Origin of the sequence: Novosphingobium acidiphilum DSM 19966, assembly GCF_000429005.1 — a bacterium.
Taxonomy (GTDB): domain Bacteria; phylum Pseudomonadota; class Alphaproteobacteria; order Sphingomonadales; family Sphingomonadaceae; genus Novosphingobium; species Novosphingobium acidiphilum.
This window is the reverse complement of sequence record NZ_AUBA01000015.1, coordinates 1-102,106: the sequence shown is the minus strand read 5'-3', so window position 1 is coordinate 102,106 and position 102,106 is coordinate 1. Positions and strand designations below refer to the sequence as shown.

General features: G+C 64.4%; 96 protein-coding genes, 1 tRNA gene and 1 pseudogene. 44 read left to right on the top strand and 54 right to left on the bottom strand.

Annotation, left to right across the window (positions count from 1 at the left end; genetic code table 11):
* Positions 1-264, top strand: a 264-nt coding sequence (locus G404_RS0113390; RefSeq protein WP_028641541.1) for a transposase, incomplete at its 5' end; no start/stop codon positions are given.
* Positions 265-510: 246 nt separating this feature from the next.
* On the opposite strand, the gene G404_RS0113385 is transcribed toward G404_RS0113390, so the two are convergent.
* The 6 genes from G404_RS0113385 to G404_RS0113360 all read right to left on the bottom strand — a co-directional run bounded on the left by G404_RS0113385 (position 511) and on the right by G404_RS0113360 (position 6,491).
* Positions 511-586, bottom strand: a tRNA-Lys gene (locus G404_RS0113385).
* A 100-nt stretch (positions 587-686) separates the two neighbouring features.
* Complete coding sequence (gene rodA, locus G404_RS0113380; protein ID WP_028641540.1) at positions 687-1,802, bottom strand: rod shape-determining protein RodA; 1,116 nt, start codon at positions 1,800-1,802, stop codon at positions 687-689.
* Positions 1,802-3,853, bottom strand: a complete 2,052-nt coding sequence (gene mrdA / locus G404_RS0113375; RefSeq protein ID WP_036521437.1) for a penicillin-binding protein 2 — start codon at positions 3,851-3,853, stop codon at positions 1,802-1,804. The genes rodA and mrdA overlap by 1 nt, the downstream gene beginning before the upstream one ends.
* Before the next feature lie 20 nt (positions 3,854-3,873).
* Positions 3,874-4,446, bottom strand: a complete 573-nt coding sequence (locus G404_RS0113370; RefSeq protein ID WP_028641538.1) for a hypothetical protein — start codon at positions 4,444-4,446, stop codon at positions 3,874-3,876.
* A 5-nt stretch (positions 4,447-4,451) separates the two neighbouring features.
* Positions 4,452-5,357: a rod shape-determining protein MreC gene (locus G404_RS0113365; protein WP_028641537.1), complete on the bottom strand. Its 906-nt coding sequence runs from the start codon at positions 5,355-5,357 to the stop codon at positions 4,452-4,454.
* Positions 5,358-5,444: 87 nt separating this feature from the next.
* Positions 5,445-6,491, bottom strand: coding sequence for a rod shape-determining protein (locus G404_RS0113360; protein WP_028641536.1), 1,047 nt, complete (start codon positions 6,489-6,491; stop codon positions 5,445-5,447).
* 196 nt (positions 6,492-6,687) lie between these two features.
* Here G404_RS0113360 and mutL point away from each other — a divergent pair, with 196 nt between their 5' ends.
* Together mutL and G404_RS0113350 are read left to right on the top strand one after the other, a co-directional pair.
* Positions 6,688-8,493, top strand: coding sequence for a DNA mismatch repair endonuclease MutL (gene mutL, locus G404_RS0113355; RefSeq protein ID WP_028641535.1), 1,806 nt, complete (start codon positions 6,688-6,690; stop codon positions 8,491-8,493).
* Positions 8,494-8,510: 17 nt separating this feature from the next.
* Positions 8,511-8,936 (top strand): hypothetical protein, encoded by a 426-nt coding sequence (locus G404_RS0113350; RefSeq protein WP_156906300.1) that lies wholly within the window; start codon positions 8,511-8,513, stop codon positions 8,934-8,936.
* Between the two features lie 82 nt (positions 8,937-9,018).
* Here G404_RS0113350 and G404_RS20395 read toward each other — a convergent pair whose 3' ends face one another.
* The 5 genes from G404_RS20395 to ychF form a co-directional block, all read right to left on the bottom strand.
* Positions 9,019-9,183, bottom strand: coding sequence for a hypothetical protein (locus G404_RS20395; RefSeq protein ID WP_156906299.1), 165 nt, complete (start codon positions 9,181-9,183; stop codon positions 9,019-9,021).
* Between the two features lie 57 nt (positions 9,184-9,240).
* On the bottom strand, positions 9,241-11,178 hold the full coding sequence (locus G404_RS0113340; protein WP_028641533.1) for a TIR domain-containing protein: 1,938 nt from the start codon (positions 11,176-11,178) through the stop codon (positions 9,241-9,243).
* A complete protein-coding gene (locus tag G404_RS19875; protein ID WP_169719708.1) occupies positions 11,178-12,158 on the bottom strand; it encodes a S1 family peptidase in 981 nt (326 codons plus the stop codon). The genes G404_RS0113340 and G404_RS19875 overlap by 1 nt, the downstream gene beginning before the upstream one ends.
* Positions 12,159-12,546: 388 nt before the next feature.
* Positions 12,547-13,005 (bottom strand): MaoC family dehydratase, encoded by a 459-nt coding sequence (locus G404_RS0113330; RefSeq protein ID WP_028641531.1) that lies wholly within the window; start codon positions 13,003-13,005, stop codon positions 12,547-12,549.
* 53 nt (positions 13,006-13,058) lie between these two features.
* Complete coding sequence (gene ychF / locus G404_RS0113325) at positions 13,059-14,159, bottom strand: redox-regulated ATPase YchF (protein WP_028641530.1); 1,101 nt, start codon at positions 14,157-14,159, stop codon at positions 13,059-13,061.
* Positions 14,160-14,322: 163 nt separating this feature from the next.
* On the opposite strand from ychF, the gene G404_RS0113320 reads away from it, so the two are divergent.
* Positions 14,323-15,831, top strand: a complete 1,509-nt coding sequence (locus tag G404_RS0113320) for a tetratricopeptide repeat protein (RefSeq protein WP_156906298.1) — start codon at positions 14,323-14,325, stop codon at positions 15,829-15,831.
* Positions 15,832-15,852: 21 nt separating this feature from the next.
* Here the strand turns inward: G404_RS0113320 and G404_RS20660 are convergent, their stop codons facing one another.
* Complete coding sequence (locus G404_RS20660) at positions 15,853-16,227, bottom strand: PEP-CTERM sorting domain-containing protein (protein ID WP_169719707.1); 375 nt, start codon at positions 16,225-16,227, stop codon at positions 15,853-15,855.
* 46 nt (positions 16,228-16,273) lie between these two features.
* Between G404_RS20660 and G404_RS20655 the strand changes: the two genes are divergently transcribed.
* The gene (locus G404_RS20655) at positions 16,274-16,744 is read left to right on the top strand and encodes a hypothetical protein (RefSeq protein WP_028641528.1); all 471 of its coding nucleotides are present in this window, start codon (positions 16,274-16,276) and stop codon (positions 16,742-16,744) included.
* A 154-nt stretch (positions 16,745-16,898) separates the two neighbouring features.
* Here the strand turns inward: G404_RS20655 and pth are convergent, their stop codons facing one another.
* From pth to G404_RS0113295, 3 genes are all read right to left on the bottom strand, one after another.
* Positions 16,899-17,468 (bottom strand): aminoacyl-tRNA hydrolase, encoded by a 570-nt coding sequence (gene pth, locus G404_RS0113305; protein WP_028641527.1) that lies wholly within the window; start codon positions 17,466-17,468, stop codon positions 16,899-16,901.
* Positions 17,469-17,574: 106 nt separating this feature from the next.
* Positions 17,575-18,177: a 50S ribosomal protein L25/general stress protein Ctc gene (locus tag G404_RS0113300; RefSeq protein ID WP_028641526.1), complete on the bottom strand. Its 603-nt coding sequence runs from the start codon at positions 18,175-18,177 to the stop codon at positions 17,575-17,577.
* A 105-nt stretch (positions 18,178-18,282) separates the two neighbouring features.
* Positions 18,283-19,167 carry a TraB/GumN family protein gene (locus G404_RS0113295; protein WP_028641525.1) on the bottom strand — a complete coding sequence of 295 codons (885 nt, stop codon included), beginning with the start codon at positions 19,165-19,167 and terminating at the stop codon, positions 18,283-18,285.
* A gap of 100 nt (positions 19,168-19,267) precedes the next feature.
* Here G404_RS0113295 and G404_RS0113290 point away from each other — a divergent pair, with 100 nt between their 5' ends.
* Genes G404_RS0113290 through ppdK form a run of 3 tightly spaced genes read left to right on the top strand, consistent with a single transcriptional unit; the run spans position 19,268 to position 24,882 of the window.
* On the top strand, positions 19,268-20,170 hold the full coding sequence (locus G404_RS0113290) for a glycine--tRNA ligase subunit alpha (protein WP_028641524.1): 903 nt from the start codon (positions 19,268-19,270) through the stop codon (positions 20,168-20,170).
* Positions 20,170-22,164, top strand: a complete 1,995-nt coding sequence (gene glyS / locus G404_RS0113285; RefSeq protein WP_028641523.1) for a glycine--tRNA ligase subunit beta — start codon at positions 20,170-20,172, stop codon at positions 22,162-22,164. The genes G404_RS0113290 and glyS overlap by 1 nt, the downstream gene beginning before the upstream one ends.
* Positions 22,165-22,218: 54 nt before the next feature.
* On the top strand, positions 22,219-24,882 hold the full coding sequence (ppdK, locus tag G404_RS0113280) for a pyruvate, phosphate dikinase (RefSeq protein ID WP_028641522.1): 2,664 nt from the start codon (positions 22,219-22,221) through the stop codon (positions 24,880-24,882).
* Between the two features lie 10 nt (positions 24,883-24,892).
* On the opposite strand, the gene G404_RS0113275 is transcribed toward ppdK, so the two are convergent.
* Positions 24,893-25,699: a methyltransferase domain-containing protein gene (locus tag G404_RS0113275; protein ID WP_028641521.1), complete on the bottom strand. Its 807-nt coding sequence runs from the start codon at positions 25,697-25,699 to the stop codon at positions 24,893-24,895.
* Between the two features lie 66 nt (positions 25,700-25,765).
* Between G404_RS0113275 and G404_RS0113270 the strand changes: the two genes are divergently transcribed.
* The 4 genes from G404_RS0113270 (at position 25,766) to G404_RS0113255 (ending at position 29,719) form a co-directional block, all read left to right on the top strand.
* Entirely contained in the window at positions 25,766-26,599 is an 834-nt protein-coding gene (locus G404_RS0113270) for a ComF family protein (protein WP_028641520.1), read from the top strand.
* 410 nt (positions 26,600-27,009) lie between these two features.
* Positions 27,010-27,372 carry a phosphoribosyl-AMP cyclohydrolase gene (gene hisI, locus G404_RS0113265; protein WP_281170275.1) on the top strand — a complete coding sequence of 121 codons (363 nt, stop codon included), beginning with the start codon at positions 27,010-27,012 and terminating at the stop codon, positions 27,370-27,372.
* Between the two features lie 32 nt (positions 27,373-27,404).
* Positions 27,405-27,887 carry a MerR family transcriptional regulator gene (locus G404_RS0113260; protein WP_211230782.1) on the top strand — a complete coding sequence of 161 codons (483 nt, stop codon included), beginning with the start codon at positions 27,405-27,407 and terminating at the stop codon, positions 27,885-27,887.
* A gap of 35 nt (positions 27,888-27,922) precedes the next feature.
* Positions 27,923-29,719 (top strand): acyl-CoA dehydrogenase C-terminal domain-containing protein, encoded by a 1,797-nt coding sequence (locus G404_RS0113255; RefSeq protein ID WP_028641517.1) that lies wholly within the window; start codon positions 27,923-27,925, stop codon positions 29,717-29,719.
* Positions 29,720-29,761: 42 nt separating this feature from the next.
* Here the strand turns inward: G404_RS0113255 and cysK are convergent, their stop codons facing one another.
* The 4 genes from cysK to tyrS all read right to left on the bottom strand — a co-directional run bounded on the left by cysK (position 29,762) and on the right by tyrS (position 33,874).
* On the bottom strand, positions 29,762-30,679 hold the full coding sequence (cysK, locus tag G404_RS0113250) for a cysteine synthase A (RefSeq protein WP_028641516.1): 918 nt from the start codon (positions 30,677-30,679) through the stop codon (positions 29,762-29,764).
* Positions 30,680-30,702: 23 nt separating this feature from the next.
* A complete protein-coding gene (locus G404_RS0113245) occupies positions 30,703-31,992 on the bottom strand; it encodes an MFS transporter (protein WP_156906296.1) in 1,290 nt (429 codons plus the stop codon).
* Positions 31,993-32,081: 89 nt separating this feature from the next.
* Entirely contained in the window at positions 32,082-32,420 is a 339-nt protein-coding gene (locus G404_RS0113240; protein WP_028641514.1) for a pilus assembly protein PilZ, read from the bottom strand.
* Between the two features lie 224 nt (positions 32,421-32,644).
* Positions 32,645-33,874, bottom strand: coding sequence for a tyrosine--tRNA ligase (gene tyrS / locus G404_RS0113235; protein WP_028641513.1), 1,230 nt, complete (start codon positions 33,872-33,874; stop codon positions 32,645-32,647).
* A 48-nt stretch (positions 33,875-33,922) separates the two neighbouring features.
* Between tyrS and G404_RS0113230 the strand changes: the two genes are divergently transcribed.
* From G404_RS0113230 to G404_RS19065, 3 genes are read left to right on the top strand one after another with little or no spacing between them, the layout of a single operon-like run.
* A complete protein-coding gene (locus tag G404_RS0113230) occupies positions 33,923-34,540 on the top strand; it encodes a DOMON-like domain-containing protein (RefSeq protein ID WP_028641512.1) in 618 nt (205 codons plus the stop codon).
* Entirely contained in the window at positions 34,537-35,745 is a 1,209-nt protein-coding gene (locus tag G404_RS0113225) for an exo-beta-N-acetylmuramidase NamZ family protein (RefSeq protein ID WP_036521407.1), read from the top strand. Before G404_RS0113230 ends, G404_RS0113225 begins: the two co-directional genes overlap by 4 nt.
* A gap of 14 nt (positions 35,746-35,759) precedes the next feature.
* Positions 35,760-36,173 carry a DUF1801 domain-containing protein gene (locus G404_RS19065; RefSeq protein ID WP_036521405.1) on the top strand — a complete coding sequence of 138 codons (414 nt, stop codon included), beginning with the start codon at positions 35,760-35,762 and terminating at the stop codon, positions 36,171-36,173.
* Here the strand turns inward: G404_RS19065 and G404_RS0113215 are convergent, their stop codons facing one another.
* The 4 genes from G404_RS0113215 to G404_RS0113200 all read right to left on the bottom strand — a co-directional run bounded on the left by G404_RS0113215 (position 36,174) and on the right by G404_RS0113200 (position 40,066).
* The gene (locus G404_RS0113215) at positions 36,174-37,481 is read right to left on the bottom strand and encodes an MFS transporter (protein WP_028641510.1); all 1,308 of its coding nucleotides are present in this window, start codon (positions 37,479-37,481) and stop codon (positions 36,174-36,176) included.
* Between the two features lie 109 nt (positions 37,482-37,590).
* Positions 37,591-38,772 carry a vWA domain-containing protein gene (locus G404_RS0113210; RefSeq protein ID WP_028641509.1) on the bottom strand — a complete coding sequence of 394 codons (1,182 nt, stop codon included), beginning with the start codon at positions 38,770-38,772 and terminating at the stop codon, positions 37,591-37,593.
* A 4-nt stretch (positions 38,773-38,776) separates the two neighbouring features.
* Positions 38,777-39,205 (bottom strand): GFA family protein, encoded by a 429-nt coding sequence (locus tag G404_RS0113205; RefSeq protein WP_028641508.1) that lies wholly within the window; start codon positions 39,203-39,205, stop codon positions 38,777-38,779.
* An 18-nt stretch (positions 39,206-39,223) separates the two neighbouring features.
* Positions 39,224-40,066 carry an AAA family ATPase gene (locus tag G404_RS0113200; RefSeq protein WP_028641507.1) on the bottom strand — a complete coding sequence of 281 codons (843 nt, stop codon included), beginning with the start codon at positions 40,064-40,066 and terminating at the stop codon, positions 39,224-39,226.
* A 167-nt stretch (positions 40,067-40,233) separates the two neighbouring features.
* Here G404_RS0113200 and G404_RS19060 point away from each other — a divergent pair, with 167 nt between their 5' ends.
* The gene (locus G404_RS19060) at positions 40,234-41,040 is read left to right on the top strand and encodes a hypothetical protein (RefSeq protein ID WP_051280673.1); all 807 of its coding nucleotides are present in this window, start codon (positions 40,234-40,236) and stop codon (positions 41,038-41,040) included.
* Positions 41,041-41,063: 23 nt separating this feature from the next.
* Here the strand turns inward: G404_RS19060 and parE are convergent, their stop codons facing one another.
* Together parE and G404_RS0113185 are read right to left on the bottom strand one after the other, a co-directional pair.
* Positions 41,064-43,076 carry a DNA topoisomerase IV subunit B gene (gene parE, locus G404_RS0113190; protein WP_028641506.1) on the bottom strand — a complete coding sequence of 671 codons (2,013 nt, stop codon included), beginning with the start codon at positions 43,074-43,076 and terminating at the stop codon, positions 41,064-41,066.
* A 62-nt stretch (positions 43,077-43,138) separates the two neighbouring features.
* A complete protein-coding gene (locus tag G404_RS0113185) occupies positions 43,139-44,311 on the bottom strand; it encodes a penicillin-binding protein activator (protein WP_245584524.1) in 1,173 nt (390 codons plus the stop codon).
* Between the two features lie 40 nt (positions 44,312-44,351).
* Here G404_RS0113185 and rsmI point away from each other — a divergent pair, with 40 nt between their 5' ends.
* Genes rsmI through gshB form a run of 3 tightly spaced genes read left to right on the top strand, consistent with a single transcriptional unit; the run spans position 44,352 to position 46,572 of the window.
* On the top strand, positions 44,352-45,227 hold the full coding sequence (gene rsmI / locus G404_RS0113180; RefSeq protein ID WP_028641504.1) for a 16S rRNA (cytidine(1402)-2'-O)-methyltransferase: 876 nt from the start codon (positions 44,352-44,354) through the stop codon (positions 45,225-45,227).
* A complete protein-coding gene (locus G404_RS0113175) occupies positions 45,224-45,589 on the top strand; it encodes a YraN family protein (protein WP_028641503.1) in 366 nt (121 codons plus the stop codon). Before rsmI ends, G404_RS0113175 begins: the two co-directional genes overlap by 4 nt.
* A gap of 29 nt (positions 45,590-45,618) precedes the next feature.
* Positions 45,619-46,572, top strand: coding sequence for a glutathione synthase (gene gshB / locus G404_RS0113170; RefSeq protein ID WP_028641502.1), 954 nt, complete (start codon positions 45,619-45,621; stop codon positions 46,570-46,572).
* Positions 46,573-46,611: 39 nt separating this feature from the next.
* On the opposite strand, the gene accC is transcribed toward gshB, so the two are convergent.
* The 5 genes from accC to G404_RS0113145 form a co-directional block, all read right to left on the bottom strand.
* Positions 46,612-47,964 (bottom strand): acetyl-CoA carboxylase biotin carboxylase subunit, encoded by a 1,353-nt coding sequence (gene accC / locus G404_RS0113165; RefSeq protein WP_028641501.1) that lies wholly within the window; start codon positions 47,962-47,964, stop codon positions 46,612-46,614.
* 23 nt (positions 47,965-47,987) lie between these two features.
* Positions 47,988-48,479 carry an acetyl-CoA carboxylase biotin carboxyl carrier protein gene (gene accB, locus G404_RS0113160; protein ID WP_028641500.1) on the bottom strand — a complete coding sequence of 164 codons (492 nt, stop codon included), beginning with the start codon at positions 48,477-48,479 and terminating at the stop codon, positions 47,988-47,990.
* Between the two features lie 113 nt (positions 48,480-48,592).
* Positions 48,593-49,027 (bottom strand): type II 3-dehydroquinate dehydratase, encoded by a 435-nt coding sequence (gene aroQ, locus G404_RS0113155; protein ID WP_028641499.1) that lies wholly within the window; start codon positions 49,025-49,027, stop codon positions 48,593-48,595.
* A 124-nt stretch (positions 49,028-49,151) separates the two neighbouring features.
* Positions 49,152-49,472, bottom strand: a complete 321-nt coding sequence (locus G404_RS0113150; protein ID WP_028641498.1) for a hypothetical protein — start codon at positions 49,470-49,472, stop codon at positions 49,152-49,154.
* A 38-nt stretch (positions 49,473-49,510) separates the two neighbouring features.
* Entirely contained in the window at positions 49,511-50,350 is an 840-nt protein-coding gene (locus G404_RS0113145) for a helix-turn-helix domain-containing protein (RefSeq protein ID WP_028641497.1), read from the bottom strand.
* Positions 50,351-50,441: 91 nt separating this feature from the next.
* On the opposite strand from G404_RS0113145, the gene pobA reads away from it, so the two are divergent.
* Together pobA and G404_RS0113135 are read left to right on the top strand one after the other, a co-directional pair.
* Positions 50,442-51,611: a 4-hydroxybenzoate 3-monooxygenase gene (gene pobA, locus G404_RS0113140; RefSeq protein WP_028641496.1), complete on the top strand. Its 1,170-nt coding sequence runs from the start codon at positions 50,442-50,444 to the stop codon at positions 51,609-51,611.
* A gap of 94 nt (positions 51,612-51,705) precedes the next feature.
* Entirely contained in the window at positions 51,706-52,026 is a 321-nt protein-coding gene (locus G404_RS0113135) for a cystatin family protein (protein WP_028641495.1), read from the top strand.
* Between the two features lie 27 nt (positions 52,027-52,053).
* Here G404_RS0113135 and G404_RS0113130 read toward each other — a convergent pair whose 3' ends face one another.
* The 8 genes from G404_RS0113130 to G404_RS0113095 all read right to left on the bottom strand — a co-directional run bounded on the left by G404_RS0113130 (position 52,054) and on the right by G404_RS0113095 (position 59,125).
* Entirely contained in the window at positions 52,054-53,010 is a 957-nt protein-coding gene (locus tag G404_RS0113130; RefSeq protein WP_028641494.1) for a Gfo/Idh/MocA family oxidoreductase, read from the bottom strand.
* An 88-nt stretch (positions 53,011-53,098) separates the two neighbouring features.
* A complete protein-coding gene (locus G404_RS0113125; protein WP_028641493.1) occupies positions 53,099-53,941 on the bottom strand; it encodes a class III extradiol dioxygenase subunit beta in 843 nt (280 codons plus the stop codon).
* A gap of 1 nt (position 53,942) precedes the next feature.
* Positions 53,943-54,362 (bottom strand): protocatechuate 4,5-dioxygenase subunit alpha, encoded by a 420-nt coding sequence (gene ligA / locus G404_RS0113120; RefSeq protein WP_028641492.1) that lies wholly within the window; start codon positions 54,360-54,362, stop codon positions 53,943-53,945.
* Positions 54,359-55,384: an amidohydrolase family protein gene (locus G404_RS0113115; protein WP_028641491.1), complete on the bottom strand. Its 1,026-nt coding sequence runs from the start codon at positions 55,382-55,384 to the stop codon at positions 54,359-54,361. The genes ligA and G404_RS0113115 overlap by 4 nt, the downstream gene beginning before the upstream one ends.
* Complete coding sequence (locus G404_RS19055) at positions 55,381-56,193, bottom strand: NAD(P)-dependent oxidoreductase (RefSeq protein WP_051280669.1); 813 nt, start codon at positions 56,191-56,193, stop codon at positions 55,381-55,383. Before G404_RS19055 ends, G404_RS0113115 begins: the two co-directional genes overlap by 4 nt.
* A 229-nt stretch (positions 56,194-56,422) precedes the next feature.
* Positions 56,423-56,902 carry a hypothetical protein gene (locus tag G404_RS19870; RefSeq protein ID WP_051280667.1) on the bottom strand — a complete coding sequence of 160 codons (480 nt, stop codon included), beginning with the start codon at positions 56,900-56,902 and terminating at the stop codon, positions 56,423-56,425.
* Positions 56,899-57,867, bottom strand: coding sequence for a sterol desaturase family protein (locus G404_RS19045; RefSeq protein ID WP_036521400.1), 969 nt, complete (start codon positions 57,865-57,867; stop codon positions 56,899-56,901). The genes G404_RS19870 and G404_RS19045 overlap by 4 nt, the downstream gene beginning before the upstream one ends.
* A 109-nt stretch (positions 57,868-57,976) precedes the next feature.
* Positions 57,977-59,125 carry a LysR family transcriptional regulator gene (locus G404_RS0113095; protein ID WP_028641490.1) on the bottom strand — a complete coding sequence of 383 codons (1,149 nt, stop codon included), beginning with the start codon at positions 59,123-59,125 and terminating at the stop codon, positions 57,977-57,979.
* Positions 59,126-59,254: 129 nt separating this feature from the next.
* Here G404_RS0113095 and ligK point away from each other — a divergent pair, with 129 nt between their 5' ends.
* The 3 genes from ligK to G404_RS0113080 are packed head-to-tail and all read left to right on the top strand — an operon-like array spanning position 59,255 to position 61,852.
* Entirely contained in the window at positions 59,255-59,929 is a 675-nt protein-coding gene (ligK, locus tag G404_RS0113090) for a 4-carboxy-4-hydroxy-2-oxoadipate aldolase/oxaloacetate decarboxylase (protein ID WP_028641489.1), read from the top strand.
* Positions 59,922-60,980 carry a 4-oxalomesaconate tautomerase gene (locus G404_RS0113085; RefSeq protein WP_028641488.1) on the top strand — a complete coding sequence of 353 codons (1,059 nt, stop codon included), beginning with the start codon at positions 59,922-59,924 and terminating at the stop codon, positions 60,978-60,980. The genes ligK and G404_RS0113085 overlap by 8 nt, the downstream gene beginning before the upstream one ends.
* Positions 60,977-61,852, top strand: coding sequence for an amidohydrolase family protein (locus G404_RS0113080; protein WP_028641487.1), 876 nt, complete (start codon positions 60,977-60,979; stop codon positions 61,850-61,852). The genes G404_RS0113085 and G404_RS0113080 overlap by 4 nt, the downstream gene beginning before the upstream one ends.
* Here G404_RS0113080 and G404_RS0113075 read toward each other — a convergent pair.
* Positions 61,849-62,130 carry a DUF427 domain-containing protein gene (locus G404_RS0113075; RefSeq protein ID WP_028641486.1) on the bottom strand — a complete coding sequence of 94 codons (282 nt, stop codon included), beginning with the start codon at positions 62,128-62,130 and terminating at the stop codon, positions 61,849-61,851. The genes G404_RS0113080 and G404_RS0113075 overlap by 4 nt on opposite strands.
* Before the next feature lie 107 nt (positions 62,131-62,237).
* On the opposite strand from G404_RS0113075, the gene G404_RS0113070 reads away from it, so the two are divergent.
* Entirely contained in the window at positions 62,238-63,095 is an 858-nt protein-coding gene (locus G404_RS0113070; protein WP_028641485.1) for a sugar phosphate isomerase/epimerase family protein, read from the top strand.
* On the top strand, positions 63,092-64,147 hold the full coding sequence (locus tag G404_RS0113065) for an isopenicillin N synthase family dioxygenase (RefSeq protein WP_028641484.1): 1,056 nt from the start codon (positions 63,092-63,094) through the stop codon (positions 64,145-64,147). Before G404_RS0113070 ends, G404_RS0113065 begins: the two co-directional genes overlap by 4 nt.
* 94 nt (positions 64,148-64,241) lie before the next feature.
* Here the strand turns inward: G404_RS0113065 and G404_RS0113060 are convergent, their stop codons facing one another.
* The 3 genes from G404_RS0113060 to G404_RS19040 all read right to left on the bottom strand — a co-directional run bounded on the left by G404_RS0113060 (position 64,242) and on the right by G404_RS19040 (position 67,264).
* On the bottom strand, positions 64,242-65,804 hold the full coding sequence (locus tag G404_RS0113060; protein ID WP_028641483.1) for an AMP-binding protein: 1,563 nt from the start codon (positions 65,802-65,804) through the stop codon (positions 64,242-64,244).
* Positions 65,797-66,651 carry a beta-etherase gene (locus G404_RS0113055; RefSeq protein ID WP_028641482.1) on the bottom strand — a complete coding sequence of 285 codons (855 nt, stop codon included), beginning with the start codon at positions 66,649-66,651 and terminating at the stop codon, positions 65,797-65,799. Before G404_RS0113055 ends, G404_RS0113060 begins: the two co-directional genes overlap by 8 nt.
* Before the next feature lie 196 nt (positions 66,652-66,847).
* Positions 66,848-67,264, bottom strand: coding sequence for a MarR family winged helix-turn-helix transcriptional regulator (locus G404_RS19040; RefSeq protein WP_036521422.1), 417 nt, complete (start codon positions 67,262-67,264; stop codon positions 66,848-66,850).
* 92 nt (positions 67,265-67,356) lie between these two features.
* Here G404_RS19040 and G404_RS0113045 point away from each other — a divergent pair, with 92 nt between their 5' ends.
* The 3 genes from G404_RS0113045 (at position 67,357) to G404_RS19035 (ending at position 72,923) form a co-directional block, all read left to right on the top strand.
* Complete coding sequence (locus G404_RS0113045) at positions 67,357-68,196, top strand: p-hydroxycinnamoyl CoA hydratase/lyase (protein ID WP_028641481.1); 840 nt, start codon at positions 67,357-67,359, stop codon at positions 68,194-68,196.
* A gap of 33 nt (positions 68,197-68,229) precedes the next feature.
* Positions 68,230-70,350: an acetate--CoA ligase family protein gene (locus G404_RS0113040; RefSeq protein WP_028641480.1), complete on the top strand. Its 2,121-nt coding sequence runs from the start codon at positions 68,230-68,232 to the stop codon at positions 70,348-70,350.
* A gap of 305 nt (positions 70,351-70,655) precedes the next feature.
* Positions 70,656-72,923, top strand: a complete 2,268-nt coding sequence (locus G404_RS19035) for an autotransporter outer membrane beta-barrel domain-containing protein (RefSeq protein WP_028641479.1) — start codon at positions 70,656-70,658, stop codon at positions 72,921-72,923.
* Positions 72,924-72,931: 8 nt separating this feature from the next.
* On the opposite strand, the gene G404_RS0113030 is transcribed toward G404_RS19035, so the two are convergent.
* Genes G404_RS0113030 through G404_RS0113010 form a run of 5 tightly spaced genes read right to left on the bottom strand, consistent with a single transcriptional unit; the run spans position 72,932 to position 78,296 of the window.
* Entirely contained in the window at positions 72,932-73,279 is a 348-nt protein-coding gene (locus tag G404_RS0113030) for a hypothetical protein (RefSeq protein WP_028641478.1), read from the bottom strand.
* Positions 73,276-73,677 (bottom strand): c-type cytochrome, encoded by a 402-nt coding sequence (locus G404_RS19030; RefSeq protein ID WP_036521393.1) that lies wholly within the window; start codon positions 73,675-73,677, stop codon positions 73,276-73,278. The genes G404_RS0113030 and G404_RS19030 overlap by 4 nt, the downstream gene beginning before the upstream one ends.
* The gene (locus G404_RS0113020) at positions 73,677-75,254 is read right to left on the bottom strand and encodes an FAD-binding oxidoreductase (protein ID WP_028641477.1); all 1,578 of its coding nucleotides are present in this window, start codon (positions 75,252-75,254) and stop codon (positions 73,677-73,679) included. Before G404_RS0113020 ends, G404_RS19030 begins: the two co-directional genes overlap by 1 nt.
* Positions 75,255-75,267: 13 nt before the next feature.
* Positions 75,268-77,439 carry an outer membrane protein assembly factor BamB family protein gene (locus tag G404_RS0113015; RefSeq protein ID WP_028641476.1) on the bottom strand — a complete coding sequence of 724 codons (2,172 nt, stop codon included), beginning with the start codon at positions 77,437-77,439 and terminating at the stop codon, positions 75,268-75,270.
* The gene (locus G404_RS0113010) at positions 77,436-78,296 is read right to left on the bottom strand and encodes a DUF8021 domain-containing protein (protein ID WP_028641475.1); all 861 of its coding nucleotides are present in this window, start codon (positions 78,294-78,296) and stop codon (positions 77,436-77,438) included. Before G404_RS0113010 ends, G404_RS0113015 begins: the two co-directional genes overlap by 4 nt.
* 85 nt (positions 78,297-78,381) lie before the next feature.
* On the opposite strand from G404_RS0113010, the gene G404_RS0113005 reads away from it, so the two are divergent.
* A complete protein-coding gene (locus tag G404_RS0113005; RefSeq protein ID WP_028641474.1) occupies positions 78,382-78,609 on the top strand; it encodes an SDR family oxidoreductase in 228 nt (75 codons plus the stop codon).
* A 25-nt stretch (positions 78,610-78,634) separates the two neighbouring features.
* Here the strand turns inward: G404_RS0113005 and G404_RS0113000 are convergent, their stop codons facing one another.
* Together G404_RS0113000 and G404_RS0112995 are read right to left on the bottom strand one after the other, a co-directional pair.
* Complete coding sequence (locus tag G404_RS0113000) at positions 78,635-80,110, bottom strand: aldehyde dehydrogenase (RefSeq protein WP_036521392.1); 1,476 nt, start codon at positions 80,108-80,110, stop codon at positions 78,635-78,637.
* A 74-nt stretch (positions 80,111-80,184) separates the two neighbouring features.
* Complete coding sequence (locus G404_RS0112995) at positions 80,185-82,713, bottom strand: TonB-dependent receptor (RefSeq protein ID WP_051280665.1); 2,529 nt, start codon at positions 82,711-82,713, stop codon at positions 80,185-80,187.
* A gap of 415 nt (positions 82,714-83,128) precedes the next feature.
* Here G404_RS0112995 and G404_RS0112990 point away from each other — a divergent pair, with 415 nt between their 5' ends.
* The 4 genes from G404_RS0112990 to G404_RS0112975 all read left to right on the top strand — a co-directional run bounded on the left by G404_RS0112990 (position 83,129) and on the right by G404_RS0112975 (position 87,123).
* The gene (locus G404_RS0112990) at positions 83,129-84,643 is read left to right on the top strand and encodes an aldehyde dehydrogenase family protein (RefSeq protein WP_028641471.1); all 1,515 of its coding nucleotides are present in this window, start codon (positions 83,129-83,131) and stop codon (positions 84,641-84,643) included.
* A gap of 78 nt (positions 84,644-84,721) precedes the next feature.
* Positions 84,722-85,594, top strand: coding sequence for an amidohydrolase family protein (locus tag G404_RS0112985; protein ID WP_084601314.1), 873 nt, complete (start codon positions 84,722-84,724; stop codon positions 85,592-85,594).
* Between the two features lie 32 nt (positions 85,595-85,626).
* Complete coding sequence (locus tag G404_RS19025) at positions 85,627-86,391, top strand: glutathione S-transferase family protein (RefSeq protein WP_051280663.1); 765 nt, start codon at positions 85,627-85,629, stop codon at positions 86,389-86,391.
* 9 nt (positions 86,392-86,400) lie between these two features.
* Complete coding sequence (locus tag G404_RS0112975; RefSeq protein ID WP_036521391.1) at positions 86,401-87,123, top strand: alpha/beta fold hydrolase; 723 nt, start codon at positions 86,401-86,403, stop codon at positions 87,121-87,123.
* A gap of 31 nt (positions 87,124-87,154) precedes the next feature.
* On the opposite strand, the gene purU (G404_RS0112970) is transcribed toward G404_RS0112975, so the two are convergent.
* On the bottom strand, positions 87,155-88,024 hold the full coding sequence (gene purU, locus G404_RS0112970) for a formyltetrahydrofolate deformylase (RefSeq protein ID WP_028641468.1): 870 nt from the start codon (positions 88,022-88,024) through the stop codon (positions 87,155-87,157).
* A gap of 118 nt (positions 88,025-88,142) precedes the next feature.
* Here purU (G404_RS0112970) and ligM point away from each other — a divergent pair, with 118 nt between their 5' ends.
* Together ligM and G404_RS0112960 are read left to right on the top strand one after the other, a co-directional pair.
* On the top strand, positions 88,143-89,543 hold the full coding sequence (ligM, locus tag G404_RS0112965; RefSeq protein ID WP_028641467.1) for a vanillate/3-O-methylgallate O-demethylase: 1,401 nt from the start codon (positions 88,143-88,145) through the stop codon (positions 89,541-89,543).
* 63 nt (positions 89,544-89,606) lie between these two features.
* Positions 89,607-90,482, top strand: a complete 876-nt coding sequence (locus tag G404_RS0112960) for a methylenetetrahydrofolate reductase (protein WP_028641466.1) — start codon at positions 89,607-89,609, stop codon at positions 90,480-90,482.
* A 134-nt stretch (positions 90,483-90,616) separates the two neighbouring features.
* Here G404_RS0112960 and G404_RS0112955 read toward each other — a convergent pair whose 3' ends face one another.
* Both G404_RS0112955 and G404_RS0112950 read right to left on the bottom strand, forming a co-directional pair.
* A complete protein-coding gene (locus G404_RS0112955; RefSeq protein ID WP_028641465.1) occupies positions 90,617-91,537 on the bottom strand; it encodes an SDR family NAD(P)-dependent oxidoreductase in 921 nt (306 codons plus the stop codon).
* Positions 91,534-92,466 (bottom strand): SDR family NAD(P)-dependent oxidoreductase, encoded by a 933-nt coding sequence (locus tag G404_RS0112950; RefSeq protein ID WP_028641464.1) that lies wholly within the window; start codon positions 92,464-92,466, stop codon positions 91,534-91,536. The genes G404_RS0112955 and G404_RS0112950 overlap by 4 nt, the downstream gene beginning before the upstream one ends.
* 157 nt (positions 92,467-92,623) lie before the next feature.
* Between G404_RS0112950 and G404_RS0112945 the strand changes: the two genes are divergently transcribed.
* From G404_RS0112945 to G404_RS0112930, 4 genes are read left to right on the top strand one after another with little or no spacing between them, the layout of a single operon-like run.
* The gene (locus G404_RS0112945) at positions 92,624-94,024 is read left to right on the top strand and encodes an MFS transporter (protein ID WP_084601324.1); all 1,401 of its coding nucleotides are present in this window, start codon (positions 92,624-92,626) and stop codon (positions 94,022-94,024) included.
* Entirely contained in the window at positions 94,021-95,451 is a 1,431-nt protein-coding gene (locus G404_RS0112940; protein WP_028641462.1) for an NAD-dependent succinate-semialdehyde dehydrogenase, read from the top strand. The genes G404_RS0112945 and G404_RS0112940 overlap by 4 nt, the downstream gene beginning before the upstream one ends.
* Before the next feature lie 5 nt (positions 95,452-95,456).
* A complete protein-coding gene (locus tag G404_RS0112935) occupies positions 95,457-96,512 on the top strand; it encodes an amidohydrolase family protein (protein WP_036521413.1) in 1,056 nt (351 codons plus the stop codon).
* Positions 96,509-98,119 carry an MFS transporter gene (locus tag G404_RS0112930; protein WP_028641460.1) on the top strand — a complete coding sequence of 537 codons (1,611 nt, stop codon included), beginning with the start codon at positions 96,509-96,511 and terminating at the stop codon, positions 98,117-98,119. Before G404_RS0112935 ends, G404_RS0112930 begins: the two co-directional genes overlap by 4 nt.
* An 18-nt stretch (positions 98,120-98,137) precedes the next feature.
* Here the strand turns inward: G404_RS0112930 and G404_RS0112925 are convergent, their stop codons facing one another.
* Complete coding sequence (locus tag G404_RS0112925) at positions 98,138-99,091, bottom strand: LysR family transcriptional regulator (protein WP_028641459.1); 954 nt, start codon at positions 99,089-99,091, stop codon at positions 98,138-98,140.
* A gap of 140 nt (positions 99,092-99,231) precedes the next feature.
* On the opposite strand from G404_RS0112925, the gene purU (G404_RS0112920) reads away from it, so the two are divergent.
* The 4 genes and pseudogenes from purU (G404_RS0112920) to G404_RS20385 all read left to right on the top strand — a co-directional run.
* Entirely contained in the window at positions 99,232-100,119 is an 888-nt protein-coding gene (gene purU, locus G404_RS0112920; RefSeq protein WP_051280662.1) for a formyltetrahydrofolate deformylase, read from the top strand.
* Entirely contained in the window at positions 100,116-100,610 is a 495-nt protein-coding gene (locus tag G404_RS0112915) for a prolyl-tRNA synthetase associated domain-containing protein (protein WP_028641457.1), read from the top strand. Before purU (G404_RS0112920) ends, G404_RS0112915 begins: the two co-directional genes overlap by 4 nt.
* Positions 100,611-100,622: 12 nt before the next feature.
* Entirely contained in the window at positions 100,623-102,002 is a 1,380-nt protein-coding gene (locus G404_RS0112910; protein ID WP_028641456.1) for an L-serine ammonia-lyase, read from the top strand.
* 10 nt (positions 102,003-102,012) lie between these two features.
* A pseudogene (locus G404_RS20385) lies at positions 102,013-102,106 on the top strand (electron transfer flavoprotein subunit beta/FixA family protein); the annotation flags it as partial.

Sequence of the window (102,106 nt, the reverse complement as noted above, 5' to 3'; positions counted from 1 at the left end):
GCCTACATGACGTTCCCCAAGGAACATCGGGCCAAGTTGCACAGCACGAATCCCATCGAACGCCTGAATGGCGAGATCAAACGCCGCACCGAAGTGGTCGGGATCTTCCCCAACGAAGGCGCGATCACCCGCCTGATCGGCGCCATCCTCATGGAGCAATCCGACGAATGGGCCGTCCAGCGCGCACGCTACATGACGCTTGAAACAATGGCGCCACTCAGCGACAATCCCATCGTCATGCTATCGGCTGTGCCCGGCGCATGATCGGCTCAAACTGACGCCGAAATCGGTGGTGGCCCCAATAAGCTACACCACGCCGTGGGACACGATCCAATTCGGCGAATTTGATGCGGTTGTAGATGCGCTGTTGGTGCTGCATTGGTCTTGCCCGTGCGGTTGATGCAAAACCTGCTATCGCAAACATGGCTAACAGCCTTGTCTGGATGGACTAAGTGGATTTGCGCATGGCACCGACCTGCTTGTGCAGTCGGAAATCATACCGGAAGGGGATGGTGGACACACTTGGGTTCGAACCAAGGACCCGCTGATTAAGAGTCAGCTGCTCTGCCAACTGAGCTATGTGTCCGTACCCTGGCTGCAGCAGCGATGCTGTCTGCGTGGGAAGCGTCCCTCTAGCGATTTTTGTCGGCCTGCCAAGCCCCAATCGTGCCGCGCGGCGAAATTTTTCAGCCCAGTCCGCGCGGCGCGGCGCGTGACCAGCGGTCGACGGCCATGATCGTGCCGACGCAGATCATGTTGGTCATCATCGATGATCCGCCGTGGCTGAGGAAGGGCAGCGGAATGCCCACCACGGGCGCCAGGCCCATCACCATCATCATGTTGATGCACACATAGAAAAAGATCGTGGTGACCATACCCGTGGCGAGCAGGCGTGAAAACCGGTCGGGCGCGCGCATGGCGACGTTCAGGCCCCAGCTGAGCACCACGGTAAACACCGCCAGCACGAACAGGCCGCCCAGCATACCCCATTCTTCGGCCATCGTGGCAAACACGAAATCGGTATGCGCCTCGGGCAGGTAATCGAGATGGCTTTGCGATCCGTTGCCAAATCCCTTGCCCAGAAAGCCGCCCGAACCGATCGCGATTTTGGACTGGGTGATGTGATAGCCCGATCCCAGCGGATCGCTTTCCGGATCAAGGAACACCAGCACGCGTTTGCGCTGATAATCGTGCATGACGAAAAAGAACATGATCGGCGCGGCAATCGAGGCGCCGATGCCGCCGCTGATAAACAGCCACAGCGGCAAACCTGCGATGAACATCATCACCAGCGCGCCAAAGCTGATCGCCAGCGCGGTGCCCAGATCAGGCTGCAACATCACGAGGCCGGCCGGGATCGCCAGGATCACCAGCGGCGGCACGATCGCACGCCAGCCGCGCACTTCGTTCAGCGGCAACATAGCGTAAAACCACGCCAGCACCAGCACGATTCCCGGCTTCATCAGTTCCGACGGTTGCAGCGTCATGAACCCCAGATTGAGCCAGCGCTGGCTGCCGCCGCCGATACGCCCGATCAGTTCGACCAGCACCAGCAGCCCGCACAAGATCACGTAGCCGGGCAGGGCAACGCGCTTGAACCAGTCGCGCGGCACGCGCGCGAGCAGCATGGCCATCACCAGGAAACCGAAAAAGCGGATCACATGCATCGCCGCCCACGGTTGAAACCGTCCGCCCGCCGCCGAATAGAGCACGGCCCCGCCAAACACCGTCAGCATCGTCAGGGGTATGATCACCTGCCACGGCTGGCGGGCCAGCGCCTGGGGCACATAGGCGCGCGGCATCATTGGCCGGGCGCCCCGGATGGCACCGGGGCCGGGGTGGCGGCGGCGGCCGAGGGTGTGGGGCCCGGATCGGGTTCGGGCGCGGGGGGGGCCGCATCGGTTTCGGGCGTTGCCGGTTCGTCGTCGCGGGTATCACCGGTGTCGTCATCGCTGGCCGCGTCATCGCCTGGCGCACGCGGCGCGGTGGCGCCGAATTTGGCCGCATAGGCGGAGTATTTCGCCGCCATGCGCTGTTGCAGATTGCCGCCCCACTGGCGCTCGTAATCTTCCAGCACGGCCATCGCCTTGGTCTGGTCGAACAGATAGGTCATCACATCGCGCGCCACCGGATAGGCCGCGCCCGAACCGCCGCCATGTTCGATCACCACGGCGCAGGCATAGCGCGGCTTGTCGAACGGGGCAAAACAGATGAAATGGCCATGGTCGCGGCGTTTCCATTCGCCGCCCTTGCCATTGCCCAGGTTCAGCCCGACGACCTGTGCAGTGCCGGTCTTGCCCGCCATCTGCACCCCGGGGATTGGCAGCCGCGCCTTGCCCGCGGTGCCGCGTCCGTTGACCACTTCGTTCATCGCGGCATGCACCAGATCGAGGTGATCCTGCGCGATACCCATCGATGGCGGGGGCTGGGCATGGCGATCGAGCACCAGCCGCGGCATGTGGTTCAGCCCCGAGGCCAGGCGCGAGGCATAGACCGCCTGCTGCAACGGATTGACCAGCATATAGCCCTGGCCGATCGTGGCATTGACGGTGTCATAGACCGCCCATTCCTTGTGATACTTGCGCATTTTCCATGCCGGATCGGGCACGGTGCCATAGGACTGGCCGGGATAGGGCAGCGGGAATTCGCCGCCAAGCCCCATGCGCCGCATCATTTTGGCGATGGTGTCCATGCCGATCTGTTGCGCAAAGTGATAGAAATAGACATCGCACGACTGATAGATGCCTTTCGACATATCGGTCGAGCCGTGGCCGTGATGGTTCCAGCAATGGAACACGCGGTTGCCCACGCGCAATCCGCCCGCGCAATTGACCGCGGCATGCGGATCGAGGCCGGCCTCCAGGAACGACAGCGCCACCATCGGCTTGACCGTCGATCCGGGGGGATAGAGCCCGCGCAGGACCTTGTTGCGCAAGGGCACGTGATCGTCTTCGGACAGCATCTTCCACTCTATGCGGCCGATCCCGTCGGAAAACGAATTCGGATCGTAGCAGGGCATCGACACCATCGCCAGCACATCGCCGGTCAGGCAATCCATCACCACCACCGAACCGCTTTCCAGCCCGATGCGGCGTGCGGCATATTCCTGCAATCCGGCATGGATGGTCAGCTGCATCGGTTGGCCCGGCACGTCTTCGCGTGTGCCCAGTTCGCGCACCACGCGTCCGCTGGCGGTCGCTTCCACCCGGCGTGCGCCGGGAACGCCGCGCAAACGCACCTCGAACGCCTTTTCCAGCCCGTCCTTGCCGATCTTGAACCCGGGCGTGATCAACAGCGGATTGTGTTCGCGCACATAATCGTCGGCCGAGGCGGGGCCAACATAGCCGACCAGATGGCCCACCGCCGCGCCCGAGGGGTAATAGCGTGAATTGCCGCGCTGGGGGATGACGCCCGGCAGTTCGGGCAGGCGCACGCTGATCGCGGCGAATTTGTCCCAATCCAGCTTGCTGGCGACTTCGACCGGTTGAAACCCGCGCGAATTGTCGATCTTGTCCTTGATATCGGCCACGCGGTCGGGCGGTAGGTCGAGCAGCCCCTTCAGGGTCTGAAGCGTGGCATCGGCATCGACCAGCCGGTCGGGTATCAGGTCAACGCGGAAATCGGCGCGGTTCGACGCAAGCGCAACGCCGTTGCGATCAAGGACCGCACCGCGCCGTGGCGGGATCAGCGAAAGGTTGACCCGGTTGCTTTCCGAGGCGGCACGATACTTGGCGTTTTCGGCCACCGCCAGATAGCCAAGGCGCGTGGCCAGCAACAGCCCGACCCCGCCCTGAACCGCGCCCAGCAGGAACGTGCGGCGTTCGAATGTCTGGGTCAGCCGCGCCGCCGTCATCGGCAGTTTCGGGCGCCTGGTCACAGGCGCCTCAGCGGCAGCAGGCGAAGGCGGTCAAGCATTGCGACCAGCTGGTTGATGACCGGAAACAGGGCCAGCGTCATCAACCATTGCGGCCCGATGGTCAGCGGCAGCGGATAGCGTACGGCGATCCCGGCAAAGATCGAGCCCAGCAGCAGATAGGCGCTAAGCAGCACCGCCGCCGCCAGCCAGTCCTGGCGAAACCCGCGCCACAAGAACCGTTCGTCGATCACGTCCATCGCCAGCATCGCCGTCGACCACAGCATGATGCCCGATCCAAACGGCTGGCCACTGTACAGGTCATCCCACGCGCCAAGCGGCAGACCGACCCAGATGGGGAAAAAGCCCGACCGCAGCATGCGCCAGGCGAGCAGGGTCATGAAGGCCAGCGGCGGTATCACCGGGGCCGAGGCAATCACCGGCGAAAAGGTGAACAACGACATCGCCATGACCGAAACCCATGGCAGCGCCGCCGCCAGCCAGGGCAGGGGCGCGCGGTTGATCGGGCGACGCGGCGTGGCATCGCTGCCGCTGGCAAGGCGTGTGCTGGCGGGGCGAGAGGCGGATGCCATCGCGATCAGTTGTCTTCCTTGGGTGGCGGGCCGGCGGCCTTGACGCTGGCGGCCATCGCCGCCACGGCATCGGCCTTGTAGACCGGCAGCACGAGCACATAGTCGGTCGATCCCGGATCGGCGGCCAGCCGCCCTTCGGCGCCATCACGACGCGGCGTGGCGACGACCGCCACCGGAACCCCGGGGGGATAGATCCCGCCAGACCCCGACGTGACAAAGACGTCGCCCGGATGCAGCGGATTGTTGCCCATCGTCAGCAGGCGGATCTCGATCCGGCCGTTGGCCAAGCCTTGCACGAACCCGGGCAGGCCATCGGCGGCGCGGCGCACCGGCACGACATTATCGGGATCGCTCAACAGCAGGACCCGCGCGGTGCCGGGGCTGGATTCCACCACCCGCCCGATCAGGCCGCCGGCACCGCGCACCGGCTGGCCTGCGTGGACACCCCGCGCGCTGCCGGCATCGATGATGGCATAGCGGCGCGCGCTGGCCGCGGTCGATCCGATCAACCAGGCCGACGCAACCGGCGGCTGCGCCGGATCGACAATCTGCAGCAATGCCTTAAGCCGCCGGTTTTCATCGGCCATTGCGCGCGCAGACACCGCGCTGGCGCGGGCGCCGGCGATTTCGCGGGTCAATTCCAGATTTTGATGCCCGGTTTCAAAATAGGCGCCGATCGCGGCGATCAGGCTTCTGCCCGATTTGCGCGTCACCGCCGATGCCTTGCCCACCGGCGCGGCCACGTCGCTGGCTGCGCCGCGTGCAAAGCCAAAGGCCCCGGGGTTGTACAGCGACACACCAAACGCAACCAGCCCGACCACGATGCCCACGACGGCAATCACGTAGCCGGTAAAGATGCCGTATTGCGCCCTGCGCGAATAGCCCGGGCGCAAGTCCCGCGACCGCGCCATAGTTGTCAATTCCCCTTACGATCGAGCCCGGTGACAGGGACCAGGCCCTGTCATGACACCAGTCACGATGACATCATGCTGAACGCATCATGCGGTCATCAAAACGCCGCGATAGATCGGATCTTCCATGGCGCGGCCTGTACCCAGCGCGACGCAGCTCAACGGATCTTCGGCAACCGACACCGGCAGGCCGGTTTCTTCGCGCAGATGTTCGTCCAGTCCGCGGATCAGGGCGCCACCACCGGTCAGCACGATACCCTGGTCGACAATGTCGGCGGCCAGTTCGGGCGCGGTGTTTTCCAGCGCGATGCGCACACCTTCGACAATCGCGCCGATCGGTTCGGACAAGGCCTCGGCGATGTTCGCCTGGGTGATGGTGATTTCCTTGGGCACGCCATTGACCAGGTCGCGACCCTTGATCTGGATCATCTCGCCGATTCCGTCGGCCGGGATCGTGGCAACGCCATAATCCTTCTTGATCCGCTCGGCCGTGGCCTCACCGATCAGCAGGTTGTGATGGCGGCGCACATAGGACACGATCGATTCGTCCATCTTGTCACCGCCCACGCGCACCGACGTGGTATAGGCAAGGCCGCGCAACGACAGCACCGCGACTTCGGTCGTGCCCCCGCCAATATCGACCACCATCGAACCGACCGGTTCGGTCACGGGCATGTCGGCGCCGATTGCGGCGGCCATCGGTTCAAGGATCAGGAACACCTGGCTGGCGCCCGCATTGCTGGCAGCGTCGCGGATCGCGCGGCGTTCGACCGAGGTCGAACCCGACGGCACGCAGATCACGATTTCGGGATAGCGCAGCACGCTTTTCTTGCCGTGCACTTTCTGGATGAAGTGCTTGATCATGGCTTCGGCCACTTCGATGTCGGCAATCACGCCGTCACGCAACGGGCGGATCGCCTCGATATTGTCGGGGGTCTTGCCCATCATCATCTTGGCATCATCGCCGACGGCCTTGACCCGCTTGATTCCGTTGATGGTTTCGATCGCGACAACCGAAGGTTCATTCAGCACGATGCCGCGGTCTTGAACATAAACCAGCGTGTTGGCGGTGCCGAGATCGATCGCAATATTTTGCGATCCGAATTTGAAGAATCGAGAAAACATCGAAGCCATCAGAAAATCCGTCGAATCAGAGGGTTGGCTAGCGCGCGTAGACCTACCCGAAACTTGGGTGCGTGGAGCGAAGGCTGCCCATTAGCGCAAGCGTCCGCCAAAACCCACCCATTTGTGACGCAGATCCGGGATAACCTTTGCCGAACGTCTCGAATTGTGCCGGATTCGCCGCTAGTCTGCGGCCATGGCTTTACCGATGCGCCAGATCCGCCGGCTTCCCGAACACCTCGTCAATCGCATTGCGGCTGGTGAAGTGGTCGAACGTCCCGCCAGTGCGCTGAAGGAACTGGTTGAAAACGCAATCGATGCCGGCGCGACCCAGATTGCCGTGCGGCTGGCCGAAGGAGGCCTGTCGCTGATCGAGGTCAGCGACGACGGATGCGGGATGACCCGCGACGAAATCGCGCTGGCGCTGGAACGCCATGCCACCTCGAAACTGCCCGAAAGCCTGATCGGGACGGATTCGGCGCTGGAACGCGTGGTCACGCTGGGGTTCCGGGGCGAGGCGCTGCCTTCGATCGCCTCGGTTGCGCGGCTGGCAATCGAAAGCCGGTCGCGCGCGTCGGGCGAAGCGTGGAAACGCGTGGTCGATCATGGCGATCTGGTGACCGATGGCCCGGCGGCATTGCCGCCCGGTACGCGGGTGCGGGTCGAAGACCTGTTCGGCCGGGTGCCGGCCAGGCGCAAGTTTTTGCGTTCGGCGCGGTCCGAATGGGCCGCTGCGCTCGACGTGGTGCGGCGGCTGGCGATGGCGCGGCCCGATATCGGCTTTACCCTGGAACACGATGGCCGCCGCGCGTTGCAGGTGCAACCGGGCGAGCGGCTGGATGTGCGCGTGGCGCAACTGGTGGCGCGAGATCTGCCCGCCAATTCGGTGGCGGTCGATCTGGCGCGCGGCGATTACCATCTGGTCGGCGTGGCGGGCCTGCCCACGTGGAACCGCGGGGTGGCCGATCACCAGTACCTGTTTGTCAACGGCCGGCCGGTCAAGGATCGGTTGCTGATCGGCGCGGTGCGCGGCGCCTATGCCGACATGCTGGCGCGCGATCGCCATGCGGTGCTGGCGCTGTTTCTGACTTTGCCCGCCGAAGAGGTCGACGTGAACGTGCACCCGGCCAAGACCGAGGTGCGGTTTCGCGATGCGGCGCTGGTGCGCGGGATGATCGTGACCGGCCTGCGCCAGGCTTTGACCGAGGGCGACCGGCGTTCGGTGCAGACGCCCGACCGGGCGGCGATGCAGGCCTGGCAGGTCGAACCGATTGCGGCTGTGGCCGCTGCTGGTGTGCCGCAATCCAGTCTGTTTGCGCCTCCGCGGCTTGGCGAAGTCGGTGCGGCCTGGCGGGGGTACGAGGCGTCGGTCATGGCGCCGCCTGTGGCACGTGCCGAACCGGCCGCAGCGCCGGTGCCCGACGTGATCGCCCATCCGCTGGGGGTGGCGCGCGGGCAAGTGGCGCGAACCTATATCGTGGCCGAGGCCGACGATGGGCTGGTGCTGGTCGATCAGCATGCCGCACACGAGCGACTGGTGCTGGAACGGCTGCGCGCCGGCGGGGCCGGGCAGGGCGATGCCCCGGCGCAGGCGCTGTTGCTGCCCGAAGTGGTCGAACTGGATGAACCCGATTGTGACCGTCTTGAAGATGCCGCGGCCGATCTGGCGCGGTTCGGGCTGGTGATCGAACGGTTTGGACCCGCAGCCGTTCTGGTGCGCGCAGTGCCCGCAGCGCTGGGCAAGGGTGACGCCCATGCGCTGGTGCGCGATGTGGCCGATGATCTGACGCGAAACGGGGCCAGCCTGCTGGTGGGTGAACGGCTGGATCTGGTGCTGGCAACCATGGCCTGCCACGGTTCGGTGCGCGCCGGACGTGCGCTGTCGGTGGCCGAAATGAACGCGCTGCTGCGCGAAATGGAGGCGACACCGCGATCGGGCCAGTGCAACCATGGCCGCCCGACGTGGATCAAGCTGGCCCACGGGGATATCGAGAAACTGTTCGGGAGGGGATGATGGGGAAAGCCTGGTGGATGATTGCGCCGTTCGCGCTGACAGCCTGTACCGATGGCACCAGGCCCGAGGCGCCGCACCTGGCGCTGCAACCGATCGACTATTTCGATATTACCCGGAACAAGCTTTATGGCGCAGGCTGCAATTTCGTCCCCGCCGGCGGCGGGCTGGGCGCGGTGTTTCTGGCGATGGAATCACGCGCACTGATCAAGGTGGATGGTCATATTGTGGCCATTCCCGCCGCCACCGAAACGCTGGCATTGCCCGATGGCGCGCATACTCGTTATGCCGGGCCGCTTTATTCGGCTACATTGACCGCCGTGCCGGGCGGCAAGCACAAGGCGACGGGTGCCCTTGCCGAATTTGACGGGCATGTCGTGATCACCGACGCCAAAGGGCAGACAGTGTTCGACGCAAACGGCGATACCCAGTGCAAGCCCTCATGAACGCATGAACGGCGGCGGATCGCTCCGCCGCCGTTCATGACCCGCCCGATTGCCGTTGGTGGCGCGTCGCGTGAAGCCGGGTTCAACCCTTGACGTTGTCGTTCACGCCATGACGGTGCGGGTGCTTGGCTTTTGCATGGCCGTGGTGGTGGTGGCGATGATGGTGCCTGGCAAAGGCCGGCGTCGCGCTCATCGCGATGGCCATCGCCACAGTCAGACCCAGAATGTTCAGTGTCGTATTGCGCATGGTCAAACTCTCCCAAAGTCGGCTCCGCCCGCTGTAATGCAGCGCCTGGCGTAAGTATTATGCCAGACCCATGCTGGCCAGCAAGCGGTTAAAGCGTGGTTGGCCGCGCAACCCGTCAAACAACGGTTCGATCAGAACCCAGGTCAGCCCGCTGGTGTTTTTGGCGCGTGATTGTTCCAGCGCCGAAAGCGCCGCTTCGACCCGGCCCCATTGGGCCAGCACCATTGCTTGTGAATAAAGCGACGCGTCGCCGAATTTGGCCTGCAACGCCGCCAGCGATGCTTGCGCTGGGGCAATCGCGCCCAGCCGGTGATCAACGATTGCCAATCCGGTCAGCTTTGCACGCTCGGCCGTTTCGGCCATGAAGGCCGCGCGCGCCGCGGCCAGTTCGCCCTGGCCGAGCAAGGCAAAGCCGATGCCCGAACGGGCATGGCCCATGCCGGGGTTCATCGCGACCGCCTGGCCGAACACCCGCGCGGATTCGCTATAGCGGCGGGCCCCATACAGGATCTGGGCCTTGCCGGCGTAGAGCACGGGGTTCAGCCGATCGAGATCGATCTTGCGATCGATCGCGGCCAATCCCTCCTTGATGCGACCACTGCGCGCGGCAAAATAGGCAAACTGGCCAAGCACTTCCGGATCCTGCGGCCCCAGCGCATGGGCTTTGTCGAAAAACGGCCGCGCAGCGCGGAAATCATGCCCGGAATAAAGCGTTTCCTCGCCCAGCACGAGCGCGGCAAAGGCATAACCGGGTGCCAGTTCCACCGCGCGGCGGGCCGATGCCAGCGCGTCTGCATGAACCGTGGCAAGCTGGTCGGCAGGGGTATATTCGCCCGCAATATCCAGCAACGCCTGCGCGCGCATCGCATGGGCCTGGGCATAATTGGGATCGGCTGCAATCGCGGCTTCGAAATTGTCCAGCGCCTTGCGGTCGGCGTCTTCGCCGGCATCGCTGTCGTACAGCGACCGCCCCTTGAGATAGGCATCATAGGCCGCCACCACACTGGTGCCCGATTTCAGCAATCCTGCCGCGGCGGCTGGGATCTGTCCGGTCACCGACTGGATCACGGTCAGCGCGATTTCGCTTTGCACGGCAAAGACATCGCGCAACTGGCGGTCGAAATGGTTGGACCATTTGCTGATCCCGGTCTGCGCATCGATCAATTCGGCCGAAATGCGCAGCGTATCGCCTGCGCGCCGCACACTGCCGTCCAGCAGCCAGGCCACACCGAGCTGTTGTCCGATCGTCACCGCATCCTGTTCGTGATTACGGAAATGGTTCGACGATGTGCGCGCGGCCACCTTGAACGGCCCCGCTTCGCCCAGTTTGGCGCGCATTTCTTCGGCCAGGCCATCGGAAAAATACGCCTGATCCGGTTCGCTGCTGAGATTGGAGAACGGCAGCACGGCAATGCTGCCGTCGGGCGCGCCCGCGCGCAGTGACCGGCGCCATGCGATCAGACCGCCGCCCGCCGCCAGCGTCGCGGTGGTCATGCCGATCAACGCAGCACGGCGGCCGACGCGCCGTGCCGGCCGTGGCATGGGCGCCGACCGCGATGCCTGCGCCCGCACCGTGCCGGCAGAGCCGACCGCGCTGAGCAAGGCTTTGAATTCGGGGGCTTGAGCCGATCCGTCCCAGCGCGCGAAATCGATGAAATGGTATTGCCGAAACCCCAGCGGAGGCAGCGTGCCATCAATCGAGATCGGCACCAGGCGGCCGCGATCGCGGCCATGCGTGGCCTCGTCACGCACCCAGTCCGATGCCACCGAATGCACCGACCACGCCACCACCACGGCATCGGCCAGATCGAGCGCGCTTTCGATGGTGTCGGCAAAGACATCGCCGCCTTCGATCAGCGCATCCCACCACACCTGCTGCCCCGCCTCGGTCAGCGCCGCGATCAACGGGGTTACGCGGTTGCGGTCGGCATGGGCATAGCTCAGGAACACGATGGGCCGGGTGGTGTCCGGCGGGCCGGGGCTGGTTTGTTCCATCAGGTGGTCTTGCGGCCCGCTGCGGCCAGAATTGCCCGACCCTTGCGCAAAGAACCGCGCCCGATGGTGCGGGCGATCCAGTCGCGATAGGCGGGCACATAGACATAGACACCCGGCGTATGCGCCAGCCCGCAACCGTCACCGCCTTCGACAATGCCCACCAGCACCGGGGCCGACGATCCGGACCCTTGCTGCATCAAGGGCCCGCCGCTGTCGCCGTTGCACTGGTCGATCTTGCCGCTGGCAACGCCGGCACAGATCATGTCGGGCCTGACAAAGCCTGCGTACCCCGGCGTGGCCAGGCAGGCCTTGGGCGGCACGAAATAAAGTGGCGTGCCGACTTGCAGGAATGGCGATTCCGGATCGAGAAATTCTGCCGTATCGTCCTTGGGCAGGTCGTTGACGACAAATGCCATGGCGTCGGCGGTGCGTTTGCGGATCATTCCCCAGCCATAGACGGCCAGGCGCGTTTGCGGGGTGAACGCATTGCGCGCTGCCACGGCGGCGATCGGCGCGGCTGTCGGCGTTTGTGCGGCCATGCCGGTCGTGCAGGTGGCCCGTTCGATCCGTATCAATGCGATATCGGCCGCGCCCCGGTGCGGGATCACCTGGGTCGGCGGGCAGATCGTGCCCACGCCTTCGCCGATTGCATAGGTGCCGACCCGGATCCGGCGGTTCGCCCGGAAAAAGGTGATCGGATCACCTGCGTGTTTCGCAGGCACGTCGGTGATGCAGTGCTTCGCGGTCAGCACCCAGTTCGGTGCGATCAGCACTGCGCCGCAGATATGCGCGATATCCCAGGGCTGGCGCCTGTCGAGAAATTCGCTCGAACCGTTGTGCAGCCGTTCTTCGACATGATCCTCTTTCCGCGTTTCGCGATCATAGGGGGTCGATTTGAATATCTCGGCCATCCACGGCGCTTCGCCATCGGGCACCATTGATCCACCGACTACGCCTTCGACAATCGGTGGGGGGGGCATCACGTCAGATGGCATCACGTCAGATGGCATCACGTCAGACGGCGTCGTTCCGACGTGCGGCGCGGGCGTGCGGGGCGGATGTGCCGCGGGGTCGGTGATGACGGGCGGGGGCGATTGAACCTGCGCATGCACCGATTGGCCAAGCATCAGAACAAGGCAAGCAAAAGCAGCACAGGCGCGCATGCATCCTCCTGAAAGCCAGATCCCCGGGATACAATAGATAACCATGCCGGGTCAGAACCGTCAACGCGTCTGGCCCAACCTGTTAGGGCCAAGCCCGAAAAGGCGGAACGGTTTGACTGTTGCTTTGGATGGTCGCCGGCCCGGGCCTTTGGCCGGTTTGTGCGGCACCGCGCACTGACCGGATGCGCACGGCCCTTGATGAAGGTCAGTCGCGCGCTTGCGGATCGCGCGTGCGGATCATGGCCCGGCTGGTCATGCTCATCACCATGATCCCGTCCTGGTTGAACACGCGCGTGGCGGTGCGGAAAATCCCGCGGTCGGGTTTGGTCGCGCTGCGCCGCTTTTCCAGGATTTCGGTTTCCACGCTCAGCGTGTCACCGGGATAGACCGGCCGCAGCCAGCGCAGATCATCGACGCCAGGCGATCCCAGTCCCTGATGCCCGGAGTGCCGGTGGCGTTCGACCAGCAGGGACATGGTCATTGCACAGGTGTGCCACCCGCTGGCCGACAGCCGCCCGAAATGTGTTGCCGCCGCCGCCGCGTCATCAAGGTGGAAGGGCTGCGGATCATACCTTGCGGCAAAGGCCATGACTTCTTCACGGGTTACGGCATAGGCGCCGAACCGGTGCACTTCGCCCACCACCAGATCTTCGTAAAACTGCATCGGTTCGATCTGCCCGCTGCGCAGGGCCAAGTCAACGCGTGCTAATCGATCAATTAAACGTTGAAACGGAAATTGAGCACATCGCCGTCCTTGACGACATAGTCCTTGCCTTCCTGGCGGAATTTGCCGGCATCGCGCGCGCCCGCTTCGCCGCCCAGGGTGATGTAATCGTCATAGGCGATGGTTTCGGCGCGGATGAAGCCACGTTCAAAATCGGTGTGGATTTCGCCGGCGGCCTGTGGCGCGCGCGCGCCCTTGTGCACGGTCCAGGCGCGCGTTTCCTTGGGGCCGACAGTGAAAAAGGTGATCAGGTGCAGCAATTCATAGCCGGCGCGGATCACGCGATTGAGCCCGGTTTCGTGCAGGCCCATTTCTTCGAGAAACGCCAGCCGTTCGTCGGTGTCCATGCCGACCAGATCGGATTCGATCGCCGCCGACACGATCACCGCCTCGGCGCCTTCGGCCTGCGCCTTGGCAAATACGCGCGCCGAAAACGCATTGCCGTGCGCCGCGCTTTCTTCTTCCACATTGCAGACATACAGCACCGGCTTGGCGGTCAGCAATTGCGCCTGGCGGAACACGCGCAACTCTTCCTCGTCCTTGGGCACGGTCAGGCGCGCGGGCTTGCCTTCGCGCAGCAGTTCCAGCGCCTGGCCCAGCACCGAGGCCAGCAATTTGGATTCCTTGTCCCCGCTGGCTGCCTTTTTCTGTGCGGCCGGCACGCGCTTTTCCAGGCTTTCCAGATCGGACAGCATCAGCTCGGTCTCGACCGTTTCGGCATCGGAAATCGGATCGATCTTGTTGTCGACATGCTGGATGTCGACGTTTTCGAAACAGCGCAGCACATGCACGATGGCATCGACTTCGCGGATATTGCCAAGGAACTGATTGCCCAGGCCTTCGCCCTTTGATGCCCCGCGCACCAGTCCGGCGATATCGACAAAGCCCAGCTGGGTGGGGATGATCTTCTGGCTGCCGGCGATCGCTGCCAGCTTGTCCAGTCGCGGATCGGGCACGCCGACATTGCCGACATTGGGTTCGATCGTGCAGAACGGATAATTGGCCGCCTGCGCCGCCTGGGTTTCGGTCAGCGCGTTGAACAGTGTCGATTTGCCGACGTTGGGCAGGCCCACGATGCCGCAGCGAAAACCCATGTGCGTGTCACTTTCCTGAGTGGCGGGCGCAAGGCGCGCGCCGAATGGTCTTTGCGGGCGCGATGGTATCCCTTTGCCCCAAGGTCAAGGGGGCACACGCTGTAGCACCAAACCAGGCCCCGGGATTCACCGAAACTTCAACGCTTGGCGCGATAATCCGGCGATGATGAACCGGTCTTGCCTTCTGTTTGCCCTGATTGCGCTGTCTGCCTGTGGTCAGCAGGATGCGGCCGCGCGATTTGCCGAGGCAAAGGCCGCGTTTGCCGCTCAGGATTATGCCCATGCCCGCAGCGCGGTGCTCGCAGCACTCGATGCCGATCGTGACAACCGCGCGATGCTGTGGTTGCTGGCCCACGCCGATCTGGAACTGGGCGATGGGGAAGGGGCGACCGCCGCGCTCAAGCGGCTGGCCGATGCAGGTGCCACCGGACAGGACCTGACCGAGCTGGCGGCACAGGCGGCGCTGCTCCGCCGCAAGCGGACCGAGATGGAAACCATCCTGGGCACCGATCAAAGCCCGGTGGCCTGGCGCCTGCGCGGCGAGGCGGCGCTTGCCGAAAAGGACGGCGCCACTGCGCTGACTGATTTTCAGCATGGCATGGCGGCCGGTGACGATTACCAGCTGGCGCTCGATTACGCCCGCTTTCTGTTCGACGACGATGATATCGATGGCGCGGAACGGGCGCTGGCGGTGATGCGCAAGCTGGCACCCGACCGGCTTGACACCCGGATGGTGACCGGGCTGATTGCGCAATCGCGTTCGCACTATGATGATGCGGAGCAGATATTTTCAGACGCGGCAAAGCGGTTTCCGACGCGGGCCGACCCGCTGGTCGCACTTGCCGATCTGGCCGATCTGCGCGGCCATTCGGATCTGACCGCCCGTTATGCCGCACAGGCCGTGGCACTGGCGCCCGACGATCGCCTGGTGGCGTCGCTGATCTTGCGCGTGGCGGCGGAAAAGGGTGACTGGGCCAAAGTGCGCGACATGCTTGCCCCGCGTGAGGCGACACTGGACGACCGGACGTTCGAGGGCATGGCCTATGGCGAAGCCCTGCTCAATCTGCAGCATGCCGAACAGGCCCGCGCGATTTTTCAAAAGGCGCTGCTGCTTTCGCCGCAAAATCCCTATGCGCGGATCATGCTGACCCGATGCGATCTGGCCGTGCATGACGGTGCAGGCGCGCTCAAGACGATCCGGCCTATGGCCGACAGCGTTCTGGCCGGCCCGCGCGAGCTTGATCTGGCGATCCAGGCGGCCGGCATGGCGCGCGATCCGGTGGCGAAAATCTATGCCCAGCGGCGCAATTCGCCGCAACTGGCGGCAAGCAATGCCGCCGCCAACCAGGCGCTGGCGGCGACTGCGCGGCGCGACTGGGCCGGTGTGCTTGCGGCCTATGCCGCAATTCCCGGTGCGGATGGTGATGGCGAGGTGCTGAAACGGATGGCGCTGGCGGCCAGCAATCTGGGCCAGGCCGATGTGGCGCTGCGCGATGCGGATCGCGCGCTGGAACTGGCGCCTGCCAATCCCGATATGTTGCACATTGCCGGGCTGGTCCGGCTGAACGCCGGCCGCGACCGGGCAATGGCGCACTCTTTGCTGAAACAGGCGCTTGAACGCGATCCTGCCAACCTGGTGTTTCGCGCCGATTACGCCCGTTCCGGGGGGTAATCGGCGCGAACTTTACAAGCCTTAGCGGCGGCGGCGACGGGCCACCGCCATGCCGACAAAGCCCAGGCCCATCAGGCCCAGCATGCCCGGTTCGGGCACCGTGGTGCCGCCCGAGGTGGTCGAGGTGTTGCCACCGGTCGAGGTGTTGCCACCGGTCGAAGTGTTGCCACCGGTCGAGGTGTTGCCGCCGGTCGAGGTGTTGCCGCCGGTCGAAGTGTTGCCGCCGGTCGAAGTGTTGCCGCCGGTCGAAGTGTTGCCGCCGGTCGAGGTGTTGCCACCGGTCGAAGTGTTGCCGCCGGTCGAGGTGTTGCCGCCGGTCGAGGTGTTGCCACCGGTCGAAGTGTTGCCGCCCGAAGTTGACGAGGTGCTCGATGTCGAACCCTTCGGGCCGCACATTCCAGCGCCGATCGAATCGCCGCAGTTGCAATAATGAACATGGCCGATGCTGCTGCCGCCAGAGCTGCTTGAGGGCAGGATCGGGATGATCGGCACCACGGGGCTGGGGCTGCTGCCCAAAATGCCCGAGATCAGCCCTGAAATGGACGACAGGATCGAGCCGGCGCTGCTGCTGCTGCCCGATCCGCTCCACGACGAGGCGGGGCTCGACGGCTGGGCAGGGCTCGGACCGCTCCACGACAACGTGGGCGTCGAGGGGCTGCTGCTGCCGCCAAAAATGCTCCACGACGAGGCGGGGCTGGGGGGCTGGGCATGGCTTGCGCTGCTGCTGCCAGAGCTGCCCCATGATACGCTCGGGCTCGACGGGCTGGATGATTTGGCGGGGGCCGGACTGCTGGAGCCAAACAAGCTCCACGCCATGGCCGGGTTGGTCGTCATGATGCTGGCGGTTACGACGGCGATGGTGGCAATGCGTTTCATGTCTGACCCCTTGTTGAACTCACCATTTGCTGGTTAACCCACCAAGAAGCACAAGGTGTGCCAACGGCTGAATTCCAAGGGTTGTGATGGTTAATGTCTGTAAAGGGCGCGGCGACCTGTAAAACAGGCCGACCATTGCGGATTAACCGGGGTAAACATCGACGACCGATTTGCGGCGGTTTGGTGCGGCGTCAGCCCTGTTGAATCAGCGCGACATCGTTCATGAAACGGGTGTCATCGCCGCGGGCCAGCCAATCGGCGCACCGTGCCACCGCGCCCAGCATTGTGGCCAGATCATCGCCTTCGGCCTTGGCATAATTGCCCAGCACATGGCCGGTTACCCGGTCTTTGTGGCCGGGGTGACCAATGCCCAGCCGCACGCGGCGAAAATCGGGGCCGCTGTGCTGGTCGATCGAACGCAGTCCGTTATGGCCGGCGGTGCCACCGCCCTGTTTCACTTTGACCTTGAACGCAGCCAGATCGAGTTCGTCATGAAACACGGTCAGCGCATCGTTGCCGATTTTGTAGAACCGCAACGCTTCGCCCACCGCGCGCCCGCTTTCGTTCATGAAGGTTGCCGGTTTGAGCAGGATCACGCGTTCGCCGCCGATCCGTCCATCCTGCATCCAGCCCTGGAATTTCTTCTGCACCGGGCCAAAGTCATGCACTTGCGCAAGGGTGTCGAGCGCCATGAAGCCGACATTGTGCCGATTGAGCGCGTATTGCGCCCCGGGATTGCCCAGGCCGACCCAGATTTGCATGGCGTGTGACTGCTCCTGTCGCGGGGAAAGGTGTGGGACGGTGACAGACAAAAAAGAACCCCCTTCCGCAAGGGGAAGGGGGTTCCTTTTTCAACAGTCAGACCGATCAGGCCTTGGCTGCATCGCCTTCGCTGGACTTCAGCGCCGACGGCGCCACGATCGTCGCAATGGTTGCGTCGGCTTCGTGGGTGACGACCTTGCAGCCTGCGGGCAGGGTGATGTCGTGCATGTGGATCGACGCACCGACATCCAGACCGGTCAGATCGACGGTGATGTCATCGGGGATCGATTCGGGGATCGCGATCAGTTCCAGTTCGTGCGCAACGATATTCAGCACGCCGCCCTTTTTGATGCCGGGCGAGGCGTCTTCGTTGATGAACAGCACGGGCACTTTGACATGCACCGCGTGGGTCGCCGAAACGCGCAGGAAATCGACGTGTTCGGGACGGTCGCTGACCGGGTGCAAAGCGACATCCTTGGGCAGGGTGCGCACAACCAGGTCACCGATCGTCACTTCAACGATCGAATTGAAGAAATGGCCAGTGCCAAGCGCCTTCTTCAGCGCCTTTTCTTCAAGGTGGACAGCCACCGGTTCGAGATTGCCGCCATAGACGACGGCGGGGATACGGCCGGCACGACGCAGCACGCGGGAGGCTCCCTTGCCTACCTTTTCGCGCGGTTCGGCCGACAGATGCAGCGTTTCGCTCATGTGTCAGTTCCTTAGGGTAAAGTTCGCGATATTCCCGCCACGCCTCCAGGGATGACCATGACAGGAAGCCGCGGCGCATAGCGGCTTTGGCACAAAATGCAAGGATCAGTAGACGCGGGTGACGGTCCAGCCTTTGGCGCGCAACATCTCGGGCAGCCCGTCGCGCCCGGCAACATGCGCCGCGCCCACCGCGATGAACGGACGCGCGCCGCTGCGCAGCATGGTATCGATCTGTGCGGTCCACGCCTTGTCGCGCGCGGTCAGCAACGCATCGTGCAGTACCGGATCGGCCAGGAAATCGCTGCTGGCCTCGCGCGTCAGGCCCAGATCATCGCCCTTCAGCCACAGCGCGAGTGTGTCGGCATCGTCGTTGTGCGGATCGATCACCTCGTGCGCGACGGCCGCAAGCAGGCGTTGCTGCGCCCGGTCGGGCAGGGCGTCAAACACGGCGAACTGGCTGTCGATCGTTTCCAGCCCCACCACCGGTTTGCCTGGCATGCCGGCGCGCAATTGCGGTTCGACCCCGTCACCTGCATCGGCGCCGGCCCTTTGCGTGGCAATCGCCGAAATCTGCAAGGCCACGGCCCAGCTTTCCTGATTCTGGAACCGCGCATCGTCAAGCCCCAGCTTGCGATAGGCGGCGAACAGCGCCGCACGCCCGCCGGGATCGAGCCGCGCGCTTGGCGCAGGCAGGCCCGGGGTCAGGGCAAGCCGGGCCAGCGCCTGGCCGGCAACCTGGGGGTTGAGCGGTTCGCCGATTTCCATCACCAGCCGGTCGGCCTGCGCCATGGCCGCGTCGATCGGCGCGCGCCGCCAGTGTGTGCCCGGCGGCAAGGCGTGGATCGTGCCCATGATCCACCCGCGTGGCGTGCCGCCGATGCTGATGGCCCACAAGGCGACGTGGCTTGCGGGTGCAGGGGCGCGGCTGCATGCCGCCGGCACCAGCATCAACGCACAGCCGAGCAGGCGAAGGAGGGCGGGCAGACGCATCGCCCAACGGCATGGCCCAGTCGATCGCGCGGGTCAATTGTCACCGATCCTGCCCAAGCGCCGGTTGATTTGCGGCGGGGGATCGGCCAAATGCGCGGCCATGGCCGATACGACCCTTGCCCCAAGCTTTCAGGACATGATCCTGCGCCTTCATGCTTATTGGAGCGCACACGGCTGCCTGATCCTGCAGCCTTATGACATGCGCGTCGGCGCGGGCACGTTCCACACCGCCACCACCTTGCGCACGCTGGGGCCTGAATCGTGGAATGCCGCCTATGTCCAGCCCAGCCGGCGGCCGACCGATGGCCGTTACGGCGAAAACCCCAACCGGCTGCAGCATTATTACCAGTACCAGGTGATCATGAAGCCCAGCCCGCCCGATTTTCAGGCGCTGTATCTGGGCAGCCTGCGCGCGATCGGCATCGATCCGATGCTGCATGACATCCGCTTTGTCGAAGATGACTGGGAATCGCCCACACTGGGCGCCTGGGGACTCGGCTGGGAAGTGTGGTGCGACGGGATGGAGGTCAGCCAGTTCACCTATTTCCAGCAGATGGGCGGATTTGACTGCAAACCGGTAGCGGGCGAACTGACCTACGGGCTCGAACGGCTGGCCATGTATATCCAGGGCGTCGATTCGGTTTACGATCTGCGCTTCAACGACGCGGGCGTGTCGTATGGCGATGTGTTTCTGGAAAACGAACGCCAGATGTCGAAATGGAATTTCGAAGTCGCCGACACCGACACGCTGTTCAAGGGGTTTGCCGCGGCCGAGGCCGAATGCCGCGCCGCGATCGCGGCGAATGTGCCGATCGCCGCCTATGAACAGGCGATCGAGGCCAGCCACCTGTTCAACCTGTTGCAGGCGCGCGGCGTGATCTCGGTGCAGGAACGCGCAAGTTTCATGGGACGGGTGCGCGATTGCGCGCGCGGATCGTGCGAGGCCTATATTGCCCGGTTCCACGACCAGTGGGCCGCCAAATTTCCGGGGTGGAGCGCATGATCGCCGATTTCCTGCTCGAACTGCGGTCCGAGGAAATCCCGGCGCGGATGCAGGCCGGCGCGCGCGCCGATCTGGAACGCCAGTTCCGCAAGGAACTCGAAGCGGCCGGGCTCAAAGTCGGCAGCGTGTCGGTGTGGTCGACACCGCGGCGTCTGGCGCTGATCGCACGCGATCTGCCCTTGGCGACCGAGGCCACCCGCGAAGAGCTGAAAGGCCCGCGCACCAGCGCACCGCCACAGGCGCTCGAGGGGTTTCTGCGCAAGACCGGGCTGTCGGCAGACCGGTTGACCGAACGCGATGGCGTGTGGTTTGCCGTGTTGGAAAAGCCGGGCCGCCAGACTGACGATGTGCTGGCAGACGCGATCCCAGCAATCATCCGCACCTTTCCCTGGCCCAAATCGCAACGCTGGGGCGCAGTTTCGCTGTCGAGCGAGAGCCTTCGCTGGGTGCGCCCGCTGTCGGGTATCGTTGCGCTGCTGGGCGGCGACGTGGTGCCTTGCGAAGTGGGCGGGGTCGTGTCGGGTCGTGACACCATGGGACACCGCTTCATGCACGATGGCGTCATCACGATTGATGGCGTGGACGACTACGCGGCCAAGCTGCACGCTGCCCACGTGATCGTCGATCACGCCACCCGCGAAGCGATTGTGCGCAAGGGCGCGCAGGCCGCCGCCGCCGCCGCCGACCTGGTGCTGGTCGAAGACGAAGGCCTGGTGATCGAAAACGCCGGCCTGACCGAATGGCCGGTGCCGCTGCTCGGCCGTTTTGACGATGCGTTTCTGACCGTGCCGCCCGAAGTCATCCAGCTGACCGCGCGCGTCAACCAGAAGTATTTCATCTGCCGCGATCGTGCAGGAATGCTGGCCAACGCATTCATCTGCACGGCAAATATCGCCGCGCACGACGGCGGGCAGGCGATCATCGCGGGCAACCGCAAGGTGCTGGCCGCGCGCCTGTCCGACGCGCGGTTTTTCTGGGAACAGGACCAGAAAACGCCGCTGGCCGAACAGGCGGGCAAGCTGGCCCGGATCACGTTTCACGAAAAGCTGGGCAGCCTGGCCGACAAAGTTGCACGCGTGGCCGACCTGGCCGAATGGCTGGCCGGCGAAGGCATCGTGCCGGGCGCGGATGCTGCGCAAGCGCGCCAGGCCGCCGAACTGTGCAAGGCCGACCTGGTCACGGAAATGGTCAGGGAATTTCCTGAATTACAAGGACTTATGGGCGGATATTACGCTCGAGCCGAAGGTTTGCCCGATGCCGTGGCCGATGCCATTCGCGATCATTACAAACCGGTCGGACAGGGCGATGACGTGCCCACAGCGCCCGTGTCGGTGGCCGTGGCGTTGGCCGACAAGCTGGACACCTTGCGCGGATTTTTCGCGATCGATGAAAAGCCGACCGGATCGAAGGATCCGTTTGCGTTGCGGCGTGCGGCGCTGGGGGTCATTCGCCTGATCACCGACAATGGTCTGCGCCTGCCGGTGGCCGAGGGCGAACTTCTGGCCTTTTTTGCCGACCGGTTGAAAGTGCAGCAGCGCGAAGCCGGCGTCCGCCACGATCTGGTCGATGCGGTGCTTGCGCTGGGCAACGAGAACGATCTGGTGCGCCTGCTGGCCCGCGTCCATGCCTTGCAGACCTTTGTCGGCACCGAGGACGGGCGCAACCTGCTGGCGGGGTACAAGCGTGCAGCCAATATCCTGAAAAAAGAGACCTGGGCGCCGCTGCCGCAGACGTATACGCCTGATCCCGCCGAAGCCGCCCTGATGGCTGCGATTGCCGAAGCCGGACCCCAGGTCGGAACTGCGCTGGAGAACGAGAGTTTCACTGCCGCGATGGCCGCATTGGCCGCGTTGCGGGCACCGATCGATGCCTTTTTCGAAAGTGTCACGGTCAATGACGCAGATGCGAACAAGCGGGCGAACAGGTTGGACCTGCTTGACCACTTTCGTGCTGCGGTGCACAAGGTGGCGGATTTTTCACGTATCGAAGGGTAACGGAACCGGTTCAAGCCGGGTCCGACAGCATGCAATTGAGGAGCCATTGCGGTCATGAGTGCATACGTATTCCATTTCGGCGGTGGCGCACATTCGAACGATCCGCGTTCGCGGGACAAGACGATCACGGGGGGCAAGGGCGCCAATCTTGCCGAAATGGCGGGGATCGGTCTGCCGGTCCCGCCGGGCTTCACCATCAGCACCGAAGTGTGCACGCAGTACAACGCCAGCGGCCACACGTTTGATGATGATCTGCGCGCCGCCGTGGCGCAGGGCATCGCGCATATCGAGGCCGCAACGGGCCGCACATTCGGCGATGCCGCCAATCCGCTGCTTGTCTCGGTGCGGTCGGGCGCACGCGTGTCGATGCCGGGCATGATGGACACCGTGCTCAACCTCGGGCTCAACGATGCCACCGTTGCCGGGCTTGCCGCCGGTTCGGGCGATGCGCGCTTTGCCTGGGACAGCTATCGCCGCTTCATCCAGATGTATTCCGACGTGGTGCTGGGGCTCGATCACCACCGGTTTGAGGATGCGCTGGAAATCGCAAAAGAAGACAAAGGCTTTTATGCCGATGTTGAGATGCAGGCAGAAGATTGGCAGGCGCTGGTTGCGCACTACAACGCGATTGTCGAAGACGAACTGGGCCGCCCGTTTCCGCAGGATGTGCACGAACAGCTGTGGGGCGCGATTGCCGCGGTGTTCGACAGTTGGGAAAGCGACCGCGCCAAAGTCTATCGCCGGCTGAACGACATTCCCGGCGACTGGGGCACCGCGGTCAATGTGCAGGCGATGGTGTTCGGCAACATGGGCGACACGTCAGCCACCGGCGTTGCGTTCACCCGCGATCCCGCCACCGGCACCAAGGCCTATTACGGCGAATGGCTGGTCAATGCGCAGGGCGAAGACGTGGTTGCGGGCATCCGCACCCCGCAATACCTGACCAAAGCCGCGCGCGAAGCCTCGGGCGCAAAGCCGCTGTCGATGGAAGAGGCGATGCCCGGCGCCTATGGCGAACTGGCCGCTGTGTTTGAATTGCTCGAAAAGCATTACAAGGACATGCAGGATATCGAATTCACCGTCGAACAGGGCAAGCTGTGGATGCTGCAGACCCGTTCGGGCAAGCGCACCGCCAAAGCCGCGTTGAAAATGGCGGTGGACATGGTCCACGAAGGCCTGATCGACGAAAAGACCGCAATCCGCCGGATCGATCCGATGGCGCTCGACCAGTTGCTGCACCCCACGCTCGATCCCAAGGCGCCGCGCGATGTGTTGACCCGCGGGCTTCCCGCCTCACCCGGCGCGGCGTCGGGTGCGGTCGTGTTCGATGCCGATACTGCCGAAAAGCGCGCCGAGCGCGGCGATGCGGTGATCCTGGTGCGCGTCGAAACCAGCCCTGAGGACATCCACGGCATGCACGCCGCGCGCGGTGTGCTGACCGCGCGGGGCGGGATGACCAGCCACGCGGCGGTGGTTGCCCGCGGCATGGGCCGGCCATGCGTGTCGGGCGCATCGGCGCTGTCGATCGACATGGCCGGCCGCGTCGCGCGCATCGGCGGACGCGAAGTGCGTGAAGGCGATGTTATCACGCTCGACGGATCGAACGGCGAAGTGATGGCGGGCGAAGTGCGCACGGTGGAACCCGAACTGGTGGGCGACTTTGCGGTGCTGATGGCCTGGGCCGACAGCCACCGCCGCATGAAAGTGCGCGCCAATGCCGAAACGCCCAACGATTGCCTGGTTGCGCGCCAGTTCGGTGCCGAAGGCGTGGGCCTGTGCCGCACCGAACACATGTTCTTTGATGCCGGCCGCATTCTGGCGGTGCGCCAGATGATCCTGGCCGAAGACGAGGCGGGGCGTCGTGCCGCGCTGGCCAAGCTGCTGCCCGAACAGCGCGCCGATTTCACCGGCATTTTCGAGGTGATGGCAGGCCTGCCGGTAACCATCCGCCTGCTCGATCCGCCGCTGCACGAATTCCTGCCGCAGGGCGACGCCGAATTTGCCGAGCTGGCCGAAGTGACCGGGCTGGGGGTCGATCATCTGCGCAGGCGCGCGGACGAATTGCACGAATTCAATCCGATGCTGGGGCATCGCGGCTGCCGTCTGGGCATTACCTTTCCCGAAATCTATGAAATGCAGGCCCGCGCGATTTTTGAAGCCGCGCTCGACGTGGCGGCAAAGTCGGGCGAGGCGGTCGTGCCCGAAATCATGATCCCGCTGGTGGCCACGCGCAAGGAACTGGAAATCCTGCGTGCGCTGGTCGACCGGGTGGCGGCCGAAGTGTTCGGTGAACGCGGCGCCACGCTGGATTATCTGGTCGGCACGATGATCGAACTGCCGCGAGCCGCGCTGATGGCGCACGAGATTGCGCACGAAGGCAAATTCTTCTCGTTCGGCACCAACGACCTGACGCAGACGACGCTGGGGGTCAGCCGCGACGATGCCGCGCGGTTCCTGAACCCTTACGTGGAAAAGGGGATCTATCCGCGCGATCCGTTTGTCAGCCTGGATATCGAGGGCGTGGGCCAATTGGTGGAACTGGCCGCCGAACGCGGGCGCCAGACCCGGCCCGATATCAAGCTGGGCATCTGCGGCGAACACGGCGGTGATCCCGCGTCGATCGCGTTTTGCGAAAAGGTCGGGCTCGATTATGTCTCGGCCAGCCCGTATCGCGTGCCGATCGCGCGGCTTGCCGCGGCGCAGGCCGCGCTCGGCTAAGGCCGGGCCCCTAGAATTTGGGGGGCCTGAGCGCCCTGGCCCAGCCGGAAAGGGTCAGGATTTCAAAAGTTTCGGTCACGCGTCCGTCCAGCGCCAGATTGGCAAAGGCGGCGCGCGCCCGGGCCAGCGCCGCCTTGCCCAGCGGTGCGCCGCCGCGCGCCAGACACGCCGACAGACCCTGAGCGCGCAGATCGCCGACCAGCCTGTCCCATGTGCGATACCCGACCGTCAGGCTGCGGCTGTCGACCACCGGGTCGGCAAACCCTGCGCGTTGCAGCAATTGGCCGCCCGCGCGCACATCGACCTGTGGATGGATGCGCGGCGCGGGGCGTGACGCGTCGGCGGCCAGCATCACGTCGCGGGTGGTCGGCAGGCTGCCTGCGCCGGGCATGGACACGATCGCCAGGCCCTCGGGCGCCAGCGCACGGCGCAGATGGATCAGCGCGCCGGGCAGGTCGTTGACCGTATCGAGCGTGCCCAGGCTGGCGATCAGATCGAAACCGTCGCCAAAGGGCAGCGGTTGTTCTTCGTCAATCGTGTGTTCGCCGGCACAAGGCGCGGGATCGGCGCGCACGACCGACACGCCCTGTGCGCCCAGCGCTGTGGCCAGTGCGCCGGTGAAATCGCCCACCACCAGCGCGCGCGTCGGGGCATGGCGCAGAAACGCCAGCCGATCGAGCACATCGTCAACCATATCGTCGACCACGAACCGTGCGGCATCGTCGCGGCGTTGCAGGCGGCGCATGCGCCGGCGCAGCAGGATCCGGCGGTGCGGGGCAAAGATGGTCGGCGGGGCAGGGGGCGGGGTGGTGGTCATCAAATCGCCTCTGCCCCCGCGCACGCCTCTTGCCAAGCCCGGTATAGGTGTCGAGTATTGCCGGGTATGCGCTGGAACAGGACCTTTTCTCCGCTGGTCGATCTGGTGTTTCCACCGCGCTGCCCGTTGTGCGGCGTGCCGCTGGCGCAGCACGGAGGGCTGTGCAGCGATTGCTGGCAGGGCCTGACCATACCGGGCGAACCTTGCTGCGCGCGGTGTCAGCGGCCGTTGCCCGATCGCAGCGCAGAACAGGGCGGGCAGACCGCGCTGGCGCGCGCCGAGGCGGCGCAGGGCGCCTGGATCTGTGCGCCGTGCATGGCCGATCCGCCGCGCCATCACGGCATTGCCGCCGCGACGCTGTACAACGATGTGTCGCGCCGCCTGGTGCTGTCGTTCAAGCATGGCCGCCGCATCGGGCTGGCCCCGCTGATGACGCGGTTGATGGCGGCACGCCTGCCCGATTTGCCTGGCGAATGGCTGGTGGTGCCGGTGCCTTTGCACCGGTGGCGGCTGTGGCGGCGCGGATTCAACCAGTCCGCGCTGCTGGCGCAAGGGGTGGCGCGCCTGATCGGCCAGCCCGTGCTGGTCGATGCCCTGCAACGCCCGCGCGCCACGCCGCCGCTGGGTCATCTGGGCCGCAAACGCCGGGCCGCGCTGTTGCAGGGCACGATCCGCGCCCACCCGGCACGCGCTGCGCGATTGCAGGGCGCGCAGGTCCTGCTGGTCGACGATGTGCTGACCAGCGGTGCCACCACCGACGCCTGCCTGGTTGCACTGCGCAAGGCGGGGGTGCGCCAGACGCGCATCGCGTGCTTTGCACGCGTGATCGACGAAACGCACGCGCTTGGCACTGCGCGTCAGAACGCATTTGATCTGGTTCCGATTGCCGCAAAAGAATGACGCCCGAAGCTTGCGCTTCGGGCGTCAGGCGTGACGAATTTTCAGCGAGTTGGCGAACCTTGGTCCGCCGGGCGGCCCCCCGACCGCCATCGCATTAGGTCCCTCATGGTCGCCCGCGCGGACGGTTCAACGCACCGGCCTCGCGCGGGGTATTTCCCTGAACTTTGGCGCTTGGAGCGCCGCCTCATGTCTTGCGAAGACGTTTGGCGGTCCAGATCACGGTTCCCTCAAACCGCACGCCCTGTGTGCCGTGAAGCGGCGATGCATGAAACGGGAATGTCACACAGCCGTGGATTTTGGGTCGGTGATGTGGTTATCGTGCAACAAATGCAGTGGTTTTGCGTTGCATCGCCTGAATTTTCGTTAAGGAACGTGTTATTTCGACCCCGCCAGCTCCATCTGACACGGCCCTGCGCGAACAGGGCAGCGTGTTCATGCCGCGCTTTGATTCTTCCGGATTGGTCACGGCGGTTGCGATCGATCGCACCAGCGGCCGCCTGCTGATGTTGGCGCACATGAATGCCGATGCTATCGCACGCACCCGCGAAACCGGTTTCGCGCATTTCTGGTCGCGGTCGCGCGGGCGCCTGTGGATGAAGGGCGAAAGTTCGGGGCACGTGCTGCGCGTGATCGAAATCCGCGTCGATTGCGATCAGGATGCACTGGAACTGACAGTCGAGGCGGCAGGGCCGGCCTGCCATACCATGGCGCAAAGCTGCTTTTACCGACGGATCGCCGCGGACGGATCGCTTGAACGCGTGGGCAATGATTGACGTTTACGTAAGGGGCAGTTAGCAGGGCCCCCATGTCGACGCAGCCTCTCAACGATCCGAATCGCGATCATCCGCATGCCCAGTCCGCCGCACACACCGGACACCTGCATCAGCCCGACGCACTGTTTCGCGATCATTACACGATATCGGACCTGTCGGCCGAATTCGGCGTGACCGCGCGCGCGCTGCGGTTTTATGAAGACGAAGGCCTGATCGCGCCGACCCGCAACGGATTGGCGCGGATCTATTCCAAGCGGGATCGCGCGCGGCTGGCGTGGATCATGCGCGCCAAGAATGTGGGCTTCAGCCTGCAGGAAATCCGCGACATGATCGACCTGTATGACCTGGGCGATGGCCGCATCGAACAGCGCCGCGTGACGCTGGCCAAATGCCGCGAACGCATCGATCACTTGCGACGCCAGCAACATGATATCGAAGCGACGATTGCCGAATTGACCAGCTTTGTCGCACTCGTGGTCGACCGCGAACGGGCCGAAGGCCGCGACATCGCCTGATCCCTTCAAGCCGCATATTTCTGGAGAGCACACCCATGCCCGTCTACAAGGCACCGACCCGCGACACGAAATTTGTTGTCAACGAGCTGATCGGTCTGGACCGGTTCACCAATCTGCCCGGTTTTGCCAATGCCACGCGCGATCTGACCGACGCGGTGATCGACGAAGGCGGGCGTTTTGTGTCCGAAGTGGTGGCCCCGCTCAACCAGATCGGCGATCGCGAAGGCTGCACCCGCCATGCCGATGGCAGCGTGACCACGCCCACCGGGTTCAAGCACGCCTATCGCCAGTATGTCGAAGGCGGCTGGGCGACGCTGAGCGCGCCTGAGGCCTTTGGCGGGCAGGGGCTGCCCCATGCCATCGGTTTTGTCATGGAAGAATACCTGGCCAGCGCCAACCAGGCCTTTGCAATGTATCCGGGCCTGGCCAACGGGGCAATTTCGGCAATCCTGTCAAAGGGTTCGGCCGAACAGCAGGCAACCTATCTGCCCAAGATGGTAACCGGCGAATGGCTGGGCACGATGAACCTGACCGAGCCGCACTGCGGCACCGATCTGGGCCTGTTGCGCACCCGCGCCGAACCGCAGGCCGACGGCAGCTATGCGGTGACCGGCACCAAGATCTTCATTTCGGCGGGCGATCATGACCTGTCGGACAACATCATTCACCTGGTGCTGGCCAAAACCCCGGGCGCGCCCGAATCGTCCAAGGGCATTTCGCTGTTCATCGTGCCCAAGTTCCTGGTCAACGCCGACGGATCGCTGGGCGCACGCAATGCGGTCTCGGTCGGATCGATCGAAAACAAGATGGGCATTCATGGCAATGCCACGTGTGTGATGAACTATGACGCGGCCACCGGCTTTCTCGTGGGCGAGGAATGCAAGGGGCTGGCGGCGATGTTCATCATGATGAATGCGGCGCGACTGGGTGTCGGCATGCAGGGGCTGGCCCAGGCCGAGGCGGCCTATCAGAACGCGGTGATCTATGCGCAGGAACGCCGCCAGGGCCGCGCACCCACCGGACCCGCCGAACCGCAGCACAAGGCCGATCCGTTGTTTGTGCACCCCGACGTGCGCCGCATGCTGATGGATGCCAAGACCTTTACCGAAGGCATGCGTGCGCTCAGCCTGTGGGGCGGGTTCCAGGTCGATCTGTCGCACCATGCCGCCACCGAAGAGGAACGGATTGCCGCCGATGATGTGATCAGCCTGATGACCCCGGTGATCAAGGGCTATGGCACCGACATGGGCTACAAGATCGCCACAGACATGCAGCAGATCTGGGGCGGGCATGGCTATATCGCCGAAAACGGCATGGAACAGTTTGTGCGCGATGCGCGCATTGCGATGATCTACGAAGGCGCCAACGGCGTGCAGGCGATGGATCTGTGCGGGCGCAAGCTGGCCCAGCACGGCGGTCGCGCGATCCAGCGCCTGTTTGCGCTGGTCGATGACGAAGTGGCCGCGGCCGGCACCGAACTGGCCGCAGTCGCAGGGCCATTGAGCAAGGCCAATGGCGAACTGAAGGCGGCGACGATGTGGTTCATGCACAACGCGATGACCGATCCCAATGCGCTGGGGGCGGGCGCCTATGCCTATATGACGCTGACCGGGGTGGTCTCGCTTGGCCTGATGTGGCTGAAAATGGCCCGCGTGGCTGCCGCCGCGCTCGATGCGGGCAGCGACGAGGCTGCGTTTTACCATGCCAAGCTGACCTGCGCGCGCCATTGGGCAACACGCTTTGCCCCGCAGGCGGGCGCATTGCGGCGCGAAGTCGAGGCGGGTGCCGACACGGTGATGGCGCTGCCGATCGAGGCCTTTGCCACGGCGTGACAGACACGATCCTCCCCCGGCGGGGGAGGATCAGATGCGTGCTTATTCGGGCAGGAAATCGGGCACCGACAGATAGCGTTCGCCGGTGTCGTAATTGAACCCGAGCACGCGGCTGCCGGCGGGCAGTTCGGGCAGCTTTTGCGCGATCGCGGCCAGCGTTGCGCCCGAACTGATCCCCACCAGCAGGCCTTCGACGCGCGCGCTGCGGCGTGCCCATTCCTTGGCGTCGGCGGGATCGACCTGGATTGCCCCTTCGATCGACTGGGTGTGCAGGTTGCCGGGAATAAACCCTGCGCCAATGCCCTGGATCGGGTGCGGTGCGGGCTGACCACCCGAAATCACCGGCGACAGCGTGGGCTCTACCGCCCAGGCCTTGAGATCGGGCCAGGCCAGCTTCAACCGTTCGGCACAGCCGGTCAGGTGGCCGCCGGTGCCCACCCCGGTGATGATCGCATCGATCGGCGTATCGGCAAAATCGTTCAGGATCTCGATCGCGGTGGTGCGCACGTGCACCGCGATATTGGCCGGGTTTTCAAATTGTTGCGGGATCCACGCGCCGGGAATTTCATCCTGCAACTGGCGCGCGCGCTCGATGGCGCCCTTCATGCCCTTTTCACGCGGCGTCAGGTCGAATGTCGCGCCATAGGCCAGCATCAGGCGGCGGCGTTCGAGCGACATCGATTCGGGCATGACCAGGATCAGGCGATAGCCTTTGACCGCCGCCACCAGCGCCAGGCCGATGCCGGTGTTGCCCGAAGTCGGCTCGATGATCGTGCCGCCGGGCTTCAACGTGCCGTCGGCTTCGGCGGCTTCGATCATCGATAGCGCAATGCGATCCTTGATCGATCCGCCGGGATTTGATCGTTCGCTTTTGATCCAGACTTCGTGGTCGGGAAACAGCCGCGACAGCCGGATGTGCGGTGTCTGGCCAATGGTCGCAAGAACGGAATCCGCTTTCATGACGCATGCTCCTTCATAAGTGTTCAATCACGGGCATATGTGCTGGAAAAGCGCCGCGTGCGGCGCAGTTCGGGAAAGGCAAACGTCCACATCACAGTGATCAGCACCGCGCCAAGACCGCCGAACACCACGGCGCCGGTTGCACCGAGCAGCGCGGCGGCAAGCCCCGATTCCATTTCACCCAGTTCGTTCGATGCCGAAACGCACAGCCCCGAGATCGACGAAACGCGGCCGCGCATGGCATCGGGGGTGTGCAACTGGATCAGCGTATTGCGGATGAACACCGAGATCATGTCGGCCGCGCCGAGCACGGCCAGCAACACCATCGACAGCACCATATTGCGCGACAGGCCAAATCCCGCGGTGGCAATTCCGAAGGCGCCGACCGCCAACAACATGCGTGCGCCGACATCATGTTCGATTGGCCGCCGCGCGATGATCAGTCCGATCGCCGAGGCCCCCAGGCTGGGCATGGCCCGCATCAGGCCAAGCCCCAGCGATCCTACCGGATGCCCGTTCCACATCAGGATGTCGCGGGCATAGACCGGCAGCAGCGCGGTTGCCCCGCCCAGCAGCACCGCAAACAGATCGAGCGTCACACAGCCGAGCAAAAACCGGTCGCGCCACACGAAGGCCAGTCCGTCGCCCATCTGGCGCAACGGGTGGGTATCGCCGTTGCCAGGCGGCGGCGGCGCCGGGCGAATCCGCGCCGAACTGATCGCGGCAAGCAACAACAGCGCGGCCGACACTGCGTAGGCAAGCGCGGGATGGATCGCAAACAGCACGCCCGCCAGCGTCGGTCCGGCGACCGAGCCGATCTGCCACGACATTGCGCTGATCGCCACGGCGCGCGGCATCAGCGGGGCGGGTACGATATTGGGCGCGATGGCACTTTGCGCGGGGCCGATGAAGGTGCGCACCGCACCATGCAGCGCGGCGATGCCGAACAGCGCCGGCAAAGTCAGCAGCGCAAACCAGGTGCCCAGCGTAAGCGCCAGTGCAACCAGAGCGTCGAGCATCAGCCCCAGAACGACGATGTTCCGCCGGTCAAAGCGGTCGGCCAGCACGCCGGCGATGGGGGCCAGCAGGATCTGCGGCAGAAACTGGACCAGTCCGAACAGGCCAAGCTGAAACGCCGCGGCACGGATCGACATGCCATAGGACCCACGCGCCAGGTCGTACAATTGATAGCCCAGCACGACGACCATGCCGCTGATCGCAAAGACGGACGCGCATCGCGCCAGCCAGAATCGACGGTAATCGGCAATCGCCAGAGGATGCGCGGGCAGGGCGGGGGACGTTTCAGTGATCACGTGCGTGGCATGGCAGCGCCGCGCCGCGTTGCCAAGCGATCAAAAGTATTGCGCCTAAAATCTCAACTGAAAAAGTTGATATTTATGTCTCAGTGGGGCGATCGCAGCCGCGGGTTGGGCTGCAGCGATTTGATCATCTTGGCAAAATCATCGATTCGCACGATCCGTTCGAACTGGAAACCGGACCGATCGTGGTCGCTCCACACCAGGAATGCTTCGATCCGGCCAATATGCGGCAGGCGAATCGTCAGGCGTTCGCCGCGATCAAGATCGAGCGGGCCGCGCACCATGAACCCGGTGGTCGACACATTGATCAGGTTCAGCATGATATCGCCGATGCGGCGGTGTTCGCCGATCAGCGGCAGATCCACCGGATGACGGGTCGAACGGCGTTGATCGGTGACTGACAATTGAGCCCCGGCGGACATCGTTCCTCCTCCTCTTTGGATCCTGACACGCGCACCGGCGGCGCGGGTGAACCGACTGGCAGGTGCCCGATCATATTCATCCGAAATGGCTACTATTTGGTAAAATCCCGGCGATTTATTGCCGGGCGCGGCAGCGAGCTGCCGACAAACACCTGTCATCGGGTCATAAATGCCCCGATGCGGGACACCGGGGCATGGTTTATGAACCGGATCGGGACTGGCGCCTATTCCGCGCGCAGGATGCCGTGCTTTTTCTTGCCCGCCGAAAGCCGGGCTTCGTTGCCATGCAGCATGATTCGGTGGTTTTCGTCGCTGACGGGCTGACCATCGAGTCGCGCTCCGCCGCCGGCAATCAGGCGTTTGGCTTCACCCCGGCTGGCGGCAAAGCCCAATGCGATCAGCGCGTCGATCACGCCGATACCGTCGGCGCCGACGCCAACCGTGGGCAGATCCTGGCCCAGCCCATCGCCCGCAAACGTGGCGGCGGCGGTTGCCTGCGCAGCCTGGGCGGCCTCGTCCCCGCGCACCAACCGCGTCACTTCGTTGGCCAGCACGATTTTGGCAGCGTTGATCTCGCTTCCGGGCAGCGCCTCAAGCCGCGCAACCTCGGCCAGCGGCAGATCGGTGAACAGACGCAGGAACCGGCCGACATCGCGATCATCGACATTGCGCCAATATTGCCAGAAATCGTAGCCTGGCAGCATGTCATCGTTGAGCCAGACCGCGCCGTTGACGCTTTTGCCCATTTTCGACCCGTCGGCTGCGGTCAACAGCGGGGTGGTCACACCAAACACCTCTACGCCGTCCATGCGCCGGGTCAGTTCGATGCCGTTGACAATGTTGCCCCACTGGTCCGACCCGCCCATCTGCAACCGGCAGCCATAGCGGTTGGACAGTTCGCGGAAATCGTATCCCTGCAGGATCATATAGTTGAATTCGAGAAAGCTGAGTGATTGTTCACGGTCCAGCCGGGTCTTCACCGAATCAAAGCTGAGCATGCGATTGACGCTGAAATGCTGCCCCACTTCGCGCAGGAACGCGATATAGCCCAGCTTGTCCAGCCATTCGGCATTGTCGACGATGATCGCATCGGTGGGACCATCGCCAAAGGTCAGGAACCGTTCGAACACGCGTCGGATGCTGGCGACGTTTTGCGCGATAACGTCGTCGGTCAACAGCTTGCGCGCTTCGTCCTTGAAGCTTGGATCGCCGATCTTGCCAGTTCCGCCACCCATCACCACGATCGGTTTGTGGCCGGCCTGCTGCAGCCGCCGCAGCAGCATGATCTGCACCAGCGATCCGACGTGCAGCGATGGCGCGGTGGGATCGAAGCCGATATAGCCCGGCACAACCTGCTGCAACGCAAGGCGGTCAAGCGCTGCCGCGTCGGTCATCTGGTGGACATAGCCACGCTCATCGAGCAGGCGGAGAAGATCGGACTGGTATGAGGTCATGACACTCTTTTTCGTGAACAGCGTCGCGCCTAGCATGGAGCAACAGGCTTGAAAACGTTCGAGCTGCTTTCCCACCCGTTGCACCCGCCTTCGCGTGTGCGCAGCGTGCAGGCGCGGATCGTGTCGCACGATGCCAACTGGTGTGTGCTGCGCTGGAAGGTGGATGGCGCGGCCGACCTGGTGGTGCCGGCCTTTGCCGGGCAAGCGCGGCGCGATGGCCTGTGGCAGACCACCTGTTTTGAACTTTTCCTCAAAGCGGACGAGCCTGGGGTGGGGTCGTCTGGCGGAGTGCATGCCGTGCCGGCGGTCGAACGGCACTCTGCCACCCGTTGCCCGAGCGACCAGGGGTATTGCGAATTCAACTTTTCCCCCTCGGAACGCTGGGCGGCTTATGATTTCACTGGCTATCGCACCGGCATGAGCCCCCGCGCGATGGCGCGTCCGCCGGTGATCACCCCGCGCCGGGGCGGCAACGTGCTGTTCTGCGATGTGGCGATTGCTGTCGAAACCCTGCCGCCGCTGCCCTGGCGCTATGGCCTGACCGCGGTGCTGGAAGAGGCGGGCGGTGGAACATCGTACTGGGCCATCGCGCATGCCGGTGAACGGCCCGATTTCCACGATCCGGCTTGCCTTGGCGCATGGCTTGCGGCACCGGATCACCCATGACAGTCCTGTTTGGTATCGATCGCCTGTTGGCCGACCCCGCGCTGCGCCAGCCGCTGGTGGGCAAACGTGTTGCCCTGGTGGCGCATCCCGCCTCGGTCACGCATGACCTGACCCATTCGCTCGACGCGCTGGCGGCCATGCCCGAGATCACGCTGAGCGCGGCATTTGGCCCGCAGCACGGGTTGAAGGGCGACAAGCAGGACAATATGGTGGAATCGCCCGATTTCATCGACCCCGATCATCATATTCCGGTGTTCAGCCTTTACGGCGAAGTGCGCCGGCCCACCGCGGCCATGATCGACACCGCCGATGTGTTCCTGTTCGATCTGCAGGACCTGGGCTGCCGGATCTATACCTTTGTCACCACACTGCTCTATCTGCTCGAGGCGGTTTCGGGCAGCGGCAAGGCAGTGTGGGTGCTCGACCGGCCCAATCCCGCCGGGCGACCGGTGGAAGGGACAACGTTGCTGCCAGGCCACGAAAGCTTTGTCGGCGCGGGGCCGATGCCGATGCGCCACGGGCTGACGCTGGGCGAAATGGGCCGCTGGTTCATCGATCACTACAAACTGGATGTGGAATATCGCGTGATCGCGATGGAGGGCTGGGCGCCCGACGCCGGGCCTGGTTTTGGCTGGCCCGACAGCCGTGTGTGGATCAACCCTTCGCCCAATGCGGCCAGCCTCAACATGGCACGCGCCTATGCCGGCACCGTGATGATCGAGGGGGCAACGCTGTCCGAAGGGCGCGGCACAACGCGCCCGCTCGAGGTGCTGTTTGGCGCGCCCGATGTGAACGCGCGTGCGGTGCTGGCTGAAATGCAGGCACTGGCCCCGCAATGGCTGGCCGGATGCGCGTTGCGCGAATGCTGGTTCGAACCTACGTTTCACAAACATGTCCATCAGGCCTGTTCGGCGCTGATGATCCATGCCGAGGCGCCGTTTTACGACCACGCCGCGTTTCGCCCGTGGCGCTTGCAGGCGCTGGCGTTCAAGGCGATCCGTCGGCTGTACCCCGATTATGCGCTGTGGCGCGATTTTCCCTATGAATACGTGCTCGACCGGCTGGCGATCGATGTGATCAACGGCGGCCCGGGTCTGCGCGAATGGGTCGACGATGCGCGCGCTTTGCCCGGCGATCTTGAGGCAATGGCTGCGCCCGACGAAGCCGCGTGGATCGCCCGGACCAGCGAACTTCGCCTCTACTAGGGGATCATCCGCGCATGGCGCTGCTGTTTCGTCTTTACGGTTCGGCCAGGCCTTCGCCCGAGGTTCAGGCATGGTTCGCCGCCGATCTCGATGGATTGCGCGCACTGACGCGGCGCTGGTTCGACCATATGTGCGCCTGCGGGCCGGATGTGCGCCAGATCATGCACGACGGCCACGCCACCGCCTGCATCGGCGATGTTGCGTTTGCGCATGTCAAAGCCTTTGCCGCGCATGCCAATGTCGGCTTTTTCCACGGGGTCGATCTGCCCGATCCGGCCGGCCTGCTTGAAGGCACCGGCAAACGCATGCGCCACGTCAAGCTGCGCCCCGCGCGCCCGGTCGACGAAGCAGCGCTGCGCGCGCTGATCGACGCGGCCTATCGCGACATCGGGCAGCGGCTGGCGGCCGACACCCAAGACAGCGCCTGATCAGCCGGCGGTCAGCGGGGTGGTCGCAATCTTGCGCCGGATGCTCATCGGCGCGCTTTCAGGCAGGAACAGCATGGCCGCCAGGCCCATGCAGGCAATGCCCATCATGTACCATTCCAGCACCGCCGCATTGCCCGTCCTGTGCAGCAGCCAGGCCAGATTGAACTGGGTCGTGCCGCCCATGGTCGTGACCGGGATGGTATAGACCAGCGCAAAGGCGCGCGCGCGCATGTGGCGCGGCAGGCTTTCGCTGACGGCGGTAAACGCCGCCGAAAAGGGCATCGTGCCCAGGCCCGACAGTACGATGTTCAGCGTCAGGAACGCGGCCACGGTGGGGGTTGCGAAAAACCAGGCAAACATCGGCATGATCATCAGCACGAACGCCAGTTGCGGCCAGATCATCGCGGGCCGCCTGCCGACTTTGTCGCTCAGCCATCCGCCGATGATCGCGGTGATCATGCCTGCAGCATTGTTCGACAGATCGCCCGCCATCCCGACCCACACCGGCAGGTGCAGATTGGCCTGCGCATAAGTGCCCATATACAGAAAGATATAGGTGGTGGTGGTGCCCGCGCCGATGATCAGCATGCCCAGGATCACGATGCGGGCAAAGCCGCCTGGTGTGGCGCTCAGGCTTTCGGCCTCGGTCATCGGCGCATCGTGATGCACCGGATGATCGGGCAGACTGCGCCGGACGATCAGCGCAAACGGCAGGATCGATGTGCCCAGCAACAGCGCCACGCGCCAGCCATATCGGCCAAGCTGATCGTCGCTGAGCCACAGGCTGAGTACGAACGCCACCAGCGCGCCTGCGGTAAACGCGATCATCTGGCTGGAATTCTGCCAGCTCGAGGCCCAGCCGCGGCGTTCGGGCGGCACCGATTCGAGCATATACGTCGTCGCCGCACCCACTTCGCCGCCCAGCGCAAAGCCCTGCGCCAGCCGCGCCACGATCGCCAGGATCGGCGCGGCAATGCCGATCGTGGCATAGCCCGGGGTGCAGGCCAGCAGGACGATGCCGACCCCCATCAGCAGCAGCGAAAGGAACATGCCCTTCTTGCGCCCGTGCCGGTCGGCATAACCGCCGATCACCCAGGCCCCGAGTGGCCGCGCGCCAAAGCCTGCGCCAAACGTGGCAAGCGATCCCAGCAGGCTGAGATAGGCGCTGCTCGACGGAAAGAACGTGTGCCCGATCTGGATCGCGAAATAGGCGTATGTCACGAAATCATAGAATTCGAGCGCATTGCCGCAGGTCGCTGCGACAACCGCGCGACGGGCAAGGCGGGGATCATGCGCAGTGGCGTGCATTCGGGTCCTTACTGTCAAATCCGCTCGATTGCAGCGCAAAGGGGTGCGCGCCGCGGTCCGCGCATTGCCGGTTTAGTGCGCTTTGCGCCCGCCAGGTCAAGACCGTGGCTCAGCCCTTCTTGCGCGTCAGTTCGCGCATGGCCGCGTCAAGCCCCTGCAGTGTCAGCGGGTGCATCGATCCGCCCACCAGATCCTTCATCATCTTGGTCGATTGCGAATAGGTCCACTGCTTTTCGGGCACGGGGTTCAGCCAGACGGTCGCGGGATACGTCGTTGCCACGCGGTGCATCCACACCGCACCGGCCTCTTCGTTGAAATGTTCGACCGATCCGCCCGGGTGGGTAATTTCATACGGGCTCATCGCGGCGTCGCCGACAAACATCACTTTGTAATCATGACCGTATTTGTGCAGGATATCCCAGGTGGTGGTGCGTTCGGCCCAGCGGCGGCGATTGTCCTTCCACACGCCTTCGTACAGGCAGTTGTGGAAATAGAAAAATTCCAGGTTCTTGAATTCGGCGGTGGCTGCGCTGAACAGTTCCTCGACCAGCTTGATAAACGGGTCCATCGATCCGCCGACATCGAGAAACAGCAGCAGTTTGACCGCATTGTGCCGTTCGGGACGCATGCGGATATCGAGCCAGCCCTGCCGCGCGGTGCCTTCGATCGTTGCATCCAGGTCAAGCTCGTCGGCGGCGCCCTCGCGCGCGAAACGGCGCAGGCGGCGCAGCGCGACCTTGATATTGCGCGTGCCCAGTTCGCGCGTGTTGTCCAGGTTCTGGAACGCGCGCTGTTCCCATACCTTGATCGCCTTGCCGTGTTTGGCTTCGCCGCCGATACGCACGCCTTCGGGGTTGTAGCCCGAGTTGCCATAAGGGCTGGTGCCGCCGGTGCCGACCCATTTGTTGCCGCCCTGGTGGCGCTTTTCCTGTTCCTCAAGCCGCTTTTTCAGCGTCTCCATGATCTCGTCCCACGATCCCATTTTCTGGATCGCGGCCATTTCCTCTTCGGTCAGGAATTTTTCGGCAACCGCCTTGAGCCAATCCTCGGGCACGTCGACCGGGCGCTGCGCATAATCGGACAGCAGGCCCTTGAACACTTTGTTGAACACCTGGTCGAACCGGTCGAGCAGGCCTTCGTCCTTCACGAAGGTGGCGCGCGACAGGTAATAGAACGCCTCGGGCGTGCGATCGATCACCTCTTTGTCGAGCGCCTCGAGCAGCACCAGGTGCTCTTTGAAGCTGGCCTGGATTCCGGCGGCGCGCAGTTCATCGATGAAGTTGAAGAACATCGGTTCAGCCTTGTGGAGCGGGTGCGGGCGGCGGGGGCTGGCGCGCGAAGCGTTCGAGATCGGGATCGAACACCGCCCAGGCCGGAGCCTCGTCGGTCCAGATGACCGCCTGCGGCGCCAGATCATGCGGTTGGTCGATCACGCCGATGCGCAGCGTCCTGATATGCGGCCGGGCCGAACTTTGCGCATAGATTTGCGTGCCGCAGGCGGGGCAAAAATGAAACGCCAGCGTGTTGCCGCTGGCTGCGGTCCACGTCGATGTGCCCAACACGCCGTCGATCTGCACGGTGTCGGTTGGAAACATCGCGTTGTTGGTGGGCCCGCCTGCGGCAAGTGTCTGGCATTGGCGGCACCAGCACTGGCGCGCCATCAAGGGTTTGCCATCGATCTGCAGCGTCACCGCGCCGCAGGCGCATCGTCCGGTATAGGTCATGACCGCCACGCTCCAGGATCAGCCGTTGCGCCGCGCCATGAAGGCCAGCCGTTCGAACAGCATGATATCCTGTTCGTTTTTCAGCAGCGCCCCGTGCAGCGGCGGGATCGCCTTGGTCGGATCGCGGTTCTGCAACACGTCAAGCGGCATGTCTTCGTTCAGCAGCAGCTTCAGCCAGTCGAGCAGTTCGGATGTGCTGGGCTTTTTCTTCAGGCCCGGCACGTCGCGCACTTCGTAGAACACCTCCATCGCCTTGGCGATCAGGGTGCGCTGGATGCCGGGGAAGTGCACATCGATGATCGCCTGCATCGTGTCGCGATCGGGAAACTTGATATAGTGAAAGAAACAGCGGCGCAAAAACGCGTCGGGCAGTTCCTTTTCATTGTTCGACGTGATCACCACGATCGGGCGTTCGACGGCAGTGATCCGTTCCTGCGTTTCATAGACGTCGAAGCTCATCCGGTCGAGTTCCTGCAACAGGTCGTTGGGAAACTCGATGTCGGCCTTGTCGATTTCGTCGATCAGCAGCACGGGCAGCTGGGGCGCGGTAAACGCCTCCCACAGCTTGCCCTTTTTGATATAATTCTTGATGTCGTGGACGCGTTCGTCGCCCAGCTGGCCATCGCGCAGGCGGGCAACCGCATCGTATTCATACAGGCCCTGCTGTGCTTTGGTGGTCGATTTCACGTTCCATTCGATCAACGGCGCGCCCACCGCCTTGGCAATTTCGTGGGCCAGCACGGTCTTGCCGGTGCCGGGTTCGCCTTTGACCAGCAAAGGGCGGCGCAGCAGCACCGCGGCATTCACCGCAACTTTCAGATCATCGGTGGCGACGTAATTGCTGGTGCCTTCAAAACGCATCGATCTGTCCTGACCCATTTAACCAAGTGATTAAGCGTATCGCCCCCGGGCGCGCGGGGCAAGACCTGTCGCAAAAAGTCGCGGGGGCAGCAAAACGGTTGCATCCAGGGTGGGGCCTTGGCAGGGCGGGGCAAGGGGGCTTGTGGTTTGAAACGTTTTGACGGGTGATGGACTCTTCCCTGCTGCCACCTGACCTGAATCCCGCGTTCGAGGTGCCGGGCCGTTATGGCCCGCCGCGCCAGGCGCGGCTCGTCGCGGCGTTGATGGCGCTGGGCGTGACCGTGTTCATGGTGCTGGTGCTGCTGTATATGGCGGTGCTCCACGACCAGGGGCACAAGGACAAGTCGATCCTGACAGCGTTGCAGTTGACCCCAAAGCCCGAGGAAAAGGTGCCGCCTGCGCATCCGGCGTCGCGCGATCCCGACACGCCGCAGCGGACCGCGCCTGCAGCCACCACCAAGCTGCCGCCCAGAATTGACGTCAAGAACCCCGAAAAAGTCGAATGGCCCGAAGGGTTCATCCACACCGATCACACCGCGATGGCCAATTCGGATATTTCCAAGATCCATTCGGGCGTGGCGCCGGGCAATGCCCAGGCGTCGGGCGGGGGCGGGCGTGGCGAAGGCGACGGGCCCGACAGCCGCGGCTATTACCGCGGTGACTGGTATCGCAAGCCGCGCATGGCCGAACTTGAACCCTATTGGCCGGTTGAAAAGCGCAAGACCGGCTGGGGTGATATCGTCTGCCGCACTGCGCCGCATTACCATGTCGAAGATTGCCGCCAGCTCGGCGATTCCGAACCCAACCTGGGGCTGTCGCGGGCGTTGCGCGAAGCATCGTGGCAATGGCTGGTGCGCCCGCCCAAGCACGGCAGCGAAGACATGATCGGCGTGTGGGTGACGATCCGGTGGTACCAGACCATGCGCAAGGCCGGCGAAGACGAAGATGGCCCGAAAACCGGTGAATCGCCCTGAGACCCGGTTGACGCAGAAAATCGTTACGCGTCGATCAGGTCGGGGTCGATGTCGGCGGCGCGGTTCTGGATGAACATGAAGCGGTGCTCGGGGTTGCGGCCCATCAGGCGGTCGACCAGATCCTTGATAGCGTGGCGCTGTTCGTGCGCTTCGGGCAGGGTCACGCGCAACAACGAGCGGCTGGCCGGTGCCATCGTCGTTTCGCGCAATTGCGAAGGGTTCATTTCGCCCAGCCCCTTGAACCGGCCCACTTCGACCTTGCGGCCCTTGAACACGGTCGCTTCGAGTTCGGCACGGTGCGCATCGTCGCGGGCATAAGCGCTGGTGGTGCCCGCGGTCAGACGATAAAGCGGCGGTTGCGCCAGATAGAGATGCCCTTTGCGCACCAGATCGGGCATTTCCTGAAAAAAGAACGTCATCAGCAGTGTGGCAATATGCGCGCCATCGACATCGGCATCGGTCATGATGATCACACGGTCGTAGCGCAGTGCATCGGCGTTGCAGTCCTTGCGCGTGCCGCAGCCCAGCGCCAGCGACAGGTCGGCGATTTCCTGGTTGGCGCGGATCTTGTCATTGGTGGCGGACGCCACGTTGAGGATCTTGCCCCGGATCGGCAGGATCGCCTGGGTCTTGCGATCGCGCGCCTGTTTGGCGCTGCCGCCGGCGCTGTCGCCTTCGACGATGAACAGTTCGGTTTCGGCATCGCCTTCACCGGTGCAATCGGTCAATTTGCCCGGCAGGCGCAGCTTGCGCGAATTGGTCGCGGTCTTGCGCTTGATCTCGCGCTCGGCCTTGCGGCGCAGGCGCTCGTCCATGCGGTCCATCACCGCACCCAGCAGGGCGCGACCGCGATCCATGTTGTCGGTCAGGAAATGGTCGAAATGGTCGCGCACCGCCATTTCGACCATGCGCGCCGCCTCGGGACTGGTCAGCCGATCCTTGGTCTGGCTTTGGAACTGCGGATCGCGCACAAACACCGACAGCATGACTTCGCTGCCGGTGATCATGTCTTCGGGCGCGATGTCCTTGGCCTTTTTCTGGCCGATCAGTTCGCCAAATGCACGGATGCCCCGGGTCAGCGCCGCGCGCAGGCCCTGTTCGTGCGTGCCGCCATCGGGCGTGGGAATGGTGTTGCAGTAATAGCTGTAGGCCCCGTCGGACCACAGCGGCCAGGCGATCGCCCATTCGACCCGGCCCATTTCTTCACCCTGCGGGCCCGCCGGAAAATCCTGGCTGCCGGCAAAGGGCACCGTGGTCACGCATTCGCGCCCTGACACCTGTTCGGCCAGGTGATCGGCCAGACCGCCGGGAAACTGGAACGTCGCCTCGGCGGGCACATCCGCACTGGCCAGTGCCGGGGCGCATTTCCAGCGGATTTCGACACCGGCAAACAAATAGGCCTTTGACCGTGCCAGCCGGAACAGCCGCGCCGGTTTGAACCGGGCATCGTCACCAAAAATCGTGGCATCGGGGACAAAGGTCACCGTGGTGCCGCGCCGGTTGGGCGCGTTGCCGATGCGTTGCAGCGGCGCTTTGGCCAGGCCGCAGGAAAATTCCTGCGCATACAATTCCTTGTTGCGGGCAACCTCGATGCGGGTCAGCGTCGACAGCGCATTGACCACCGAAATGCCCACGCCGTGCAGGCCGCCCGATGTCGCATAGGCCTTGCCCGAAAACTTGCCGCCCGAATGGAGCGTGGTCAGGATGACTTCGAGCGCGGATTTGCCGGGATACTTGGGATGTTCGTCGACCGGGATGCCGCGCCCGTTGTCGCTGATGGTCACGCGCCCGGCGGCACCCGGTTCTTCTTCCAGCGTGATCTCGATCCGGTTGGCATGGCCGGCGACGGCCTCGTCCATCGCGTTGTCGAGCACTTCTGCGACCAGGTGATGCAGCGCACGTTCGTCGGTGCCACCGATATACATGCCGGGGCGCCGACGCACCGGTTCCAGCCCTTCGAGCACCTCGATCGCGGAACCATCGTAACTTTCTGCCGAAGAAGCAGGCGGCAGCTTTTCAAACAGATCATCAGCCATGCCCGCGGGCATAGCGGATCGGGGGAATCGCGCGCAAGGCAGGCCTGCTGCTTATCCCGCCTTTATTGCCGATAATCGTTCTGGGTGAAATGTTCGGGCGCGGGACTGACTTTGACGAATGTGCCGGTGCCGACCTCGCGCACTTCCAGCGCGCGTTCGGCAATGCCGAATTCGTTGAACCGGAACACCCCGTCGATGCCGATGAAGCCATCGCGGTCATACAGCTTGGCAGTGGGGAACAGCGTGCCGTCCTTCCACCCGCGCGCCACATTCAGTGTCAGCAGCACCGCGTCATACCCCAGCGTGGCAACCCGCGGCGGATGGCTGCCAAACCGCGAAAAGTACGACCGTTCGAACGTGCCGAAACGATCATCGGACACCGTGGCAAACCATCCGCCGCGCAGCGCCTTGCTTTGCGCGATGGCGCTTTCGCCCGCCCACAGTTCGGTGCCGAGCAGGCGCACGCCATTGGCAGACGGCGCGGCATAGGTCGCGATCCGCGCGCCATCGGCGATCAGGATCGCATCGACCTGGCCTTTGGCCTTGACCCGCCTGATCGCGCTGACCACCGACGTGTTGGTGCGTTCGTACGTTTCAATATCGGTCAGGCGCATGTTGCCGGCACGCGCAGCATTCGACAGGCCGGCCGCCACGCGTTGGCCATAGGCGCCTGCCGGAATGATCGCGCCGATCGCGGTAATCCCGTGCGCGCGGGCATAGGCGATCACGCGCGCCACCGATTGTCCCGGCACCTGGCCAAACACGAACACATCGCGCGCCGCCACCCCGGCATCGCTGGAAAAGGTGATCATCGGCACATGCGCGGGGCGGGCTACCGCCACCACGGCCGTCACATCTTCGGCATTCAGCGGCCCCAGGATCAGCTTGTTGCCATCGCCGATGGCCTTGGCCGCGGCGGGGCCGGCACCATTGGCGGTGTCATACGTGGTGATGCGCAGGTTCTTGGCATTGGTGTCGAGCAGCGCCTTGGTCGTGGCATTGGCGATGGCCTGGCCGACATTGGCATAGGCGCCGGTCATCGGCACCAGCAGGGCGATGCGATGCCGATCGGCATCGGTGGGCAGGACATTGGCCTGCGGTGCGACTTCGACCGGGCGCGGGGCAGGGGGCGCAGGCTTTGGCTTGGGCACCACGGCGCACCCGGCCAGCAGCGCGAGAAAGCCCGCCATCACTGCACGCCGGATCAGGCCGTTGTTGTTGCCGTGCTTGATCATCTGCTTGCCTCTTTCCCCTGCCCGGGTCCATGCAGGACCGATGGACACACAACCGCCCGAAATGCTTTCGCCCGAAAACGCAACACTTCTGCCCGGCCTCTACATTGTCGCCACCCCGATTGGCAATCTTGGCGACATGACCAGGCGCGCGATCGAGGTGCTGGGCGCGGTCTCGGCCATAGCCTGCGAGGACACGCGCGTCACGGGCAAGCTGATGGCGCATCTGGGGCTGAAAAAGCCGCTGCGCCGCTATGACGATCATGCCGATGCCGCCGCGCGCGATGCGCTGATCGATCTGATGCGCACCGCGCCGGTGGCATTGGTATCCGATGCGGGCACCCCGCTGATTTCCGATCCCGGCTATCGCCTGGTTCGCGCGGCGCAGGCCGAAGGCATTGTCGTGACCAGCCTGCCTGGGCCCAGCGCGCTGATCACCGCGCTGACGCTGGCGGGCCTGCCCACCGACCGTTTCCTGTTCGGCGGATTTCTGCCGGGCAAGGACAAGGCGCGCAGCGATGTCCTGTCCGAACTGGCGGGTGTGTCGGCCACGCTGGTGTTCTATGACACCGGCCCGCGGCTGGCCGACACGCTCGATGCCATGGCGGCGCTTTTGCCCCGCCGCGAAATTGCAGTGGCGCGCGAATTGACCAAGATGTTCGAGGAATGCCGCCGGGGCAGTGCCGAAGACCTGGCCGCGCATTATCGCGAACACCCGCCGCGGGGCGAAATCGTCGTGCTGGCCGGGCCGCCGGTTGCGCCGCTGGCGCCCGATGACGCGGCGATCGATGCCGCGCTGCGCGAAGCGCTCGAACGCCTGCCGATGTCGAAGGCGACCAAGGATGTGGCGCGTGCGCTGGGGGTGGATCGCCACGCGCTGTATCGTCGCGCGCTGGAATTGCAGGCCGACGCGCCGTGACGCGCGCGCGCCGGTCCGATCGCGATGGTCGGCGCGGCGAAGCGCTGGCCGCGCTGTACCTGATGGCCAAGGGCTGGCGGATTGTCGCGCGGCGCCAGCGGATCGGACACGGGCGCGGGGTGGGCGAAGTCGATCTGGTGGCGCGGCGCGGACGCGTGCTGGCCTTTGTCGAGGTGAAATGGCGGCGCGATGCGGCGGCCTTTGCCGATGCCATCGACGAACGCCGCCTGCAGCGCGTGGCGCGCGTGGCGCAGGCGCTGATACCGCGTCTGGCGCGCAGCGACGATAGCGTCCGGATCGATGTGATATTGCTTGCGCCGTGGCACTGGCCACGCCACATCGTCCACGTTTGGCAGCCCTAGGCGCTGCCCTTATTCGGGAACATTCACGCATGCCGGTTCGCGTCGCGGTCCAGATGGATCCACTTGCCACACTCAATATCGCCGGGGATTCGACCTTTCACCTGATGAAATCGGCCCAGGCGCGCGGCGCCGAGCAATGGTATTACGACGTGCGTTCGCTGGCGTGGGAGGCCGGCCGGATCACCGCAGACGCAGCGCCTGTCACGGTGCAACATGTCGTTGGCGATCACTACACGCTGGGCGAAGTGCGCAAGATCGATCTGGGCCGCGATGTCGATGTCGTGCTGATGCGGCAGGATCCGCCGTTTGACCTGGGCTATATCACCGCCACGCATCTGCTTGAACGGCTGGAGGGCGAAACACTGGTCGTCAATGACCCGCGTTCGGTGCGCAATGCGCCCGAAAAGGTCTATGTGCTCGATTATGCGCGGTTCATGCCGCCCACACTGATCACGCGCAGCGCCGCCGACGTGCGCGCATTCCAGCGCCACCATGGCGGTGCGGTGGTGGTCAAGCCGCTGCATGGCAACGGCGGCAAGGCGGTGTTCAAGATCGATGCCGATGGCGGCAATCTGTCGGCGTTGGCCGAACTGTTCGGCCAGGTCTGGCCCGAACCGTTCATGGTGCAGACGTTCCTGCCCGAAGTGGCCGAAGGCGACAAACGCATCGTGCTGGTCGACGGCGACGTGCTGGGCGCGATCAACCGCAAGCCGGGCGAAGGCGAATTCCGGTCGAACCTGGCTGTCGGCGGCTATGCCGAACAATCGGGCCTGACCGAACGCGAAGCCGAAATTTGTGCGGCGATGGGGCCAGAACTGAAGGCGCGCGGGCTGGTGTTTGTCGGCATCGATGTGATCGGTGGCAAATGGCTGACCGAAATCAACGTGACATCGCCCACCGGGATCGTCGCGATCGAAAATTTCGATGGCGTCGACACCGGCGGCGCGATCTGGGATGCGATCGAACGCCGGCTGGGGGTGTGATGCCGGCAAGACCCTTCCCCCTTCAAGGGGGAGGGGCGATTACTCGGCCGCGCTGTCGGCCAGCCACTGTTCCAGATACTTGATCGAATAATCGCCGTTCAGGAACACCGCGTCGTCAAGCAGGCGCTGGTGCAGCGGGATCGAGGTCTTGACGCCTTCGATCACCATTTCCTGCAACGCGCGCTTCAGCCGCATGATGCAGCCTTCGCGCGTGCGGCCATAGACGATCAGCTTGGCGATCATCGAATCATAGTACGGCGGGATGCGATACCCGGCGTAAAGCCCCGAATCGACGCGCACATGCATTCCGCCGGCCGCGTGATAGGCCGTGACCAGCCCGGGTGAGGGGGCAAAGGTAAACGGGTCTTCGGCATTGATGCGGCATTCGATGGCGTGGCCCGAAAACACGATTTCGTCCTGCGTAACCGACAGCGGACGGCCATCGGCAATGCGGATCTGTTCGCGCACCAGATCGATGCCGGTGATGGCTTCGGTCACCGGATGTTCGACCTGCAGCCGCGTGTTCATCTCGATGAAGTAGAATTCGCCGCCTTCCCACAGGAATTCGATCGTGCCCGCGCCGCGATATCCCATGTCGGCCATGGCTTTGGCCACGATCCCGCCCATGCGGTCGCGTTCTTGCGCCGAAATCACCGGGCTGGGTGCTTCTTCCAGAACTTTCTGATGGCGGCGTTGCAGCGAACAGTCGCGTTCGCCCAGATGGATTGCATTGCCGTTGCCGTCGCCGAACACCTGGAATTCGATGTGGCGCGGATTGCCGAGGTATTTTTCGAGGTAAACCGTGGCATCGCCGAACGCGGCCTTGGCCTCGCTGCCGGCCTGTTGCATCAGGCTTTCCAGTTCGTCGGGGCCGTTGCACACTTTCATGCCGCGCCCGCCGCCGCCCGAAGCCGCCTTGATGATCACCGGATAGCCGATCGCTTCGGCAATCTTTGCCGCTTCGACCGGATCGTCGATCGCGCCGTCGGACCCCGGCACCAGCGGCAGGCCCAGCCGGCCCGCGGTGCGCTTGGCTTCGACTTTGTCGCCCATCGTGCGAATGTGTTCGGGCTTGGGCCCGACCCAGGTGATCCCGTGGGCTTCGACGATTTCGGCGAATTTGGCGTTTTCGGACAGAAAGCCATAGCCGGGGTGGATCGCATCGGCATGCGTGATTTCCGCCGCCGAAATGATCGCCGCGATATTGAGATAGCTGTCTTTGGCTGCAGGCGGCCCGATGCACACCGCATGATCGGCCAGCCGCACATGCATGGCATCGGCATCGGCGGTGGAATGCACCGCCACGGTTTCGATCCCCATTTCGCGCGCGGCGCGATGGATGCGCAGGGCAATCTCGCCGCGATTGGCGATAAGCAGACGCTTGATAGCCATGGGCTGGTCCTGTCGTTCGCGGTTCAGGCGATCACGACCAGCGGCTGGTCGTATTCGACCGGCTGGGCGTTTTCGACAAGGATAGCGGTCACCGTGCCCGAAGCCGGCGCGGTGATCGTGTTCATCACTTTCATCGCTTCGATGATCAGCAGGGTCTGGCCCGCCTTGACCGTCTGGCCGACCGTCACGAAATTCGCAGCGCCCGGTTCGGGGGTCAGATAGGCGGTGCCGACCATCGGCGATTTCACCGCGTTGGCATGCGTTTCGGCTGGTGGCGTGGCAGGCGCCGCCGCTGCGGGCGCGGGGGCCGCAGCCGGGGCAGGCGCGGCATAGGCTGCCGCGGCGGGTGCCGCGGTCAGCGTGCGGGCCACGCGGATCTTGCGCGTGCCGTCTTCGACTTCGATTTCGGTCAGGCCGGTATCAGCCAGCAGTTGGGCCAGTTCGCGCACCAGCGCGCTGTCGATGGCCATGGTATCCGGGTTGGTGTCCGGGTTCGCGCCGCGGTCTTGCGCCATGTGTCGTTGTCCTCGCGGTGGATGAATGGTCAAATTGCGTTGCGCCGCGCCATGCCCCCAGACAGACGCCGTGGCAAGAGGCTTGTCGCAAGAGTGTTACGCCAATCCCCAGATCAAAGCCTGGCGACGGCGTCCAGCGCAACGATATAACTGTTGGCGCCAAAGCCCGCGACAGTGCCCAATGCGGCCATGCCGACATAGGACCGATGGCGGAATTCCTCGCGCTTATGCGGGTTTGACAGGTGCACTTCGATCACCGGAAGGTGAATCGCCTTGATCGCATCGTAAAGCGCAATGCTGGTGTGGGTAAACGCGCCCGCGTTGATCAGCACCGCGCGCGCGCCCTGGGCCTGCGCCTCGTGCAGCCAGTCGACCAGATGGCCTTCGTGGTTCGACTGGCGCATGTCGATTTCCAGCCCCAGGTCCTGCGCCCGGTCCTCGAGCATGCCGGCGATATCGTCCAGCGTGTCGTGGCCATAGATCTCAGGCTCGCGCAGGCCGAGCAGGTTGAGGTTGGGACCGTTGAGAACATAGACGACCTGGGTCATGGCGCGGCAAATCCGATTGGCGTTGAAATGCCATCCTCTACCCGTGCATGGCCAAAGCGCAAGGTTGGGGTCTGGATTGTCCGGTCTGCCGGCAATGCACAAGGCGCGGCGGGCAACGCTCAGATCATTGGGGTGCCTGCGCCGGCATCACCGGGACCGGTTCGATGGGCATCGTGTCGTTCACCGGTTTGCCGAAATCGTTTTCGCCCGGGTCCTTGTCCTTGTCTGCCGCAGGCGCGGGGTCCATCCCGGCGACGGGTTCCTGCGCATGAAGCGATGCCTTGATTTCGGCATTTTTGGCCCGCTTTTCCGCGGCTTCGGCGCGCGCTTCGGCGGCGATCACCTTTTGCTGGATGTCCGCATCGGCCGCCGAAATACCGGGCGAACATCCGGCCAGCATGGCGCACGGGGCACAGATCAGGATCAGGGCGCGAATCTTGGTCATGATGCGCCCGGGCATAGCGTCAAAAGGTTACCCGATGTTCAAGACGCTTTGTCATCCTGCGGCCGTCGCCCGGTCATGCGCAGGTAAAACCGCGAAAAATACGACGGATCGGCAAACCCCAGTTCGTTGGCAACCGCGCTGGCGCTGGCCCCTGTATAGCGCAGCAGCCGTACTGCTTCGAGCGCCAGCCGCCGGTTGATCAACCCTTGCGGGCTGTGCCCCAGATGGCGGCGGGTCAGGCGGGTCAGCGTACGCACCGTTGTGCCGATTGACTGTGCATAGAACGCCAGCGGGCGGTGTTCGGCCAGATGCGTTTCGACCATATGGCGAAACACCGCCAGCCGCTGGTCGCCCGGGCTGGCCGCGTGGTCACCCTGCAACAAGGCCCGGATCAACGCCTCGGCCAGCGCATCGAACAAGGCGTTGCCTGTCGTTGCGGTTTCATCCAGCCCGATCAGTTCATCGGCCAGGCGGCGGACGCGCCCGGCCGCACCCGGCGACAGCGTGCCGTGTCCGCCGCGCGTCAGCAGCGCGCCCAATCCGTCGGCGTGGCCGTTGGCGCGGCTGACGAATTCCTGCGCCAGCGTCAGCACATGTCCACCGGTGCGGTGGTCGAACCGAAATCCGTGCACCACACCCGTTGGCACCACGATGAACGCCGGGCCGTCGAGCGCAAACAGCGCACCGTCAAGCGTGACCTGCGCCGGGCCCTGATGCACCAGCAACAGCTGCACCGCCCGATCGTGACGATGCGGAGCTATGGCCCAATCGTGCAGGGCGCTGCGTTGTGCGATTGTTTCGATATGGGCAAAGCCTGTCGGGCTTTGCCAGTGATCTTCGCCATAAAGCGCAAACGTGGGAATGGTCACAGGCGGCATCATTGTGTCCGAAAAGTACCAGAGCTTTGACCGCGTCATCCCTTCACGCCTGGCGCCTGTTCGTCAATAGATTGCAGGCGGGAGAACGATCATGAAGACACAGGTTGCGATTGTCGGCGCGGGCCCGGCCGGACTGCTGCTGGGCCACCTGTTGCGTGCCGAAGGGATCGCCTGTGTCGTGATCGAGCGGCAGAGCGGCGAATATGTGTTGTCGCGGATCCGTGCCGGGGTGCTGGAACAGGGTACTGTCGGCCTGATGGAACGGCTGGGTCTGGACGCGCGGATGAAAGTCGAAGGATTGCCGCACGGCGGGTTCAACCTGGCCGATGGCGAACGCCTGATCCGCATCGATGTGGCAGCACTGACCGGACAAAGCGTGATGGTCTATGGCCAGACCGAACTGACCCGCGATCTGATGGATGCGGCCCCTGCGCGCGGGCTTGAGGTGATCTACCAAGCGGGCGATGTGGCGTTGCACGATGTCGCGGGCAACGCGCCGTTTGTAACCTTTGCCAGGCAGGGCCGCGACCATCGCATCGATGCGCGGATCGTGGTCGGGTGCGACGGGTTTCACGGCCCCAGCCGCCAGGCGATCCCGGCCAACGTGGGCCGCGTGTTCGAACGGGTCTATCCGTTTGGCTGGCTGGGTATTCTGGCCGATGTGCCGCCGTGCAACCACGAACTGATCTATGCCAACCATGAACGCGGTTTTGCGCTCGCCTCGATGCGCAGCGCAACACGCAGCCGCTATTACATCGATGTGCCGCTGACCGAACGGATCGAGGACTGGTCCGACGATCGGGTGTGGGATGAACTGGCAGTGCGGCTGGGCCCCGATGCCGCGGCGCAGATCACACGCGGCCCCGCGCTTGAAAAATCGATCGCGCCGTTGCGCAGTTTCGTGTTCGAACCGATGCGCCATGGCAGCCTGCTGCTGTGCGGCGATGCTGCGCATATCGTGCCGCCGACGGGCGCCAAGGGCCTGAACCTGGCGGCCAGCGATGTGCATTATGCAGCACAGGCGCTGGTGGCGTTTTTCCGCGATGGCGATGCCGACGCGGTGGCGGGTTATTCGGCCAAGGCGCTGGCGCGGGTATGGAAGAGCGAACGGTTCAGCTGGGCCCTGACGAAGCTGATGCACCGGTTTCCCGAAGATGGTCCGTTTGAACGCCGCATGCAGCGCGCCGAGCTTGATTATATCGCCTCAAGCGAGGCAGCGCAGCGCAGCATCGCCGAAAATTATGTGGGCCTGCCGCTGTAACGCGCGAAGTCAGGCGCGCGGGTGGTCGGCAGTCGCGCGTGGTTGTATCGTGCCATGCGCTGTGGTTTTGTCGTGGCGCACGCAAGGAGGGGGCATGGGGCTGATACTGTCTATCGCATTGGCTGCGGGATCAGCCGTAGCACCACCACCGCTGGCCGGCGGCTGGACCCCGGTCGAAGCACCGATGGACGATCACGAGGTGCGCGCGGCGGCACTTGCGCTGGTGCGGCACCTGCCGCTCAAGACCGTTGGCCTGCGCCATATCGAAAGCGCATCGCGCCAGGTGGTGGCGGGCACCAATTTCCGGCTGACCGTGCGGCTGACCAGCGGCAGGCTGTGGCGCGGCACGGTCTGGCACAAATTGAATGGTGCCTTTGTGGTGACGCGCATGGCGCGGCTGCGGGCCGACAGGTGAATCCTCCCCGGCCGGGGAGGATCGCATTTACGACCAGCCGTCTTGCGCTTCGAGCTGGGCGGCCAGTTCGCCAATCACGCGGTAGCAGTCGAGCACGCCTGCAACCGCGCTGTTGGGCTGACGGCCTTCGCGGATCGCGGCGATGAATTCGCGGTCCTGCAGTTCGATCCCGTTCATGCTGACATCGACATGGGAAACATCGATCTGCGCATCGCGCCCGTCGAACAGATCGTCATAGCGCGCGATATAAGTGCCGGTATCGCCGATATAGCGAAAGAATGTGCCCAAGGGCCCGTCGTTGTTGAACGACAGTGACAGCGTGCACAGTGCGCCGGTTTCGGCCTTGAGCTGGATCGACATGTCGAGCGCGATGCCAAGGTCGGGATGCTTTGGCCCCTGCAGCACATGCGCAGCGACGATCCTGCCCGATTGGTAGGCAAACAGGTCGATCGTATGCGCGGCGTGGTGCCACAGCAGGTGGTCGGTCCAGCTGCGCGCTTCACCTTTGGCATTGATATTCTTGCGGCGGAAGAAATAGGTCTGCACGTCCATCTGCTGAACCGCGAATTCACCTGCGACGATGCGCTTGTGCACCCATTGGTGCGACGGGTTGAACCGGCGGGTGTGGCCGACCATCGCGACCAGCCCGGTCTGTTCCACTTTGGCCATGACCGCAGCCGCATCGGCCCAGCTGTCGGACAGCGGGATTTCCACCTGCACATGCTTGCCCGCCTCAAGACAGGCGATGGTTTGCGCGGCGTGCATCTGCGTGGGCGTGCACAGGATCACCGCATCGACATCGTCGCGCGCCAGCGCGTCGGCAAGTTCGGTGGAGCTGTGTTTCGCGCCATATTTGGCCGCCACCGCAGCGGCCTGTTCGGCGGTGCGGCTGATGATCGAGACGATTTCGACGCCGGCGATATTTTTCAGGCCATCGAGGTGCTTTTCACCAAAGGCGCCGGCTCCGGCCAGCGCGATACGGATGGGGGCATGGGCCATCGGGCAGTTCCTTGACACGAAAAGACCGGGCGCGATGGTGAAACCGCGCCCGGCAGGGTGGAAGCGGTTGGGGTCAGTCGGCCGGTTCGAGCACGATGTGCCCGATCGCGGTGTTGCTGCACGGAATATGGTAATGGCGATGGAGCAGGCGGGTTTTGGGCCCCAGCGCGCCGCGCATGATCAGCCACATCACCATTTCGATGCCTTCGCTGCCGGTTTCGCGCAAGTATTCGATATGCGGGATCCAGCGCGCGGCGTCGCTGTCGCCGATCAGCATGTCGAGAAAGGCATTGTCCCATTCGCGATTGAGCAGCCCGGCGCGCGGGCCCTGCAACTGGTGGCTCATGCCCCCGGTGCCCCAGATCTGCACGTTCAGGTCTTCGGGAAAGCTTTCCACCGCGCGCCTGATCGCCTCGCCCAGCGCCCAGCAACGATTGCCCGACGGCACCGGATAGGTCACCACGTTCACCGCGATCGGCACGACTTTCACCGGCCACGCCTCGGGCGATCCGAACATCATCGACAGCGGCACGGTCAGCCCGTGATCGACATCCATCTCGTTGATGATCGTCATGTCGAAATCATCAAGGATCAGGCTTTGCGCGATATGCCAGGCAAGGTCGGCATGGCCTTCGACATCGGGCACCTGGCGCGGGCCCCAGCCTTCGTCGGCGGGCTTGTAATGTTCGCCGCAGCCGATGGCAAAGGTCGGCACGATCTTCATGTCGAACGCCGAGGCGTGATCGTTGAACACCAGGATCACCACGTCGGGCTTTTCCGACTTTTCCCATTCGCGCGTCCAGTCGTACCCGGCAAAGATCGGGCCGAAGTAGTCATCGCGGCTTTTGCCCTGGTCGACCGCCACGCCCAGCAGCGGCACGTGGCTTGAACCCACGCCGGCAGTGATGCGCGCCATGTCAGTATCCCCCCTTGATCGATCGCTGGCCGATCGGGCTGCGCCCGCCGTCAAGCATCATTTGCCGGTATTCGGGCCAGGTCATGTCGGTCATTGTCGAAACCGCCTCGGCAAAGGGAATGCCGTCGCTGGAAAACAGTTTCGACAGGAAATAGACATTGCCGCCCATGTCGAGCAGTGCATTGTAATCGCGCGCCATCACCGCCGCCTTGGCCGCGTCGGCAATCGGCCATTCATCCAGATAGGCGCGTTCATCGGCGCGGAACCGCTCGCGGTTTTCGGGCTTCATCAGGCTCATCGCGAACTGGTTGATGTGGTACCCGGCGCGCGCGCGCGCCGCAGTATAGACACGCGTGCCAGGGATATCTTCAAGTTCCGCCAGATAGGCGTGAATGTCGCGGGTGGGGGGCGTCTGGGTCACAGACCCTTCTCCTTGAGCAGGGCATCGAGCCGCGGGAATACGCGGCGCGCGTTGCCTTCGAAAATCGCGTGGCGCTGGTCCGCCGTGATCGGCAGCGCATCGATATAGCGCTTGGTGTCGTCGAAATAATGCCCGGTGGTGGGGTCGATGCCGCGCACCGCGCCGACCATTTCCGAACCGAACAGGATGTTCTTGGTTTCGATCACCTCGTTCAGCAGGTTGATCCCCGGCTGATGATAGACGCAGGTGTCGAAGAACACGTTGTTCATCAGATGGCTGTCAAGCGCGGGCTTTTTCAGCATGTCGGCCAGCCCGCGATAGCGCCCCCAGTGATAGGGCACGCCGCCGCCGCCATGCGGGATGATGAACCGCAAGGTGGGAAACCGGCTGAACAGATCGCCTTCGAGCAATTGCATGAACGCAACGGTGTCGGCGGCAATGTAATACCCGCCGGTGGCGTGCATCGCCGGATTGCACGAACCCGACACATGGATCATCGCGGGAACGTCAAGTTCGACCATTTTTTCATAAAACGGGAACCAGTACGGATCGGTCAGCGGCGGGTGGGTGAAATGACCGCCGCCCGGATCGGGATTGAGATTGCAGCCGATAAAGCCAAGCTGCGTCACACACCGTTCGAGTTCGGCCACCGACGACGTCATGTCCGCCTCGGGCGACTGGGGCAGCATGCACACCCCGGCAAAGGTGTCGGGGAACAGGCCGACCACGCGCGCAATCAGATCGTTGCACGCCCGCGCCCAGGGCACCGCCACGCTCTGGTCGCCGACATGCGGCGCCATCGCGCTGGCGCGGGGGGAAAAAATGGTCAGGTCGGCCCCGCGTTGCGCGATCAGGCGCAACTGGTTGGCCTCGATCGTTGCGCGGATCTCGTCGTCGCTGATCGCGGGGTAGGGCGGGGCAGGCTCGCCCGCCTTGAACGCGGCGGTCTGCGCGGCGCGCCAGGTGTCGTGCCCTTTGGGCAGCACGGTATAGTGGCCGTGGCAGTCGATGATCAGCGTCATGATCGGTGTCCTGTGGGTGTGACGATCGGGTGTCCGGCCTGTTCGCGCTGGCGGCGGACGGTGCCATTGGTCATCAGCGGTTCGACGCCGAGCGCGGCCAGCGTGCGCGCGCTTTCCTCCATTTCGGCCGCGCGGCGTATCCCGTGGGTGGCCATGCGTTCGATGTTGTAGGCGGCGCGGGCAAACCAGGACTGCGGCCGTTCGCTGGCATCGAGCGAGGCCAGTACATCTTCGGCTACGCCCGCGCGCGTGGCGGCCAGCATCATTTCGGCGGTCAGCGCCTCGATCCCCTTGACCATGACCGAACGGATCATCTTGATCGCGCTGGCCCGGCCGACTTCGTGGCCGACGGCGCGGATATTGGCAAAGCCTGCCGCGCCCAGTGCGGCCAGCGCCGCATCGGCATGATCGCCCGCCAACAGCAACGGCACGGTCATCTGTGCGGGATTGACCGGGGCCAGCACCGCGACATCGATATAGCGTGCGCCGGCGGCGGCAATGCACACAGCGGCGGCGCGCTTGGTTTCGGGCGCGACCGAATTCATATCGCACCACAGCGCTTCGGGGCGCAGCCAACGCGCATAGTCGCGCGCGACAGCAAGCGCCGCATCGGCCGTCACCAGCGACAGCACCAGGTCGGCACCGGCCAGCGCCTGTGCCGCGGTTTCGGCACCTGTCACACCCAGATCATCGGCGAGCGCACGACGATCGGCACGGATGTCAAAGGCGCGCGCGCCCGACCAGCGTGCCGCGCGGGCAAAGGTCGATCCGGCTTCGCCGAACCCGATAAGGGCAATGGTGGGTGCCATGCGCGCTTCCCTGCCGTGACCGGAGACACGCGGCCAATCCAATTGCGCTGCGGGCGATAAGATCACGCTAAGTGTGGCTGTTTAGCCAAAGCGGCGCGCCGCGCATTGATCCCGATCAAGCACGGCGCCAATCGCGGCTGTCTGCCAGGCAGCCGACGCCGATGCTACAACCGGAGCCGTGTTGACGGGATATCGCGAAACCCAGCCGTACCACGTTGCTCGATCCGGTTCAGGCGGGGCAACTGTCCGCATTGTCGGCCTGATCCGTGGCGGCAAGAAGCCGCGCAAGCCGCGCCGCAACCAGCCACGGCTCGAGCATGCGGCCGATGATATAAAGCGCGACGAAAAACCCGGCAAACACGCGCCCGGAAACATGTGCGGTTTCAAGCAGCAGCGACAGGCCCAGGAAAAGCGCAGGCGCCAGAAAGCAGAACCCCAGCGCGCGGCTGGCAAGCCGATAGTGCAGCGCTGGGCCCGCCACGATCTGCAAGTGGCCACGATCCCACACCGCCATCGGATCCTGCGACAGCGGATCGGACTTGTGGAACACCAGGGTATCGCCTTCGCGCCGGCGGGTCGTGCCGGGTTCGCGAAACAACGGATCCAGCCGGGCAAAGGCGGTGTCGCATGTTTGCCCGGGCGCCAGCGGCACGGCCCCGCGCACGGTCCAGATCCAGTCGATCAGCCGCAACAGCCCATGTTCGCTCATTCGGCGGGCACCGCGGCCGGGCTGCGCCAGGTGCGCACGCGATCGATCACCGGCAGAAACGGATAGAGCATCTGTTCGCGGATCGACATGCGGCGCCCGCCTTCCTGGCCGACCAGTTCCGCCTCGTCATCGACGCACGTGCCGAACATGCGGTCGATAACGATGAAGGTGTTGGCATAGTTGCACCGCGTGCTGGCATAATCCTGGCAGTGGTGCAGGCTGTGGTGTTCGACCGTGTTGAACAGATACAGCCACCAGCGCGGGGTGTTGAACCGGATATTGGCATGGTTGTAGATGTCGATGGCCAGCCCGATGCCCCCCGCCGCAAGCGCAGCACGCGGCAGAAAATCCAGAAATCCGCCGATACCCAACCCGATCAGGAAAATTTCGATCGGATTGCCGATGGCGCCTTTCAGCACGTTTAGCTGGGTGATGTAATGGTGCGGCGCGTGGGTCAGCCACAGCGGGTACCAGTTGTGCATCGCGCGGTGCATCCAGTATTGCCCGAAATCGAACACGAACATCGTGACGAAAACCTGCAGCAGAAACGGCCAGTGCCCCGCCCAGGCAGTGTGAATGTTCCAATAATGCTTGATCGCGTCGACGGCCGCGTCGCTGCCGATGTGCTTTGCGGCGTATTTGACCAGCGTGTAGCTGACCGCGACATAGAACAGATCGGTGGTCAGCTCCTTCCACGTCAGGCGCCAGCTGGCGTGCCGCTGGCTGACCCATTCCAGCCCCAGGCACACCACCTTGAACGCGATGCCGATGCCGATGCCCACCGCGGGTGTGGCATATCTGTCGGGCGCGAAGGTCCAGAACGCGATCATGGCTGCCAGCACGACCGGCTGGAACCAGGTAAAAATGAACTGCTTGACCGGTCCGCCCTGAACCTTTGGCCGGTCCCAGGTGCCCAGCCGCTGTGCGCCTGCGCGTCTTGTGCCGATGCCTGATGGTGCGTTCATACCCGACCCCGGAATGCCGGCCGCAGTGTGCGACGATAGGAGAATCTCCGCAACAGCATACACCTGTGGTGGGCCGGGCACTCTGCGTCATCTGACGTATGCGGCGCGCCTATCGCTGTGCCGCGACCGCGTCCAGATCGGCAAGGAATTCGGCCTGCACCGCGGTTGGCCGCCACGAAGCACGCGTGGTGACCCCGATCACGCGGTGGAACGCGCTGGGCAGCGTGCCGAGCGAGCACAGCCAGCGCGCCTCAAGCTCAACCGCAACCTGGTCGGGCGAGACCAGAGTCAGGAAATCGCTTTCGATCAGGACCTGGCGAATGATCATGACCGAACCGGATTCGACCGGCACCGGCGGCGCCGTCATGCCGCGTTCGGCAAACATCGCTTCCCACTTGTCGCGCAACGGCGCGCCGCGCGCGGGCAGGATCCACGGGTGGCGGGCCAGCGCGGACAAGTCAGGTCGCGTGCTGCCCAACGGATGGTCATGGCGCGCCACCACGATCGGTTCATCCTCGAACAGCGCGGTCTGCACCAGGTCGGGTTCGACCAGCGGCTGGCGCAGTGCGCCGATCATCATGTCGATCACGCCATTGCGCAACGGCTCGACCAGTTCGGTGCGTGCGCCTTCGGCAATCGCGATGCGCACGTGCGGATGGCGCTTGAGAAACCGCGCCACCGCTGCGGGCAGGATGCGCGCGCGCGACAGCGGCATCGCGCCGATGGTGATGCGCCGCACCTCGCGGCCCTTCAGCGCCTCGATCTCGGCCAGCCCCGCCTCAAGCTCGACCCGTGCGAGCCGGAACGTGCGCGCCAAAGTCTGCCCTGCCTCGGTCAGCACGACGGCATTGCTGCGCCGTTCAACCAGCACCTTGCGCAGTGACAGCGACAGGTCCTTGACCGCGCGGTGCAGCGTGGGGACGGCCAGCCCGGTGGCCAGGCTTGCCCCCAGGTAACTGCCGCTGTCGGCCAGCGCGAGCAGTGCGCGCATGCGCGCCGTGGTGACATGCGGGCTGATCGCGTGATCGAGCGCGGCGCGGATGCGCGGCACCAGCAGATCAGCTGCAGGCGTTGGTACCATGCCGTCGTGGCGCCGTTCGAACAGCGGCAGGTTCAGCTGGTTTTCCACCCGCGCCAGCGCCTGGGTCAGCGCGGGCTGGGTCAGGTTTACCGCGCGTGCCGCCGCACCCATCGTTCCCAGCTGCGCAATCTGGCCGATGGCGGTCAGGTGGCGCAGATTATAATCCCAGATGTCCATCCATTCTCCGTGGCGGTCGAGCACAGAGATTAGCGAAATCTAATGGCCTGGCCAGAGTTCCGCCTTCCCCTCGTCGTTTGCGCGGCGCAACCCGGCGCAAAGTTTTCCCCTGCCAAGCGAGCACACAGCATGAGCGGTATTGTCGTCCAGACCATCGAACGCGCCCCGGCAGACATTATCGATCGCCTGGCGCGGTGCGGCGTGGCCACAGTGCACGAGGCGCAGGGCCGGACCGGCCTGCTGGCCAGCCATATGCGGCCGATCTATGCCGGCGCGCGGATTGCCGGATCGGCGGTGACGATCAGCGCGCCTCCGGGCGACAACTGGATGATCCATGTGGCGATCGAGCAACTGCAACCGGGCGACATCATGGTGCTGGCGCCGACGTCGCCGTGCGAAGACGGTTATTTCGGCGATCTTCTGGCCACCTCGGCACAGGCGCGCGGCTGTCGCGGGCTGGTGATCGATGCGGGCGTGCGCGATGTGCGCGATCTGACCGAAATGGCGTTTCCGGTCTGGTCCAAGGCGGTGTTTGCGCAAGGCACGGTGAAAAACACGCTCGGCTCGGTCAATGTGCCGGTGGTCTGCGCGGGCGCAGCGGTCATGCCGGGCGATGTGATCGTGGCCGATGACGATGGCGTTTGCGTGGTGCCGCGCGCCCGCGCCGCCGAGGTGCTGGCCGCCGCCGAAGCGCGCGAAGCCAACGAAGGCGAAAAACGTGCCAGGCTGGCCGCGGGGGTCCTGGGCCTCGACATGTACAAGATGCGCGAACGGCTGGAAAAAGAAGGCCTGAAATATGTCTGAGATTGCAGCGCGTTGCATGTGGATGCGCGGCGGCACGTCGAAAGGCGGCTATTTCCTCAAACACGAACTGCCCGCCGATCGCGCGGCGCGTGATGCGTTTCTGCTTGCGGTGATGGGATCGCCCGATCCGCGCCAGATCGACGGGATGGGCGGTGCCGATCCCCTGACCAGCAAAGTGGCGGTGGTGTCGCGTTCTGACCGCGACGGGATCGATGTCGATTACCTGTTCCTGCAGGTTTTTGTCGATCAGGCGATCGTGTCGGACGCGCAAAACTGCGGCAATATCCTGGCAGGCGTGGGTCCGTTTGCGATCGAACGCGGGCTGGTCGCGGCGTGTGAGGGCGAAACCCGCGTGGCGATCCATATGGAAAACACCGGCCAAGTCGCGGTGGCCACGGTGCAGACGCCGGGCGGGGTGCTGACATATGCCGGCGATGCCGCGATCGACGGTGTGCCGGGCACCCATGCGCCGGTGCCGCTGGCGTTTCGCGACACCGCGGGATCAAGCTGCGGCGCGCTGCTGCCCACAGGCAACACGGTCGACATGATCGAGGGCGTGGGCGTTACCTTGATCGACAACGGCATGCCGTGCGTGGTGATGAAGGCGTCCGACCTTGGCATTACCGGTTATGAAGACCGCGAATGGCTGGATGGCGCGAACCCGCTCAAGGCGCGGATCGAGGCGATCCGGCTGATCGCGGGCCCGATGATGAACCTGGGCGATGTGGCCGACACATCGGTGCCCAAGATGATGCTGGTCGCACCACCGCGCGCGGGCGGCACCGTCTGCGTGCGCAGTTTCATCCCGCATCGTGCGCATGCCACGATCGGCGTGCTGGGCGCGGTGTCGGTTGCAACCGCGTGCCTGCTGCCCGGATCGCCCGCGGCGGACGTGGCGCTCGTGCCCGACGGCGCGCGCAAGACGCTGTCGGTCGAACACCCGACCGGCGAAATGAGCTGTGTGCTGGAAACCGATGGATCGGGCGCGGTGGTCAGCGCCGCGCTGCTGCGCACGGCGCGCAAATTGATGGATGGAGTGGTCTTCGCATGAGCAACCGGATCGTTTCGTGGCATGCCGCCCCGTCACAGCCGCGCTATCGCCCGCCCGCCGGTGCGATCGATGCGCATTGCCACGTGTTCGGCCCGCAAGCGCAATTTCCGTTCAGCGCCAAGGCAAAGTATCTGCCCGAAGATGCGGGCGCCGACATGCTGTTCGCGCTGCGCGATCATCTGGGCTTTGCCAGGAACGTGATCGTACAGGCCAGTTGCCACGGCACCGACAACGCCGCCACGCTCGATGCCATCGCACGGTCGCAGGGGCGCGCGCGCGGTGTTGCGGTGGTCGATCCGGCGATCGGCGAAGACGAACTGCATGCGATGCATGCCGGCGGCATCCGCGGCATCCGCTTCAATTTCCTGAAACGGCTGGTCGATGATGCGCCCAAGGACAAGTTTATCGAGGTTGCCCGGCGGTTGCCCGCAGGCTGGCACGTGGTGATCTATTTCGAGGCTGACATTCTTGATGACATGCGCAGCTTCATCGACGCGATCCCGGTGCCGCTGGTGATCGACCACATGGGGCGCCCCGATGTGACGCAGGGCCCCGACGGGCCGGATATGAAGGCGTTTCGCAACCTGCTCGATCAGCGCGATGATATTTGGTTCAAGGCGACGTGCCCCGACCGGCTCGATCCTGCGGGCGATCCGTGGAACGCCTTTGCCGCGGCGGTTGCACCGCTGGTGGCGGATTACCCGGGCCGTGCGCTGTGGGGAACCGACTGGCCGCACCCCAATATGCAGGATGCCATCCCCGACGATGGCCATCTGGTCGACATGATCCCGCGCATCGCGCCCACAGCGCAATTGCAGCACCAGATGCTGGTCGACAATCCGACCGCGCTCTATTGGGCGGATTGCGCCTAGCCGACTTTGACGCCCTTCCAGAACGCGATGCGGCCGCGGATCGCTGCGGCCTTGTCCTTGGGATCGGGGTAATACCACGCAGCATCGGTGTTGTCGGCGCCGTCGACATGCAGCGTGTGGTAATGCGCGGTGCCCTTCCACGGGCAGAACGTGGTGGTCGTGCTGGGGCGCAGCAGCGTGGCATCGACCGCATCGGCCGGGAAATAGTGATTGCCTTCGACCACTACCGTATCATCGCTGCTGGCGATCAGGGTGCCGTTCCATCGTGCTTCGACCATCGTGTGTCTCCTTGGCGCACACCGTCGGGGCAGGGGCGGCCGGTGTCAACGCGCCCTCTTGGTCATCGGTGCTTGCGGTCGGGCGATCATGATGGTCTGATCAGGCGATGGATCTGGAATTGTTTCGTTCGCTGTGGGGGTGGCCCACCGGCGCAGGTGCCGACTGGGCGCGGTGTGGTGCGCAATGCCGCGAAAACCGCTTTGTCGGGGTTGAGGCGCGGCTGCCTGCCGATCGCGCCGCGCGGCTTGCGCTGAAATCGGCGCTGGAGGCCGAGGGGTTGGGCTATATCGCGGTGGTGTTCACCGGCGGCGATGTCATCCCCGATCAGGCATGGACGCCGGCACAGCACCTTGACCGGCTGGCCGAGGCGATCGAGGGCGCGCGCGTGGCGGGCGCGCGGTTCATCAATGTTCTGCCAGGCAATGACCGCTGGGCGCTGGGCGCGCAGGTCGATTTTTTTGGCCGGGCGCAGGACCTGGCCGAGACTGCGGGCATCACGTGCAGCTTTGAAATTCACCGTGCGACATCGCTGTATAGCCCGTGGGTCGCGCTCGAGGTGATCGCGCAGGTGCCGGCGTTGCGCTTCACCGCCGATCTCAGCCACTGGGTGGTGGTGTGCGAGCGCCTGCTGGATCATCCCGCCGACGATCTGGCGCCATTTCTGTCACGCGTGCATCATGTGCAGGCGCGCGTCGGCTATGACCAGGGGCCGCAAGTGCCGCATCCGGCCGCGCCCGAATATGCCGCCGCATTGGCCTGGCACCAGGCGCAGTGGGAACGCGTGTGGGCCACGCACCGCGCGGCAGGGCGCGCGGTGACCACGGTAACGCCCGAATTCGGCCCCGATGGCTATACCCACCAGTTGCCGTTCACCCGCGCGCCTGTGGCCGATACCTGGGAATTGAACCGGTGGATGGCCCAAACGACGCTTGATCATTTTGCCGCATGGAGCGCCCGCGCATGACGTCATTCGACCGCTTGCCGATTATCGATGTGACCGGCCTGTTCAGCGCCGACCCGGCCGCGCGCGCGGCGGTGGCCGAAGATCTGGGCCGTGCCGCGCGCGAGGTAGGGTTTTTCTACATCCGCGGCCACGGTATCGCACCCGAACGGATCGCCGGGCTGCGCGCGGCGGCGGCAACGCTGTTTGCCCACGATCTCGACTGGAAGATGGCCTGCCACATCGGTCTGGGACGCGGGCACAAGGGCTATGTGCCCGAAGGGTCTGAATGGTACGGCAGCGGCCGCCCCGATCTGAAGGAGGCGTGGGATATCGGTTTCGAGGCGGCGGACGATCATCCGTTCGTCATCGCGGGCCAGCCCTTGATCGGGGGCAACAAGTGGCCGGCGCTGCCCGGATTTCGCGAAGCGGTCGATGCCTATTATGCCGATGTGTTTGCGCTGGGGCGCAAGCTGTTCCAGGGATTCGCGCTGGCGCTGGGGCAGGATGAACACGCGTTCGACGCGCTGGTCACGTGCCCCCCGTCAAAACTGCGGCTGATCCATTACCCGGTCGACCTAAGCGCCGAGGATGCGCCGGGGATTGGCGCGCACACCGATTATGAATGCTTTACGCTGCTGCTGGCCGACCAGCCGGGGCTCGAAGTGCTGAACGGCCTGGGCCAATGGATCGATGCGCCGCCGATGGAGGTCGACGGGGAAGAGCTGTTCGTGATCAATGTCGGCGACATGCTGGAAGTGATGACCGCCGGGCAATGTGTCGCCACCACGCACCGCGTGCGCAAGGTGCAGGCCGAACGGTACTCGTTTCCGCTGTTTTTCGCCTGTGACTATGCGACCAAGATCCGGCCTTTGCCCGAATTCGATCCGGCCGGCACCTTGGCCGCGCACTATCCCGACATTTCGATCGGCGATCACATGTGGTCGATGGCGCTGCAGACCTATCGCTATTTGCGCGACAAAGTGGCCGCAGGTGAACTGGCACTGCCGGAAAACGCCCGGGCAACCAACACGTTCGGCCAGTTCAAGACCCTGGAACAGGCGGAGCGCGAGTAAGGTCTGCGCAATGTCCGCGCGTCCTTCGACTGGTTCAGGACGAGCGGATGACTGCGTTTCCGGTCAGGCAGTTGTTACTATCGTCCGATGTCAATCAGGCAACGCCGCGGTCTTGGCCGGCCCAGTATTGCGCGCGCATCGTCTTCTTGTCGAATTTGCCCACCGCGGTGCGCGGCAATGCGTCCTTGAAGAACACGTGTTTGGGCGCCTTGACGCTGCCGATGCGGTCCTTGCAATGCGCGATGATCGTGGCGGCGTCGGGCGCGCCGGGGCCGGCGACGACCAGTGCGGTAACCGCTTCGCCCCATTTGTCATCGGGAATGCCGATGGCTGCGCATTCCAGAATGCCGGGCAATTCGGTAACGGCCGCTTCGACTTCGGTGCAGAACACATTGAAGCCGCCGGTGACGATCATGTCCTTCTTGCGGTCGACGATATAGTAGAAACCGTCGGCGTCGCGGCGTCCGACATCGCCGGTGTGGTGCCAGCCATGCGCCCAGGTTTCGGCGCTGACTTCGGGCATTTCGAAATAGCCGCCGCCGACAATTCCGCCGCGCCCGACGATTTCGCCCACTTCATCGGCACCCAGCAGATTGCCGTCGTCGTCCATCAATTCAACGCGCACCGAATAGCTTTGGCGGCCGCAACTGGCCAGACGTTCGGGGTGATCGCCCGCAGCCGCAGCGGCCACGTCCTGCGGTGACAGCCAGGTGGCGACCAGGTGAAATTCGGTCTGGCCATAGCTTTGGCACATGCACGGGCCAAAGATTTCGACCATCTGGCGCAGTTTTTCGGGCGCGCAGGCCGATCCTGCAAGCAGGAAATATTTGAGGCTGCTGTAATCGACATCGCGGACGCGCGGGTGGGCCAGCATGGTATAGACCGCGGTCGGGGGCAGAAACGTGTGCGTCACGCGGTGGTGTTCGATCGCGTCCATCACCGCATCGGCATCGAACTGGGGCAGCACCACGATCGTGGCGCCCATCGCAATCCCGGCCATCGTGAACGGTCCTGCCGCATGGGTCAGCGGTGCGGTTGCCAGGAATACGGGCCGGGTGTCGACCGCCATGACATTGCCGATGGTTTCAAGCATCGTGCCCCAGCTGCGGTTGAGCACGCGCACGCCTTTGGCAGGGCCGGTGGTGCCGCCGGTGGCGATGATCGCAGTCAGGTCCTCGCCATTGCCGGTGGGATCCCCCCAATCGGCGACAGGCGGCGAACCCGCCGCCTGCATGAACTGATCCTGCGAAGGATTGTCGCCATCAGCCGCATCGATGCACACCATCAGGCGGATCGTCGGCACGGCCGCCTGGACCGTGCGGGCATCATCGGCATAATGCGAATGATAGAACAGCACGCTGGCCCGCACATAGTTGAGATAGGCCACGTTGTCAGACAGGGCATTGCGCGTGTTGACCGGAATCCAGGTGGCGCCTGCGCGCCACAGCGACAGCATCGCCACCAGCACCCCGGGGTGGTTGGGGCTCATCACCGCCACCGCTTCCTGGTGCGCCAACCCCGCATCGAGCAACGCAGCCGCCAGCCGGTGGGTCAGGTCGTGCACTTCGCCATAGGTCAGCGATTGCCCGTCGGCGACCAGCAGCGTGCGGTCGGGGTGAAGGCGGACCTGACGGTCGAAATAATCGATATTACGCATTTTTGGCGGTCTCTTCTCGTCCGGTGATCTTGGCGGTTTCGGCGGCAGTCGATGTCGGGCCGGTGTTGCGGCTGATCAGGCCGCCCACCAGTGTCGGGCCCTTGGCAAAAGGTTCGGGATCGCCGGGGCGCGGTTGCAGGCCGAACAGCGGGCTCATCCCCGGAATGCGGCCCAGCCCGCCAAACAGGTCGAACCCGCGATCGATCCAGTCGCGCAGCGGTTCATCGTCGGTCATCGGTGGAACGTCGGCAATGCTCGAACACCACAGGAACACGGCCAGCGCTCGATAATCGGCATAATTGGGGCTGTCGCCGCCCAGCCATTTGTGTTCGCGCAGGATGCCGCGCAGCAGTTCCAGTTCGGGCAGGACCAGCGGCAGGCGATCCTCGCGCCCCGAAACCAGGTCTTCCATCGGTGCGCCCCACATGCGGCGGCGCGATTCGACGATATAGGGGATGTCCTGCGGAAACGAGCGATCGCGATATTGCACCGCAAAGCAGCGGGCCCACGGGCCAACCGCGGTCTTCCACAGCCAGGTTTCCAGAAATTGCGCCAGCACGCGCACCGACGGATCGCCGATCAGCGTGGGCCGGTCGGGGTATTTGCGATCGAGGTATTCGGCGATCAGCCAGGAATCGAGCACCCATTCGCCATCATCGACAATCACCGGCAGCCGTTCCGATCGGCCTTGCGTGCGTTCAAGAATGCCGGTGAACCCGCCATCGACCACATCGAGGTCAAAGCCTTTGTGTTTCAGTGCATATTTGGTGGCCCAGACAAACGGACTGGTGGTGGCACCACTGGCATGTTGCAGGTCGAAGAACGTGATGCGATTGTCTTTGGCCATTGGTCCATCCTCTCGCGCCGGGCCCTTTATGACCGTCGGAACGTGTGGATGACACGCGCGCCGGTCGGGCCGATCCTTTTCGAACATTGTTAGTAATGCATACAATCGCGGACAAGGAAAGGGGGATTTGCGTGCTGTCGCGTGCCCGGGTTGTGTGGGGGCCCTTGCGCAGCGCGGGCCGGTCAGGTGCGGCGGATCAGTCCGCGCGCCACAGCGCGCCAAGCGCTGGCACCAGATGATCGCGATGTTCGGGCGCGATCCGCTGCAACAGTTCGTCTTCGAACGTGTCGGTGATGGCATCGGCCTCGGCGCGGCGCGTCTGGCCCTTCGTGGTCAGCAGCACGGCTTGCGATTTGCCATCGATCGGGCGGCGCTCGATCAGCCCTGCGTCTTCCAGGCGGCCGAGCAGGGGCACCATGTTGGCGCGCTGGATATCAAGCGTCCGTCCGATTTCGCTGGCCGTGACATCCAGGCGGTCGTTGACCAGCAACAGCACCGACGCCTCGGCAATGCGCAAGTCGATCGTCGCCAGGCGTCGCGCCAGTTCGGCCATCATCGCGTTGGCCGCACGGCGCAGCGCATAGCCAGGACGGTTGCGAAACACATCGGTCATCGGCGCAGCCTGCGGGCCAGGATAGTTATTGACAATAGCATTCTCATCGATCACCGTCATAGCATATCGGTCAGATCACGAAAGAGGGTGCCATGAGCGAGCGCAGCGAAGACGACACTGTTGCCTACACGGTGGAAAACCGCATTGCCTGGGTCCGGTTCAACCGTCCGGAAAAACGCAATTGCATGAGCCCCAAGTTAAACCGGCAAATGAAAAAGGTTCTCGAAGATCTTGAATTTCGTGACGATGTTGGCGTGCTTGTGCTGACTGGCGAAGGCGATGCCTGGTCTGCGGGCATGGATCTGCGCGAATATTTCCGCGAGACCGAGGCCCAGGGGCTGGGTGCCGTACGCAAGGCGCAGCGCGAAGCCTATAGCTGGTGGGACCGGCTGCGCTGGTACGAAAAGCCGACCATCGCCATGGTCAACGGCTGGTGCTTTGGCGGCGGCTATGGCCCGTTGTTCGCGTGCGATATCGCGATTGCGGCAGAAGACGCGCAATTCGGCCTGTCGGAGATCAACTGGGGCATCCTGCCCGGCGGTGGCGCATCGAAAGTCGCGGTCGACCTGATGCCGCTGCGCAAAGCGCTGTACCATGCCATGATGGGCGAAAACCTGACCGGCCGGCAGGCCGAGGCGCAAGGTCTGATTACCGAGGCGGTGCCCGCCGACATGTTGCACGCCCGCGTCCTGCAAATCGCCGAAGCGCTTCTGAAAAAGGACGGAAATGCCTTGCGCGCGACCAAATGGGCGATCCGGCGCATGACCGAAATGACCTATGACAACGCCGAAGATTATCTGATCCGCGCGCAAGAGGCGCTCCACAGTTTTGGCGGGGTGGCCGCCCGCACCGAGGCGACCAAGCAGTTCCTCGATGAAAAAAGCTTCAAGCCCGGGCTGGGCACGTTCGACGCGTCGAAAGTCAACGGGTGATGGCGTTGCGCGCAGCGCGCAAGGGCGCAAAGCATGTCTGAAGGCACGCCACGCTTTTCGCGCAAGGCGCTGGCGCGGCTGTTGCGGCCCGGGTCGGTCGCGGTGGTGGGGGCCAGCGACAAGCCCGGCGCGCTTGGCGCGACGCTGATCACCAATCTTGATCGCGCCGGGTTTGCCGGCGCGATCTATCCGATCAATCCCAGACGCGATGCGATCGGTGCGCGGCGCTGTCTCGCCTCGATCGAGGATTTGCCGCATGGGGTCGATGTCGCGGTGCTGGCAATCCCGCGCCCGGCGGTGATCGACACGGTGCGCGCGCTGGCCACACGCGGGGTGGGCGCGGCGATCGTGTTTTCCGCGGGCTTTGCCGAAGACGGGCCCGAGGGCCTTGCCGAACAGGCCGAGATTGCCCGCATTGCCAACGCCGCCGGCATGGTGATCGAGGGGCCCAATTGCCTGGGCCTCGTCAACCATGTCGACAAGATTCCGCTGACCTTTGTCGAAGCCTTTTGCGAGCCGCCCGCAGGCCGCCGTGCGGTGGGCGTGGTGTCGCAATCGGGTGCGATGGCGGCGGTGGTCGGCACGGTGCTGATCGCGCGCGCGATCCCGACCAGCTATTCGGTGTCGACCGGCAATGAAGCGGTCAGCGGGGTGGAAGACTATGTCGATTGGCTGATCGACGATCCCGACACGCAGGTCATTGCGATGATCGTCGAAAGCTTTCGCAAACCGGCACGGTTTCTGGCGGCGGCGCAGCGCGCGCGTGCGGCGGGCAAGCCGATGGTGCTGCTGCACCCGGGCACGTCCGTTGCGGCACGCGAATCCGCTGCAACGCACACCGGCGCGATGGCAGGCGATTATCAGCTGATGCGCGCCAAAGTCGCGCGCACCGGGGTGATCTTTGCCGAAACCTTGCAGGAACTGGGCGATGTGGCCGAATTGCTGGTGCGTTGCCCGGCATTGGCCCGGCCAGAGGTTGCGGTGCTGGGCGAATCCGGCGCGTTCAAGGCCATGGTGCTCGATCAGGCCGAACGGCTGGGTCTGCCGCTGACCGCGCTCGACAATGGCAATGCGCCCGCGTTGCGCGCGGCGCTGCCGGCGTTCGTGCCGGTCAGCAATCCGCTCGATCTGACCGCGCAGGGGTTGAGCCAGCCTTCGTTGTATACCGATGTGCTGACCGCGCTGTTCGACGATGATCGAGTGGGCGCGGTCGTGGCCGGGATCATCCAGTCCGATCCTGCCACGGCCGATATCAAGGTGCCCGCAATCCTGGCCGCGCTCGATGCGCGCACAGTCACCAAGCCGGTGGTGTTTGCCGGGCTGGATGAAGGCGCACGGATGCCCGACCATTATATTGCCGCCTTGCGCGCGCGCGGCGTGCCGTGGTTTCCCACCACCGAGCGCGTGCTGGCCGCGTTGGCGCGGCTGGGTGCAGATCGTCGCCCTGCCGACACAGCACCGATTTCGCCTTTGCCCTTGCCCGCGCTTGCGGACGAAGCGGGGGTGATCCCCGAATACCGGTCCAAGGCGCTGCTGGCATCGATCGGCGTGCCGTTTCCCGAACGTGGCTTTGCCGCCGATGCCGACACCGCGGTGTCTGTCGCCGATGCGCTGGGATACCCGGTGGCGATGAAGGCACAGGCCAGCGCGCTGAGCCACAAAAGCGATGCCGGCGGGGTGATCCTGAACCTGGCCGATGGCGCAGCCGTGCGCGCGGCATGGACGCGCATGCATGCCAGCGTCGCGGCCTATGACGCAACCATCGCGCTTGACGGGGTGCTGATCGAGGCGATGGGGCCGCGCGGCATGGAGATGATTGTCGGCGGGCGCAACGATCCCGAATGGGGCGCGGTCGTGCTTGCCGGGTTTGGCGGGGTGACGGCAGAAGTGCTGCACGATGTGCGGTTGTTCACCCCCGACATGACCGAAGCCGAAGTGATCGCCGACTTGGGCAAGCTGAAAAGTGCGGCGCTGCTGGCCGGTTGGCGCGGGGCGCCGGCGCTGGATGTGCCGGCACTGGCGCGCCTGATCGTGACGGTCGCGCGCCTGTTGCACACAGAGCCGCGCCTGGCCGAACTCGATCTCAACCCGGTGATCCTCTATCCGCGCGACCAGGGCGTGATTGCACTCGATGCGCTGATCCTGGCGGGCTGAACAGGCGGGGCACAGGCTGGGCGGCGCGGACCAATTCCGCGGCGGAATGTGTCGACGCCGCCCAGGGTCCCGACCCTAAGTCCGGTTATTCGAAACGGCGCGGCGAAAGCTGCGCCGTTTCTGTGTGCGGACGCCGCAGTCGACGCGAACGCAGGCGGTCGGCCCGATTTTTGCTCCGCAAGAACGGATGGTGACCGTCAGCGTCTTGACGCCCGGACAATAGATATCTCGACGAAGCATACCGGCGGTACGGCACCCTGACCAGCAGCGGCGCGTTTGTCCTGACCGGCGGTACGATTTCGGCGGTGCTGGCCGGCACCGGCAACCTTGCCCAAAACAGCGGCACCACCACCCTGTCGGGGGCAAACACCTATACCGGCGGAACCTGGGTCAATGGCGGAGCGTTGGTTCTGGCAGGCGGCACGCTGGGCGGTTCGACCAACGCCACCACGATCAACCTGGGCAGCGTGCTCGACCTGGGCGGCACGCGCCAGACGCAGGACGGGGGCCTGACCCTGGCCGGCGGGACGCTGCAACACGGAACCTTGACCAGCAACCGCTTCTTTTCGCTGGGCGGCGGGGCGGTCTTCGCCGTGCTTGACGGCGCGGGCTATGTCTATCAGCGCGCTGGCGCTACCACGTTGCTGGGTGTCAACTCCTACACCGGCATCACCGAGATTGTCGGGGGCACGCTTGCCCTGGCGGGCAACGGATCGATCGCCGCTTCGGCGCTGTTCGACAATGGCAATTTCGACATTTCGCGCAGCGGACGCAACCCGGTGCAGGTGGGCGGGCTGACCGGCTTTGGCACGGTCATGCTGGGCGGCAATACGCTGGCCGTGGGCAACGGCGGCTATTTCAGCGGTGTCATTTCCGGATCGGGCGGGCTTGCCCTGATGGGTGGCACCCAGATCCTGACCGGCACCAACACCTATCAGGGGCTGACCATGATTGTGCCGGGCGCCACCTTGCGTATCGGCAACGGCGGCACCACCGGTGCGGTTGCGGGCGATATTGCCGACCTGGGTTCGCTGGTGTTCGACCGCAGCGATGTGGTGACGATCAGCGGCACGATCGGCGGCTCGGGCACGCTGACCCAGCTTGGCACCGGCACGCTGGTGTTGCTGGGCCAGAACACGGTGTCGGGGCGCGTAACGGTGGCGGCGGGCAACCTGGTGGTGGGCAATGCGGCCACACCGGGCGCGGTGCTGAATGCCACCTCTGGCGGCGTGTCGGTCGGGTCTGCAGGCACGTTGTGGGGCCATGGCACGATCCTTGGTGCGGTGAACAACACCGCGGGCGGGACTGTTCACCCGGGCGGCTCGATCGGTGCGCTTGGTGTCGGATCGTATGTCCAGAGCGCAAATTCCACGCTGGCGATCGAGGTTTCGCCATCGCGGGCGTCATCGCTGAATGTAACGGGGGCGGCATCGCTGGCCGGCACCGTCGCGGTTACGTTTGATCAGGGCACGTATGGTTCGCGTGTGTTCCCGATCCTGACCGCTGCGTCGGTTACGGGCACATTCGGGTCGATGACGGTGGCCGGCACCACCCAGCCGGGTCTGGTCTATGGCCTGTCGTATGCACCCGCCGGCAATGAAGTGGACCTGGTGCTGGCGTCGACACTGACCAGCGCGGTCTATGGCAATGCGATGTCACAGGCGCTCGACAGCGCCGATGGCTATGCCCAGACCGTGCTGAACCATGGCACTGAATGCAGCGGCATCGCCGATGCCAGGGGTGGTGCGGTGTGCGGCGCCAACGGTGTGTGGATGAAGGCGCTGGGCAGCACCGGCCAGACCACAGGCAACGGCGTGACCAGCGGCTACAACGGCAACCGTGCCGGCATGGTCGGCGGTATCGACCGTGCGATTGCCACCGGGCTCAATGTCGGGGTGGCGTTCGGCTGGACCCGCAGCACCGCCAACACGCTGGCTTATGCCGCCGGCGCAAAGCTCGATCAGTATGACTTCGGCCTGTGCACCGGCGTGCAATTTGGCGGTGTGCGGATCGATGCAGACGGGTTTTATGGATCGTCGACCAATCATGTAACGCGCGATACGCAGGGCGGGGGTATGGCCATGGCGCAGTTCAACGGGCGCGGGTATGGCGCGGCGCTGCGCCTGTCGGCCCCGCTGGCCAACAGCGCGGTGATCCCGTTTGGTGAAGTGCGCTGGACCCGTCAAACACACGACGCGGCGCTTGAAAACGGTGCCGGTGCGCTTGACTTCACGATTGCCGGGCAATCGCGCAACGATGGCCATGCGGTTGCGGGTGTGCGATTCCAGCGGAACTATGTTGCGGACACCGGCCCGCTTGTGCCGCACCTGGAAATCGCGCTGGATCAACAGATCGGTCAAACCGATCGCACCGTCAGCGGTGGCCTGGTCGGCATGGCCGGGGCAAACTTTGCCGGCGCGGCGATCACGCCGGCGCGGACGGCGGCGATTACCAAGGCCGGGTTCGTCGTCCAGCTGGGCCACGCGGTTGAAGTGTTCGGCGATCTTGGCGACAAATTCAGCGCCAACCGCAACGAAGTGAATGGCACCGGCGGGGTGCGCATGCACTTCTGAGCGGGGTTTTACCCGCCGCGCTGATCCCGGCGCAGCAGGGTGAAACGCCACAGGCGACCCTGTTGCACTTCGGCGGCGCGGCGAAAGCCGCGCCGTTCGAGCGCATGGGCGATCATCACGTAATCGCTCCAGGTGGTGGTGCCGTCGACCCGCCGCGCGTTGCCCAGGCCGTTGCGGATGGTGGCCCAATGCGTTTTGCGTTCGTCGACCAGATCGATTGCCTGCGTGGCCGGGGCAGGGGCACGCGCAAAACGGCTGTCGTGGATGATGACGTCGGCCAGGGGCACCGCACGCGCCATCGGCGCAAAGCCGACCAGCATCCCGCCCTTGATCAGCGCACGACGACCCAGTCTCATTTGCCCCTCGCCAGATAGGCGGCCACGCTGTCGAGTTCGGCATTGGTTATATCGACGCGGGTCTGCGGCGGCATCGCGCCTTTGCCCATGCGCACCACGGCATGGACATAGGCGCTGGTCAGATCGTCGCGATTGGCGAGCAGGGCGGTGGCGGGGCTGGCGCCGACCGCCAGGCGCTGTTTGATCAGCAGATTGGTGCCCATACCGAATGTCAGGTGGCAATAGCCGCAGTGGTTTTCAAACAGCGCGCGGCCATCGCGGCCGGGTTCGGTGCGCGCACCTACGGGCGGCAGCGCGCGCATCTGATACGGCGGCAGCGGCGGCGGATCGGCGCGCACGCCGGTGGCCGGGGCCAGCGCCAGCGTCGCGCACAGTATCCATCGTGCAGCAGGCTTCATCACGCGCGGCCCTCCTTTGCCTGATCGCGAAAGGCCGCAGGCCACACGCCCTGTTTGCCCGGCGCGATGATCCCGTTGGGATCCAGCGCATCCTTGATCCGCTCGTTCAGCCGGCGCAGCGCGTGGTTGTTGAAATCATAGGTGTCCATGACCGTATCCATCCAGCCAAGGTGGGTGCGATATTCGCCATACCCGGCGCGCGCGGTTTCGCCGATCAGCGCGTTGAACAGCTTTTTCATGTTGGCGATCTGGTCGGGCTGATCGCGGTCGAACATCAGCATGTTGATATTGGTCGCAAACCGGCCGCCAATCGTGAAACTGGCGTAAAAATCGACATCGTGGGCCGCGATGATCGCGCGGCTGCGCTTCAGTTGCCCCATCACATGCTCGGACGTGGCCGGCACCACCGGGGAAAAGCCCATGTGCGCGCCGCGTCCGCCGACCCAGTCGCTCATCTGCAAGGGCACGGCCGAGGGCACGCCCATCGTCGTGTCGATCACGTTCCTGCTGTCACCGGTGTGCCACCAGTGTTCGGCGGGCGGGGCGGCCAGATGGCGTGCCATCGCCGCGCGCACCACATCGGCCCTGGCACGGATCACGGTCTCTTCGCCGTAAAACCGCAGCGCGACCTGCCAATAGCCCAGTTTGTATTGCGCCAGCAGTTCCTTGACCCGCCAGTCGGGGATCGCGCCGGGTTTGTCCCAGAAATCGTGGCGCTGGCCTTTCAGCACCATCTTGCCCAGCCAGCTGGGCACGAACACGTTCTGATCGATCAGCCCGGCGATTTTGAGCGGGGCAATCGTATCGATCACCCAGCCGATGTCATCCTCGTCGGGAATGTCGAACACCAGTTCGAGCGAAGCGGCGGGTGCCGGTTGCAGCCACAGCCCCGCGCGCGTGACCACGCCCAGGCTCGATTGCGTAAACGCCAGATCGAACGTCGGGCCATAGCTAAGCGGATGCAGGTGCCAGGCGTGATTGCCGGTCATCGCGCCCATCCCGGTGCGCACCACATCGCCATCGGGCAGCACCACCTCGAACCCGCACAGATTGCGCGCGTGCAGGCCATAGGGGGTGTAGCCGATGCCGTGTTCGAACGCATTGCCCAGCACCGACCCCCAGGCATTGCCCGGCACCGACAGCCACAGCGGCAGCTTTTCGCGATCGATCGCCTCGTACAGGTCAAAGAAGCTGACCCCGGGTTCCAGCACACAGGTCGCAAGTTTGGGATCGATGTCGATGATGCGGTTCATCCGCCCAAGGTCGAGCACCACGCTGCCCGCCATGCGCGGTGCCGCGGTGCCATAGCCCAGGTTCTTGCCGCGCGAGACCGGCCACAACGGCACTTTGTGCGTGTTGGCCAGGCGGACCACCGCCTGTACTTCGGCCACCGATGCCGGTGCGACCGCGGCAGAGGCGGGCCATTGCTCTTCGGGTCCGGGGGCATAGACATCGGCATAGGCATCGCGATCGGCATCGCCGGCCATGACCCAGTCTTTGCCGACCACCCCGGCAAACGCGCCCAGCGCCGTGTCAAAGGCCCTGGGCCCGATGCGTGGCGGCAGGGTAAGTTTCATCGCGGCAGATCCTTCAATAATTCGACAGGATGGCAAGGCTTGGCGCATCGAGCGGCAGGCCCTGTTTTTGTTTGGCCAGTTCGTCGGCGCGCACATGCGCCTGGCTGTCGATCAGCCAGGCGTGGATCGCATCGGCATCGCCGGGTTTCAGCACATCGTCCCAGCGCGGCATGCCTGCGGGTTGCAGCAGGCCTTCAAGCACGATCTGGCGGAATGCGGCATGGGTTTCGGGGCGCATCCGCCGCAGATCGGGGGTGATGCTGCGCGGCTGGTTGGCATGGCACAACGCGCAACCGACGGTGAAGTACAACGCCTGACCCCGCGCGATCACCCCTGCCGTCACGCCCGCGGCCTGCGCCGGAGGGGGCGGCGCCACCTCAAGCGGGGGCAACGGCGGGGGCAGGGCAACCGGTCCGCCATCCAGCCGGAACACCAGCAGGCGGCCGATGTTGCCGCGCTGGTAGGCGGCGGCATAGCGCGGCACATAGGGGTATCCCCCGCCGCCCCACGCCGCCAGGACCGCGATATATTGCACCCCGCCCACGCGATAGGTCATCGGTGCGGCCATGATCGAGCTGCCGGTCTGGATCGATGTCAGCAGCGCACCGGTATGCGCGTCGAGCACGCGCAATTCGCCCGTGACCGAGCCATGGATCACCAGCCCCGCTGCGGTGGTCAGCACGCCCGCGCGATCCTGCCAGCCGGCGGTCGGAACCGACCATATGGTCCGCCCGGTCAGCGGGTCGATCGCGCGGATGTCGGCCTGCGCCGGATTGGCCTGCACCTGCTGCCATGCGGGCAGCGCCCTGACCGCCGCCTGCACCTGCGGGGGCAGCGTGGGCAGCGCCTGCGCCAGATCGGTGGTAAAGATCAGCGCCGCTCCGGTGTTCAGACCTTTGGCCATATGCGGCTTTGGCCCGGGCGGGACAAAGATCAGGTTGCCCATGTCGAGCATCGCGCCATACCACAGCCCGGTGGCCGGATCGTACGATCCCGGATGCCAGTTGCGCGCGCCCGGGGTGGCGGGAAACACGATTTTCGGTCCGGCCGATATGTCTGCGGCCGGATCGAGCTCGGGCACGCCGGTCTTAGGATCGATCCGTCTGGCCCAGTTCACGCGCACCACCGGATTGGCGCGCAACACCTGGCCGGTGCGCCGGTCAAGCGCATAGAAGAACCCGTTTTTGGGTGCATGGAGCACCACCGCGCGGTTCTGGCCGTCAATCGTCAGGTGGGTCAGGATCATCGGCGCGGTGGCGTCGTAATCCCACTGGTCCTCGGGACTTTCCTGGTAGAACCAGGCCATGCGGCCGGTCCGCGCATCGATTGCGACAATCGAGGATACATACAGATTGTGGCCGCCCCTGGGGCTGCGCAGGGTCAGGCTGTAGGGTTCGGCATTGCCGGTGCCGACCAGCACCAGCCCGGTTTCGCGGTCATAGGCGATTGCATCCCATGGCGATCCGCCTGCACCCATGTCCCACCGGCTGGCGGGGTCCCAGGTCTTGACCGCGGCGTCCAGTTCGGGATTGTCCTGCGGGCCGAGCGCAGGGTTTGCGGGCGTCGTGTGAAATCGCCAGCGCAAGGCGCCGGTGCGCCGGTCATAGGCGGTGACATAGCCGCGCGCGTCGTAGTCCGATCCGGCATTGCCCAGCACCACGACATCGCCGGCAATCTCGGGCGCGCCGGTGCTGCTCATGCCGCGGCGGTGGTCCTCGATGCTGTCGACTTTCCACACGACCCGGCCGGTGCGGGCATCGAGTGCATAGAGCCAGCCATCAAGCGCGCCGACATAGACGCGCCCGTCGGCCACCGCCACGCCGCGATTGGCCATGTCGCAGCACACCCACCGGTTGACCTGCATGTCGATCGGCGGTTCGAACGCCCACAGTTCACGGCCCGTTGCCGCATCAAAGGCATAGACGCGGCCCGCCACGCCGCTGGTGTAAAGCACCCCGTCCACCATGACCGGCGTCGCCTCGAGCACGCGGTTGGTGCCAAGTTCGGCCTGCCAGGCCAGGCCCAGCCGTGCGACATTGCCGGGGTTGATATCGGTCAGCGGCGAAAAGTGCGTCTTGCCCGCATCGCCGCCGGGGCTGGTCCATTCGACATCGCCCGGCGCCGCGCCCGCCAGCGGCGAAGCGGCCAGCACCAGCGCGATCACGCCGATCCAGGCACCTTTCATGCCGGCGCATCCCACGGGCAGGGCATGCGATAGGGCACGGTGATGAAATTGGCTTCGATCTGGCAGATCATGCCGTGATCGATCTTGAACAGTTCGGAAACGTAGAAACTGTGCGGGCGGCGCACCGGGCTTTTTACGGTGCGCCCGTCGGTCAGCTGATACGTGTCGAGCCGCCCCGAATGGTCGATGAACCCGAACGCCAGCACCAGCCCGCGGTCCTCGTCGACCAGGGGAAACCGGCGCGCGCGCAATTCGTCGTCGTAGCGATAGTTGCCCATGCGGAACTGCGCCTCGCACCCCAGCGCAGACACCGGCACGATTTTGGCAAATTCGGGGTTGTTGGTGGTCTGCACGCCGTTTTCCACGCGCTGGCAATCGGGGTGAAATCGCGTGTGGATCGTGCCGTCGTTCAATTGCAACGTGTCGAAATAACCGTTGGACAGGCGCACCATTGCGTCGCGCGGGGCAGGTGCCACTGCATCGGCTTCCAGGATCGGCTTGGTCCAATAGCGCGGGTTTTCGAATTTGATGCCGCTGTCCGACTGGCGCACGATGCACATTTCCGCCTCGGCCACCGCGCCATCGGCATCGTATCGCAGCCGCAGGGTAAACCCCGATTCCTCGATCGCCTCGATCACCGTACCGAAATAGCCGACCTGGCGCGTGCGCGGATCGGCAAAGCGCAGGGCATAATCGCCAAGGCCCGCGATCGTGCCCCAGACGCCATCACCAACCGGCAGCAGGACATTGTTTTCCGATGTCAGGGCCTGGTCGGCCCAGTCGACACCCGCCGCGTTTCCGGCGCGCAACGCGTCCAGAAACTGATCGAGCGCGCCGTAGAGCGCCTGCCGGTCCATGCATTCTCCCGCCTGTGCGATCGAGGTCTTGTATCGCCACCCGCTATCGTATCAAATGTTAGAAAGATCGCAAGCGTTGCCGCATATGCGCAATGCCGGGGCGATCGTGGTGACCGGTTCGATCGGATCGGTCGCCGCAGTACCGGGCAATGTTGCCGCGGTGCGCGCCGTGTTTGCCGATGTCGTGCCAATCGGGCGGATGGGCGAAGCGTGTGCGGTTGCACGCCCGGTGCTGTTCCTGGCCCGCAGCGACGCAAGCTTTGTCAATGGTGTGGATTTGTATGTCGACGGTGGCTGTGTTGAACGGGGCTGAGATCCGCCGCGCGAAAGCCCCACAATTACCAGCTGGTCGGCACTGCATCGAGCAGCATTGTCTTCATTTCGAGATAGGGGTGCAGCCCTTCGGGCCCGCCTTCGCGGCCGATGCCCGATTGCTTGAAGCCGCCGAAGGGCAGTCCGAAATCCATGCGCAACCCGTTCTGGCCAAATCCGCCGGTGCGTATGCGTCGGCCGATCCGCCAGGCCGCGTCGGCATCGTGGGTCAGCACCGATCCGTTCAGGCCATAGGTGCTGTCGTTGGCGATGCGCACGGCATGATCCTCGTCATCGGCGGGTATCAGGCACAGCACCGGGCCAAAGATTTCCTCCTGCGCGATCGCGCTGGTGTTGTCGACATTGGCAAACAAGGTCGGTTCGATGAAATAGCCCCAGTTCAGATGCGCCGGGCGTCCGCCGCCGGTCACCAGATCGGCGCTGGCGCGGCCCTGTTCGATATAGCTTTCCACCCGTGCCAGCTGGCGCTTCATCGCCAGCGGCCCAAGCTGCGTCGCCGGATCATCGCTGTGCCCGATGCGCACGTTGCGCATCTGCGCGGCGATCGCCCCGGCCAGTTCGTCATGCCGTGCGCGTGGCACGATCACCCGGCTGAGCATGGCGCAGACTTGCCCGCTCATCATCGTGATCGTGCCGGTCAACAGGCGTGCGGCATCGGCAATCGCGAAATCGTCGCGCAGGATGGCCGCCGATTTGCCGCCCAGTTCCAGCGTGCAGCGCGCCATGCGCCCGGCACAGACCGTGGCAATGCGCTGTCCCGCCAGGGTCGATCCGGTAAAGCTGACTTTGTCGACGCCTGGATTGCACACCAGGTGATCGCTGGCCGCGCGGTGCGCCGGCACCAGGTTGATCACGCCCGGGGGTATTCCCGCAGCCTCTGCCGCTTCGGCAATCAGGTATGCCTCCAGCGGGGTTTCGGGTGACGGTTTCATGATGACGGTGCATCCGGTCAACAGCGCATAGGCAACCTTGTTGGCCATGATCCCGAACGGCGCGTTCCACGGCGCAATCGCCGCAACCACGCCGACGGGTTCGTGCACCACCAGCGCGCAGGCCGCCGCCATGCTGGGGCGTTGTTCGACAAAGGCAAAGCTTTCGGCAAATCCGGCAATCTGTTTCAGCGCCAGGACCGATCCGGCATGCATCGCCCCGGCAAAGCTGGCCAGGCCCCCCATCTGCGCGGTCCAGGCCCGCGCCAGTTCGGGCACACGCGGCTCAAGCTGGTCGATCATGCGGCGAAACGCGGCGATACGCTGCGCTGGGCCTGTCCGAGCCCAAGGACCATGGTCGAACGCGTGGCGCGCGGCCGCCACGGCGGCATCCATATCGGCATCATCGGCTTCGGCCACGCGCGCCACCACGTTTTCGGTATCGGGCGAAATCAGCTCGATCAGGCGCCCGCTGTGTGCGGGTACCCATGCGCCGCCGATATACAGGTGTTCGGGGTGGGCGATCGCAACGCCGGGCGGCAACAGGGGCATGGGGCTGGCATCCTTGTCTCGCGGGTACCTACGGGCAGTGCAGGCGGGTGCCAGACGGGCACCCGCCCGGATCGTCAGAACGTTTTCTTGATGGCGATCGACCATTCGCGCGGCCGCCCCGGAGAACCGGCAATGGCCCCGGCGCCGGCGCCGGTCAGGTCGAATTTCGACGTGTAATAGTACTTGTCGAACACGTTGGTCACCGCCAGCGCCACTGTCAGGTCGCGGGTCCTGCTGCGCCAGGTCAGGCGCGCATTGGTCAGGGTATAGGCATCAAGCTGACCATACAGTGCCGATGGCGAACCGGGGGTAGCCGCCAGCACGTTGCCGATCTGGCTGCCCTGATAGCTGACGTCGATGCGCGGGGTCAGCGATCCGGCATTGCCAAGGTCGGCGTCATATTGCGCGCCGACATTCCACTTCCACTTTTCCAGGCCCGGGGGTTGCTGGTTGATCAGGCTGATCACCGACTGGTCGGACGAACAGGGCCCCTGGGCCAGCCCGACCACCTGCGGATTGACGCAAGTCCATTTCCAGTCCTGATACGACAGCGAACTGTCGATCACGAGCCCGGCCACCGGGCGCAGCGTGACTTCCGCCTCGACCCCCTTGGAATGCGCATTGCCGGCGTTTTGGGGCAGCGCGCAGGGGCCTGCGCCGCCATATTGCGGGCACGACAGCAGGGTCAGCTGCGCATTCTTGAAATCCAGGTAGAACACATCAAGGTTTACCCGCAGCTTGCGATCAAGCAGGTCGGTCTTGGTGCCGATTTCATAGTTGACCACCGATTCCGATCCGAAGGCAATCGCCTGCGCCGGGTTGAACGGACGCGGGCCATCGCCGCCTGCCTTGTACCCCGATGCGACCGAGGCATAGACCATCGCCTGCGGGTTGAACCGGTAATCGACCGCAAAGCGGTAATCGAGCCGGTTGCCGTTGAACGGGGTTGCGGTAAAGCCGTTGAGCGCGCCAAGGAACGTCTGCGGTGTGACGCCGTCGAGGTTCAGCCGGACGAACGTATAGTTCTTCTGGTCATTGGTATAACGCAGACCGCCATTTATCGTCAGTCCGTCGGTGGGCTTGATTTCGATATCGCCATAGACCCCTTTGGATTTGGTGGTGATCGGGTCGTTGCCGATGAACTGCAACGGATAGACCGGGCAGGTCGGGGTGTTGACGCCGCCGATGGCCGCACAGACCGGGCCCGGCACGCCGACAGCGACATAGCGAATGTCCTGCAGCGTGTAATAGACCGACTTTTCATCCGAATAATACCCGCCCAGCGTGGCATTCACCATGTTCGACAGCCTGGCATTCAGTCGCAGTTCCTGGCTCCAAGACCAGTCGGTGATGTCGTTGTTGCCAAATCCGACATTGGCCGGCGACAGGTCGTTATCGACGCTGAACATGTCTTCAAACGCGCGGTATGACGTGATCGAGGTCAGCTTCACCGTGTCGGTCAGGTTGTAGAGGATTTTGCCCGATACGCCCCAGCCGGTATATTTCGACAGTTCGGACCCTGACGTTGCCTGGAACGGCGCGCCCTGCAGGAACGGCAGCAGGCCCGCGGTGAATGTGGCCGCACCTTGTCCGGTGGTGTCATAGTTGCAGAACGGCCCGCAGATAAACCGGCTGTCATAGGGTACGCCCGGTGCTGCGGCGACATTGGGGTTCTGGTTGTTGGCATAAAGCAGCACTTGCGCGGCGTTATGGTGCTGGTCCTTGGTGTAGTCGCCGCTGATCGTGACATCCAGCTTGTCGTTGGGATTGTAGCGCAGGATGCCGCGCACGGCCTTGTAGCCGACGTCGCCTTCCTTGTACTTCAGGCAGTTGGTGCCGCCTGTCGTCGATGCCACGCCCTGGCCCGGGTTTCTGCAGCCAAAGTCATAGACGTTGATGTAGCCGTCCTGATCGCCATAGGCACCGGAAATGCGCCCGTAGAGCCCGTCGACCAGCTTGAAGTCGGCACTGCCGGCCAGGTTGATACGGTTGCGGCTGCCGTATGTTGCGGTGATGTACCCGCTGTTGTCGCCGTTGGGCACCTTGGAATAGAACTTGATCGCGCCGCCTTCGGAATTCTTGCCGGTCAGCGTGCCTTGCGGTCCGCGCAGCACTTCGACCCGGTCGACATCCATCAGATCAAGATTGGCGCCCGTCAGACGCGGAAAATAGACATCGTCGATATAAATGCCCACGCCCGGTTCCATCGCCGGATCGAAATCGCCCTGGCCCAGCCCGCGGATCGACGCGGTGATCGAATCCCCGAATGCGGCAGAGGCCGGGCGCAGGATCACGCTGGGCGCGCTGTCGGAAATGGCGGACAGATTGTTTGCGCTGCGGTCTTCAAGGCTCGATCCGCTCAGCGCGGTAATCGCAATCGGCGTGTCCTGCAGCTTTTGTGTGTGGAACTGCGCGGTAACGATGATTTCCTCGACCTTGGGGGCAGCAGCACGTGCGTCCGCATCGGCGGCCAGTGCCGGGGTGGCCGCGATCATGCCCATTGCAAGGCCAAGCAGCGATGCGCCCTTCAGCGCGGTGGTTGCGATCCGGTTGTTGCGCGGCAAATTGGTTTCGGCGCGATCCGCCAGCCTGTCAGCGTCCATCTGTCTCGTCCCTCTCACCTGCGACGCCGTTCTTGTCAGGGCGCCTGCCATTTGTAGGTAGTGCATACGAATTGCCCCTTTGCAAGGGGGCATCGTGCGAACGCTACGTCTTGCGTGCTCCCGCGCTATAAAAAGATCACATTTGATAAGGTAAAAGTGATATCTGGCCCCGAACCGGACCTGGACGATCGTATCAATCGATTGCCTTTGGCGCGATGCTGGGCGGGGTGATTCGCATGGTGATTCGCGCTTGCCACCCGCCGTGCCCGGTCAGGTCCCGATGGGACGCACCGCCGCAGCCCAATCGTGCGGCCCTGCGGTTTTGCGGTTGCAAGCGTGTGTGAAGTTTGTATGCCTTGCCTACAAAATAGTCGGCCGCGCGCTGGCGCAGGCCGTTGCCAAAGGAGGATGACCGATGAACGACATCGCCACCATCAGTTACGTACAGCCCGCCTATTCCCCTGCCGCGGCCAAGGCGCTGGCGCGCAAACCGCAGCTGTTCATCAACAACCAATGGGTTGATTCGTCGCACGGCGCGGTGATCGCGGTGGAAGATCCGTCGAACGGCAGAATTGTGTCGCACATTGTCGATGCATCGCCCGCCGATGTCGATCGTGCCGTGGCCGCGGCGCGCGCCGCATTCGACGATGGCCGTTGGTCGGGCCTGGCGCCGATGGCGCGCGAACGCATCATCAACCGGTTGGCCGACCTGCTTGAGGCCCATGCCGACGAATTTGCCGAGCTCGAAGCGATCGACAATGGCAAGCCCAAGGGCATGGCCGCCGCGGTCGACATTCCCGGCGCGATCAGCCAGCTGCGCTTCATGGCCGGCTGGGCAAGCAAAGTCGCAGGCGAAACCACCGCGCCCTACACGCTGCCGGCGGGGGCGGTGTTCAGCTATACCGTCAAGGAACCGGTGGGCGTGTGCGGCCAGATCGTGCCGTGGAATTTCCCGTTGCTGATGGCCACGCTGAAGATCGCGCCGGCGCTTTCGGCGGGCTGCACGCTGGTGCTCAAGCCGGCCGAACAGACCTCGGTAACCGCGCTGCGGCTGGCCGATCTGGTGGTCGAGGCCGGGTTCCCGGCGGGCGTGGTCAACGTGATCACCGGGCATGGCCACATCTCGGGCGACCATCTGGTCAAGCATCCCGATGTCGACAAGATCGCGTTCACCGGATCGACCGAAATCGGCAAAGTGATCAACCGTGCCGCCACCGAAACGATGAAGCGGGTCACCTTGGAACTGGGCGGAAAATCACCTGTCGTGGTGATGCCCGATGTCGATGTGGCGCAAGTGGCGCCGGGCGTGGCGGGCGCAATCTGGTTCAATTCGGGCCAGGTCTGCATCGCCGGTTCGCGGTTGTTTGCGCACAAATCGGTGTTCGACAATGTGCTTGAAGGCATGGCGGCAACCGCGCCGTTCTGGGCGCCGCGCCCCTCGCTCGATCCCGCGGGACATACCGGCCCGCTGGTCAGCAAGGAACAGCACGACCGCGTGATGGGCTATATTGCCGCGGGCAAGCGCGACGGCGCAAGCGTGGTGATCGGCGGCGACGCACCGGCCAGCGAAGGCGGGTATTACGTCAACCCGACGATCCTGGCGAACGTGAACCCGCAAATGAGCGTGGTCCGCGAAGAGATTTTCGGCCCCGTTGTCGTGGCGCAGCGGTTCGACGATATCGACGAAGTGGCCAAGATGGCCAATGACACCTGCTTTGGCCTGGGTGCCGGGGTGTGGACCCGCGATCTGACCGCGATGCACCGGCTGGCCGCGAAGATCAAGGCGGGCACGGTGTGGGGCAATTGCCATGCGATGATCGACACCGCGCTGCCGTTCGGCGGGTACAAGCAGTCGGGGCTGGGCCGCGAACAGGGCCGCGCAGGGATCGAAGCCTATCTCGAAACCAAGACTGTCATCATCCAGATGTGACGTTCCGGGTGCGCGCAGGGCTTGCCGTCTGCGCGCACCCGATGGAAGGTGGACTATTGCCCCTTCGGAGAGCCTGTGATGCCGATTGACCTGACCCGTATTTCCGCGATCGACGTGCATGTGCATGCCGAAGTGTCGTGCCACGATCCCGAAGATCCGGTGATGGGGCAGTTTTTCGACGCCGCCAGCGCCTATTTCAAGGCCCCGCGCGAACGCCCGAAAATGCCCGAGATCATCGAGCTTTATCGCGAACAGCAAATCGCGTTCTGCATGTTCACGGTCGACTGCGAAAGCGGCATCGGGGCCAAACGGGTGTCGAATTATGAAGTCGCCGAAATTGCCAACAGGAATGACGACATCTGCATCCCGTTTGCCTCGATCGACCCGCACAAGGGCAAGATGGGCGCGCGCGAGGCGCGCGATCTGATCGAAAATCATGGTGTGCGCGGGTTCAAGTTCCACCACATCATGCAGAACTGCCTGCCGGCCGACCAGATGGGTTATCCCATCTACGAGGTGATCAACCATTACAAGCTGCCCGCCATTTTCCACACCGGTCATTCGGGCATGGGCACGGGCATGCGCGGCGGCGGCGGGGTCCGTCTGAAATATGGTCAGCCGATGCTGGTCGATGATGTCGCGGTCGATTTTCCCGACATGAAGATCATCCTGGCGCACCCCAGCTGGCCCTGGGTGGATGAAAGCCTGTCGATGGCGCTGCACAAGGACAACGTGTTCATCGACCTGTCGGGATGGTCGCCGAAGTATTTTGCGCCGCAGATAATCCAGTATGCCAACACCCAGTTAAAGCACAAGATGCTGTTCGGCAGCGATTTTCCGCTGATCCACCCGGCCAAGTGGATCGATGCTGCGCGCAAGGTGGGGTTCAAGGACGAAGTCTTGCCGCTGATCATGAAGGACAATGCGGTGCGCGTGCTGGGCCTGACCTGAGCACGCCACGCCGCGACAACCTCGGGAGAGTGATGATGGCGCTTGTATATTACCATGCCGAACCCGCCGCCAATTCGCTGAAATCGATGATCTGCCTGCACGAAAAGGGGCTGGATTTTCAAAGCGTCTATGTCGACCTGCACAAGTTCGAACAGCATTCCGACTGGTTCATCGCGATCAATCCCGAAGGCCAGGTGCCCGTGCTGGTGCACGATGGCGCGGTGATCACGCAAACCACGGTGATCAACGAATACCTTGAAGACGTGTTTCCCGATGTGCCGCTGCGCCCCGCCGATGCCGAGGGCCGGGCGCGGATGCGCATCTGGAACAAGTTCGTCGACGAACACGTGATGAACTATGTATCGATGCACGGCTGGCACCGCATGGTCGGGGTGATCGCGCGCGGCATCGAAAGCGGCGATTTCGAAAAGCTGGTCGAGCGTATTCCGCTGCCCGATCAACGCAGAAAATGGCAAACCGCGCGGTCGGGCTTTTCCGACGCGGACCTGGCCCATGCCACCGACAAGATCGTCTATGCCTGCGCCAAGGTCGAGGTGCATCTGGCCGACAACGCCTGGCTGGCGGGCGATATGTTCACCACGGCCGATGCCAATTTCTATGCGATGTGCGGCATGATGGTCGAACGCATGTTCCCCGAGCTTGAGGTGGCGGTGCATTATCCCCGGTTGATCGAATGGCGCGAACGGATGACCGCGCGTCCAGGGGTGCGTGCCGCGCTGGAAATGCCCGATCACACCAATCCGGCGCTGCGCACCTGGACCGGGCACGCGCGGTAAAATATTGATATGGCAACATTTGTACTGATTCACGGGTCGTGGCACGGCGGCTGGTGTTTTGATCTTCTGCGCCGCCGGCTGGAGGCGGCCGGCCATGCGGTGATCGCCCCGGATCTGCCCGGCATGGGCGGGAACGAGGCCGCGCTGTCAGCCGTCACGCTGGACGGCTGGGCGCGGTTCGCGGCGGATCTGTGCCGCACCGCGCCGCAACGCCCGGTCGTGCTGGCAGGGCACAGCCGCGGCGGTCTGGTGATCAGCCAGGCGGCCGAACTGGCGCCCGATGCGATCGACAGCCTGGTCTATATCTGCGCGATGATGTTGCCCGATGGCATGTCGCGCGCGCAGTTCAAGACCGAAGAGGGGCCCAATCCCGCCTTTGACGCGCTGATTTCGCCCACGCCTGGGGGGCACGGCACACGGATTACCGGCGATAGCCCGGCAACCGTGTTTGCCCAGCTGTCGCCGCCCGAACTGGTGGGCGATGCGATGGCGCGTCTGGTCGACGAACCGCATGGCCCGCGTTCGACACCGATGCGCCTGACCCCTGAACGCTATGGCCGGGTGCCGCGCACATACGTCGAATGCACCGACGATCGCACGATCCCGATTGCCAGCCAGCGGCGCATGCAGGGCCTGGTGCCCGGTGCGCGGGTCGAAACCTTGTGGGCCGATCACAGCCCTTATCTGTCGCGGCCCGAGGGTCTGGCCGCAATCCTGCTGGCATGTGTGTAAATCCTCCCCGTGGCGGAGAGGATGACCGGCCTCAATCGTGGAACACGACGGTTTTGCTGCCATTGACCAGCACGCGGTCGGCCAGGTGCAGGCGTACCGCTTCGGCCAGCACGCGGCGTTCGATATCGCGGCCGCGACGCACCAGATCATCGGGGCGATCGGCGTGGCTGATCGCTTCGACGTCCTGATGGATGATCGGGCCTTCGTCGAGATCGGCCGTAACATAGTGCGCGGTGGCGCCGATCATCTTCACCCCGCGTGCATGCGCCTGATGATAGGGCTTTGCCCCCTTGAACCCGGGCAAAAACGAATGATGGATGTTGATGCAGCGGCCCGACAGGAACAGCGTCATTTCGTCGGACAGGATCTGCATATACCGCGCCAGCACCACCAGTTCGGCACCTGTTTGCGTAACCACCGCGCGGATCTGCGCCTCTTGGCTCGGCTTGGTGTCGCGGGTGATCGGGAAATGGTGATAGGGAATGTCGCCAAGCAGCGAGATTGACAGCGCCCCGCGCGGGTGGTTGCCGACGATGCCGACCACGTCCATGTTCAGTTCGCCGATGCGGTTGCGATACAGCAGATCGCCCAGGCAATGGTCAAACTTGCTCACCAGCAGCAGAACCTTGCGCCTTGCGGCCTTTTCGCGCAATTGCCACGCCATCGCAAATTGCGCGGCAAGTGGCTCAAATCCTGCGTAAATATCGGCCATGCTCGTTCCGCGCGGATCGAATTCCACGCGCATGAAGAACGTGCCTTCGTCCTGGTCGTTGAATTGCTTGGCCTCGACGATGTTGGCACCCGATTGCGCCAGATAGCCGGTGACGGCAGCAGTGATGCCCGGCGCGTCAATGCACGACAGCGACAGGATCTGGTAGGCGGGGGCGGGTTCCAGGCTCATTGATGCGGCTCTCCAATGGGGTCGGTTTGGCAGGCGCTACCGACCACTTTTCATTTGCATGACACCGGTTTCATAGTATGTGTTGCATACAAAATGCAACCATCCGGAGAGGTAAATCGTGTCCGCCACGAATCTTGACCAGCTGCTGGCGCAGCAGAGCAGCATCGTCGACATGTTGCGCAATTCGCAGCTTGGCGCTTACGTCTATCCGGTGGTGGCGCCCGAGTTTTCCAACTGGCGTTCGGAACAATGGGCCTGGCAGCACAGCGCGGTGCTGTTCGACCAGTCGCACCACATGGTGAACCTGTACCTTCGTGGCAAGGACGCCGCCAAACTGCTGTCCGATACGATGATCAATTCGTCGAAGGGCTGGGCGGTCAACAAGGCCAAGCAATATGTGCCGACCACGCCCTATGGCCATGTGATCGGCGACGGCATCATCTTCTGGGAAGAAGAACAATCGTTCACGTATGTCGGCCGGGCACCGGCATCGAACTGGTTGCGCTATCACGCGGCCACCGGCGGCTATGATGTCGATGTCGAACTGGACGACCGATCGCCGATGCGGCTGATGGGCAAGCCGGCCAAGCGCAAGGAATGGCGGTTCCAGATCCAGGGTCCGCAGGCCTGGAACGTGATCGAAAAGCTGCACGGGCGTCCGCTGGAACAGCTCAAGTTCTTCAACATGGCGACGATGAACATTGCCGGCCACACCGTGCGCACGCTGCGCCACGGCATGTCGGGCGCGCCGGGTCTGGAAATATGGGGCCCTTATGAAGAACAGGAAGCGATCCGCGCCGCCATCCTGGAGGCGGGCCGGGAATTCGGGCTGATCGCGTGCGGAAGCCGCGCCTATCCGTCGAACACGCTCGAATCCGGCTGGATCCCGTCGCCGCTGCCGGCGATCTATACCGGCGAAAAGCTCAAGGGTTTCCGCGAATGGCTCGGGCCCGACAGCTATGAAGCGACGGGTTCGATCGGTGGCTCGTTCGTGGGCAACAGCATCGAGGATTATTACCTCAATCCGTGGGAGCTGGGCTATGGTCCGTTCGTCAAGTTCGACCACGATTTCCACGGGCGCGACGCGCTTGAGGCGCTGAACCCCGCAGAGCAGCGCAAGAAGGTTACGCTGGCCTGGCATCCCGAAGACATGGCAAAGATCATGGCTTCGCTGTTCAACCCCGATGGTGAACAGTACAAGTTCTTCGACGTGCCGTTGGCCAACTATGCGTCATCCAACTATGACCGGGTGGTCGATGCGGGGGGCAAGACGGTCGGCCTGTCGATGTTTACCGGCTATTCTTTCAACGAAAAGCAGGCGCTTTCGCTGGCCACGATCGATCCCGAAATCCCGGTCGGGACCGAACTGCATGTGGTGTGGGGCGAAGAAAACGGCGGCACGCGCAAGACCACGGTCGAACCGCACCAGCAGATTTCGGTGCGCGCCATTGTCAGCCCGGTGCCGTACAGCCGCGTCGCGCGCGATACCTATGCCCAAGGCTGGCGCACCGCGCGTTGATACGCATGACCCCGGCACCGGTTGCCAACACCGGACCGGGGGTTTCGAACACAGAAGGGCGCCATGGCGATACCGCAGATCCATCCCAACTGGGACAAGCCGGCCACGATCATCACCGACGGCTATTCGCTGGAAATGACCGCGAAGGATCAGCCGTCGTTGCGCGATGCCGCGCCGCTGATCCCCGCGGACACGCCTGTTGCGGTGACGTTCCTGCCCGGTGAAGAGGCTCATGCGCGGATCGCCGCCACGGTCGCGGTGCGCGAAGTGGGTCTGGAGCCGATGCCGCATTTTTCGGCGCGGCGCATCACGTCAGAGGACGATTTCGAAGGCTATCTTCAGGCCGTGGTGCGCGAAGCGGGGGTGCGCCGCTGTTTCATCGTGGCGGGCGATCCGCCCGAACCGCAAGGGCCCTATTTCGACACGATGGCGCTGATCGAAACCGGCGCGTTCGAACGCGCCGGGATCACCGCAATCGGCGTGGGCGGCCATCCCGAAGGCCACCCCAACATGTCGGTCGATGAATGCTGGGACGTTTTGACGCGCAAGGTCGCCGCGATCGAGGGGCGCGGCATGGCGCCGCTGGTGGTCACCCAGTTCGGGTTTGATCCCGACGCGTTCCTGGCCTGGCTGGTCGAACTGCGCGAGCGCGGGATCGACGCGCCGGTGCGGATTGGCGTGCCGGGCCCGGCAGGGATCAAGCGCCTGCTTGGCTTTGCCGCGCGCTGCGGCGTGGGCGCATCGACCAGTGTTCTGCGCAAATACGGCATTTCGGTGACCAATCTGCTGGGCAGTGCCGGGCCGGACAGGCTGGTCGATGCCTTTGCTGCGGGCCTTGGCCCGCAACATGGCCGGGTGCGGCTGCATTTCTATCCGTTCGGCGGCCTGCGCAAGACGGTGGAATGGATCGCCGACTATGAACGGCGCCACGCGGTGTGACCGATTGCGTGCTGGTTGACGACGCCTGGGGGCGGGGGCTGCGCGGCATTATTGCGAACAGGTATGCAGCCACGGGCGATTGACGGGATCAAAGGGCCGCTGGCCTTTGCCGCCGGAGGCTTGCTTCGGCCCGTTCAAAAATCCGCCGCCTTGCTCCGCGCCCGCGCCTCGGCGAAACTCTTTTCGCGAAACGCTTCGAAGGCGACGCGCTGGTCAAAGCCCGGGTCTTTGGGATAGTCCTGATATTCGGCGATGATGTCGTCGAAAATGCCGCGCAGTTCGGCCATGTGATCGGGGTGGGAAAAGATGTGCAGGCGGTTGGCGCGCATGGCTTCGATCACGCGCGCGCCGATCACGTCGGGTTCCATGCCGAATTCGTGGACCCCGGCCAGGCGTTCGACGGCTTCGTGGTTGACGGGCCGCGCCCCGGCTTTCAGCGCATCGGGGCGGATCTGGTCGCTGGCGTAGATATAGCTTTTGACCAGGCCGGGGCACAGCACCGAGACGCCGATGCCGTATTGCAACAACGAATAGTGCAGCGATTCCGACAGGCCGCGCACCGCGAACTTGGTGGTGTTGTAGATGCCGGGTGTGCCGGCGGCGATGAATGCGGCCATCGAGGCGGTGTTGACGACATGGCCGCCGTGCTGGGTACCGGCCTTGACGCGTTCGACCATGCGCGGAACAAACGTCATCACGCCGTTGATTACGCCATGCAGATTGACGCCCAGCAGCCAGTCCCAATCGTCGTAGCTGCTGTCTTCGATCGGCTGAAACAGGTTGACCCCGGCGTTGTTGCACAGGATCGACACCGGACCGAACGCGGCCTCGACCTCGTCGGCGGCGGCGCGGAAGGCATCGCGGCTCGACACGTCAAGTTCCACGCCCATGACCTCGCGGTTGTCGAGCGTTTTCAGCGCCTGGTCGATCGAATCGCGGCGAATGTCGGCGATGGCGACTTTGCAGCCTTCGTTCAGCAATTGCCGCACCAGGCCGATGCCGACACCATTGGCGCCACCGGTGACAAAGGCGGTGCGTCCTGCAAAGTTTTTCATGCCTTGTCTCCCCGGGTTTGCGCTGCGCGCAGGGCATTCTGGCGGACGATTTCGTCGGTGATCGCGGGATTGCGGAACAGGCGGTCGAACGTCGCCTTGTATTCGGCATTTTCGGGCAATTGGGTCTGGACCGCGGCGGTGGTGGCTTCGCCGCGTTCGCGCACCCCGGTCAGGAATTCGCTGTGGGTCAGGATATACAGTTCGTCGTTCAGGATGCCTTCGAGCACGCGCGCACCGACCTGTTCCTTGGTCTGGTAAAGGTGCGCAAAATTGCCGCCAGCCTGGCGCCGCTTGTCGGCCTCGGCATAGCCGGTCCGGGACAGGGCGGCGGGGCGCGTCTGTCCGGCTTCGGCAATGTTGGATTGGACCGCGCCGGGGCAGAATGCCGAACAGATGACGCCGCGCGGTTCAAGTTCGGGCCGCATGCATTCGATCATGCCGACCACGGCCGCCTTTGACGTGGAATAGATCGTCGTTCCACCGACCGGCACCAGCGCCGACATCGATGCGGTGTTGACGATATGGCCGCCTTCGCCGTGCGCCAGGATGCGTGGCAGGATTTCGACCACGCCGTTGATCGTGCCACCCAGATTGACCCCCATGACCCAGTCCCAGTCGGCATGGGTGGCGATCTCGGTCGGGCCGACCACGGCCACCCCGGCGTTGTTGACCAGCAGGTGGATCCGGCCAAAGCGCGCCTCGGCGGCATCGGCGGCGCGCGCATAATCGGCGCGGTCGGTCACATCGAGGCGCAGCGGCAGCACGCGCGTGTCATCGCCCAGTTCGACGCGTGCCGATTCGAGGTGATCGTTACGGATGTCGGCGATCACCACGTTCATCCCCGCGCCGAGCATGGCCTTGGCAATGCCAAGGCCGATACCGCTGGCCCCGCCGGTGATAAAGGCGGTCTTTCCATTCAGATCCTGCATGTCCCGTTCCCGTGCTGAGGCCGTGCCGGGTATAGGCCTGGCCAGTGCGAGGTGATTGCTGTTTTTTCTGCGCAGACTATTCACCATGCAGCGATTGTGTGCAAGACATACGATATCAAATGGTACGATGGCGCCGCGGCTGGTGACTGTCGGCCGCATGGGTAGAAAGGGTGTCATGGCAGGCGGCGCACAGGCCGGGGCGCGGATCGACCCCGCAAGCGTACCGGGCAATCATCGCTATCCCACAGTCGCATCGCGGCACTGGGCGCTGCTGGTGATCGTGCTGGCGACATTCGTGATCTTTTTTGACCAGGTGGCGTTCGGCATGCTGGCCGAACGGATCAAGCATGATTTCGGGCTGAGCGATGCGCAGCTGGGGTTTCTGGCGGGGCCCGCAGGCGTGATCGCGTTTCTGTTCGTGGGCATACCGCTGGCGCGGCTGGCCGACATTTTTCCGCGCAAATATGTGCTTGCCGCGGGTTCGCTGGCAATCGGCCTGGTGATTGCGGCGGGCGGGCTGGCGCAAGGGCTGGGGCAGTTTGTCGCGGCGCGGGTGTTTCTGGCGGCCAGCGGTTCGGCGCATGCCCCGGCGTCCTATTCGCTGTTGGCCGATGCCTTTCCCCCGCGCAAGCTGACCCGCGCGTTCGCGCTGCTGCAATTCGGCTTTATCGGCGGGACCACGCTGGGGCCGTGGATCGGGGGCCGGCTGGTCATGGCCAGCCAGGGCTGGGCGGTGCAGTGGGGCACGTTTCACATATTCGGCTGGCAATGGATCCTGATCGGCGGTGGCGCTGCGGCGCTGGGCGCGGGGCTGCTGTTTCTGACCGTGCAGGAGCCCGACCGTGCGGCGGCGATGCAACGCGGCGGCGTGAACGAAGGGCTGGCCGCGGTGCTGGGCTGGCGCGCCTTTGTGGCGCTGGCCGAACGTCCGCGGCTGTTTGCGCCGCTGTTCGGTGCGCTGGCGCTGTCGGCGCTCGATGTGTTCGGGCTGCAATTCTGGCGGACACCGTTTCTGATCCGTACTTATGGCTGGAACGAAGGACAGATCGGCGCGGCGATGGGCCTGGCCGTGCTGGTGGGGTCGGTGTCGGGACTGGCCTTGGGCACCGTGCTGGTCGAGGCGCTGGCGCGGCGTTATGCCGATGCCAATGTGCGCGCGGCGGCGATCTGCTTTGCCGGAACAAGCGTGGCGGCGGTGCTGTCGCCGCTGATGCCGCGCGCCGAATGGTCGCTGGTGCTGATGGGCGTGGGGGTGGCGTTCGGATTGGCCGGGGCGGTGCCACAAAACGCCGCGGTCCAGCGCGTGGTGCCGCCTGAAATGCGGGCGCAAGTTACCGCGATCTATCTGTTCATGTTTACCTTTTTTGGCGCGATGGGCAGTTTTCTGGTGGGGCTGGTGCAGGACCGCATCGTGGGCGATCCGCATCGCCTGTGGCTGACCCTGGCGATCTGCGCGGGCACCTTGCTGCCCGCCGCCACGGTGTTGATGGTGCTGGCGATCCGGCCCTATGGGCAGGAAATCGAACGTCTTGAAGCTTTGGAGCATGCACGATCATGAACGATTACCCCGCGCTGTCGATGATCATTGCCGGTGAAGCGGTTGCGGGCGGGGGCAGGCGCACCCATGCCGTGGTCAATCCCGCCAATGGCGAGGTGATCGGCCACCTGCCGCTGGCCGACCCGGCCGATCTCGATCGCGCGCTGGATGCAGCCGCGCGCGGCTTTTTGCGCTGGCGCACGTCAACCGCGGCCGAACGCGCCGCGGTGCTCGAAGGCGCGGCGCGGCTGTTGCTCGAACGGCAGGACATGATTGCGCGCAACGCCGTGCTCGAACAGGGCAAGACCCTGCCCGAAGCGCGGCTTGAAGTGATGATGGTGGTCAATCTGTTCCGGTTTTATGCCGGCGAATGTCAGCGCATTTACGGCCGCGCACTGGTACGACCTGCGGGCCAGCGATCGACGGTGACCCATGCGCCGGTGGGCCCAGTCGCGGCCTTTGCCCCGTGGAACTTCCCCATCGGCAACCCGGGGCGCAAGCTGGGCGCGCCGATTGCAGCGGGCTGCTCGGTCATCCTGAAATCGGCCGAGGAAACCCCGGCTTCGGCCCTGGCGGTGTTGCAGGCGCTGCTCGATGCCGGGCTGCCCGGCGATGTGGCGCAGGCGGTGTTCGGCGTGCCCGACGAAGTCAGTCGGCATCTGCTGGCATCGCCGGTGATCCGCAAGCTGTCGTTCACAGGGTCCACCGTGGTGGGCAAGCATCTGGCGCGGCTGGCCACCGACAACATGCTGCGCACCACGATGGAACTGGGCGGGCATGGTCCGGTGCTGGTGTTTGCCGATGCCGATCTTGATCGTGTGCTGGACACCGTGGTGGCGCAAAAGCTGCGCAATGCCGGCCAGGTCTGTGTCAGCCCGACGCGTTTTCTGGTGCAAGACAGCGTGTTCGAACGCTTTGCCACAGGGTTTGCCAAGCGTGCGGGCGCGTTTCGCGTGGGGCCTGGGCTCGATCCCGACACGCAGATGGGCCCGATGGCCAATCCGCGCCGCCCCGAAGCGATGGAGCGCCTGATCGGCGATGCCACGGCTGCGGGCGCGCGCGTGCTGACCGGGGGGCATCGTGTGGGCAATCGGGGCTATTTCTTTGCCCCCACCGTGCTGGCCGAAGTGCCGACGGGCGCCGTGATCATGAACGAAGAGCCGTTCGGCCCGGTCGCGATCGTCAACCCGATGCACGACGAGGCGGCGATGATCGCCGAGGCAAACCGGTTGCCCTACGGTCTGGCCGCATTCGCCTGGACCGAGGATGCGCGGCGCCAGCGGCGTCTGGCGGCAGAGCTTGAGGCAGGGATGATCGGGCTGAACACGGCGATGATTGCCGGCGCCGATGCGCCGTTCGGCGGGGTCAAATGGTCGGGCCACGGCGCCGAAGACGGCCCCGAAGGCCTGCATGCCTGTCTGGTGACCAGGACCGTTCATGAAGGATGACCGCGATGACGCATGATCTGAAAACCGGTGGCGCACAGGGCTATTTGCGCATCGCCACCGAAGAGGCGTTTGCCACGCGCGAACAGGTCGATGTGTTTCTGCGCATGATCCGCGACGGCCAGGCCGATCAGGGGATGATCTCGCTATGGGGGTTTTACGCGCAATCGCCTTCGGAGCGCGCGACCATGATCATGGAACGGCTGCTCGATCTGGGCGAGCGTCGGATTGCCGACATGGATGCGACCGGCATCGACAAGGCGATCCTGGCGCTGACTTCGCCCGGGGTGCAGCCGATGCTTGACCCGGCCGAGGCCCGGCGCATTGCGTCCGCCGCCAACGACCAGCTCGCCGCCGCCTGCGCGCGCTATCCCGACCGGTTTGTCGGGCTGACCGCGGTGGCCCCGCAAGACCCCGCATGGTCGGCGTCGGAAATCCGCCGGGGTGCGACCGAGCTTGGCTTCAATGGTGTGCAGATCAACAGCCACACGCAGGGACGGTATCTCGACGATCGGTTCTTTGATCCGATCTTTCGCGCGCTGGTCGAACTGGATCAGCCGCTGTACATCCATCCCGCCACGCCGCCCGACAGCATGATCGGGCCGATGCTTGAAGCGGGGCTTGACGGTGCGATCTTCGGTTTTGGGGTTGAAACCGGCATGCATCTGCTGCGCCTGATCACCATCGGCATTTTCGACCGTTATCCCACATTGCAGATCATGGTCGGGCATATGGGCGAGGCGCTGCCGTATTGGCTGTACCGGCTGGATTACATGCACCAGGCAGGCGTGCGGTCAAACCGGTATGAGCGGATGAAGCCGCTCAACAAGACGATTGCCGAATACTTCCGGTCCAACGTGCTGGTCACGTGCAGCGGCATGGCGTGGGAGCCGGCGGTGCGGTTCTGCCAGCAGGTGATGGGCACCGACCGCGTGCTCTATGCGATGGATTACCCTTATCAATATGTCGCCGACGAAGTGCGCGCGATGGATGCGATGGATATCGACGGGCCTGCGAAAAAACAGTTTTTCCAGACCAATGCCGAACATTGGTTCAAGCTGTGACACCGCGCCACGGCCTGTCGCGCGACGCCTGGATCTGCCTGGCGCTGGTCGCGCTGATGCAGTGCCTGTCGATGCTCGATCGCAATATCCTGGCGATCCTCAATCCGCGGATCAAGGCCGACCTGCATATCGGCGATGCCGAAATGGGCCTGCTGTACGGCACCGTGTTCGCGCTGTTTTACGCGGTGTTTTCGCTGCCACTGGGGCGGCTGGCCGATGGCTGGCGACGCGGGTGGCTGCTGGCGATCTGCATCGCGCTGTGGTCGATGGCAACCGGGTTGGCTGGGTTTGCCGGCGGTTTTGCCCTGCTCGCGGTGTCGCGCCTCGGTGTGGGGATCGGCGAAGCGGCGGGGCAGCCGGCCGGCACCAGTCTGGTGTTCGACTATTTTCCCAAGGATCGCCGCGGACTGGCGCTGGGGGTCATGGCGGCGCTGCTGGCGGCAGGGCTGGGGCTGTCGTCGGTGCTGGGCGGGGTTGCGGCCGATTGGTGGGACCATGCGTTTGCCGCCGGGCACGCTGCGCCGCTGGGGCTGAAAGGCTGGCAATTCGCGTTTGTGCTGGCGGCATTGCCCGGCGTGCCGCTGGCGATTGCGCTGGCGATGATGCGCGAACCGGTGCGGGGCTTGAGCGATGGCGTGGTCAGCACGGCTGATCCGGCGCCGTTTCGCGCGGCGCTGGATGTGTTGATCGCTGTCCTGCCCCTGGGGGTGTGGTGGACTTTGGCAAAGGCCGGGGCGGGGTGGGGTGCAATCGTGCGCAATGCCGGGGCGCTGGTGGCGATCGTGGTGGTGATGACCGGGCTGGCGCGCGCGTGTGCCGCGCTGTCACCGCGCCCGCGGTTGCATCTGATCGGGCTGACGATCGATCCGCATGCGCTGCAATGGACGATTGTGGGTATCGGCGCCTATGTTGTGGTCAATTTCCTGCAATCGCTGCGGCTGGCCGACCGGCCGACACATGCGGTGATCACGCGATCGCCCGCGCTGTGGCTGTGCCTGATTGTCGGATCGCTGCAGACCACCATCAATTACGGCATCATGGGCTTTACGCCGGCATTCCTGATGAAAACCTGGCACCTGAGCGCAGGCGATGTCGGGGTGAAATTCGGGCTGTTGTCGGCGGCAATCGGCATGATCGGGCCGATGCTGTCGGGGCCCTTGTCCGACATGCTGGCCGCGCGCGCCGGGGCGGGGGGGCGCGTCGGGTTTGTGCTGGTCGCGCTGGGGCTGTCGCCGCTGGTCGGCATTGCGGTCTATACTTCGCCCGATCCGACGACGTTCTATCTGCGGTTCACGCTGTACAGCATCATCCTGACAATGTGGCTGCCCCCGCTTTATGCGGTGCTGTACGAACAGGTGCTGCCGCGGATGCGCGGTCAGACGGCGGCGTTGTACATCCTGCTGATGACCATCCTGGGCCTGGGCATCGGCCCCTATTGGGTGGGGATGGTGGCCGATCGCACCCACGGCAATCTGGGCCTGGCGATCCTGTCGGTCAACGGCCTGGCGCCGCTGATCGTGGTGCTGCTGGTGATGTTGTGGCGGCGGGCCGAGCGTGACGCCGCCGGCGCGCCGGGTCGGGCAAGGGCGGCCGGCGAACCGGTCTAGGCGGCGTGGGTCCTGGTGCTACTTCATCAGGTCCTCGATCCACGGCAACTGCTGCAACAGCGGCGTCATCGTGTCGACCATCAGCACGTCGCGCGCCATCTGCGCGGTTTGCAGCGCCAGATTGCCCAGTTCGCCGCTGCGCCCGACCACCTGCACGCGGCGGGAAAAGCGCCCGCGGGGCAGGGGTTCGATGCGCAACTGGTCAACCAGCGTGGGCATCGCGGCCAGGCACAGCGCGCTGGTGATGCTCCACCCGATGCCCAGCGCGACCGAGGTCAATTGCTGGTGGATGATATCCACTTCGATCACATTGGGCAGGCGCAGCTTCATCCGGGTCAGCTGGCTTTCGATCCGTTGACCCATGCCGTGATCGAGCGAATAGCGGATGAAGGGCAGGCGCTCTGCCGCTTCCGACGGATCGGCGGTGCCGGTATAGTCGCGCGGAAAAATCAGCACGAAAGGATCGTCCATCACATCGTGGTGTTCGGTGCCGGGATGTTTTTCCAGCGTGTTGCTGCCGGTCACCAGCATGTCGACGCGCCGCGCGAGGAAATCCTGTTGCTGCACCAGCGATATGCCCGACCGGATGCGCCACCGCCCCACCCGCATGCCGAACCGGCTCAGGACCGGCGCGGTCAGCAGCGTGGCAAAGGTTTCCGACATTGCCAGCGTGATCTGGTCGACCGGCAGGTGCGCGCCTTCGCGCACTTCGTCGATCACCGTGCGCGCCGTGGTCAGCAGCTTGCGCGCGCGTTCGTACAGCGCGCGTCCCGCGGGGGTCAGCCCCAGCGGGCGCAGCGAACGGTCGAACAGCGGCGTGCCCAGGCCCGCCTCAAGCCGGGTGATGGTCTGCGATACGGCCGACTGGGTGATCCGCAATTGCGTAGCGCTGGCCGTCATCCCGCCAAGCTCGACCGTGACGACAAACACTTCCAACGCGTGAAGATCGAATTCCGCCGGCAGACGCAGCATCGAGGCCCCCCAAATCATGTCACCTTAAGCTTTGTATCATTCATTCTTATCCCATGCCAAGGGAATTCCCGCGCGCCGGGTGGCGCTTTAGACAGGCCGCGCACCATGGGGCAGGCTTTGCCGGGAGAGGCACACCGATTATGACCGAGATTACAGCATCCCATGCGGCAGATCTGCTGCGGCCCGACTTCGTGCTGCTGGTCACCTGCCAGGATCGCAAGGGGCTGGTCGCCGCGATTGCCGGATCGATCGCGGCGCAGGATTGCAATATCATCCACAACGCCCAGTTCGGCGATGCCCACACCGGGCGCTTTTTCATGCGCGTGGCGTTCAAGGCCCCCGAGGGGCTGAGCCGCGAAAAATTCAGCGTGGCCTTCCTGTCGGTGGCGTCGGCTTATGCGCTGGAATGGCAGGTGCATGACGTGCGGGTAAAACTGCGCGCGCTGGTCATGGTCAGCAAGGGCGGCCATTGCCTGAACGATCTGCTGTATCGCACCGCCACCGGTTATCTGCCGATGGAGGTGACCAGCGTGGTATCGAACCACACCACCTGGCAACGCCGCGTCGAACACGAAGGCATCGCCTTTCACCATCTGCCGATCACGCCCGAAACCAAGGCCGAACAGGAAGCGCGGCTGATGGCGCTGATCGATGAACAACGCGTCGACCTGATCATTCTGGCCCGCTATATGCAGGTGCTGTCGGATGCGACCTGTCGCAAGCTGGAAGGGCGCGTGATCAATATCCACCATTCTTCGCTGCCGGCATTCAAGGGGGCAAAGCCCTATCACCGCGCGTGGGAACGCGGGGTAAAGCTGGTTGGCGCCACCGGGCACTATGTCACCGCCGATCTGGACGAAGGCCCGATCATCGCGCAGGACGTGTCGATGGTCGATCATGCAGACACGATCGATGACCTGATCGCGCAAGGCCAGGAAACCGAAAGCCGCGTGCTGACGCGTGCAGTCAAGGCGCATTGCGAACACCGCGTGATGCTGAACGGCGCGCGCACCGTGGTGTTCAAATGACCGAGGCGCGGCTGTATGCCGATCTGGCAGCGCTTGGCATCGCGCACACCGCACTGGAACACGAAGCTGTGTTCACGGTTGAGGAAAGCGAGGCGATCCACGCCGCGCTGCCCGGCGCGCATACCAAGAACCTGTTCCTGAAGGACAGCGGCGGGGCATTTTTCCTGGTCACGGTCGATCACGCGCTGCGCGTTGATCTCAAGGCGCTGGCGCCGGTGATCGGTGCGAAAAAGCTCAGCTTTGGCAAGGCCGAGGATATGCAGGGTTTGCTGGGGGTTACCCCCGGTTCGGTTACCCCGCTGGCCGCGATCAACGACACCGCGGGCACAGTGCGCGTGGTGCTGGACGAACGGCTGGCCGATGCGGCGGCCGTGCATGTCCACCCGCTGCGCAACACCGCCACGATCGGGCTGTCGGGCCCTGATCTGATCCGTGCGCTCGATCATTGGGGCCACACGCCGCTGATCGCCGCCATTCCCGAACGCGCCTGAGGTTTTTGTACGATGATCGCGGGCTTTTTCGACTTGTTCAAAATTGGCATCGGGCCATCGAGTTCGCATACGGTCGGTCCGATGGTGGCGGCGCGACGGTTTGGTGAACACTTGCGCCAGCGCGGCCTGCTGGCCAGCGTCGCGCACGTCGAAGTCGGGCTGTACGGTTCGCTGGCGCTGACCGGCAAAGGACATGCCACCGACAGCGCCGTCATCCTGGGGCTGGCCGGGGAAATTCCCGCCACGGTCGACGCCGACCGGGTGCCGGCGATTGTTGCCGAGGTTCACGCCAGCGGTCAATTGCCGCTGATGGGCGAACGCATGATCGGGTTTGTACCTGCGCGCGACATCCATTTCTGGATGCGCGAACGCAAGCCGTTTCACAGCAATGCCATGATGATCACCGCGCGCGACGCTGCGGGCACGGTGCTCGATCAGCGGCATTATTATTCGGTCGGGGGCGGCTTTGTGCTCGACGAGGATGAAGCCTGCGGCAATATGCGCGAAGGCGACAGCGACGCCCCGATCCCGCACGATTTTGTCTCGGCCGCCGAACTGCTTGAAATCGGCGAGCGTCAGTCGATCAGCTTTGCCGATATCATGCTGGCCAACGAATGCGCGCGCCGTCCGCTGGACGAAGTGCTCGCCGGGATCGACCTGATTGCCGATACGATGGCCCAATGCATCGATCGCGGTTGTCGCAACGAGGGCGTTTTGCCGGGCGGGCTGAAAGTGCAGCGCCGCGCGGCCGTGCTGACGCGCGAACTTGCGGCGCGGCAGCAGACCACGCTGGGCGATCCGCTGGCGGTGCTCGACTGGATCAACCTGTGGGCGATGGCGGTCAATGAAGAAAACGCCGCCGGTGGCAAAGTGGTCACCGCGCCCACCAATGGCGCGGCGGGGATCATCCCCTCGGTGCTGCGCTATTACGAACGCTGCTATCGCGGCACGCGCGAAGGCACGCGCACCTTTCTGCTCACTGCCGCTGCGATCGGCGCGCTGTACAAACGCAATGCGTCGTTGTCGGGGGCCGAAGTCGGCTGCCAGGGTGAAGTGGGTGTGGCCTGTTCGATGGCCGCCGCCGGTCTGACCGCAGCGCTGGGCGGCAACAACGGTCAGGTCGAAAACGCCGCCGAAATCGCGATGGAACACAATCTGGGGCTGACCTGCGATCCGGTCGGTGGCCTGGTGCAGATCCCCTGTATCGAACGCAATGCGATGGGTTCGGTCAAGGCGATCGATGCCTCGCGCCTGGCGATGCTGGGCGATGGCACGCATATGGTCAGCCTGGACAAAGTCATAGAAACGATGCGCCAGACCGGGCACGACATGCGCGACAAGTACAAGGAAACGTCGCAAGGTGGCCTTGCGGTCAATGTGGTCGAATGTTGAGGATACGGACATGAAAGCGCTGGTGACGGTAAAGCGGGTGATCGATTACAACGTGAAGCCGCGGGTAAAGGCGGATGGCACGGGAGTTGACCTTGCCAACGTGA

Coding starts and splice junctions, on each gene's coding strand:
- G404_RS0113075 (WP_028641486.1), bottom strand. CDS start 62,130: ATGGTCGAAGCACGATGGAACGGCACCCTGATCGCCAGCAGCGATGAT.
- parE (WP_028641506.1), bottom strand. CDS start 43,076: ATGGCTGATGATCTGTTTGAAAAGCTGCCGCCTGCTTCTTCGGCAGAA.
- G404_RS19065 (WP_036521405.1), top strand. CDS start 35,760: ATGGCGCTGCTGTTTCGTCTTTACGGTTCGGCCAGGCCTTCGCCCGAG.
- G404_RS0113135 (WP_028641495.1), top strand. CDS start 51,706: ATGGGGCTGATACTGTCTATCGCATTGGCTGCGGGATCAGCCGTAGCA.
- G404_RS0112960 (WP_028641466.1), top strand. CDS start 89,607: ATGGCGATACCGCAGATCCATCCCAACTGGGACAAGCCGGCCACGATC.
- G404_RS0113350 (WP_156906300.1), top strand. CDS start 8,511: ATGATTGCGCCGTTCGCGCTGACAGCCTGTACCGATGGCACCAGGCCC.
- G404_RS20660 (WP_169719707.1), bottom strand. CDS start 16,227: ATGTGCGGCCCGAAGGGTTCGACATCGAGCACCTCGTCAACTTCGGGC.
- G404_RS0113005 (WP_028641474.1), top strand. CDS start 78,382: ATGCGCAATGCCGGGGCGATCGTGGTGACCGGTTCGATCGGATCGGTC.
- G404_RS0113060 (WP_028641483.1), bottom strand. CDS start 65,804: ATGCGTAATATCGATTATTTCGACCGTCAGGTCCGCCTTCACCCCGAC.
- G404_RS0113200 (WP_028641507.1), bottom strand. CDS start 40,066: ATGCGTTTTGAAGGCACCAGCAATTACGTCGCCACCGATGATCTGAAA.
- G404_RS0113270 (WP_028641520.1), top strand. CDS start 25,766: ATGCGCTGGAACAGGACCTTTTCTCCGCTGGTCGATCTGGTGTTTCCA.
- G404_RS19875 (WP_169719708.1), bottom strand. CDS start 12,158: ATGCCCCCCCCACCGATTGTCGAAGGCGTAGTCGGTGGATCAATGGTG.
- G404_RS0113370 (WP_028641538.1), bottom strand. CDS start 4,446: ATGGCATCCGCCTCTCGCCCCGCCAGCACACGCCTTGCCAGCGGCAGC.
- pth (WP_028641527.1), bottom strand. CDS start 17,468: ATGCAAATCTGGGTCGGCCTGGGCAATCCCGGGGCGCAATACGCGCTC.
- aroQ (WP_028641499.1), bottom strand. CDS start 49,027: ATGACCCAGGTCGTCTATGTTCTCAACGGTCCCAACCTCAACCTGCTC.
- G404_RS19030 (WP_036521393.1), bottom strand. CDS start 73,677: ATGAAGCCTGCTGCACGATGGATACTGTGCGCGACGCTGGCGCTGGCC.
- G404_RS0113000 (WP_036521392.1), bottom strand. CDS start 80,110: ATGCCCCTGTTGCCGCCCGGCGTTGCGATCGCCCACCCCGAACACCTG.
- G404_RS0113255 (WP_028641517.1), top strand. CDS start 27,923: ATGCCCGTCTACAAGGCACCGACCCGCGACACGAAATTTGTTGTCAAC.
- G404_RS0112985 (WP_084601314.1), top strand. CDS start 84,722: ATGCCGATTGACCTGACCCGTATTTCCGCGATCGACGTGCATGTGCAT.
- tyrS (WP_028641513.1), bottom strand. CDS start 33,874: ATGACCTCATACCAGTCCGATCTTCTCCGCCTGCTCGATGAGCGTGGC.
- G404_RS0112910 (WP_028641456.1), top strand. CDS start 100,623: ATGATCGCGGGCTTTTTCGACTTGTTCAAAATTGGCATCGGGCCATCG.
- G404_RS0113300 (WP_028641526.1), bottom strand. CDS start 18,177: ATGAGCGAAACGCTGCATCTGTCGGCCGAACCGCGCGAAAAGGTAGGC.
- gshB (WP_028641502.1), top strand. CDS start 45,619: ATGCCGGTTCGCGTCGCGGTCCAGATGGATCCACTTGCCACACTCAAT.
- G404_RS19040 (WP_036521422.1), bottom strand. CDS start 67,264: ATGACCGATGTGTTTCGCAACCGTCCTGGCTATGCGCTGCGCCGTGCG.
- purU (WP_028641468.1), bottom strand. CDS start 88,024: ATGAGCCTGGAACCCGCCCCCGCCTACCAGATCCTGTCGCTGTCGTGC.
- G404_RS0113290 (WP_028641524.1), top strand. CDS start 19,268: ATGGCCGATACGACCCTTGCCCCAAGCTTTCAGGACATGATCCTGCGC.
- G404_RS0113030 (WP_028641478.1), bottom strand. CDS start 73,279: ATGAGACTGGGTCGTCGTGCGCTGATCAAGGGCGGGATGCTGGTCGGC.
- G404_RS0113150 (WP_028641498.1), bottom strand. CDS start 49,472: ATGACCAAGATTCGCGCCCTGATCCTGATCTGTGCCCCGTGCGCCATG.
- G404_RS19025 (WP_051280663.1), top strand. CDS start 85,627: ATGATGGCGCTTGTATATTACCATGCCGAACCCGCCGCCAATTCGCTG.
- G404_RS0113125 (WP_028641493.1), bottom strand. CDS start 53,941: ATGGCGCGCATCACTGCCGGCGTGGGTTCAAGCCACGTGCCGCTGCTG.
- G404_RS0113360 (WP_028641536.1), bottom strand. CDS start 6,491: ATGGCTTCGATGTTTTCTCGATTCTTCAAATTCGGATCGCAAAATATT.
- G404_RS0113070 (WP_028641485.1), top strand. CDS start 62,238: ATGGATCTGGAATTGTTTCGTTCGCTGTGGGGGTGGCCCACCGGCGCA.
- G404_RS0112955 (WP_028641465.1), bottom strand. CDS start 91,537: ATGAAAAACTTTGCAGGACGCACCGCCTTTGTCACCGGTGGCGCCAAT.
- G404_RS0113020 (WP_028641477.1), bottom strand. CDS start 75,254: ATGAAACTTACCCTGCCGCCACGCATCGGGCCCAGGGCCTTTGACACG.
- G404_RS0113205 (WP_028641508.1), bottom strand. CDS start 39,205: ATGACCTATACCGGACGATGCGCCTGCGGCGCGGTGACGCTGCAGATC.
- G404_RS0113040 (WP_028641480.1), top strand. CDS start 68,230: ATGTCTGAAGGCACGCCACGCTTTTCGCGCAAGGCGCTGGCGCGGCTG.
- G404_RS19055 (WP_051280669.1), bottom strand. CDS start 56,193: ATGGCACCCACCATTGCCCTTATCGGGTTCGGCGAAGCCGGATCGACC.
- G404_RS0113010 (WP_028641475.1), bottom strand. CDS start 78,296: ATGGACCGGCAGGCGCTCTACGGCGCGCTCGATCAGTTTCTGGACGCG.
- ligK (WP_028641489.1), top strand. CDS start 59,255: ATGAGCGGTATTGTCGTCCAGACCATCGAACGCGCCCCGGCAGACATT.
- G404_RS0113095 (WP_028641490.1), bottom strand. CDS start 59,125: ATGGACATCTGGGATTATAATCTGCGCCACCTGACCGCCATCGGCCAG.
- G404_RS0113080 (WP_028641487.1), top strand. CDS start 60,977: ATGAGCAACCGGATCGTTTCGTGGCATGCCGCCCCGTCACAGCCGCGC.
- accB (WP_028641500.1), bottom strand. CDS start 48,479: ATGGCGCAAGACCGCGGCGCGAACCCGGACACCAACCCGGATACCATG.
- G404_RS0113330 (WP_028641531.1), bottom strand. CDS start 13,005: ATGCAGTTTTACGAAGATCTGGTGGTGGGCGAAGTGCACCGGTTCGGC.
- G404_RS20655 (WP_028641528.1), top strand. CDS start 16,274: ATGCTGCTGCCGCCAGAGCTGCTTGAGGGCAGGATCGGGATGATCGGC.
- G404_RS0112950 (WP_028641464.1), bottom strand. CDS start 92,466: ATGCAGGATCTGAATGGAAAGACCGCCTTTATCACCGGCGGGGCCAGC.
- G404_RS0113295 (WP_028641525.1), bottom strand. CDS start 19,167: ATGCGTCTGCCCGCCCTCCTTCGCCTGCTCGGCTGTGCGTTGATGCTG.
- G404_RS0112990 (WP_028641471.1), top strand. CDS start 83,129: ATGAACGACATCGCCACCATCAGTTACGTACAGCCCGCCTATTCCCCT.
- G404_RS0113085 (WP_028641488.1), top strand. CDS start 59,922: ATGTCTGAGATTGCAGCGCGTTGCATGTGGATGCGCGGCGGCACGTCG.
- G404_RS19045 (WP_036521400.1), bottom strand. CDS start 57,867: ATGAACGCACCATCAGGCATCGGCACAAGACGCGCAGGCGCACAGCGG.
- G404_RS0113045 (WP_028641481.1), top strand. CDS start 67,357: ATGAGCGAGCGCAGCGAAGACGACACTGTTGCCTACACGGTGGAAAAC.
- G404_RS0113225 (WP_036521407.1), top strand. CDS start 34,537: ATGACAGTCCTGTTTGGTATCGATCGCCTGTTGGCCGACCCCGCGCTG.
- rodA (WP_028641540.1), bottom strand. CDS start 1,802: ATGCCGCGCGCCTATGTGCCCCAGGCGCTGGCCCGCCAGCCGTGGCAG.
- ychF (WP_028641530.1), bottom strand. CDS start 14,159: ATGGGTTTTCGCTGCGGCATCGTGGGCCTGCCCAACGTCGGCAAATCG.
- mrdA (WP_036521437.1), bottom strand. CDS start 3,853: ATGACGGCGGCGCGGCTGACCCAGACATTCGAACGCCGCACGTTCCTG.
- G404_RS19870 (WP_051280667.1), bottom strand. CDS start 56,902: ATGAGCGAACATGGGCTGTTGCGGCTGATCGACTGGATCTGGACCGTG.
- G404_RS0113275 (WP_028641521.1), bottom strand. CDS start 25,699: ATGACCACCACCCCGCCCCCTGCCCCGCCGACCATCTTTGCCCCGCAC.
- G404_RS0113185 (WP_245584524.1), bottom strand. CDS start 44,311: ATGATCAAGCACGGCAACAACAACGGCCTGATCCGGCGTGCAGTGATG.
- G404_RS0112945 (WP_084601324.1), top strand. CDS start 92,624: ATGGGTAGAAAGGGTGTCATGGCAGGCGGCGCACAGGCCGGGGCGCGG.
- G404_RS0113055 (WP_028641482.1), bottom strand. CDS start 66,651: ATGGCCAAAGACAATCGCATCACGTTCTTCGACCTGCAACATGCCAGT.
- purU (WP_051280662.1), top strand. CDS start 99,232: ATGACCGAGATTACAGCATCCCATGCGGCAGATCTGCTGCGGCCCGAC.
- mutL (WP_028641535.1), top strand. CDS start 6,688: ATGCGCCAGATCCGCCGGCTTCCCGAACACCTCGTCAATCGCATTGCG.
- accC (WP_028641501.1), bottom strand. CDS start 47,964: ATGGCTATCAAGCGTCTGCTTATCGCCAATCGCGGCGAGATTGCCCTG.
- G404_RS0113015 (WP_028641476.1), bottom strand. CDS start 77,439: ATGAAAGGTGCCTGGATCGGCGTGATCGCGCTGGTGCTGGCCGCTTCG.
- cysK (WP_028641516.1), bottom strand. CDS start 30,679: ATGAAAGCGGATTCCGTTCTTGCGACCATTGGCCAGACACCGCACATC.
- pobA (WP_028641496.1), top strand. CDS start 50,442: ATGAAGACACAGGTTGCGATTGTCGGCGCGGGCCCGGCCGGACTGCTG.
- G404_RS0112975 (WP_036521391.1), top strand. CDS start 86,401: ATGGCAACATTTGTACTGATTCACGGGTCGTGGCACGGCGGCTGGTGT.
- G404_RS0113365 (WP_028641537.1), bottom strand. CDS start 5,357: ATGGCGCGGTCGCGGGACTTGCGCCCGGGCTATTCGCGCAGGGCGCAA.
- G404_RS0112940 (WP_028641462.1), top strand. CDS start 94,021: ATGAACGATTACCCCGCGCTGTCGATGATCATTGCCGGTGAAGCGGTT.
- G404_RS0113215 (WP_028641510.1), bottom strand. CDS start 37,481: ATGCACGCCACTGCGCATGATCCCCGCCTTGCCCGTCGCGCGGTTGTC.
- G404_RS20395 (WP_156906299.1), bottom strand. CDS start 9,183: ATGCGCAATACGACACTGAACATTCTGGGTCTGACTGTGGCGATGGCC.
- G404_RS0113340 (WP_028641533.1), bottom strand. CDS start 11,178: ATGGAACAAACCAGCCCCGGCCCGCCGGACACCACCCGGCCCATCGTG.
- G404_RS0112915 (WP_028641457.1), top strand. CDS start 100,116: ATGACCGAGGCGCGGCTGTATGCCGATCTGGCAGCGCTTGGCATCGCG.
- G404_RS0112935 (WP_036521413.1), top strand. CDS start 95,457: ATGACGCATGATCTGAAAACCGGTGGCGCACAGGGCTATTTGCGCATC.
- G404_RS19060 (WP_051280673.1), top strand. CDS start 40,234: ATGGACTCTTCCCTGCTGCCACCTGACCTGAATCCCGCGTTCGAGGTG.
- G404_RS0112995 (WP_051280665.1), bottom strand. CDS start 82,713: ATGGACGCTGACAGGCTGGCGGATCGCGCCGAAACCAATTTGCCGCGC.
- G404_RS0113065 (WP_028641484.1), top strand. CDS start 63,092: ATGACGTCATTCGACCGCTTGCCGATTATCGATGTGACCGGCCTGTTC.
- G404_RS0113210 (WP_028641509.1), bottom strand. CDS start 38,772: ATGTTCTTCAACTTCATCGATGAACTGCGCGCCGCCGGAATCCAGGCC.
- ppdK (WP_028641522.1), top strand. CDS start 22,219: ATGAGTGCATACGTATTCCATTTCGGCGGTGGCGCACATTCGAACGAT.
- G404_RS0113145 (WP_028641497.1), bottom strand. CDS start 50,350: ATGCCGCCTGTGACCATTCCCACGTTTGCGCTTTATGGCGAAGATCAC.
- G404_RS0113320 (WP_156906298.1), top strand. CDS start 14,323: ATGATGAACCGGTCTTGCCTTCTGTTTGCCCTGATTGCGCTGTCTGCC.
- G404_RS0113240 (WP_028641514.1), bottom strand. CDS start 32,420: ATGTCCGCCGGGGCTCAATTGTCAGTCACCGATCAACGCCGTTCGACC.
- G404_RS0113260 (WP_211230782.1), top strand. CDS start 27,405: ATGTCGACGCAGCCTCTCAACGATCCGAATCGCGATCATCCGCATGCC.
- rsmI (WP_028641504.1), top strand. CDS start 44,352: ATGGACACACAACCGCCCGAAATGCTTTCGCCCGAAAACGCAACACTT.
- G404_RS0113115 (WP_028641491.1), bottom strand. CDS start 55,384: ATGACGCTGATCATCGACTGCCACGGCCACTATACCGTGCTGCCCAAA.
- G404_RS0112925 (WP_028641459.1), bottom strand. CDS start 99,091: ATGCTGCGTCTGCCGGCGGAATTCGATCTTCACGCGTTGGAAGTGTTT.